This is a genomic window from Natrinema pallidum DSM 3751 (assembly GCF_000337615.1).
In the GTDB taxonomy this organism is placed as follows: domain Archaea; phylum Halobacteriota; class Halobacteria; order Halobacteriales; family Natrialbaceae; genus Natrinema; species Natrinema pallidum.
Genome location: NZ_AOII01000066.1, coordinates 1 through 92,793 on the forward strand (window position 1 = coordinate 1; position 92,793 = coordinate 92,793).

The following is a 92,793-nucleotide window of genomic DNA, read 5'->3' on the forward strand; positions in this document are numbered from 1 at the left end:
CTCCAAGTCTATCCACTCAGTAGAGACATCGAGGCGGTCGATTTCGGCCATGGACATCCGAAGCTTCGACCGCCTCGTTCCTAACTTAACACCACCAGCTAAAACGGCCTGAGAATGAAGAGGTACATCGTTTTATCTCACGGAAGATACGTTCAGCACGTTCCGATTTCCATGTTTTTCATATCGAAATCGGAACCCAGATCGACGGAGGTGGCCATCGACGGCGGCCCACTCCGAAGCGCACGCCCCGTCTCACTCGCGGCCCGCTCGGTTTCAACCTGACCTCGTTCGGACAGCGCTCCCCCTCGAGTAGCTTTATGCCCGAACGGCCCGGTACAAGCCGTATGACCGACGATCGACTGCGCATGACGCCCGGTCCGACGGCAGTGCCGGCCGCCGTCCGCGAACGGATGAGCGAACCGACACCCAATCCCGACATCGAGCCCGCGTTCTTCGACTTCTATCGCGACCTCACGGACAACCTCGAGGCGCTCTACGGCGGCGACGAGATCGTGATCCTCGGCGGCGAGGGGATCCTCGGGCTCGAGGCCGCCGTCGCGTCGCTGGTCGAACCGGGCGATCGGGTGCTCTGTATCGCGAACGGGCGCTACGGCGAGGGGTTCGCCGATTTCGTCGACATGTACGGCGGGGACGCGGTGATCTGTGACGTCCCGTGGCGCGAACCGCTCGATCGCGCGGCCGTCGAGGCCGCACTCGCGGACGGCTCGTTCGACGTGGCGACGATGGTCCACTGCGAGACGCCGACCGGCGTCCTGAACGACATCGAGCCGGTGCTCGACATCCTCGCGGAGCACGACGTCATCAGTATCGTCGACGCGGTCTCCTCGCTCGGCGGCGTCCCGGTGCCGACCGACCGGATCGACGTCTGTCTGGGGGCGTCACAGAAGTGTTTCAGCGCGCCGCCGGGACTAACCATCTGCTCGATCAGCGACCGCGCCTGGCGGAAAATCGAGTCGTTCGAGACGGACGGGTTCTACACCGACCTCGAGCCGTGGCGCGACGCCGCCGCCGAAGAGTGGTTTCCCTACACGCATCTGTCGTCGAACCTGTACGGGCTCGACACCGCGATCGACCTGCTGCTCGAGGAGGGACTGGAGAACGTCTTCGAACGTCACGAGACGGCTGCGGCCCGGTGTCGCGAGCGGGCGGACCGCCTCGGGCTGTCGATCTACCCCGACGCGGCGCGGTCGTCGCCGACCGTGACGGCGCTCGAGGTCCCCGGTCGAGCGGCGACTCTCCAACGAACGCTGGCCGAGGAGCACGACCTCGTCCTCGCGACCGGCCTCGGCGATCTCGAGGACGACGTGCTCCGGATCGGCCACATGGGGCACAACGCCCGCCGCGACCGCGTCGACCGGACGATGGACGCGCTCGAGGCCGTCCTGTAGCGCCGGGCAACCCGCTGCCCCTCGAGTCGTACGCCGATCGGTCCGCCCGCCGCCGCGCTCGCTTCCGCACCGTTTTCGGCCCGGGCGACGAGTAGAAAAAACCCGTCTCGAGTCGTTCTCGTGTCCGTTATTCCCTGTTGGCGCGTCCCCCCGGCGCGCCATTCACGTCTTCAGACTATCGAAAGCGACGGCTCGAACCGCTAACCACAACAAATAACAATTAAGGTCGCTGGTCTCTCTGGATTTGTGTAGACGTAACATGACACAGGTTGTCTGGATCATCGCGGCAGTACTGGTGACCTTCACCGTCGGTTACGTGGGGTACTCGCGGTATCTCACTCGGTTCGTCGAACTGGACGAGGACACCGAAACACCGGCACACAAGTACGAGGACGGGCAGGAGTACGTTCCATCGAAGAAACCGGTGTTATTGGGGCATCACTACTCGAGTATCGCGGGTGGGGCACCGATCGTCGGCCCGATTACTGCCGGCGCCATCTGGGGGTGGGTACCGGCGCTGTTATGGATCGCAATCGGCAATCCCCTGATGGGTGCCGTTCACGACTTCGTCTCGCTGTCGGGGAGCCTTCGCCACGAGGGGAAGTCGATCGGGTACATGATCGGCGAGTACGTCGGCGAGAGCGGCAAGAACATGCTGCTGTGGTTCGCGTTCCTGACGATCGTGCTCGTCGTGGCGGTGTTCGCGCTGGTCGTCGGAATCGTGTTCAATGCGTATCCACAGGTGGTGACGGCCTCGTTTATTTACATCGCGCTGGCGCTGGTGTTCGGCGTGTACTTGTACCAGCTCAATGGGCCGTTCATTCCGGGGACGGTCCTGTTCGTCGCAGGGGTCTTCGCCGCCGTTTGGGTTGGTCTCCAGTACCCGCTGGCACTGTTCGCTGGCGAGTATCCGGCGGGGACAATCGTGCTGCTCGGCGGTACCGGTGAGTGGGTACCGGGAGCGGAGGCGCTCGCCGGTGTCGGTGGCGGCAACACCGCAGGCTGGATCCCGATCATCATGGTCTACGCCGCGATTGCGAGCGCGCTGCCGGTATGGGTATTGCTCCAACCGCGTGATTACCTCTCGTCGTTCCTGCTCTACAGCGGCGTCGGCGGGGCGACCGTCGCGATTCTCGTCGGGACGTTCCTCGGGACATCTGCGGAACCGCTCACCATCGACAGCTCGATCGGCGCGTTCGAAGGCTTCTGGGGCGTCGAGGCGGCCGGTCTCGCCCCACTGTTTCCGCTGCTGTTCATCACGATCGCCTGCGGGACGATCAGCGGCTTCCACTCGCTGGTCTCGTCGGGGACGACCGCAAAACAGCTCGACAAGGAGACCGACGCCCGCCTGATCGGCTACGGCGGGATGCTCGGCGAGGGGCTACTCGCCGCGGTCGCGCTCTCGACGCTCGCGGTGTGGGGTGCTCCCGATGTCGAAGGCGGAATCGGGGCTGCACTGCCGAACTTCGCGTCCGGCGGCGGTGTCATCCTGACGAGCCTCGGCGTGCCCGAGACGGCCGGGGCCGTCTTCATGGCCTTGGTTCTGTGTAGCTTTCTCCTGACCTCGACTGACACGGCCGTCCGCCTCGGGCGGTACATGATGGAGGAAATCGTCGGCACGCCCGCGGGACGGACCGATACCGGGCTGAACATGAATCTCCGCTCGATCGTCCGCGGCCGGTACACGAACCCGATCGTCCAGATCGTCCCCGCGTATCTGCTGGTCGTCTCCGGCCAGTGGGTCGTCCTCTGGCAACTGTTCGGCGGTGCGAACCAGTTGCTCGCGGCGCTTGCACTGCTGACCGTGACCGTCTGGCTCGCCAACTGGGACGACAACAAACAGCTCGTCTCCACCGGTGTGCCGATGGCGATCATGGTCGTGATCACCGTTCTCGGGCTCTCGATCCTGGTGTTCTACGAGAACCTCTACCTGAACCTGATTCAGGGTGGCGCGGAGACCGTCGGTGCCATGATCTCTTCGGGAGTACAGATGCTTCTCGGACTGGTCCTCATCGGGTTGGCGCTCGCGCTCGTCAGGCTGGGCTACAAGAACATCCGGACCGTCCGCCGTGGCCCTGAGCCATCGGCTGTCGAACCCGGCGACGACTAACGGCTCCCGACCGCCGCGTTTTCGGTCGGCCGCTGACCGGCACCGAGACCGGTCTCTGTGACCCGAACCAACCGTCACCTACCGCCAGAACCGCTTTGCGAACCGCGACAGCAGTCCCTCCTCGGGCTCGCTCACGGTCTCCCAGAGGGTAAACGCCTCCACGACGTCGGCGGCCTCGCTGCCGACGTGCTCCTCGGACTCGGGATCGACGACGACGAGATTGATCTCGTAGTGGCCGTGATACCCGAACGTCAGTAACGTCCGGTCGCGGAACCCGGCAACGAACTCGCGAACGTCGTCGGGTATCCCGTCGGCGACGAGGACGAACGTCACATCCGTCCCGAAGTGTTCCTCGTCGGCGACGACCCGGTCGTCCGCGAGGTCGTGACCGAGGGCGACGAGTCGCTCGAGTTCCGCGACCGTCGGCTCGGACTCGCGTCGAGCGAAGAGGTACTCCTCGGTCTCGTGGTCGGCATAACTCAATGCCGGATGGAAGAACTGTTTCTGGCTGCGTACACGCAGCTCCCCGTAGAGGTCCCATTGCTCGCCGCCGGCGCGGTGGTTCTTCTCGAGGTCGTAGCTGTACAGCAATCGGTCGGACACCCGATCGAGATACTCGTCGTCCCAGTCGGGTACCGCCTCGCGGATCTCCGCCGGCAGTTCCGCCGGCCGTGCGTTGTCGCTCATCGTGCGTCGGTGGCGCGTGACTGCGATCGGTCACGGCCCGACAGCAGTTCCGTGCGATCGTGGCCCATGTCGCGTCCACTCATACCACCGGTTACCGTCGCGGTATCAAATACCCGTCGGTGAGCCGGGGTGAGGCCACGTCGATTGCCGCCGCGCACCGGCAGCCGATAGGTTTTAGCCGTCGGAGACGCACTATCGTGCAAGAGAATCTCATGGGTGGGAAGCAAACCGAAGCCTGCGGCCGGTGTTCCATGTCCACAGTCGTCGATATCGTCTCGTCCGGCGACGAAGACGAGAGAGCCGACGGCGACGCGGGCCGGGACCCGTTCGGCGAGGCCACCATCGAGGTCGACGAGGATGAACTCCGACGGATCTCGCCGGGTGCCTGGGCCGGACGCGTGACCGAGCGACTCGACGACCTCGGTCGGCGGCTCATTTACGGCCAGTAGGAGCGTCGTCGGTCGCAGGCGACGCGATCACGACATTGTTACGAAATACGTCATCGCGAACAACAGTATTGCGGCCGTCGCGACGTTGACGAACCCGAATTCGAGAACGTCCAGAAACGACAGTCCCCAGACGACCGCCCACGCGAACAGCGCCGACAGCACGGCGTTCAGCGCGACCAACACGCGGGGATCGCCCTGCGAGGACGAAACGCCCGCCTCGAACCCGTCCCCGGTACCGTCGCGATCAGTGTCACCGTCGCTCATACAGGGAGAGGTCGATACCGCCACTTATACTGTTCGCTGTCTCTACCGGCACGTCCAGCGACGGGGCCGGGAAACGCGGACGACCGTGACGGCACACGGTATCGTTCGGCAGGGCAGGGTCCGTATACACCTCCGAAACCGTCACGGCGTGCGGATCGACCCCGTGCCGTTCGTCGTGGTCGTCGGACTCGCGTTCATGCTCCTCCTGTCGTTCGGGCCGCTGTACGAGCAGACGCTGGGACTCCCCCTCGAGATCGCGATCGCGCTTTCCGCGGCGGTGTGCACCGTCGTCGCCGTCGTGCGATCAGGTATGCAATGACTTTCAGTTGCGACTATGGGCGACCGTTCCCGCAACGGACGGGACCCGCCGGTCACGCGTCATCGGTCGGGGGACAGTGACACACAGTCGCATACTATTATTGCTGTCCCCGGCGAATCGTCAACCATGGGCCTCATCGAATCGGTGAAATCGGCGCTCGCGTCGCCCTCGCCGAACGGCCGTCCCGACGACGGCTCCGCGGGTGCCTACTGGTGTGACGACTGCGCCGTCCGGATCAGGGACGTCGATCTCGAGGGCGAACCGGTCTGTCCGGACTGTGGCGTGGCGATGCGCTTCGAACGCTCGACGGGCCGGAACTGCGCGTGCTGATCAGGGCTTCCGAATGACGGTTTCCGCGCCCTGCGTCGTGGGGAAGGGGCCGCCATCGAACGCCGTCCCCCACTCCCCGTCGGTGACGAGCGCGTCCTCGAGCGCCGCCCGGAGCGCTCCCTCGTCGTAGTCGGTGCCGATGACCACGAGTGCCGTCCGTCGGTCGCCGTGCTCGTCGTGCCACTCGAGGTCGGGCCGGTTCGACCGGTACATGTCGCGTTCGACCTCGGGCAGGCTCGCGATCCAGGGCCCCTGTGCGGTGGCCCTGACCGATGACCCGGCCTGAGCGATCGAGAGTCGCATCTCGGTGCCGGCAAGCCAGGCAGCCCCCTTCGAGCGGACGATCGATCGCGGCAGGGTCCGGAGGACGGAGGCGAACCGTTCCGGGTGGAACGGCCGGCGGGACCGGTAGACGAACGACGAGACGCCGTACACGTCACCGGGGTGGTGATGATCGTGGCGCTCCCCCGTCTCGGCCCGCTGGCCGTCGTGAGCGGCGTGCTCGCTCTCGTTGCGGTCGTGATCGTCGGCCGCCTCGAGCGCTCGCTGCCAGCCCGACCGATCGGTCACGCGCCCGGAACCGAACAGGTCGGCACCGAGCAGGCGGTCGGGATCGATCGCCGAGAACGTCGTCGGAATCGTCTCGGCCTCGGGTTGGAGCGCAGAGACGAGGTTCGCGGCCGCCGCGAGTTCGGCGTCGGAACACAGATCGGCCTTGTTGAGCAAGACGAGGTTCGAAACCTCGACCTGTTCGACGAGCAGATCCGAGAGCGGCCGGTCGCCCTCGTTCCCTCGCCGCTCTGGCCGTTCCTCACCCGCGAAGGCTTCGAGGAACGCGGGCGTATCGAGGACGGTCACGAGCGTATCAACGTCGTAGCGCGCCGCGACGCGGGACTCGGTGGTGAACAGTCGGGCCACGGGCGCGGGCTCGGAGATGCCGGACGACTCGACGACGAGGTGGTCGAACGAGCGATCCCGAGCCAGCCCGACCACTGCGGTCTCGAGGTCATCCTGCAGTTCACAGCAGATACAGCCGTTCGAGAGTTCCGCGACGCCGTCATCGATCTCGAGTTCCGAGCCCTCGGCGACGAGTTCGGCGTCGACGTTGACTTCGCCCATGTCGTTGACCAGCACCGCCAGCGTCCGGTCGGCGCTCGAGAGCAGGTGATTGAGCAGCGTCGTCTTGCCGGCACCCAGGCTCCCCGAGAGGATCGTCACCGGGATCGGCCCGTCCGTGTTCGTCTGCATACTGAGTACTGTGATCGGAGCGCCTTGAAAGCGAGCCACGAGGGTTTTTATCGTTCGATACACAGTTACTGCCATGGAGCTGGCCGATCGGATCGACGCGTTTCGGGAGCGACTCGACGAGTGGCTGCGGGGCCTCTATCACGGCCTGATCTCGCATCCGGCGTACGAGAAGATCGAGAAGGAAGCGGAAGACACCGAGGACGCGTTCGTGCTGGCGTGTTTCCCGGACGCGTTCGGCATCCCGTCGCCGGTGTCCTACTACACCGCGGAACTGCTCCCCTACCTCGAGGACGAGTTCGAATCGTGGGAGCGGCGGCTGTGGGACCGCGGAACGTACCTCGAACGGAAAGGACAGCAGTATCACTTCTGATGGACCCGTTCGTCTTCTTCGGCGGCAAGGGCGGCGTCGGCAAGACGACCGTCTCGTGTGCGTACGCGCTCCGCTGTGCGCGCGACGGCCAGCGAACCCTCGTCGTCTCGACCGACCCGGCCCACTCCGTCACCGACGTGTTCGACCAGCCGTTCGACGACTCCCCGCGGTCGGTCGACGGGATCGGCGGACTCGACGCGGTGGAGATCGATCCCGAAGACGAAGTAACCCGCCACTTGGACGAGATCCGACAGGACCTCTCCGAACAGGTGTCGGCGTCGATGGTCAACGAGATCAACCGTCAACTCGAGATGGCACACGGGACCCCCGGGGCCTACGAATCGGCGCTGTTCGACCGCTTCATCGACGTGATGCGGAACGCGGACTCCTACGACCGCGTCGTCTTCGACACCTCGCCGACGGGGAGTACGCTCCGGCTGCTCGGCCTCCCCGACCTGCTCGAGGGGTGGATCGACCGACTGATCCACAAGCGACGAACGAGCATCGACCTCTTCGAGAAGGCCGCCGTCGGGAACGCCGAACCGCGCCGCGTGATGGAGGGCGATCCCGTCCTCGCGCGCCTGCAGGACCGCAAGGAGTTCTTCGAGTTCGCCGGGTCGGCGCTGCACGACGACGCCGCGTTCTTCCTCGTCTTGACCCCGGACGAACTCTCGGTGAACGAGACCGAACGTGCGATCGTCGCCCTTCGGGAGGAGAACCTCGCGGTCCGCGGTCTCGTCGCCAACNGTCTTGACCCCGGACGAACTCTCGGTGAACGAGACCGAACGTGCGATCGTCGCCCTTCGGGAGGAGAACCTCGCGGTCCGCGGTCTCGTCGCCAACAAACTCACGCCGTCGCCCGACCCCGACGAGACCGGCCGCGGCGGACGCTACCTCCGCGAGCGCGTCGAGACGGAAGCGACCCGTCTCGAGACCATCCGCTCGGAGTTCGACCCGCCGCTGGTCGCCGAGATCGGCTGGCGGAGCGCGGAGATCACGGGCGACCTCCTGGCCGATGTCGCGGACGAACTCGACATCGAAACGGCAGCCGAGCAGCCAACGCACGTCTGATCGGGACGGCAGTCGTGGGCTCGAGTTCGATCCGACGACCGCATCGGCGCGCTCGAGTCGGCCACGCGGATATGCCACGTCCACGCATACCATTTCGCCTGCGGACAGAAACCCGTTTAGGCGGGCCGCGCCACCGACGGATAATGAGTACGAGTTACCGGATCGGACTCGTCGGCAAACCCTCCGTCGGCAAGTCCTCCTTTTTCAATGCAGCGACGATGAACGACGTTCCCGAGGGGGCCTACCCGTTCACGACGATCGACCCGAGCGTGGGCGAGGCCTACGTCCGCGTCGACTGTGCGGCACCCGAGTTCGACGAGGAATGCACGCCGTCGGTTGGCTACTGCGACCACGGGACCCGCTTCGTCCCGACGAAACTCGTCGACGTGGCCGGGCTGATTCCCGGCGCACACGAGGGCAACGGGCTGGGCAACCAGTTCCTCTCCGATCTCAACGAAACCGACGTGCTCGTCCACGTCGTCGACTTCTCCGGGGAAACGGACGCCGAGGGCGAACCCACCGAGGGACACGACCCGCGGGACGATATCGCATTTCTCGAGGAGGAACTCGACCAGTGGTACCTGGGCGTCCTGGAGAAAGGCATCAACCGATACGAGACGGGCTACACCACCGAGGACGACGCTATCGAAGCGGAACTCGCCGAGCAGATGAGCGCGTTCAAGACGACTGAAGACGAGATCAAACGGCTCATTCGACGCGTCGATGTCGGCTTCGACCCCGACGAGTGGGACGAGGACGACCGCCTCGAGTTGGCCCGTGAGATCCGCAAGGAGACCAAGCCGATGGTCATCGCGGCGAACAAGATGGACACGCCCGAAGCGCAGGCGAACTTCGCGGAGATCACCAGCGATCCCGACTACGACCACCTGACGATCGTTCCCTGCAGCGCCCACGCCGAGAAGGCCCTGAAGTCGGCCGATCAGGCCGGCGTCGTCGACTACCGACCGGGTGACCCGGACTTCGACATCGTCGACGACGTCTCCGGCGAACAGGAACAGGGCCTAGAGCGGATTCGGGACTTCCTCGAGGAGTTCGGCGCAACGGGCGTCCAGGCGGCCCTCGAGACGGCGCTTTTCGACGTGCTCGGCGTCACGCCCGTGTTCCCAGGCGGCGCGAACGGACTGGGGAACGAACGGGGCGAGGTGCTGCCGGATTGTTACCTGATTCCACCGAACTCGACCGCGGAGGACTTCGCCTACAGCCTCCACTCCGACATCGGCGACGGCTTCCTCCACGCGATCGACTGTCGGACGAACCGCCAACTGGGCAAAGAGTACGAGGTCGAGGCGCGGGACGTGATCGAAGTCATCACGACGAACTGAGCGACCGCAAGTTGGCTGCTCCCGCGGGACCGTCGGCACGTCGCCGGCCCGGACTGAAGCCCAGCACGCCTCCTCGTTCAATGTGACACGGACGGCAGCGAGGCTGTCACGACCTCCTGCCGACGACCGACCCGGCGGGCACTGCGCTCGAGCGACGTGCGACGGAAGACGCGGCACGGTCGGCGGTACGCGGTGCGGATCGCTCGCGGATGACCGCCGGAATCGTTATTCCCGCGATGGAACGACTTGACCGACCGACAGGACGTGACCGTCGGCATCGTACTGGAGTGTCGCGTGTCGGATCTCGTCGGCGTCGGCATCGACGGAAACGGTATCGCCCTCCTCGAACTCACCGTCGATTTCCTCGCCGAGGTCGATCTCGTTAGAGTCGTCTTCAGTCCAGACCTGAAGCGTAAGCTCCGACGCGGAGACCGAATCGCCGCCGACGTGTTCGATCGCACCCTGGCCCTCGTCGAACCCGAGTTCGATCCGCGGTCGCGGATGGGCTCCGCCGACACGGACATCGTCGTCACCCCAGACGACGGTGACAGCCGCTCCGGCCTCGACGTCGCCGACTTCGATCGTCGCCCCCGAAGAGACGGTGTCCGCCTCGTCGGACCACTGCGTCTCGGCCGGCTCGTCGTCGATCAGCAGTTCGTAGGCGTCGGCCGGACGCTCGCGTTCGTCCTCGAGTTCGAGCGTCGCCGAGAGCGTCTTGCGCTCGAAGTCGTAGTCGAAGGCCACGGTCCCCGGGGGCCGGGCACGGAAGTATGCGATACTGTCTTCCGTTCCGTCCCAGCAGACGCGGACGGAGTCACCCGGGCGGATGTCCTCGAGCGTCGTCTCGTCACCCGACTGCATCGTTCCGGACCACGGCTGAGCGGTGGTTCGTGGCTCGATTTCTTCGTCGCTGGAATGATACCACGGCCGTTCGTCGTAGACGGCGATGGAGACCCGATCGCCGTCGAGCGGGAACTCGTCCGCGTACTCGACGGTGAGCGTTCCGGCGTCGACGTCGTAGTCGTACTCGAACTCGAACCGATCGAGGATCGACGTTCCGCTCGCGCTGGTCCCGGCCGCGTGGTCGTGAGTGATGGTGATCGACAGGCTCGGCTCGACGTCGTCCATATCGATGACGATCGTATCTCCCTTTTCGAGGGTGCTGTGGCCGTTGGTCCAGATATCGCGGTCGTACTCCTCGTCGTCCACCTCGAGCGTGAGATCCTCGACCGGGGTCGGATCGCCGCGTCCGATCTCGATCTCGAGTTCGTCGTCTTCGAGATCGATGTCCTCCTCGGGCCGGAGTCTGCCCGGACTCTCGTGGTCGTTGGCTTCCCGTTCGGCGGCGAGATCGCGCTCGGCGGTGATGGTGACGAGCGACCCGTCCCGTTCGACCGTCGGCTCGCCGGTGAGTGCCATGTAGTTCAACTCACTCGTGAGCGCATCGACCAGTTCGTCGGTGACCTCCGTGGCGTCCTCGAAGGCGATACCGATGTTCATCTCGAGGGTATCCGGATCGAGTACGGTCGTTGATTGGGCTTTGTATTCGATAGCGGCGTCGTCGATGAGCTCGGAGAATTGATACCCCTCGCCGATCTGGACCGTGTAGTCGGCATGCTCCCCGTCGAAGAGGCCGAGCGCCTCTTCGAGCAGGGGTTCGGCGTCCAACAGCCGCTGGGCCTCGCCCGCGTTCGCCGCGAAGGCTTCGTCGATCCGCTCGTCGTCTTCGGCGGCGACGATGACCGTCTCGGTGACGGCGGCGACCATCTCGTCGTCTTCGCGGCGCTCGTACTCGACGCCGCCGTCGGTCTCGCGAATGTCGCCGTCGTCTTCGAGTTCGAAGTCGCCGGCGACGACGACGACGATCGGCATCGAGAATTCATCGTCGTCGGTCGTGTAGACGAAGGCGTGCTTCGAGATCGACTCGGGGTCGATCCCCAACCCTCCGCCCGTCGACATGCGTCCGTAGGGATCGTTGGCTTTTCGCTGCTGCTCGTGATCCCTCGTCACGACTGCCATCGAGTCCGATCCGGCCGAGGCCGGGAAATAATCGAAGAGGGAGTCGAACGCCGGCTCGCCGGCGTCGCTGGTGGATCGTCCGTCGGTCGCACTGACGGCGTTTCCTGCCAGTGCGACGGTCATCGTCGTGCCGATACTGCCGAGGAGGGTACGGCGGGGACACTGTGGCATACGACTCGAATTTCTTCCTGACATCACAAGTAGGTTTTCATCACATTCTGTTTCGGTAACTACTCCCGGCGGCTGAATCGAACGTCGCGACGAGAGTGTCTGAAGACGCCATTTCGGTCCGATCTCGGGCACGCCGCACCGGCGGCTCGACGAGCGTAGCGGGGGTGGGGACGTGCGTCATGGGGAACGACGGAGTGAGGCGACAGGTTCTCGGCGGCGGCTCACTACTGTCCGATAATGAGTGTGCGGCAGCCCTCCGCCTACCGGCCGACCAAGCCCGATATCGCGGTGTTCGTGTCCGGCGTCACGAGTATGGGGCTGGAGATTCTCGCGGGCCGGATCATTGCCCCCCAGTTCGGGAACAGTATCTACACCTGGGGCAGCATCATCACCGTCTTCCTCACCGCGTTAAGCCTTGGCTACTGGCAGGGCGGCAAGCAGGCCGGCGAGGCGTCGAACCGACGCATGTGCTGGCTCATGCTGGGGACCGCGGGCTACGTTGCGATTGTCGTCTACGGGAGCGATCAACTGTTGCTCTCGGCGTCCGCGCTACCGTTGCCGGCCCGGTACGCCTCGCTACCCGCCGTGCTCGTCCTCTTCGGGCCGCCGACCTACCTGCTTGGATTTATCAGCCCGTACGCGGCCGAACTCTCCGCGAAGGAGGGCACCGGTGAGGCGTCGGGCCACGTCTACGCGCTCGGAACGATTGGCAGCATCGTCGGCGCGGGCGCAACGACGTATTTCCTGATTCCGGCGCTCGGGATCGACGCGATCGGCCTCCTGTTCGGCTTCGTCCTCGTCGGCACTGCACTCGCGCTGACGCTTCCCACTCTCGCACCGACACCGGCGGCGGCGAGCGTCGCCATCGCACTGGTGCTCGTCGTCGCGGCCGGTATCGGCCCGGTCGCGTTCGACCACCGCGGCGATGTCGTCTACCAGACCCAGACGGCCTATCAGGAACTCGAGGTCATCGACAACGGGGACGAGCGGACGCTATACCTGGACGGTGCGCGTCACAGTGCGATGGATCTCGACGACCCCGAGCGACACGTCTTCGAGTACACGCGGTACTTCCACATCCCCATGTTGATGGTCGACGACCCCGCCGAGGTCGAGAACGTCCTGTTCATCGGCGGGGGCGGGTACACCGGCCCGAAGGACTACGAACGGACGTACGACGTCGACGTCGATGTCGCCGAACTCGACCCCGAAGTCTCCCAGGCCGCCAAGGACTACTTCCGCCTCGAGGAGAGCGAGAACATGACGGTACACACGAAAGACGGCCGGCAGTTCCTCCGAGAGACCGACAAGAACTACGACGTGATCGTACTGGACGCCTACCAGAAGGACCAGGTTCCGGTTCACCTGACCCAAGTCGGATTCATGGAACTGGCCGCGGATCGGCTGACGGACGACGGGGTATTCCTCGCGAACGTCATTTCCGCGCCCAGCGGTGCCGGCTCGGACTTCTATCGCGCGCAGTACAAGACGATCGACGAAGCCTTCGCTTCGACGTACAGCTACCGCACCTCGGACTGGGGGTCGGTACAGAACATCGAGGTGGTCGCGACGAAAGCGGACACCGACTTCACCGAGGCCGATCTCGCCGAGCGAAACGAGCGGCGGGACCTCGGACTCGACCTGCGCACCGAGATCGACGCATCACTGGACCCGCCCAAGACCGACGACGTACCGGTACTGACCGCGGACCACGCGCCCGTCGAGAACCTGCAGGCGTCGACGATCGGGCAGGAGTACGTCATCGAACGGACCGGAGAGGAGGAGACGACGCCGGAACCCGCGTCGATCGCAGTCGGCTCGGAACGCTACGACCGCGCGCGGCCCGCGCCGACCCTCGAGTTCGAATCGAGCATTCCCGGCCCGAGGCCGCTCGGGTCCGCCCCCGCGTAGCGCCTCGAGCGGTGTTCCGCCGCTCGCTGCTCACTCGGACAGCGTCTCGGGCTCGAGTGGCGTCGCCGTCCGCCAGTAGTGATCCAGCGAGTCCTCGGCCCACGCCCGCACCGCGTCGTCGTCGGTATCGACGGACGCCCGGAGGACCCCGTTCTCGTCGCGCAAGAGGAGATAGACGACACCGTCGACGATCATGATCGCGATCGGGACGCCCTCTTCGCGGACCCTGATCTCGGCGTCCGCGGCCGCGAGCAGCGCCTCGAGTTGCCGTCGCAGCTCCGATTCGTCGGCGAGCGCTTCGATCGCGCTCCGGCCGAAAACGCCCGTGAATCGCTGGTCGCCGGCGGTGACGCGCTCCCGGACGACCCGCAGCGCCTGCTCGTTGAACGTGTGGGAGAACGCACGGACTTCGTCGGCCTCCCGGAGGAAGCCGAGCAGCCGTCCGAGCGGCGCGTTCGGGCGCGTCGCGCTCGGGACCGTGATCGTCGCGTCCGAGAGCCGGCGGAGATCGAAGTCCATCGCGTGCGTGGGCAGGTAGTCCACGATCTCGCGGAGTTTGGCCTCGGTCTCGAGGATTTCCTGAAGGTCGGTAAACCCCTCGGCGACGAGTCGGCCGGTCGCCGTCGCGACGTACTCGCTGCCGTCGTGTCTGATCCACGACCGGTCCTCGAAGTCACTCAGGATTCGTCCCAGCGTCGCCTGCGAAGCCCCGGTCGCGTCCGCCAACTCGGTGCGCGTACATCGCCCAGCCGCGAGCAGCCCCAGCACCTCGACGCGGTTCGACGAGAGCGCGAGGAACTCGATCTCCTCGAGCGCAGATTCCATACGCCCGCTCGTGTCCCTAGTGATAAACGCGTTTCGTACCGTGAAACTATTGCAGGGTCTGCAACGCTGTCGTGTGCGCCAACTCTTTCCCGCGTTGCCGCGGCTTCTTCCCGTGAAATATTTTCTGAACGAAACTATAACCCCGGCGCTCGTAGGGTGGAGTACGATGATTTTCGCTATCCACGCGTCGGCCGCTCTCGGTTCGACGCGGACGGTTCCGACGGGGGTGGCGGCGTAGTGGTCGCTCGCCGTACCGCCCTGTTCTTCGCCCTCTCGAGTCTGTTCTTCGGCGGCACGTTCGTCGCCGCGAAGGCCGGCCTCGCGTACTTCCCGCCGCTGCTGTTCGTTGCCCTCCGGTTCGACATCGCGGCCGTCGTCATGCTGGCGTACGTCGGTCTGACGACGTCCCGTTCGGAGTTGTTCCCGCGGACGCGCGGCGACATCGGGGCCATCCTCGCGACCGGCGTGCTCGCGATCGGGTTGACGAACGCCTTGCTGTTCGTCGGCCAGCAGTACGTCACCAGCGCCGTCGCCTCGATCATGTACAGCCTCAACCCCATCATGACGCCGATATTCGCCGCGCTCTTGCTCTCCGACGAGCGCCTCTCCCCGCGCGGCGCGGCCGGCATGGGACTCGGCCTGCTCGGCGTCGGCCTCGTCGTCAGCCCCGATCCCGCGAACCTGCTCGGCGGTGCCGTCGGCAAGGGCATCCTGTTCGTCGGCGCGATCGCCGCCGCGCTCGGGGCCGTGCTGATCCGGCGGGCCGACAGCGACCTCTCGAGTACGGTCCGCGTCGCCTGGGGACTCCCCTTCGCCGCGGCGCTGTGTCACCTGCTGGCTTGGTCCGGCGGCGAGTCGGCGGCCGCGATCACGTGGACCACCGAAGCGGTCCTGGCGCTTGGCTACGTCAGCATCTTCGCGGGCGTCCTCGCGTACATCGCCTACTTCGGACTCATCGACGCGGCCGGTGCGATCCGCGCGAACCTGATCTTCTACGTCGTGCCCGTCGTCTCGACGCTCGGCGGCTGGGCACTGCTCGGCGAGACGATCGACGCGCTGGCGGTCGCCGGCTTCCTGACGATCTTCGCCGGCTTCGCGGTGCTCGGGAGCAAATCGATCGACATCCGCTCGCTGTCTCCCGGTGTCGTCACCGATGTGTCCCTGCCCGACGAGGAGTCGCCGGTCAGGGAGGAACCGCGAGGCTACCGCTCGGACTAACGCGTCCCGTTCCGTCCGTGGGTTTCCACCCCGCATCGGTCGCCGTACCGTCCGAGGACCGTCCCCGTGCCGATTAGAAGAGCGACAGGTCGCCGGTCACGCTGTCGACGCGGTCGTCCGCAGCCGGCCCGACGGCCAGCGCGGTAACGGTCCCGGGCTCGAGTTGGGTGTGGCCCGCGTCACGAATGATCGCGTTCGGTATCCCGTCTCGATCCGCGATTTCGGAGAGTTCGTGCAGTTGGCGTTCGCTCTCGCCTTGCAATACGACTTTCTTCTGGCCGCCTTGCTGCCACTGGCGCTGGAGTTGGCCGTCGGCCTTCTCGTAGGCGGACAGCGACGCGTGGGCGACCTGTGCGGCGAGCTTTCCCTGTCCCATGCCGATGTCCGTGCGGGCAACGATGGCCTGTTTCATGACCGGGACGAGAACGGGGAGCCCTTTAGCCGTACCTATACGGCCGGCTCTCGGACCGCATCAGTGAATGACTTCGCTCTCGAGGCGGAACGTCCGTTCCGTCCGTCGCGCCTCCGGGCCCGCTTCCACGAGGGTCGGCTCGCTGATGGACTCGGCAAACCGATCGGGGTCCGGCTCGACCCGCTCGAGCATCGCCGAGAAGACCGAGCCACGTCGGCCGTTCGCCGAGACGATGCCGCCGTACTTGCGCTCCTCGAACGACGTTTCGTCGGGATCGGGGAACTCCTCGCGGATGATCGCGGCGCTTTCCCTGAGGTAGTCCGCTGCCTGCTTCTGGGAGTACAGGCTCTCTTCGTAGTAGGTTTCGGTATGTTCGTCGTCGAGCTCTTCCGAGCAGTGGGCCGGCGATTCGTAGCGGACCGACTTCGTCGTCGTGTAGCCGCTGGCAAACCGGATGTTCGTGGTGAAACTATCGGGATAACGGAGGATCAGCGGGGCGTACAACATGTCCGTAATCGTCGCTTGCTGTTGGGCTCGCCAGACACCCTCGAAATAGTACGCGGCGAGCGCACCGATCTTGTCGTCCCGTTCACCACGGTTGTACGCCATCGCGACCTCCTCGTAGTCGTCACCGACGGTCCGTCGGAGCCGCCGCTCGAAACTCTCGGCGATGTGCTCGAGCTGGACTTCGTACGCGTCCAGTACGGACACGGTCGGATCAGCAAGCAGGTCCGCTTTTCGCTCCCGGGCGACCGCCACGTTCATCATGTTCTCGTGGAAGACTCGCTCGGCGTCCCGGTCGGGAAGCGGGATTCTGACCGCGCGCTGGTGCAGAACCCGCGTGTTCCCGTTAAATCGGTCCTGCGTCCCATCCATGCGATTGGGTTGGGGACCCAACGGTATAACGAATTAGGCCGTCCGAGAGAACAGTTCGAATCGATACCACGCGGTTCCAGCGTCGCTCGAGCGGATGCGACCGGCCGTGATACCGCCGGACCCACCGGCGTCCCGCGAGCGGGCGCGGGTTCCGACTGCTCGACGCGCCGTCCGAACGCGGACCGAGGAATTTAGGGCCCCGTGCTCGCTCCTACTCGGTATGATCCTCTCCGATGCGGACATCTGCGAGCGCCTCGACGCCGGCGACCTCGTCGTCGAGCCCCTCGACGACCCGGAGCTACAGATCCAGCCCGCGAGCGTCGACCTCCGGCTGGGCCGAGAATTCCTCGAGTTTCAGCGGACGAACATCCCCTGTATCCATCCCAACTCCGAACGGGAAGTCGACGAGTACGTCACCGAAACCGTCGTCAACGAGGACGACGATTTCATCCTCCATCCCGGCGACTTCGTGCTCGGGACCACCCACGAACGCGTCGAGATCCCGGCGGACCTGATCGCCCACGTCGAGGGTCGCTCCTCGCTGGGCCGGCTCGCCGTCGTCGTCCACGCGACGGCCGGCCTCTGCGATCCCGGCTATCGGGGCCAGATCACCCTCGAGCTGTCGAACCTCGGCTCCGCCCCGGTCGCGCTCACGCCCGGAATGCGCATCTCACAGCTCACCTTCACCGAACTCAGGACCGCGGCCGAACGGCCCTACGGCAGCGAGCGCGGGTCGAAGTATCAGGATCAGAGCGGTCCACAGGCCTCCCGCATCGAGAGCGACGACGAGTTCGGCGGCGACCAACTCGAGCGCGAGGACTGACGCCGACCACATCTGCACCCACCAGCGGCCGACAACGTACACGGAGCGGGGTCGACGGGTCGCCCAACGGACCGCCCCCGCACAGCAGTAAGGAGTTCGAGCCGGGACCGTTCGAGCTGGGATCGGCTCGAGGTCGGAGTTCGGATGCCGAACCGAAGCGGCCGGGCGAGGCCGAGTCGTCTCAGGAGCGTCGCTCTCCGATCAGGTTTCGGAGCCGGCCGGGGATCCCCAGCAGGGAGAGACCGAACCCGAACAGGACCATCAGGACGTAGACGCCGAGCGTCGACGTCCAGACGACCAGCAGTGCGAGGATCGCCCAGCCACCGTTCAGGAAGTAAAACGCCGCGATCGACATCGCCGTCCCGTACAGCAAGACGAGATACGGCCCCCAGTCGCGGGCGTGGCCACGGCGGACCCGTCGGCGCACGTAGCGTTTGAGGTCGCCCTCGAGCGACTCTCTTCGAACGGTTCGGTCCTCGACATCGTCTTCGAAGGCGTCCACGCGGTCGCGCAGTCGCTCGACCTCCTCGCGGAGGGCCGCGGCGTCGCTCGCGCGATCACGCGTCCGGGCGCTGGCGCTCCTCGCGGTCGCACGGTCGCTCGCGCGGTCCTCCGTGGCTCCCTCGTCGGCCCCCGTAGCGTCGTCGGTCATCGCTTCTGTCGAAATCTGTCGGTGTCCGGGACTTTGTAGCTGCCGATCCACTTCACGGGTGACGAGCACCGCATTGAGGACGGCACCGAAGACGAGGATGATCGCGCCGACGTACAACCAGATGAGCACGAGAAAGACGGCTCCGAGCGCGCCGTAGACCGCATACCCGGTGACGAGGTCCGTATACAGCCAGAAACTGCGGCTCAGTGCGTACCAGCCGATGGCGGCGACGGTCGTTCCGGGTGCGGCCTCGCGGAGCCCGACGTTCGCACCCGGAAAGACGACGTACAGCGGCAGAAACGTCGCGGCCAGGCCGAGCACGACGAACAGCTGTCCGACGGCCGAGAGGCCGTATCCGGGAAGGAACTGGATCGCGACCTCGAGGAGCCCGACGATCACGAGTCCCAGCGTGATACCGAGAAACACGATCGTCGCGTCCCAGACGGTGTCGAGCAGCGACTTTTCCCCCGCAGTGCCGTACACCCGAGAGAAGGCCCGATCGAGCCCGCGAAGGACGCGACTCGAGCCCCACAGAAGCCCGAGAATGCCGACGACGGTCGCCCCCTGCCGACCGGTGTCGTCGACGAGCGTCTCCGCGAGCAGTTCCCGGGCCGCCGGCGTGAGCACGTCGCTGGCCGCCGCCGTGAGCCGGGCCGCGAGCGCGTCGCCGCCGATCGATGCGGCGATGCCGAGCGCAAGCAGCATGAGCGGCACGAGGGAGATGAACCCGTAGAACGCGACGCCCGCCGCGAGCAGCGTCAGTTGTTCGCTGCGAGCGAGCCGAAACGCCGCTCCCGCTACCGCCACGCCCCGTTTGGGGTCGAGCACGCGCAGTGCTTCCACGCGAGCCGCTATATGTAGTCCCGTCGGACAGGCCCACAACGGCGGCTTACGCTGGGGTGCTCGGCACGGTGTCTCCGGCTCGATCCGAGCGAACTCCCGTAATCTTTCCTTTCGACCAGTGAACCGCCGGCCATCGCGACCGGGAACCACGACGGACCGGTGGGGGACCGATCCGACGCCGACAGCGAAACCGCAGAGGGTGCTGGCCGAACCGCGGGACAGGTCCCGTCCGCCGACGGAGAATGACCGCGATCAGTCGAGGTTGGGTTCGGTCGCCGCGCGGATCTCGCCCACGCTGGCGTCCGTCTTGAACGTCGTCCCCCCATAGTGGGCTCGAGACGCTGCGTAGCCCGCGTCGCGAAGGTCGGCCAGGAACTCGTCCATCGCGTTCGCGGGCAGCCCCCAGTTCCGACAGAGCTTGTGCTGGTCGTAGTGGGTGGGTTCGGCCAGTTCCGCTGCGAGCGTGTCACAGAGTTCGCGGGCTCTTGGCGCGGTGTCGAACGTGTAGGGAATCTCGTCGCGGACTGCGCCGACGAACGCCGAGTCCTGGACGGGGCCGAGCCAGACCGGGCCGGCGGTGAGCATCCGATTGCCGTCGCAGTGGGGACACGTCTCGAGGGGGTCGGCGATCAGTCCGGGATCGGCCTCGCGGTAGAGGCAGTCTTCACAGTGATAGAGGTGGCCTAACTCGTCGATCGCGGCGTCGGCCGCCGTGGGCTTGTGGGTCAGTTCGAGGTACGTCCGGACGTAGTGGCTGGTCGCGTGGGTGAGGAGTGGCTCGATACCGACGTCGAACCGGGCCGCGCTGCGCGCGAGCGCCGAGACGAGGATTCGCACGCCCATCTCGGCGTGGTAATCCGTGTTGCGGGGCACCGCGGAGTACGAGCGGACACCGCTGTTGAAGTGCGCGCCGCACATCGGCGCGGTGTCGGTCGCGGTGACACAGACCAGATCCCGGCAGTTCGCGAACGCGGCGTCGGCGAACGGCATCGGCGTCCCGTAGGGGTCGAGGTCGATCACGTCGAACGGCTCGTCGTGCATGAGGGCGGTGACATTGCGGTGTTCGACCGACGCGTCGGCCGCCAACTCGTTTCGCTCGAGGTTCGCCCGCGCGAGGTCGACCGCCGCCTCGTCGACGTCACAGCAGGTGACGTCCCAGCCGTCGGCAGCGGCCCGGACCCCCCGGACGCCGCTTGCAGTCATCGCGTCCAGATACGACGTGGCCCGCTCTTCACGCTCGCGGTAGGCCCGCAGCGTCGCGATCGTCAGATCCCGGTTCAGTTCCTGTCGCGGGTTGTAGAAGACCGCCTCCTCGATGCCCTCCGTCTGTTCGCCGGGGACCTCGAGTTCGACCCCGCCCTCTGTGACGCGCATACCTCGTCTCGTCGGTAGCGGGCGAAAAACGGTGTGGTCTCGAGCGGGCGATCGACCCGGCGCGGCGGGTCGATGGACAACCAAACCGATTTTACAGTCCGATGCACAGGTTCAGTTGTGCCGAAGGCCAACCCCGTCGAGCGATGGCAAGCAACTCTCGAGGAAGCCGGCGAACTCACGCCCGAGATCGTCGGCCGGATCACGGATATCCACGGTGACCGCGGGGTTCGGGCCATCGAAGCGGTGGGCGAAAACCGCGTGAAGTCCTACCGTGATTTTACGATCGTCGTCGGCTACGATGACGAGTACATCGTCGAGGACGGCGGCTGTACCTGCAAGGACAGCGAGTATAACCTGGATGCCGACGACCCGACCGAACGCTGCTGGCACTCGCTGGCCGTCGCGATCGCTCGCCGGGTCGGGCACGTCGACTACCACGACATGTGGTACTCCGACGTACGCGAACTGCTGTAGTGCCCAGCGGTCGGTTCGGTTCGTTCCGGGTTTCGTTCGAAGCGTCGGGCGTCGCCCACGGACCCACGGTCGGAATCGGTCCCGGCTCAGAACGGCACTGCACGCACGGCGAGCCAAACGACCACCGAACTGATGGCAACCCGCACCAGCCGCCGCACTGACGGTTCGACGGGATCGTCCGCCGACGGCTCGTATCGAAGCCGGAGAGCACCGTTTATCCCGAACGCACCGGCTAGCAGAACACGGGTGAGCGGGTTAAGCCATGCGTACATGCCGCTCGCCGCTGGAGTCAGCACGGCTGTCCCGAGGCAGACGAAGCCGAGTCCCTGGATCTGCCACCACTCGAGTCGACGGTCGCCGACCGTGATCCGATCGCGGCGGCCCGCGGTCACGAAAGCGGTTGCCCCGAGCGCCGTCCACCCGCTGGCGACGAGAGCGATGGTGGCGGGAGCACCGACCGTAGACTGAGAGTTGGCCCAGGCCGTCCAGCCACACACGACGAAGAGCAGGCACCCGAATCCGACACTACTCCACCGTTCGGACCACACCATATCCGAAACGTATAGGATAGCTGTAATAAACAACCCGGTCGAGGGAACGCGGAGCGGACGTACAGGGTCAGTTCCGGTGACCGACTGCCGTCACCGTCGTCGCGTTACGCTTCGGCGCAGATTTCGACGAAGTTCCGCAGGATCTGCAGTCCCGTCTCACCGCTTTTCTCGGGGTGGAACTGCGTCCCGAAGACGGTGCCGGCCTCGTTCGCGACGATCGACGGGAACTCGCGCTCGTAGTCCGTCGTCGCAACCGTCGCGCGCTCGTCGTCCGGAGCCGCGTAGTAGGAATGGACGAAGTAGGCGTAGTTGCCGTCCACGCTCCCTCCTCGCGGGCTGCTCCCGTTCGGATTCTCCGTTGTGCCACGCGCAACGCCCTCCACGAGCGGGTGTTCGCGCTGGACGTGAAGTTCGTTCCAGCCCATGTGCGGGACCTTCTGTCCCTCGGCGAACCGGACGTTCGTTCCGGGGATCAGGTCCAGTCCCTGGACGGCCGACTCGCCGTCCGTGTCACCCTCCTCGCTGGTCGTGAGCAGCATCTGCATGCCGAGACAGATCCCGAACAGCGGGGTCCCGCTCTCGGCCACCTCGAGGAGGTCCTCGCGGAGCGGGTCGGCGTTCTCGACGCCCTCGCGGAACGCACCGACGCCCGGGAGAACGACGCCATCCGCCGTAGCGAAGGCGGCCGGGTCGTCGGTGATCTCGACATCGGCACCCGCCCGCTCGAGACCGCGCGTAACGCTGCGGAGGTTCCCGAGACCGTAGTCGACGACGACGACGGAGGCGAGGGACTGCGCCTGTGGAGACGAAACGGTGCTCATACGCGTACTCGGCGGGGCGCGTTGAAGTGAATTGCCTTTCGGGCAACCGACTGTTGCCCGCCCGTCGGGCACCCGCGGGTCGACGAGTCGGTCGATCGGCGTCCGTCGTCGCGACCGCCGTTGCCGTCACCGCTGAGAGTCATTGCGACGACCGTCCTGATCGCTAGCAGCGGTCGTGTGGGCTACACTGGCACGGTGACGGGGCGTGTCTGTAATGACAGGAATCGATCTGTACCCCGTCCTGACTGGACGCCGCGCGCGAGGCGCGATCAGAAGCCATCGAGGCGCGACTGTCCGCCCTCGCTGTCCGCAACGCCGGCGAGTTCGGCCGCGCGCTGCACGGCGTTCTCGAAGGGTTCCGCCTGACTCCGGTCGTACAGCGTCGCCGCCGGATGCACGGAGATCAGGAGTCGCCGCGGCGCGCCGTCGATCCGGACCTCCTCGAGATCGCCCGCCTCCTTGGTCACCGCGACCGATCGCTCGAGCAGGTGCTCGCTGGGCACCTTCCCCAGCGTGACGATCACTTCCGGATCGACCGTGGCGAGTTCCCGCTCGAGGTAGCGCCGACAGTTGGCGAGTTCGTCGGTTTTCGGATCGCGGTTCTCCGGGGGCCGACAGCGAACGCAGTTGGTGATACGGACGTCGCTTCGATCGAGACCGGCGGTTCTGAGGGTGTCGTCGAGAACGGACCCGCTGCGACCGACGAACGGCTCGCCGTGCTCGTCCTCGTTGGCTCCGGGGCCTTCACCGACGAACAAGAGGTCGGCGTCCTCGGGACCGACACCGTTGACGATCCGGCTGCGTGAGTCGACGAGCGCCGGACAGCGCGTACACTCCGTGACACAGCAGTCCTCCATTGCTCCCATACAGGGGGGCTCAAGCGGTCGCCTCCTACGTCTTTCGGGACGCACCCGCGGTCGGAAGACCGACTGGCTCCCTCGGCCTCTCCCGGCGGGCTGTGGGTGACCGAGATGCGACCGCACGCCGCTCTCGGTCGACCGACGCGGAGCGGTTTCATTCGACCGTTCGAACGTACGAATCGGCCGCTCGAGCCGTCATCCGCGCGATCCGAAGCGGCTCGGGACGGCCGCCGTCGGGCGTGAACGCCCGGACGACGTCGTCGGCGTCGGCGGCTTCGAGGCCGACGTGTCTGACGTAGACGGTCTCGCCGTCGACCGACAGTTCGCGCCGATCCGGCAGCGCTCGGTAGGTTTCGAGGCGGTCCTCGAGTTCGGGTCCCGAAAAGGCGTCCCGGAGGCCGGCCTCGAGGCCGTCGCTGGCCTCGAAGGTGACGGCGATGACAGGCCGGTCGACGGCCTCCCGAACGCGCGAAAGTGAAAGAACGTTGTACCACGCGGGGGCGATAGCACCGAGCAGGACGTACCGGACGTCCGGACGGTCGAGGCCGTCGACGAGGTCGATGACGGCGTCGGTTCCGTCGGTGCCGCCGACGCGACAGGTACCGTACGCGAGTCCGTCCCAGACCCGGTCGGCACGGACGACGGCACCGGCGAGCGTGCTCCGCGTTCGATCGTGATCGCCGCGGTACGATTCGGCGATGCCCAGCGCCCGTACCCCGGCTTTCATCCGTCAGTCGCTCTCGTCTTTGATCTCCTTGAGACGGTCGAGCAACTCGTCGCTCGACGCACCGTTTTCGAACTCGATGGTTCCGTCGTGGCTGTTCTCTCCCGACTTGACCGCGTCATCGTCGTCAAAATCAGCGTCGACTTCCTGTTGCTCGGATTCGTCGTAGCTCCCGAATCCCATACAGTGTTCCCTACGGGGTTCCGATTGAAAAATTCCGCGGTTACCGGTTTATTACCGTTCCCCAACCAGGCAACACGTTCGGGAGCGTCGCTGGAACGGAGGGGATGCTGATCCAATATAAAATATCCGCCATATCCTGCGTGGGACGATATCGCCGTGTCGCGGTCGAGGGGATCGTTTTTGCCGACGGCTATCCACGGTCCGCGTATGGAAGTCCACCACGTCACCGAGGCTGCGGAGACGTTCACCTGCAACGCCTTTCTCGTCGTCGGCGACCGGACGACGCTCGTCGACGCCGGGGCGATGGATGGCATCGTCGACGCGATTCGCACCCACACCGACGACCTCGAGGCCGTGGTCATGACCCATCAACACGGCGACCACGTCGCCCAACTCGAGACCGTCCGTGACGCGTTCGATCCGGACGTGTACGCCTACGACGACCATCCGGCTCGCACCCACGCGATCGACGACGGCGACACGGTACGGATCGGCGACGAGGATTTCGAGGTCGTCTACACTCCGGGTCACGCCGACGACCACGTCTCGTTCGTCTCCGAGTCGGCGCTGTTCTCCGGGGACGTCGTCGTCCACGACGACGGGGCCTTCGACTACGGTAGCTTCGGTCGCACCGACAGGGCCGGCCAGTCCCGCGAGCGACTCATCGAGAGCATTCGGGACCTGCTCGAGCGCATGCCCGCCGGCGTCGAGCACATGTACCCGGGTCACGGCGGCGTCTTCCACGGCGACGTGCGTGACGTGGTGCGAACCGCGCTCGAGCGGGCGGAGAAACGGGAGCCGAAGTACCCCGACCAGTAACCGGGTCGGAAAGCCGACGTTTCTCCCGTCGTCGGACCGATCCCGAGCGCCGTCGCGAAGGAGCGCCGCTCTCGAGACCGGAGCAGGGCGCGGGGGCGAACCCGATATCTCTGGCGCGGGTTCGTGTTCGCCGGCGTCGAACGCCGAAGGGTTGCGGGAACCACGAAAAGGTGGCATAATCCAACACTATGAGGTCAAGAACTTACCACGATCAGTCGGTGTGTGGGGCGTATGGGAGTCAACGGACCGACTGCGATCGCGACACGGACGCTGGGTCCGATACAGACGACACGGAGCGAGGTGGCGACCCAGATCCGGACCGACACGCTGTTGCATTCATCGCTATGGGTAAACATCGCACTGGCGGGGCTCTCGATCCTGGTGTTTCTGTACATGGCTCGGACCGTCCGAGCGAATCGGGCGCGACTGATCGTCGGCGCGACGCTCATGATCCCGTTGGTGTCGTTATCGAGTTACCTGGGTCTGGTAACCGGGCTCACGGCCGGTCCGATAGAGATGCCCGCCGGCCACGCGCTGGCCGGCGAGGACGTACTCAGCCAATGGGGACGGTATCTCACGTGGACGCTGTCGACACCGATGATCCTATTGGCGCTCGGGTGGCTGGCGGAGGTCGATACCGCTGACCTGTTCGTCGTTATCGCCGCCGACATCGGGATGTGTCTCACCGGTCTCGCGGCGGCACTGACCACCTCGTCGTACGCGTTCCGGTGGGCGTTCTACCTCGTCAGTACCGCGTTCTTCGTCGTCGTCCTCTATGCCTTGCTCGCGAAGTGGCCGACGAACGCCGAGGCTGCCGGCACGGGAGATATATTCGGCACCCTGCGGGGGCTGACGGTAGTCCTTTGGCTCGGCTATCCGATCGTGTGGGCGCTCGGAGTCGAAGGCTTCGCTCTCGTCGACTCGGTCGGACTCACCTCGTGGGGCTACTCGCTTCTCGACATCGGCGCGAAGTACCTATTCGCGGCCCTGCTTTTGCGCTGGGTTGCCAACAACGAACGCACGATCGCGTCGGCCACCGATCCGGCCGCGGCCGGCGTCGGGGACCCCGTCGAGGACTGAGCGCGCCCGCGGAATCGATCGGCCGCGCCCGCGGATGCCACTACGGAAACACCATCTGGAAAACGAGCCGGCCGCGTCGGCCGATTATGCGGCGCGCGCTTCCTTCGCCTTGGGACGAAGCTTCTTGTAGCCGCACTTGCGACAGCGCGTGGCTCGCTTGGAGTTGCGAGCGTTACAGCGCATACAGATCATCTTCTCGAGCATCCGTTTCTCAGCTGCGTCGAAACTGGCCATACTCGCCCTTTGCCCGTGGTGCATTTAATCGCTGTGATCCGACCGACCCGCACAGGATTCCCGATACCGGTCGGCCACGGAGACGCCGCCGTCCGCGCTACTCCGCGTCCTCGTCGGCTAAATACTCTTCCTGCACCGCCACGACCTCGCTCGAGTCCGCACACTCGCTGTACCGTCGCAGCGGTTCCTCGTTGAGCGTCAGGAAGGTCTCGCCCCAGCGGAACGGCTCGAGCAGGTCCGCGGCTCGCTCCCGCTCGTCGAAGATACAACAGGCACCCGCGAGCGCCTCGACGGTGGTCAGCCGGAACGGGCGACCGTAGTTGATGGGGTTCGCGGCGACGAGAAAGGGGAGCGCCCGGTGAACCCCGCGCATTTGAAACGACGCCTCCTCGGCGGATTCCCACGAGCAATCGAGGGCGACCAGCGTCCCCAGCCCCGCCTCGAGATCGGCCGGCGAGAGCGCCCGCTCGGCGTGGGGATTGAGGACGACCCCGTAGGGCACCTGCCCCATCGATCGATACAGGGTCGCCTTATCGAACTTCTCGAGGCGACGCGCGGTACACTTCTCGGGGTCGTCGTCGCCCTCGTAGTAGACGTGACACTCCACGCGGGGAACTAGGCGGTGTCGGGACAAAAGGGTCGTGGAACCGGCCCGATCCCGACGGGAGCGTGCCGGATCGTGAGCCGTGATCGACGGCTTCCGGCTGCGCAGCGGCTCTCGTTCGATCGGTGCACATATGCCGCTCGTGGCCCGACTCAGTAGCATGCTCGAGACGGGGGAGACCGCACCGACGTTCGACGGTCCCGCGGCCATCGACGGGGAGGTTCGAGAGGTCACGTTCGAGGAACTGATCGACGACAGCGGCGTCGTCTTGTTGCTCTTCTACCCGGCGGACTTCAGCCCGAGCTGTACCGAGGAACTCTGTTCGCTTCGCGACCTCGATCTGTTCGGCCTCCAGAACGACGTTTCGATCGTCGGCGTCTCGACCGACACCGCCTTCAGCCACCGGGCGTTCGCGGCCCAACACGATCTCGGCTTTCCGCTCGTTTCCGACAGCGACGGCTCGATCGCCGCGACCTACGGCGTCCTCGAGGACGAACTGTTCGGCGGCCATCCGGATCTCGCCAGGCGATCCGTGTTCGTCCTCGACGGGGACCGAACGATCCGGTACGTCTGGTCGGACGAGGACCCGCTCCAGCAGCCGGATCTCGAGGAGATCCGCGAGGCGATCGAGACCGTCTCGGACGACGACGCGGCCGTCGAGCGCTACCGGATCGCGACCACGCACTATCGGGACGGACTCGACAACTACGAACGGGGACGCGAGGCGGTCGCGACCGAGGACTGGGTGACTGCGGCCGCCGCGTTCGACGATGCGGTCGGCCCGCTCACCGACGCGCTCGAGGCCTTCGACGCCGCCAGGCGATACGCCGACGACGACGCGGTGAGTCTGGCCGCGGAACGCGCGAACGAACAGGCGACCGACCGACGCAACGCAGCGAAGTGGTACGCGACGGCGGCGGACCACTACGGACGGGGCGACGAGGCGGCGGGTGACGACTACCGGACCGACGCCGATCGCGCTCACGCTGCCGCCGTCGATCGGGAGGACCCACCCGCACCCGACGACCTCCCCGAAACCGATGCCGACGGGACGGCGGACCCCTGAGGCGGGAGTCGGACGCTTTTGCCCGTGGCGACGAAAGGACCGATATGGACACGGAACCGAACGCGACCGCCGACCGTCACGACCTCGTCCGTCAGTACTACGACGCGCTCGACGAGCACGACTACGCCGTCCTCGAACGGCTGCTCTCGCCCGCGTTCGTCCAGTGCCGTCCCGATCGGACGTTCGAGGACCGCGAGTCGTTCGTCGCATTCATGCGCGACCAACGGCCGAACCCGGACACGAGCCACGACATCAAGTCGATCGTTGCCGATGGCGATCACGTCGCCGTCCGCGGCCGCGTGGTCGAAGAGGGCACCGTACTCTTCGAGTTCGCGGACTTCTTCCACATCGAGGACGGTCACATCGACCACCTCGAGACCTATTCGCGGTGACTCAAGCCGAACAGGTGTTCGGCCGCGAACGCGAAGCGGTCATTTAACTGATATGGGGACCAACGGTCCGTATGGCCCTCTCCGATTTCGTCGCCGCCGTCGCCGCAGTCTTCCGCCGCCCGGGCGATCTCCTGCCGATGTACGTCCTCGGGATCGCGATCACCGGGATCGTGCGCGTCGTTCCGTTCGCCGCGCTCGTCATCGCCACCCTCTATCTCGCGACGACCGGCCGACTGGACACGGTCCGGACGGCAGTGGCCGAGTTGGAGCCACCGCCGACCGACCCCGAGGCGCTCGACGCGTGGGCCAGCGGCCTCGAGCCGCTGTTCGACCAGATACTGACGCCGCCGCTTCTCACCCTCGCTGCGGTGACGGTCGTCGTGAGCATCGTGCTGTTCGCACTGCTGTCGGCCGCCGTCGCTGCGGGACAACTCGCGGCCTGTTACGGGCGGTTGCGAAGCGAGCGCGGGCTCGTAGCCGGACTCGCGGGAGCCCGCCGATACTGGCTGCGGTTCCTCGGGCTCTTCGTGCTCGAGGTGCTCTGCTGGGGCGTCGTGCTCGTCGCCGTCGGCATCGGGGCCGCGCTGTTGGCCGGCGCGGTGTCGCTCGCGACTGGATCGGGGGTGGGCCCCGCTTTGGCCGCGCTGTTCGCGGGTCTGATGGCGATCGTCCTCATCGTCGCCATCCGGGCGCTGTTCGCGTTCGCTTCGGTCGCGATCGTCGTCGACGATGCGGGCGTCGTCGGCGCGGTCCGACATGCCGGCGGATTCATTCGGGCGCGGCCGGTTGCGGCGATCTTCTACTACATCGTGGCGTTCCTGGCGTTCGTCGGCCTGGCGACGATCGCCGGCCTGCTCTCGCTGGTCGACATCGTCGCGCTCGAGTCATTGCTCTCCGTGTTGGTCCTCTTTCCGGCGCTGGACCTGTTGAAAACGACGGTTTACTGCGACTACCGGGGGCGACTGCGGCCGCCGGAACCGCCGGCACGCTCGCTTCGCAGCCAGCTTCGATCCGGGCTCCGCCGCGGCTGGGCCGAAATGACGGCGTTCGTTCGGGCGACGCCGGGGACCCACGCGCTCATCGTCGCCCTCGGCGTCCTCGGGTTCTGGATCGGCTGGGCGACCGCCGGCTCCGTCGCTGGCGGGTTCGAGACGTCGATCGCGGCCCGGCTCGAGGGATGGCTCCCGCCGGCGATGGCGGTCGAACTGTTCGGCAACAACTGGCTGGTCGCGCTCACGACGGCCTACGCCGGCATCGCCCTCGCGGTCCCGGCGATCGTCTCGGTGCTGTTCAACGGCGTCGCCCTGGGGTTCACCGCCCGGCTCGAGGTCGCGCCGCGTGAACTCGCCGCCTTCGTCGTCCCGCACGGTGTCATCGAGATTCCGGCGATCCTGATCGCCAGCGCGCTCGGGGTGTCCGTCGGCGTCACCGCCTGGCGGACGTGGCGGGGGCACGTCGGGATACCGGCCCTCGCGGACGCGCTCGAGCGTGCGTTCTGGGTGCTCGTTGGCGTCGCCGTGTTGCTAGCGGTCGCGGCTGTCATCGAGGGGTTCGTGAGCCCGTACTACTATCGGCCGTTCCTCTGAGCCGATTCAAACGCGGTGCGCTGTGGCCCTCCCACCTCGACGCTCGCCCACGGCTCGGCGTCCACACGGCGGACAATAGCCACTGCTATCATCCGAGCGGCCTGACGGACATCCGTGTTGCGAGCGCTTCTCGAGCGGATCGCCACCGCGTTGCTCGGCCGACTCCTCCTCGCGGTCGCACTCGTAGTGCCGGCGCTCGGCGTCGTGGTCCTGGTGAGCGGCGGCACGGAGCTGTTGCTGGTGGTCGGGCTCTCCAGGAGCGTCGCCGGACTGATCGCTGCGGGTGCGGCGACGATCGTGAGCGTCGTCGGACTCGCCGCGTTCGGCTCCTTCGCCATCGAGTGGTGACTGCCAGCCGACCGATCGTAAGCGACTATCGGTACGCCTCGAACTCCGTCCCGAACACCAGGAAGTAGGCGGTGCCGACAAGCCCGATTGCGGTCGCGATGCCGAACGCGACCGTCGGATCGCCGGCGAACAGTTCGCCGCCGGTCACCGGATTCGGGACGCCACTCCACAGCAACCCACCGAGCGCGGCGCTCGGAATGACGATCAGGTTCCGCAGGAGGTAGTACGCTCCGGTTACCCGGCCGCCGGCCCCCAGCTCGGCGGGACCGACGATCAACGCCTTGTGCGCCGGCAACCCGGCGAACCGCAGCCCCGAGAAGGCGAACAGTCCCGCGAGGACGGCCGCGTCGTCGGGCGCGTTGATCAACATGATCGGGAAGATCGCGTAGACGGCGAACCCGAGCGCGACGACGGGCTTGAGACCGATCCGTTCGGCGGCCTTGGCAGCCGGCAGCATCGTCAGGAGGGCGACGAGCATTTCGATGCCCAGCAGGAGTCCGAAGTACGACTGCGGCGAAAGGGTCACGGTGCCGACCGTCGGCAGAGACAGGGTAAGCCCCACCTCGAGGACTCGAGTCACGACGATGACGAAGAAGACGTAGACCATTCCGTTAGCGAAACGCACGAGCGTATCGCCGACCAGCAGCGGCCGGAGTTCGGCCGGCATCGAGCGGAGATCAGCGAGCAGTTGGGAGACGCCGCCGAACTCCGTGCCGATATCGTCGTCGGGCCGGTAGAGGAGGTGCTGGACGACCGTGCCGAGCGCGCCGACGACAACCGCGATGAGCAGGATCAGCTGAAAGGCAGTGACGATCTCGCCGTCGCTCGAGCCGAACGGATAGAACAGCGCCGCGGCGAACAGGGGCCCGACGAGAAACGCCATCCGGCGGAGCGTCTCGGTGCTCGCGAAGCCGGCGGCCAGTTGCGAGGGCGGCACTGCTTGCTTGACGATGGCGAACGTCGCGCCGAGTCCGAATGACTTCCAGGCCTGCGCGAGGAGCATGCCAAGGAAGATCGTGACGATCGCCAGCGATGTCGGACCGACCGAGATGTCGGCGAACGCGGGCGCAATCAGCCAGATTCCGAACCCCACCGTCGAGCAGCAGCCGAACGCGGTCAGGGCGTACCGCGATCCGATCCGGTCCGAAATCGCCCCGCCCGGATAGGGGTAGACGGCGCTGATGACGTTGCCGAACGAGCCGAACAGGCCGATGACGACCGCCGACGCACCCAGTGCCGACATGTATTCGGCCATATATCGATTGGTCATCTGAAAGCCGAGGCTGAACGCGAACATCGCCGCCGAGAGGACGAGGACATCCCGCTCGAGCGCGAGGAACTGCCGAAACGGGTCCAGCGGATCGGCCGCGCCGTCTTCCCGTTCCTGTTCGAGACTCATACGGCTCGGTTCGCAGTGACCGGGCTTGAAATTTGGTCTTGCCCGCGTCTCGAACTCGATCGACACCGATCGCGGCGGCGGACGGTGAGCTTCGCGACGGGCGCACCCGCTGGCCGTCGACGACCTGCTCCACGAGCGGGATATGACAAAGGGAAGCGCTCATTAGCCAGTAGTGTGAGTTTCGGGACATGGCTTCGTGGAAACGGGATTTCGCGAGCGGATTGATCGTCCTGGTCCCGATCCTCATTACGCTCTACGCGGTCTACTGGCTCTACGGGCTCGTCGCCGGCATCACGCCCGGGCTCATTCTCGAGCAGACCGCACTCAAAGAGTTCGGCCTGCTCGAGAACGCGCCCCAAACCCGCAAGCAGGTCGCACAGTTCCTCCGCGTGGTCGTCGCCCTGACGGTGTTCATCATTCTGACGTTCTCCGTCGGCTATCTCATGCGGACGACCGTCGGGGGGCTCATGGAACGGCTCGTCGACAACGTCGCGAACCGCGTGCCCGTGGTTCGGGTCGTTTACAACGCGTCGAAGATGGCCGCGGAGACGGCCTTCGGAGAGCAGGAATCGCTGCAGGAACCGGTCAAACTCGAGACCTGGGACGGGCTTCGAATGACGGCGTTCAAGACCGGCAAGGTGGCAGACGACGGCCGCGTGGTGCTTTTCTTACCGACCTCGCCGAACATCACGACCGGCTACGTCATCGAAGTCGAACCCGATCGGATCACCGAACTCGACGAGGACGTCGAGGACGCGCTGACGCGCGTCCTCAGCGCCGGCTTCGGGGACGCTAATCATCGCGGGATGGACGCCGGTATCTCCATCGATGTGGTCGATGAGGCCAGAACCGACGGTGGGGACGGGGCCGGCCAGTCGAATCGCGGCGACGAGTAAGAACGACATGTCACGCTGCGATCCGTGACGGCGGCCATGCCGTCGCGGCGCTCGAGCGGGGTCCCGGCGACGACGATTCCGCTCCCGAAGACCGGAAAAGCAAGCGGGAAGACCGTATTTCGCGGCCGATCAGGTGCGGTCTACGGACCGACTTCTCACATCTCGACGTACTCGAACCACTCGTCGTACTCCTCGGGAGCCCCCTCGACGATGTCGAAGAACCGCTGTTGGATCGCTTCGGTGACGGGTCCGCGGGAGCCGTTCCCGATAACGACGTTGTCGACCTTCCGGATCGGCGTGACTTCGGCGGCGGAGCCGGTAAAGAACAGTTCGTCGGCGGTGTTGAGTTCGCCACGCGAGATGGAAACGTCGTCGTGGACGGTGTAGCCGAGTTCCTCCGCGATCCGAATGACGGAGTCGCGGGTGATGCCGTCGAGGATCGACTCCGAGAGCCCGGGCGTGAAAATCTCGTCGTCGCGCACGAGGAAGACGTTCTCGCCGGGACCTTCGGCGACGTTGCCCTCCTTGTTGAGAACGATCGCTTCCGCGTAGCCGTTTCGGCGAGCCTCCTCGCCCGCGAGCATGCTGTTGACGTAGAGGCCGGTGGTCTTGGCGTTCGTCGGAATCTGGCTCGAGGCGTGTTTCCGCCACGAGGAGATCATCACGTCGATGCCGTTTTCCAGTGCGTCCTCGCCGAGGTAGGCACCCCACGGCCACGCGGCGATGGCGGTCCGGGTGGGACAGTCCGAGGGACTGACGCCGAGGGAGTTGTAGCCGTAGTAGGCGATCGGTCGAACGTAACAGGACGGTAGTTCCTGGCGCGAGATGAGTTCTTTCGTCGCCGCGGTGAGGTCCGCTTTCGTGAACTCGATCTCCATATCGTACGGTTTCGCGGACTCGTAGAGCCGGTCGAGGTGGTCCTCCCAGCGGAACAGCGCCGGCCCGTTTTCGGTGTCATAGCAGCGCACGCCTTCGAAGACGCCCGACCCGTAGTGGAGGCCGTGCGTGAGCACGTGAATCTGTGCGTCGTCCCAGTCGACGTACTCGCCGTCCATCCAAATCGTATCGACATCCATCTCGTCGAATCCCATAATCGGGATTGTTACAAGCCACCGTACTAAGTGTTCGCGGTTCCGCTCGCCAGTTGCGACAGGGACACGTCGGTTGCCGCCTCGAGAATCGGGGAGCACGTCGCTCGTAATCGGTCGCGAGCGGCCGAGTGTTACTGACAGCGGTCGAGAACGTCGCTCCCCTCGAGATAGGTGAAACCGTGGCGATCCGCGTAGGCACGGGCGTCGGCGGGGGTCAGTGCCTCGCCGGTTTGATCGTCGAGCATCTCGCAGACGACGACGGCCGGCGAGAGGTCGGCTGCACCCGCAAGCGCCAGTCCGAGTTCGGTGTGGCCCTCGCGCTGGGCGAGCAGGTCGGGTGCGGCTTTGAGCAGGTGCACGTGGCCGGGGACCCGGAACTCGTCGGTGAAGTCGATCGCGCCGGGCGCGGCGGCGGCCTCGCCCAGCGCCTGGATCGTCGTCGAGCGATCGGCGTCGGTGATCCCGGTGTAGGTGTCCCGGTGGTTGACCGTCAGCGAGAACGACGAGCGGTCGTCGTAGCCGAGTTCGTGGTCGGCCGTCGCGGGGTGGTCGATCGCGTCCGAGTAGAACGGCAGGTCGAACGCCTCCGCCACATCGTGGCCGAGCGCGACGCAGACCAGGCCGCCGGCGTCGTTGCGCAGTCGGGCGACGGCCGCGGGCGACACGGCGTCGGCGTGGTAGATCAGGTCCGTCTCACCCTCGCGGTCGGCCGCGTCGTGGACGAGGATCGGTTCGCCCGCGCGCAGCGACTCGAGGGCGTGTTCGAACGAGTGTCCCGACGGGTTCGCACTCGCGTTCGAGCCCGCCGTGGTGCCGTCGGCGTTCGACTGTGGCCCGGCGTGGTGGCCCGTCATTCCCGATCACCCACCGAGACGGTGACGTGGTCGTCGTCCTCGAGGGAGAGTTCCTCGCGGAGCTTGTCGGGGGCGATGACCTCGAGTTGATCGTCGTCGTGGTGGGTGCGTTCGGGGGCGATGGTGTAGGCGTTCTCGTAGATCTCGCCCTCGGTCGTCTTGATCGTCGCGGGATAACAGACGGCGGGGCCGTAGGTCCGGTCGTCGGATTCCCAGCCGTCGATGGGGACGGGCTCGAGCGAGGCCATGGCGCTGCGTCGGCGGACGCTGTCCTCGCGGAGATCGACGTTCAGCGTGCCGGGGAACGGTTCGTAGCCGAGTCGGTCCTCGAACTGCCGCTTGTAGCCGGGCAGGGAGATGTAGTGGCGACCTTCACCCATGCCGCTGGTGACGGTGCCCTCGAGCGCGACGTGCGAATCGGTCTCGAAGAGACGACGGTAATCCTCGTACTCGGCGTGGAGGGTTCGCTCGCCGGTCTCCGTGACGGCGACCCACTGGCCGTCGTTGACCGTATCACGTTCGAGCAGGTCGGCACTCTCCAGGCGCTGGAGTCGTCGCGAAGCGGTCTGGTTCGACGCGTCGAGGCGGTCCGCGAGGTGAGAACAGGAAATCTTGACATCGCCCTCGAGTCCACCCTCGAGCGCGAGGAGTTTGAGCACGGCGAGTTCGTCGTGCCCGATGGCGGACTCGGCTATCACAGACATACACGTGCGTATTCCCTAAGCCGGTAAAAGCATATCGAAAGTGGCATGCGTCACGAAACTGTGACGCAGTTCACAAGCGTTTATCGCGTACTCGAAGGTGTCGAGCCGTGGGGCAAAAGGCCACCGATTCTATGGATTCCGCCCGGCGGTCACCGGTCGCGGGCTCGAGGAGTGTCCCCCCAAGCGACGGACGTGTCCCGATCGATGACAGTCCCGATCGCTTCACCCTGCACAATGCAAGCCGACGGGCTTTGCGGTGGACCGTTGAGCGTTGAGGCGTACTCGCATGAAGCGTCTCCTCGAGGCCCTGTTCGGGGTCGTCGCGCTGACCGGTTTGCCGTATCTGATCTACCTCGGCGTCTACTATCTCCGGCGGCCATCGGGAACGCCCGCCGAGACCTGGCCCCGAGAACCCTCGGTGAGCATCGTTCTGCCGACGTACAACGAGGCGGCGATCGTCGAGTCGAAACTCGAGGAACTCGTCGAACTCGACTATCCGATGGATCGAGTCGAGATCGTCGTCGTCGACTCGAGCGACGACGGGACGGCCGATCTGGTCGAGACCTTCTTCGCCGGCCGCCGGGACCCGACGCTGACGCTCATCCGCGAGGACGAGCGGCGGGGGTTAGCACCCGCGCTGAACGAGGCCTACGCCGCCGCGGCGAACGACGTCGTCGTCAAGACCGACTGCGACTCCCGGATCGCAGCGGACGCCCTCCGCAAGGCTGCCGCGAACCTGGCCGACCCGTCCGTCGCGGCGGTGACGGGGCGCAATGCGGCTGTCATCGGAGACAGCGACGTCGAGCGCGGGTATCGCGACATTCAGACGATGATTCAGGTCTTGGAGTCGCATATCGACTCGACGCTGATCTTCCACGGGCCGTTCTCGGCGTTCGAGCGCGACGCGATCGTTCCGATCGACGAGGACTCGATCGCCGACGACAGCGAACTCGCCCTCAAAATCCGGCGCAACGGGGGCCGCGTCGTCTTCGATCCGGCCATCCGCTACAAGGAAGCCGCCCACTCCGAGTTCGGCAAGCGCCGCGAACAGAAGGACCGGCGCGCGATGGGGCTACTCCGACTCCTGTGGCGGCAGCGCGACGCGCTCGGCCGACACGGGGCCTACGGCCGCGTCGTCCTCCCCTTCAACTGGTGGTTTATGATCGTCTCGCCGTGGCTCGTCGCGGCCGGACTCGGCGTGGCGACGATCGGGTCGCTGGCCGTCCTCGGCCCGCTCGGACTGGTGACGCCCGCCGGCGTCATCGCGTTCACGGCGCTCGGTTCTCGTGACGCGCTCGGCCCGGCCCAACCGCTGTACGCGCTGTTCGACAGCCAAATATCGCTGTTTCGGGCGAGCGTCTCGCTCCTCCGCGCCCACGCCACCGGCGACGAGGAAACCCACGACGGCACCTGGTCGCCCGATCGGGAACTCCGGGAGGTGTTACAGTGACCGACGTGGCGATCCTCCACGACCGCTTCCCCGGCATCGGCGGCGGCGAGGAGTTCGCCATCGAGGCCGCCAGAGTGCTCGACGCCCCGATCTACACGACCTACGTCGCCGCGGAGACGGAACTGCCCCCCGATATCGAAGTCATTCCGTTCCAGCAATCCAAGTACACGTCGCTCCCGTGGCGACCCCTCCTCGAGTGGAAAAACGAGGGCATGAACCCCCTCGAGACGCTGCACGTGGCGCTTGATCTGACCGACGCTCACCCGGCCCTCACGGAGTACGACGTGGTCCTCGAGAGCGCGCCGCTGTCGAAGTACTACGTCCCCGACGTGGGCCAGCGGATCGTCCATTACCTGTCTCTTATACACATCTCTGATGGNGGTCTCAAGGCGTACGCGAAGGCATGGCGCGCGCTGGACAAGGAGGCCAACGACTACGTCGATCAGTTCGTCGCGAACAGCGAACTGGTCCGTGACCGCATCCGGCGGTTCTACGACCGCGATGCTGCGGTGGTCTACCCGCCAGTCACCGGCGACTGGCGCAACGAGGGCGACGACGGCTACTTCGTTACCTGGTCCCGGCTCGCCCCCGAGAAGCGGATCGATCTGATCGCGACGGCGTTTGCGGGGCTCGACGAACGCCTCGTGATCGCCGGCGACGGCGAACAGCGCGACCGACTCGAGACGGTCGCCGAGAACTACGACAACATCGAGGTCCGGGGCTACGTCGAGGACATCGAGTCGCTCGTCGCACGAGCGACCGCGGTCGTCTACGCGCCGAAACAGGAGGATTTCGGCCTCGTCGGGGCCGAGGCCATGATGGCCGGCAAGCCGCTGCTCGGCGTCGACGAGGGGTTCACGCGGTATCAAGTCCGGGAGGGACGAACCGGGCTGTGCTTCGAGCCGACGGTCGCGTCCATCCGCGAGACGATCCGACGGTTCGATCCCGACGACTTCGACGCCGACGAGATCCGCGCGGCGGCCCGGCGCTACGAGTACGACCGCTTCGCGGCGGGACTTCGCGAGGTCGTCGCCGAGACGGCGGCCGCCGACGCTCCCTCGGACTCGGACCGCGCGGACGACGCTCACGGACCCGATCGGTGGCGTACCGAGGAGGTGCTCGATCCGTGAGCACGAGGACGACCGCACCCGATCGGGACGGTGACTCGACGACTCGAGCACCGACCGAGACATCGCGTCCGCGGCGAGCGGCGACGAGCGACCGGTGCCTGCTCTATCAGAACAGCGACGCACACCCGGCCCACCGGGTCTTCGCCGACGCCGTGAACGCCGATCGCCGCCACTTCGAAACCGGCACTCGACCGCCCGAACCGGGCGGCAACACCAACCGGACTCTCGACCGGCTTCGAACCGCCGGAACGTTGCCCACCTACGGGACGATCATCGCGGAGGGGAGCGCACCGCTCCAGACGGGACTCGCCTACAAACTGCGCCATCCGGGGACGACCCTCGTCTACCTCGCCGCGGACGAGACCTTCTATACGCTCGCCGAACGGCCGACGCGACACCTCTGGCGCGGCCTCAGACCGCTCACGAACCGGCTGCTCGACGGCATGATCGCGGTCGGCCGCGACGCCTCCCGCTGGGCGAGACCGTACATCGGCGACGTTCCGGTCGCGTACGTCCGACCACCGATCGGCGACGCGAAGTACGAACGGCTCGCCGCGCTCTCCCCGCGTTCGCCCGCGGACCCGTTTACCGTTCTCTCGGCTGGCGAGGCCAAACCCGCGAACGGCTACGATCGGCTGGCTCGAGCCGTCGGGCGGGTCGCCGGGAGTATCGAGGCCGACGTTCGACTGGTCGTCCTTGGGGAGGGCCACGACGAGCAGCCGTACGCGGCACTGCCCCGCGTCGTCACGCCCGGCTTCGTCGATCCGGACGCGTTCGCCGACTGGTTCGACCGCGCGAGCGTCTACGTTCAGTCCTCGCGGGGCGACGCGTTTCCCGTCGCCGCGCTCGAGGGGCTCCTCTCGGGAACGCCGACGATCGTCACCGAGGCGACCGGGGTCCGGGAACTGCTGCCGGCTCGACAGGTCGTCCCGCCGACCGAGGCGGGCCTGTTCGACGGGCTAGTGGCGTTCGCCGACCTGTCGCCCGCGGAGCGACGCTCCGTCGCGAGCGACCAGCGAAACCTCGTCACTGACCTGACCGAATCGAACCAGCGGAAGCGCTTCAGCGCCGCACTCCGAAACGTCACATGAACGGACCCCCCCGTCCGAACGTCGTTGTCCTCTGTCTGGACACTGTCAGGAAGGACGTCTACGACCGGTACGCCGCTCGCCTCCGGGAGATGGCGACCGTCCGGTTCGAGGGTATGCGGGCGCTCGCCGGCTGGAGCGTCCCGAGTCACGCCGGCCTCCTGACGGGGTCGGCCCCGTCGGAGACGGGCGTCCACGCCCACCAGCGCCGGTTCGACCCGATCGACGCCGCGGACACCTGGATCGCGACCCTCGAACGGCAGGGATACGAGTCGGTCTGTGTCTCGTCGAACATCTACGCCAGCCCCGTCTTCGGGTTCGATCGCTTTTTCGATCGCACGATCCCGATTTCGCCGAGTCGGAGACTCCCCGCGGGGATGGACGTCCAGCGCCATATCGCCGATCGGTCGACCGACGGCGTGGCGGCCTACGCCGCCTTCGTCCGCCAGGCCCTCGCACACGACCACCCGCTGCGGTCGCTGTGCAACGGCGTCCTCCTCAAACTCGACGACCTGAGCCGGAAGCTACCGATCGAGAAACCGACCGACTTCGGCGGCCGCGCGATCGCCCGAACCCTCGAGCGGGCGGTCACCGAACCCGACGGACCGGTACTCGCGTTCGCCAACTTCATGGATGCCCATGGCCCGCATACGCCGTTTCGCGGGTTGGACGACTCGATTCACGGCGTCCCCGCCGATTTCCACTCGAGTTCGTTCCGCGATTCGGACGTCAACGCCGCGGACGGCCTCGGCGAGTTCGGTGCGGCGGTCGAACGCGTTCGCCGGCTGTACGCGGCGACGGTCGACTACCTCGATCGAGTCGTCGCCGACCTCGTGAGTGCCCTCGAGAGTAGCGACGATCGCGAATCGATCCTGATCGTGACGGCCGACCACGGCGAGAACCTCGGCTACGAATCGGACGGCACCCTCATGAATCACATGAGCAGCCTCTCCGAAGGGCTGTTGCACGTCCCGTGCGACGTCATCACGACCGGTGATCGTCCCCTCGAGGTCGCGGTCGACGACGGCACTGTTCCGGTCGACGTCGACGGGCTCAGTTCCCACGCCGACCTCGGGAGCGTGATCCGAGCGCTTGCGAGCGAGGAGCCGTTCGATCCGTTCGCCTTCGAGCGCGAGCGCGCTCGCGCCGAGATCGTCGGCTCGGGCTCCGGCATCCCGGAGGGCGGCGACGAATCCTACTGGGACCGGGGCCAGCGGGTCGTCTACCGAGGTGACCGGAAGTACTACCGCGACCAGCTCGGCACCGAGGCGGTGTACGACGTCTCCGGGCCGCCGTCGAAGCAGGCCGGACTCCCCGGCGAGTCGGTCCCGGACGGGTGCTTCGAGGCCGCCTTCGGCGACTGGGTGACCGCCGCCGAACGCGACGAGGCGGCGATCGGCGAGACGGTCGACGCGGCGAGTCGCGCGCGACTGGAGGATCTGGGCTACCTATGAGTACGAGCGGATCGCGGCCACCCACGAACACGAGTCCGCTGCCGACGGTGCACACGAACCCATACCCATGACGGAGACAACCTTACTAGTCACGGTCGACTCGCTCAGAACCGATCACGTCCAGTACATGCCCCGAACCCTGGCCGCTCTGGATGACACCCACGACGCCGCCTTCGCCACGAGCACCGCGACGCCCGGCAGCTTCCCGGCGATTATCGGCGGAGAATACCCGGCCGGCAACGGCCTCGAGTCGACGGCGAGCGTCGCCCACGAGTTCGACGCTCACTGCGTCGGGATCACGACGAACCACCTGCTGTCCGCGGCGTACGGCTACGCGGCCGGCTTCGACTCGTTCACGTCGCCGAAAGGCGGCGGCGAGTCGCTGAAGGACAAGGGTGCGATCCTGCTCGAGCGGGGCTCGTTGCCCTACAAGCTCGCCAGTTGGGGCTACAACCGGTACCAGCAGCTCCGCAGCTACGTCGCCGAGACGACGAAGTCGTTCCGTCCCGCGGATGCCGTCATCGACCAGTTCCTGACCGAGATCGACGGCTACGAGGAGTGGTTCGGCTGGCTGCACCTCATGGAACCGCACCACCCGTACGATCCCGACGGCGCGACGATCGACCGGGCGCGAGCCCAGCGAGTCACCCGCCGCGTCCTCTCCGGGCGCGGCTCCGAGGCGGACGAAGCCCTCGTACGGGACCTCTACCGTCGGGAGGTCGCCGAACTCGACGCGGCGCTCGAGCGGCTGTGGGATGCGGTTCCCGACGAGACGCGCATCGTCTTCTGTGGCGACCACGGCGAACTGCTCGGCGAGGACGGGCTGTGGGGCCACCCCGGCGAAATGCGACCCGAACTGCTGAACGTCCCGTTCGGCACGCGGAACGCCCCCGACCTCGGAGCCGTCGTCTCGCTGGTCGACGTCCCGACGATCCTGACGGGGACCGAACACGGCGTCGGCACGCTCGATCGCGAGGTCGCCTTCGCCGCCTACGGGGACCGAAAGGCCGCCATGACCGCCGCCCACATCGCGACGGATGACGGAACGTCTCGACTCGAGGACGGCGAGCGGGTGGCGGACCCCGCCCTCGAGCGAGAACTCGAGCGGTTCGATCCCGCCTACGTCGTCAAGGAAGACGCGCTGCAAGAGGATCTGGAGGACCTGGGATACGCATGACGGTCGTCGTCCTCGCGCTCGACGCGCTCGATGCCGGGTTGGTCGACCACTTCGACCTCGACGCCGTTCGCCTCGAGTCGGGCGGCGAGATCGAGACGTTCGCGAACACGCAGGCGGTTCCGTACACGCCCGAAGTCTGGGCGACCGTCGCGACCGGGCTCGAGCCGGCCGAACACGGGATCACCGGCGGCGGTACCAGCGAGTGGGCGAACCCCGCCCTCGATCTCGCGTCGACGGTCACCGGTCGCCTCGACGAGTCGACTCGGGGGACGCTCGGCAAACTCGTTCGGTCGCGGACCGGCACGCGCGAGCGCATCGGCGAGACGGATCGGGAATCGATGTTCGACGCCGACGACGCGGTCGTCCACAACTGGCCGGGCGTCGACGACGGTCGGCCGCTCCAGCGCGCCTGGGACCTGATGAACGCCGTGGCGGACGGGATGCCCGGCCGCGACCAGGGGATCGACATGCCAACCGACCGCCTGCGCGAACTCGGCTATCTCGACTGATCGTACACCGAATCGATCGACACCGGCAGTCAGTAGTCTCGTGGACCCGTTCGGACTAGCCCCGAGGAATCTACGCGCCCCGTCTCAGTAGGCGATGTATCGCTCCGATTGATCGATATGCGGCGGCGCGCGCTGTCGACCGTCCGAGTGCGAGCGAGGGCGGTCGACACCACTGCGCGAGGGATGAGCGACCGCAGGGAGCGAATCGGCTGGGGAGGGTGTGGTCGTTCTCTGCTGCCACGATAGTGGACTGCGACGCGTCGCGTTTCGACTCCGCTCCGAACGATTGTCGACGGCCACACCACTCGTCACTCCGTTCCTTGCTGCGTTCGGCTAAAACATAGCGGGAGGTAGATTTGAACTACCGGTCTGCGGGTTATGAGCCCGCCGGAATCTCCTGGCTATCCCATCCCGCTGTCTGTTCCTCTCTGCTGGCCACGATTAAGGCTTGGTATTCGCGTCCGGTCTTCCCCATGCCGAACGACCACGTCCGCGTCGGCCGCACTGGCCCCCTCGGTGGCGTCTTTCCGATCGAAGGACCGCCAGCCCCGTTCTCGGTACCCGAACGAGTAGCCGGGGCTCCGACGCCGAACTGGGCGTTTCGGGGGTGTAGCCCCCGCATAATTATGCCCGATTCCGGTGGAGAGGAGCGCAATGCGAATCCTGCTTTTGCGGACGTGGACGACGAACATCGGGAACGGGTTCATCGACTACGGGGCGAAGGCGATGCTCGAGCGGGCGGTTCCCGACGCGGAGATCGTCGAAACGGGCGGCTATCCCAACCACGCGGCGGACACCGCGGCGCTGTGGCGGGGCACCCGAAAACTCGAGCGGATGGCGGGGTATGGGGGGTCCGACTACGAGTCGCCGACCCATCGGCTTCGGCACAACGCAGTGAACATCAGCGAACTGCTCGACGCCGATCTGGCCGTTCTCCCGGGTTGTGTGCTCTCCCGACCGACGTTCCGGAAGTACTTCGATACGCTGAGTCGGCTCCGGGAGCGGGACATTCCCATCGTCATCGTCGGTGGAGGCGGCGAGGAATACGACGAGGCCGAACGGAAGGACGTCGCGGCCGTCTTCGACGCGCTCGACATCGAGGTCCTGCTCACGCGGGACCGAACCGCTTACGAGGCGTACGGCGATCTCGTCGAGTACCGATACGACGGCATCGATTGTTCGCTCTTTTTGGCCGATCGGTACCAGCCGCCCGAGGCGAATCAGCCGTTCGATGTTCATACATTTGACAAACGGGCAGAGCCCGACATCGAGAGCGCAGCGACGATCATTCGGCCGGATCACGCGCCGTTCGACGAACCGTATCACTTCCCGGTCGGCGAGCGGGCACGGGAACTGGTCGGCCTCGAGACGCCGCTGTTCGAGACGCAAAACGCCTTCGTCTCGGATCTCGTGACCGATTACCTCTTTCTCTACGCCAACGCGGACGTGGTGCGGTCGGACCGGATCCACGCCTGCCTCCCGGCCCTGACCTACGGCAACCGGGCGCAGTTCTACTTCGACACGCCGCGAGCGAACCTGTTCGATCGGGTGCCGATCGACGGCGACGTCACGAGCGAGCCGGTCCGGTTCGATATGGACGCCCTCGAGCGCGAGACGGACGCGCAGGTCGCGGCGCTCGAAGAGGCGATCGCGACGGTCCTGTGAGCGTGATGAGCGCGATGCACAGCGGACCGGCAGCGACCGTTCCGCGGTCGGTCAGTGCCGGGGACAGGTTCTTCGGCGGAGGGCTGGTAGGATGAGCGGACACGCGACCATGGGAGACGAGCCATCCATCGCCCTCGTCGTGCTCGACACGCTCCGGGCGGATGCATTCGACGAGCACTTCGACTGGCTGCCGGGCGTGCAGTTCACGAACGCATGGAGCACGAGCCACTGGACGGCCCCGGCCCACGCGTCGCTGTTCACCGGCCGCTACGCGAGCGAGGCTGGCGTGACGATCAATTCACAGGATTTCGATCAACACACGACGCGCCTCCCCGAACTCCTCCGCGACCGCGGCTATCGGACGCGCGCGTTCAGCTGTAACGTCAACATCTCCGAACGGCTGGGCTGGCACCACGGGTTCGACGAGTTCGACGGCGGCTGGCGGCTCCGCGGGCTCGGCGAGAACGTCTTCGACTGGGACGCGTTCATCGCCGAGCACCAGTCCGACGGCCCCGACCGGTACCTCCGGGCGCTCTGGCGCTGCGTCGACGGCGACTGCGATACGACGCAATCGCTGAAGCAGGGTGCCCTGATGAAGCTCCGGGACATGGGGCTCAAGGGACGCCATCGCGACGACGGCGCGACAGAACTGCTCGAGTACGTTCGCGACCGCTCGTGGGACCGCGATCGGGAGTTCCTGTTTACGAACCTTATGGAAGCCCACCGGCCGTACGACCCGCCCGACGAGTACCACACTGATCCGGACGCGGACCCGCCACACTTCGACGGCGTGAAGGCCACGCTCGAGGAGCCGCCGTACGAACCGGAGCGAATCACGACCGCGTACGACGACGCCGTCCGATACCTCTCGGACATATACCGGGCCATCTACGGGGAACTCGCTGCGGAGTTCGACTACGTCGTCACGCTCGCCGACCACGGTGAAGCCCTCGGTGAGTACGGCGCGTGGGAACACGGCAGCGGACTCTATCCACCCGTGATACGGGTCCCGCTCGTCGTCTCCGCACCCGGTTCGTACGCGGGCCACCGGACGCCCGACGCGAGCGGGACGCGAGCGACGCGGGACGCCCTCGTGACCCATCTCGATGTCTACGCGACGCTGCTCGATCTCGCGGACATCGACTCCGACCACCGCCGGGGCAACTCGCTTCGGCCGCTGCTCTCGAGCGACCCGCCCGCGCTGGAACTCCGGTCGAACGCGCTCTCGGAGTTTCACGGCATTTCCAGGCGACGGCGGCTCTCGCTCGAGGCCGACGGCTATGCGGTCGCGCGGGTCGACACCGAACGTCACGGGCTTGCGACGACCGACTGTTACTACTTCGAGGATCTGACCGAATCCCGGACGATCGGCGACTGCGATCCGGCGGCGCTCGAGGCGGCACTCGATCGGCAGGTCGCCGGCCTCGAGCGCCGGGAGGGGCTCTCCGAGGCCGATCTCTCCGGTCTCGAATCCCAACTCGAGGAGCTGGGGTATCTGTGACCCTGGGTCCGATGCGTGCGAGCGACCGGGTCGGCGACGGCTCCCGCCGACCGTCGTCGGGCGATCGAACGAGCGACGGCAACCGACGCACCGGTAGCGATGAGTGACGCGACGTCGGTCAGCCTCGGGGGCGAGACCGTCAAGGCAACGGCGGCGAAGTTCACGATGGCCGCGATCGGGTTCCTCGGCACGATCGTCTTCGCGCGGGTGCTCGGTCCGACCGGGTTCGGCGGCTATTATCTCCTGTTTTCGCTCGTGAAACTCGCCGATCGGGCGGTCAACGGGTGGGGCACAGCGGTGAAAAAGCGGTACTCGGAGGCCGACGCGCCGTCGGGGGAACTGCTCGGCAGTCTGGGCCTGTTCACCCTGGTGTGGATGGCGCTGGCCGTCGGCGTCGCGGTCGTCGCCTCGAGTTGGCTCGTCTCCTACACGGGGCTCCCCGACGCGCCGATCCTGTTCGTCGTCTTGCTGTTCGCGGTCACACTCTTCGAGCCGCTCGATCTGATCGTTCAGGCCCGCGGGCGCGTCGGGGCCTCGATGTGGACCGACACGCTCCGGTCGGTGCTCACCTTCCCGCTCCAGTTGGGCCTGATCGTGCTCGGGTTCGGCGCGGCGGGAATGGCGTACGGACTCGCCGCCGCGACGTTCCTGACGGTTCCGGTTCTCTGGTGTTTCATCCGGACGCGGCCGGTCGCACCGACTCGAGAGACGGTCGGGAACCTCTGGTCGTACGCTAGATACAGCGTTCCGAACTCGTTTCTCGGACAGGCCTACGATCGGTTCGACATCATCCTGCTCGGCTACCTGCTCGCACCGGCCGCCGCCGGCCACTACGAGGTCGCGCTCAAACTCACGGTTCCGGCGACGTTCGTGACGATGGCCGCCTCGAGCGGGCTGATGGCCCGCGTGAGCCACCGCCACAGCGAGGGCGAGCCGCTCGGCCCCGACATCTCGAATACGCTCTCGTTTACCAGCATCATCGCGATCCCGATGTTCTTCGGTGCCGTCGCCATGCCGAAGCAACTCGTGGTGACGCTTTTCGGGCCCGAGTACGGCGCGGCTGCGACGCTGCTCGTCGGCCTCGCGGCCTATCAGGTCGCCAAAACTCAGGCCGGCGTGCTCACGAGCGTGCTCTATGGGATCGATCGCCCGGACAGCAACACGCGAATTTCGGCCGTGACGCTCGCGATCAACGTGATCCTCGGCGTCGCACTGACGCTCGCCTACGGCGCGATCGGCGTCGTCGTCGCGACGGCCGTCGCGGAAACGCTCCGCTACACCCTCTCGGCCGCCGTCGTCAAACGAGAACTCTCGACGGTCGTCCTGTTCCCGCGGACGCTGGGCGAACAGTTCGCCGCCGGCCTCGTGATGGTCGCCGTGATCGTCCCCGTCGAGCGCGCTGTTGCCATCGATCACTGGTATCACCTCCTCGCGGTCGTCGCACTGGGCGCGGCGGTCTACGGCGTCACGCTGGCGGCCATCAGCAAAAAACTCCGCGTGACGATCAGGGGCGTCGTCCGCAGTTCGCGACTCGACCTCTAGAGTTCTCGAGCGATGTACGCGTCGATCGCCGCGACCCGCTCCGGGTCGTACGTCCAGAACCCGTCCCAGGTCCGCGGTTCCGTCTCAAGGCACACGAGCGCGACGGGACCGCTTGCCGACTCGGCAGCGGCGGTCGCCCCCGTCCCGGCCGGGTCATAGACGACGAACCAGGCGTCCCGATACTCGCTTCCCGAGCCGGTGTGGGGGACTACGTCGAGATCGACCGTCGCGCCGTCGTCGACCCCGTAGACGTGCGTCTCGACACCGGTCGCGGCGAGTTTCGCGTAGACATCCCGCGTGCCGATCTCGTCGCCGATACGCGAGAGGCGCTGGAACGCCGAGCGAATCGTGCCGCGACCGGTCGCCCAGGCGCGCTGTTCGATGTACCGGGAGACGATGATCAGCAGGAGTTTCTCCTTGTCCGAGAGCGGGTAGCCACAGAGCCGGAGTCGCATCTCGTCAAGGTTCGCGAGGACCGCCGGCAGTTCGATCTCGCCGACGCCGCGCGCGCCGGTCACGAACAGATCGGAGTTGATCGCGAGGATCGAATCGTACAGTTCGAGCATCGGCGAGGCGGCGACCGGCTGCCCGCCCTCGAAGAGCACGGCCGTATCGCCCGCCGTCTCGAGCGCGCGTTCGATCTCAGGACCGATATCGGAAGCCGCCGGGATCGTCACGTTCGATTCGACGCCGACCGGTTGCTCCGCGAACGTCTCGGCGAGCATTCGCTCGAGGGGTCCCGTCGTGTCGTCGCTGATGACGGCGATCGTCCGGTCGGGAGTTCCGATATCGTCGATAAACGATCGCAGGGACACCTGTGAACGTTCCGTCGTTCGGCACGTAAATGTTCTCGCCGCGGCCGGGCGACGGCGGTGCGGCCATCACGGAACGGGTCGTTCGGCTCAGTCGCCCGTGATCGGGTCGCGCTCCCAGAACTCGCTGCCTTTCTGTAGTTTCGGCACCCACGTGTCGTTGGTCTTCGAGATGAGGGCCACGCGGGAGGCCGGCACGCCCATCACTTCGTCGAATCCGGGCATGTGTTCCCGAACGTCCTCGGCGAACGCGACGACTGCCTCGTGCTCGGGCATCGCGGATCGGTCGAGTCGACCCCGCGAGTGGCCGACGTGCATGTACGCTTTCAGTTCGATGAAGTCGGGGTCGGCCTGCTGGTAGAAGCCGGCGTACCAGTCGGGGTTGTGCATGTTCTCACCGTTGACGAGCGTCGTCCGGAGGACGGTTCGGGTGTCGTCTTTCTCCGCGAGGACGTGCATCGTCTCGAGGAGATTCTCCCAGGCGTCGTCCTCCATCGCGCCGACGACCTGATCGAAGGTGTGGCGTTCGGGGGCGTCGACGCTGACGTAGAGTTGCGTCGGGTTACAGTCCCGGAGCATCTCGGGGCGGGTCCCGTTCGAGACGAGGAAAGTGGTGATGTCGCGGTCATGGAAGGCCTCGATGAGCTCGGGGAGATAGGGATACAGCGTCGGCTCACCGTCCAGCGAGATGGCGACGTGACGGGGCTCCATCGCCTGCTCGAACACCTCGCGTGGCACCTCCTCGTTGCCGCCAAAGCCCGAGAGCAACTTCTTCTGGAGGTCGATCGAGGCGTCGACGACCGCCTCGGGGTCGTCCCACGCGACGTCGTCCATCTCGTAGGAGTGGCCCTGGTGGTCGCGCCAGCAGAAGACACAGCGTTCGTTGCACCGAACGACCGGCGTCATTTGGATGCAACGGTGGGATTCGATCCCGTAGAAGATGTTCTTGTAACACTTCCCCTCGCCACGCAGGGCGTTTGCCGTCCAGCCGCAGGTCTGGGCGGCCGTGTGGTTCTCGCTGTGATACTCCGGGCTCGAGACCTGTGCCGGGCCGCCGCCGTCGCCCTCGGCGGTAGCGTCGCCGCTCGTTCCGTCGGCCCCGGGATTCGCGGAGTCGCTCATGATGCCTGTCGTTGGGCGGGCGCGGGCAAAAGGCCAGTGGTGTCCGGGCCACTTACTCCTCGTTTCGGCGTTCGGTCGCGCCGTCGCCGCCGGGACCGTCCGGCAGCGCGTGGGGATCGGCGGGTTCGTCGCCGTGTCTCGCATCGTCGCGTTCGAAGAGGTACAGCGCCGGGCCCGCGATCACCATCACGAGCAGCCCGGGGATCGGCACGTCCGGCGGACCCAGATACGTGGCCAGGCCACCGCCACAGGTGACGGCCACGAGCCCCGCCCACAGCCCCGGCCGCGAGATTTCGAGCCGGGTCGCGTCCCTGTAGACGGCGGCGGCACAGCCGAGGACGACCGCGAACCCGACGACGGCGACGGCGATCACCTGCAGGGAAACCATATCTCGAGTTATCCCGCCGGCTGTAAGTCAGTGTCGCGATTCGCCGACCGGCTCGCGGCGACTCGTCGACGCGCCGACGGCTGGCAGTACGCGGGATCGGCGACGAGAGCGATCCGAGACGCGTCCGGCCGTCCGCGCCTCGCTTCCGTACGAAAGCCGCGCGTTCTTCTCCGTTCCGGCCGACTAGTCGTGTATGATCGGTGCCTACACGGTCGGCAAGAAGGCGGTCACCTTCGGCTACAAACGATACGGGATTCCGGGCGCGGTCGCCTCTGGCGGCGCGGCGCTGGTCGGGTACCTGATCGTCCGACGGGCGCTCGAGTCGTCGACGAACGATCGGACCGTCGATTCAGCGATCGACGCCAGCGAGATCCGGTCCGCGGTCGCGGAGACGGGACTGGGCGCAGTCACCGAGAAAGAGACCCTCGAGCGGGTCATCGACGAGGAGCAGGTCGACACGAGGGTCGACATGGCCGATGTGCAGTCGTCCGCCGAGGACGAAACCGAGGAGGTCGCCGACAGCGCGGGTGGTGACGACTCGAACCCGGAAAAGAGCTAGAATGGCGAGGGGTGTCGTCGGTCGAAGCGACCGCTCTCAGGGCTCGTAGTGTTGGCGGTGCACGATCCGCTCGTCGTCTCCGTCGATCGCGGTCACGACGATCTGGTCGCCGTCCGGGTTCAGTTCGACGGTGCCGCTTGCGCCCGCCCAGGTCGACGAGAGGTCACCGTTTTCGTCGTTGTAGAACTCGATCTCCGTGCCGGCAATCGTCGATTCGATGCGAACGGTATCGGCGTCGACACCCGGCGAGTCAGTGAGGTGGACCCGTGCCCACTCCGTCTCTTCGCCGAGGTTGTCCTGATCGAACTCCCAGTCGATCCCCGCGACGACATCGTTCTCCGCGTCCTCGATGGGCTCTTCGAACGCCTCCGTCGGGTCCTCCGGCGTCTCGTCTTCGGTCCCGATCAGGAATACCTTCCACGCCTCGTCTTCCGTGACGAACACCCACACATCGAGTTCTTCGGCCGCGAGGTCGTTGGACGCAACCTCGACGATCGCGATATCGTTCGATCCGACCGCCGTCGCGAGTTCGTCGTCCTCGAACCAGAAGTCGGCGGTCGCCAGGTCGGAGACGTCCTCGACGGCGGCGGTTTCGATCACGCGTTCGATCTCGTAGCCGTCGATGTCATCGTAGGCGTCGCCCTGGAACTCCCAGCCCGTGTCTTCCCAGCCCGCCGGATGAAGCGGACTCGAGCCGTGGGTGAGCGTCGCGATCGTCTCGGTGTCTTCGGCGGCGGCCGCATCGAGATAGTCGTCGATGAGCGGCCGCAGTTCATCCTCAAGCGCCGTCGATTCGTCGCCGTCCGTGCCGCCGTCGGCGCTCGTCGACTCGCCGTCGCCGCTGCTCGAGTCGTCGGCGGTAAGCGTCTCACCCAGGCAGCCGGCAGTGGTCAGCACTGTCATACCCGCAACGCCCTGGAGGACGCGCCGCCGGCTCACGGCGGTGGTCGTCGTCGATGATTCGCTCTCGCATTGTCGGGGGGACCGATTTCGGAGTCCGAACATTGCAATCGTCTCAAACGATCACGGATAGGTAAACCCGGGCACGAATTTCGCGGCCACGAACCGCCCATTAGCAGCCGTGAAACGGCTAGTCAGGCGTTCGAGCCGAATCACCCCTCGACCGGAAGCGTCGCCGCTGTGAGGGTGCAGTTCGGACCGAAACGGGACCGCTGACTGCCGGGATAGCGATGGGTCTGGCGGGTGTGGGCCGTCCGCCGAATGGACCGGATCGAAGCGGATACCGATCGCGCTCGAGGCGCGAGCGGCGGGTGTGGACCCGGTCCCGTGTCCCGATCGATATCGCCGGTCGGTCAGTTCGTCGATTCAGTCGCGCGAGAGCGCGTTCGGCGGGACGTTCCGCGACCGCAGCCAGCGTGCCCCCCGTTCGGTGAGCAACAACAGGAGACTGATCCCGAACAGGTCGAATGCCGTCCCCCAAAGGACGATATCGCTCTCCGTGCCGATGTCCGCGCCGACGACGGTCAGTCCGCCGCCGAGCGCGAACGCCACGAGGGTCAGCTGAAACCCGGCAAGGACGAGTGTTCGGATGCCGGCCGTATCCCGCATCGTGAGAAAATCCCGCGTGGAGAGCCGATCCAGCGGGGAGTCGGTCACGAGCGCCCGTTTCCCCTCCGGCGACAGGGGCCAATCCGATGCCGGGTAATCGATGTAGTACAGCGTCACCGACTCCGGATACGTCTCGGTGGCGACGACATCGATCTCCTGGAGTTCGTGGAGGCGGTTTCGAACGGTCGCCTTGCTGATGTCTGGCTTGACGAGCGCTTGCAACTGTCGAATCGAGAAGAACGGCCGCTCGGACTCGAACATCGTCTCGACGACGTGCCGTTGGGTCAGGGTATTGTCGAGGTTCCGGTCGATCCGCTCATCGATCCAGTTCGGAAGGGCAGACACGGTAGTTCGGACTGTCGCCAGGAGAGACATAAAAGTAGGAGCGGGTTTCGCGGCCGTGAATCGGCTATTCGAGGCCCCGAAACCGCGTCACGTCGTGCCACGAACCCGCTCGAGGACGGCGAGCGTCCCCTCGGCGTGGACGTCGTCAAGCACCTCGTCCGCGGCGGCTTTCGCCGCCTCGTCGGCGTTTGCGACGGCGAACCCGCGCCCGACGGTCTCGAAGGTCGAGACATCGTTGATCGAGTCGCCGACGGCGACGCAGTCCGCGGGGTCGATGCCGACGTGATCGGCGATCCGGACGACTCCCTCGCCTTTGTTCGGGTCGGTGTCCTTGACGTGGTAGGCGTAGCCGGTGTCGATCACTTCGAGGCCGTGTTCCGCGGCGATCTCGCGTAAGGGCTCGAGCGGTTGTTCCAGGCTGACCGCGATCTCGGTCTCGCGCCAGCGGTTGACGGTGTCCGCCGCGCCCCAGCCGAGGTCGTAGCCGGCGGCCCGGTAGTCCTCGACGACCGCTCGAGCGGCCTCCCGATCTGCGGTGAAGTGGACATCGTCGCCGGTATAGACGACGCCGCCGTTCTCGGCGACGACGAGTTCCGGAATCCCGACGAAGTGACAGAGGGCGGTGGGATAGGGAAAGGCCTTCCCGGTGGCGATCACGATCGGTGCGTCCCACTCGTACAGCGGCTCGAACACGCGGGGGTCGATCCCCCAGCCTTCCGGGCGGGTCAGCGTGCCGTCGATATCGAGGACGAGCGGCGGCTCGGCGGTCATAGTTATCACTCGAGGGCTGGGCGACCTAAAGGGGTCGGGTCCGACCGATCGAGAGCGACGGCACGACGGGTCGGCTCCTCGACCGCCCTCGTCGCGAATCAGCCTGTGAGACGCGGGCGACCGCCCCGCCGTCAGGAGTCCTTCTGGATGACTCCCTCGGTCACTGCGGTCAAGACGACCTGCTCGGCCGCGTTCTCACAAACCACGTCCGACGTGAACTCGTAGCGGTCGTCCCGTTCGACGACCGTGTCGTACGTCGATCGACAGGTGATCGGCTCGCCGGTGTAGACCGGCCGATGGAAATCAATCTCCATCGTGCTGGCCAGTACTTCGCTATCGCTTCCCAGTTTCGTCGGTAGGGTCGCCGTCAGCAATCCCTGCACCATCACCCGTCCGTCCGCATCCGGCGCAGTGTGTCGAGGCTGGTCGTCACCCGTGAGCGCTGCGAACTGCTGGACATCGTCGACCGTGAACGTTCGCTCGTACGTTCGCGTCTCGCCTTCGATTGGCTTCGCCATCTGTTTCTGCCCCGTAACTGACACGCCGGAATAATAAGCATGTGCTTTGCGTTCAATGCACAACTATCGATGTTTCTCGGCACTCTGAATAGCCGGCCACACGCCGCCCAAACTCATCACTGATGAACCGATCCGAACTTGGGTCCAGTTTGGTACTCCTGCCTCGTCGATGGGAGACCGGAGAGCGGCGTCGAGAGAGCGGCGTACTGCTCATTGCGACCGGTGAAGAGACGAGCGACGGCGATGGAAACGCACAACGCCGGATTGTCGGGCTTACAGGCTCAAGGACGACGGTCCCACTCGGACCGGGTACCCGTGACGGCGGGACTCGATCATACGAACCGGATACCGTCGTCGGGGATGGCGAGCGGACAGTCGTCACCCGTCGGTTTCTCGCGTCGGAGTGCCGTCAGTACGGTCGACGAGAATGAGCCCGCAGGCGTCGGCGAGGCGTTCGATGCGCGCCCGCAAGAGAGCCCGGCCGGCGTCAGTTGGTGTATACTCGACCCGGCCGTCGCCCCGCCGCTCCCCGCGCTCGAGGCACGCGATCCCCTCGAGACAGTCCCGCTGGAGGGCTGTGAGCGGCGGCCACCTCCGCCCACCATCGGTCACGAGTCGCTTTGATCCTGGTTCGGCTACTCGAGCGGGTGCTGTTTCGTTAAGCGTGAACAGTGAGTCGGTACGATTTCATGGTGTCCATGCCAAAAATCGGCCGCCTCAGCGGGTGTAGCGACTGGATCGATTTGAGTGTTGTGGAGCGAGAGCGGACACCGCGTCAGCCAATGGAGCTCGGTATTCGACTTCACCTTGCTGAACTGTCGCTTTCAAATACCGTTCGAGAATTCGAGAAGTTCGGTGTCAAGCGATCGCGAAAGCAACTGACGCGACTCCGAATCACGTTGCGCTCGGCGAGACCGTGATTCAAATCGATGATCACCGGTATTGGCTGTACGCTGCAGTCGATCCTGAAACAAACAGAATTCTCCATACGGCTGTTCTCGACGGCTGCAACCGCATTGACTGAACGGTTTCTGCAAGAACTCATGGAGAAACACGATGTCGAAGATACCGTGTTTCTCGTTGATGGCGCACAGCATCTCCGGACAGTACTCCATCGACACGGACCCCAATTTCGATACGAAAAACACGGAAATCGGAAGGTTGTTGAACCTATCTTTAAAGATATAGAACGCCGTACCACTTCGTTCTCAAACTGTTTCAGTCATGCTAAACCATCAACCGCAGAATCGTGGCTCCAAGCCTTCGCCGTCTGGCAGAACGCTACAAATTAAACACGACCGACAGCGTTTCAGAACACCAGCTTACGGAGCTCCTGATCACGAAAGTGCCGGTGAGAGAACGATCGTCGGAGCATGGAAGGCGTGTTCTACGCACTGTGGAACTCCTTTTCTGACGGAGTAATCTGGTGTGAAAGCCCTGTCGGCTCTCGGAAGTATTACATCCGTAGTATTGTAACCAGTGGCAGGTACCGAACCCCAGAGACACTGTCGGGACCTGCCGCTGCCCCGTCTCGACGCGGCCGCGTCGGATGCCGGGTCCCGACCGCCATATCGTTCGAGGCAGTAGCTATGAATTCTATATCCAGTAGAACGTACCGCGTCCGTCGCAACTGAGGCTGGACGCTGTAACGCCGGAACAGGCCCTCATCGGCGACTGACCGATGGCTCGAGGTCAGCACGACTGCCATGATTCCATAATACGTGGATTTATGCACATCGATGATAACGACTTGCCAATGCCCGACGAGAGTCAGTTGCTGACGACGACCGACACGTCGTTAGCGGTTATCGAAACCATCCGCGAATTGGACGGTGCGACGCCGGCAGCGCTTGCGGCGTCACTCGATCTATCCGAAAGCGCCGTCTACAAACACCTGTTTACGCTCACGAAGCACGGCTACGTCGTTTCCAGCGGCGACGAGTATCAGCTCGGGGCCCGGTTCTACCATCTCGGAATGTACGTCCGGAACCGCAGCAAGGTCTACGAACTGGCCGGGCAGTACGTCATCGAACTCGCGGACCGATCGAACGAGGAATCCGACTTCGGGATCGAGGAAAACGGTCGCATCGTGACGCTGTTCGACTCCGTCGGGAGTTCGGCGAACCCGAGTTCGCGACTGAACAACTACGAGTACATGCACACCACGGCGATCGGCAAGTCGATACTCGCACGCTTGCCCGCGTCCCGCATCGACCGAATCGTCGATCGGTGGGGGCTCCCGCAGATCACCGAGCAAAGCATTACGTCTCGAGGCGAACTCGACGACGAACTGGCCCGGGTTCGAGAACGCGGCTACGCGGTCAACGATCAGGAATCGATCCACGGGAAACGCGTTGCCGGCTCCCTCGCCGAGGACCCGTCCGGAACCGTCATCGGCGGATTTACCGTCTCCGGTCCCGCCTACAGGATCGAAGACACCGATCTCCACCAGGAGTTCCCCGACATCCTCCACCGGGTCGTTCCCGAGTTCGAGGCGGCACTCGAGTCACAAGGTCTCGTCTGACCGGGGTTCGGGCGAGCGAACGGTTCCGTTCCCTATGGCGGCAGAATACACTACTCCTCCGTGGCCTGCGACCATCTAGTTGAACATCACGCAGAAAAGCTTCAGTCACACATCCATACGGACGCTTTTGTCGCCATCACCCAAAAGATTGAAATAGGGCCTACATCACGTTAGCAAGTGTATGTCATACGAATCGTTACCGTTCGCAGCGCTGTCATTAGCACCGCCGATAATCGCGATCGTGCTCGCGATGTATACGCGGCAGGTGCTCGTGTCGCTGTTCGCCGGCGTCTGGATCGGGGCATTAATGATCGCCGACTGGAACCCGATCGCGGCAACGGCGCTATCGATGGATTGGATCGTCGAAGTCGTTCGGTCGCCGTTCGACACGAAGTTCCTCGTGCTGATCATGTTCATGGGCGCAGGTGCCGCGTTCATCTACAAATCCGGCGGCATTCTGGCGCTGCAGAACTGGATCGGGGGGCGGGTCAATACGGCCCGCGATTCACAGATCCTGACGTGGCTCATCGGGATCTTCATCTTTTTCGATTCCTACACGAGTACCATCGTGACGGGGAACGCAACCCGTGAACTTTCCGAGAGTAACCACACGTCTCGGGAGATGCACGCGTACGTACTGGACTCGACGACGTCGCCCGTCACGACGTTCGGACCGGTGTCGAACTGGATCGGATACCAGGTATCGATGATCATCGTCGGGTTCGAAGCTGCGCGGTTCACGGCCGAGGAAGTCGGTATTACCGCGTTCGGGCTTTTCTTGCAGAGTATCCCGTGGAACATCTACTGTTTTCTGGCCTTCTTCATGGTCGGGTTCATCTCGATCACGCAGCGGTTCTACGGACCGATGCTCAATGCCGAATGGCGGTCGCGAAAGGAGAAGAAAACCCTTCGGGACGACGCGACGCCGCTGTCCGACATCTCGACGGATATCGGCGAGCCAAGCGAACGAAACCCGTCGCTGTTCAATTTCTTCGCCCCGATTCTAACGTTGCTGGTCGTCGGTATCGTCTCCCTGTGGTGGCTCGGCGGCGGTCATCAGCCGGGCGTCGACATTGCGACCGCGTTTCAGGAAACCGACGTTGCGCTCGGGCTCCTGTACGGTTCGTTCGCCTTCATGGCCGTCGGAATGCTCGGTTCCCTCGGCTTCGGGACGATGGATATCGAGGAGGCGAGTGACACCGTGGTCAACGGCTTCAAAACGATGATGATCGCGACCGCGATCATCATTCTCGCCTGGAGTATCGGGCACGCCGCCGAACAGGTCGGAACCGCCGAGTACATCGTCGACATGATGGTCGGCAGCGGTATTCCCGGGTCGTTCCTGCCCCTTCTCATCTTCCTCGCCGCGATGTTCATCGCGTTCACGACGGGAACCTCCTGGGGGACGATGGCGATCCTGACGCCGCTCGCGATTCCACTCGGGTACGAACTCGTCGGCCTCTCGATCCTGCCGGTTCTCGTGGGCGTCCTGTTCGGCGGTGCGATCTGGGGCGACCACGTCTCGCCGATCAGCGACACCACGGTCATGTCTTCGATCTTCGCCGGGTCGGACCACATCGACCACGTGCGGACGCAGATCCCGTTCGCGATGACCGCGGCCGGCGTCACCGTTCTGGTGTTGCTCCTGTACGCGGTTGGCATCACCTCTGCGATGATCCTGCTCCCGTTATCGGTCGTACTCACCGCGGTCGCCGTCGTCGTCTTGAACAAGTTCGATGCTCGTCGCAAGAACCTCCCGGAAGTCATGCCGACCGCCGACGCCATCGACAACGGGGAGATCGACACCGACGCGCTCGAGAACGGAACCAGATCCGACGGGGCGCGCGTAAACGGCCAGTACGACCTCCTCACGTCGATCCCCCTCGCGGCGGTCGGGATCGTCATCGTCTATCTCTGCCTCGTCTTCGCGTTCGTCACCTTCGGGCTCTAATCGGTCGTCGAATCCGGTTTTGGGCCATCGGACGGCGGCGCGTCTCGGCCGTGCTCTCCCTTCGTGGCGGGGTATGGCTAATCATAATCGGTATACGTATCCTGTCTATCAGTACCGGGTATGCGATCCGTACACGTCGTCGCGACTGGAGGGACAATCGCAAGCACCTCGACCGGAGCGGGTGCCGTGCCGACCGAGTCGGTACAGGAATTGGCCGATGCCTATTCGGGCGTTTTCGATCGCGTCGACGTGCAATTGGACCAACTCGCGCAGCTCCCGAGTTCCGAGCTAGCCACCGACGACCTCGAGGCACTCGGCGATCGGATTCGAGCCGCCGCAGCCGACGTGGACGGCGTCGTCGTGTTTCACGGGACGGACACGATCGAAGAAACAGCCTACTATCTCGATCTCGTGCTCGACGTGGACGTGCCCGTGGTTCTGACTGGGGCACAACGAACCCACGACGAGATCAGTCCCGACGGCCCGGCGAACGTACGTGGGGCGCTGGATGCGGCGGCCCACGACCACGTTCAGGACGGCGTCTACGTCTTGTTCAACGAGCAACTGCACGCCGCGCGAGCCGTGACGAAACGGCACAGTAGCAATCTCGATGCCTACGATTCCGGGGACTACGGGCTCGTCGCCGAACGGACACCCGAGGGGTTCTGGTTCTACCGGCAGCCGGAGAGCCTCTCGGCAACGATCCCGGCCCGGACGATAACCGCGACCGTCGAGTTAGTGACGACATCGACGGACACCGATGGAAGCGCGATCCGACACGCCGTCGACCGCGGCGTTGACGGTCTCGTCGTCGATGCGCTCGGACTCGGAAACGTTCCCACCGACGTGGCATCCGCTATCGAGTCCGCGATCGACAACGATGTCGTCGTCGTCGTCACGACCCGGTGTCGTGATGGGGTCGTATCCCCCGTGTACGGCTCCGACGGCGGAGCCAAGACCCTCGAGGACGCCGGGGTCGTGTTCGGATCGGACCTCCCCGCTCACAAAGCTCGCATCAAACTCCTCGTGGCGCTGTCGGCACGTGGTGACATCGATGACGTGCGAGCCCTGTTCGGGTCCAATCAGCACGACAGCTACGGATACGTCGGCGAACAGTGAGCCGTAAGCAGACGGAGGCCGGCCTCGAGGACCGTGCGAGACCGACCAGCGAAACGGGCGAGATCACGAAACCGAGGATGTCGAACTGGCGTCCCGGATCGCAGCGAGAACACGCGGCGACGGCCACTGGTGGAGCGGTCACTGTCCCCTCTGTGTCCCAATATGGGGACGGTACGGACCGAGTAGAAATTCATCTATACCACAATCATGAAAACTCCACAGTAAATGTTATTTGACCCTTATCAGGGCTAAAACACGCGTAAATCGGCCTTCTGATACCACAGGAAATAATCTAGAATGAAAACACGGATAAGTCATTCCTGTGTCCCATAGCCATATCTTTTTGCTAGAAGGACAGCGTCAGTAGTGATAAATACAACTCAACTGTGGGAAATTACAGTAATTGAATTTCGTCACTGGCGATTATATTGTTCTAAGAAGACAATACTGGTGTATGAGAAGCGCCATAGGACGCGGACGCGGCGTCACGATGGGTTCAGCAAGAAGTCGACCGGGGTTCGCTGCAGGGCACGTTCTGTCCCGACACGAGACGAACGGCCGAACGGAACTGCCGTCGTCCGACTGCTCAGTCGTCCGCGCTGGGTTTGACCGCTTTCGGCCCGTCGGAATCGCCGGCACGCGGGAAGTTGTCGATCGTCGCCGATCGGAACGCCTCCTCGTCGAACTCGTACTCGCCGTCGAGGAACTCGAGCAACGTGTGCGTGTCGCGCATGGCGTTCTTGAGACACGTCGAGGCACCCGGAGACGGCGTGATGTTGAAGATGACGTCGTCGCCGACGATCTTGGCTTCGCCCATGTCCAGGGACTTGTTCTTGGTGTCGACGATCTGCGGTCGGACGCCGCCGTACCCCTTCGCGCGTTCGATGTCCTCGAGTTCGACGCTCGGGACGACCTTCTGGACGTGGGGCAGGAACTGTTTCCGGCCGACGTTCGGGAGATCGTAGACGAGGTTTCGAAGCACGTACGGCAGGAGGATGCGGTCGGAGAGGATGTTGGCGTAACTGAGGAACGCCGCCGCGTTCAGCCCGAAGACGTCGAGGAAGTCCTTCACGGTCGAGATGCGGCCGCGCTCGAGCGTCGGGACGAGTTTCGCGGTCGGCCCGAAGCGCGTAATACTGCCGTCGTGGACGTCCGCATCGCCGTGGACGGCGGCGAAAGGCAGTTTCTTCATCTGGAGGGTGTAGACTTTGCCGTTCAGGAGGTCATCCGCGAGGAAGAAGCTCCCTGCGATGGGGAGCAGGACCTTGTCCTGGCCGTAGCCGAGTTCCTTGGCCATCTGGAGGCTGTGCGAGCCGGCGGCGACGACGGTCGCGTCACAGTCGAAGCGGCCGTCGGTCGTTGCGATCGTGTAGCCGTCGAGCGTCGGCGTGATGTCCTCGACTGCCGTTCCGGTGAAGACGTCGACGTTCGCCTCGGCGTTCGCCTCCTCGACGAACGATTTCGTCGTCTCGCCGTAGTCGACGACGTAGCCGTCCGGCGTCTGGAGTGCGAGCATATCCGTCGAGGGATCGCGGCCCTCGACGACTTTCGGCTCGAGTTCGCCGATCTCCTCGCGGTCGATCGGCCGGAGTTTCGGGTAGAGGTCGCCGAAGCCCTCCTCCTCGTAGCGCTCCTCGAGCTCTGCGACCTCCTCGTCGCCGACCCCGAGCACCATCTTGCTGCGTTTCGAATGCATCTCCCGGTCGGGGTCCTGATTCTCCAGATAGCCGGCGAGGAGTTCCGCTCCCTCCTTGACCTCCTCGGCCTTCTCGAGCGTGTAGTTGGTCTCGATGTCCCCGAAGTGGAGGGTCTGTGAGTTGTTCGTGTGGTGGGAGTTGATCGCTGCGATCTCGGATTCCTTCTCGATCAGGGCGATCGAATCGATATCAGTGAACTTCGCGGTCGTGTACAGAAGCGACGCACCACTGATACCGCCGCCGACGATTACTAAGTCGTATTTACCAGACATTATTGGATCGTGTGGGCCGGTATATCAACCGCTCGACTCCAGACCTATAACTCATATTTTTTCGATCGATATGTCGACGTTCGACGAATCCCCTATCGACGACTGTAGGCTCGTGGGTAGGTAACTCTATACAATAAACGATTTACTATTGATATCACGACCCTCCGCACTTGTCTCGGCTCTTTGGGATTCGACAGTACCATCGTATTCCCGCTCTCGAATCCGTCTCGTGTCCCGAGTGCTGCGTCGTCTTCGGGCCGATCGGTTTCGACATTCGACGTATCGAGGGGCGCGTTCGGCTCGAGCCGGAGAGGCAAAACCCCTTTGCAAACTGTGATCTCTCGGTGGCCCCCCTCTGCAACAAAAATAAACACTATCCGAGTTGTACGGTGGACCGGACGCTGCGGGTGGAGTCGACTAGTCTTTAGGTGCGCACCGTGAATACCGCACGTGAATTCTAACGAGGTCCGTCGCCAATGGGCAGAGCGGACCGGTGCGTACTCACCGGAATATTACGCCCACTATGGCCCCGACAAGCGCAGCGAGGCGGTCCGCAGTCGACTCGAGCGGTTCGTCGACCGAGACGCGGCCGTGCTCGAACTCGGCTGTAGTTCGGGCCGCCACCTCGCACACCTCCACGATCACGGCTTCGAGGACCTGCACGGGATCGATGTCAACGACGACGCGTTCGACGTGATGGCGGAGACCTATCCCGACCTCGCTGCCGACGGGACGTTCCATCACGACACGATCGAAGCCGTCGTCGGCGATTTCGCGGACGAGCGGTTCGACGCCGTCTACTCCGTGGAAACGCTCCAGCACCTCCACCCCGACGCCGAGTGGGTCCTCGACGAACTGACTCGGATCACCGCCGACCTTCTCGTTACCGTCGAGAACGAGGGCGAGAGCGATCAGTCGCAGTCGGCCGAGCCGGACGTGAGCTACGTCAACGACGATTTCCCGCTGTACCACCGCAACTGGAACCGCGTGTTTACCGGGCTCGGGCTCCGCGAGGTCGACGCCGAGTCGGGAACGCGAGATACCGTCCGCGCGTTCCGCACGTCACGGGAGTAGGTCGTCCGCTGTGTCTCGCGGCCGCCGCTGGCACGAGACCGACCCGGACCGATTACTGTGCTGCCGAACTCGAGGGACGCGATTCATCCCGTCCGTCGCGGTCCGAATCGGCGTCAGTCTCGGCTGACTCGTCGTCTGTCGAGCCGTCGACTGCCTCGCTGACGGTCTTTTCGACTTCCTCACTGACGGTATCGCTGACGGTTTCCTCGACCTCCTTACTGACCGTGTCGGTAACGGTTTCTTCAACCGTCTTGGTCACGTCCTCGCTGACCGTCTCCCCGACCCGTTCAGCTACCTCATCGACCTCTTTGCTGACCGTGTCGCTGACGGTCTCTTCGACTTCCTTGCTCACTGTATCGCTAACCGTCTCCTCGACTTCTTTACTGACCGTATCGCTAACCGTTTCTTCGACTTCCTTGCTAACCGTGTCGCTGACCGTTTCTCCAACCTCCTTACTGACCGTATCGCTGACGGTTTCTTCGACTTCCTTGCTCACTGTATCGCTGACGGTTTCTTCGACTTCCTTACTCACTGTATCGCTAACCGTCTCCTCGACGCGTTCGGCGACCTCGGTCGTCATCCAATCGGGGTCGAACCGGGCCATCTTCCACGCGACGTGGATAACGTAGGAAGCCAACACGCCGAGCCCGAACGCGATGCCGATTCCGGTCCCCACCGCAACGATGAGCGCGACCGCAGCGAAGATCATAATCCCGTAGGCGAGATCGACCACAAAGTCGACGCGAGTCGGGTTCATCGAGCGGGCCTCTCGAGCAAACGAGCATCCTCCGTTTTCGAGTGCATGACCGGCTAGAAGGCTCCCATCGGAAAATACCCATCTACTCGAGTCCGTGCTCGTCGACAGCTACTCAGTTTTGTTGGCCTCATCGCTGGATTCGGAGCGATATTCGCAGCCACCATGTGACCGTACGTACCGATCGCCAATATCCTCCTCTCGGCCACTGGATTGACCCGGATCAAAACCGGTTCGGTCGGAGTCGGTCCCATGATCCGCGACGGAGCCGAGGAATGGTACGTCCCAGCGGACGACCTCTCACGACGTACCGATGATGGAGCGGTTGTAACATGGCGACTGTTTATCGAGAACTAATGGCCTCGGCACTCATAGGGCTCGTCAGCGCCGGATGCCGAGTCCGACTCGGAGCGGGTGCATCGTCATCGGCCATGCGACTCTACTGCCGTCGTTCCAAAGACGGTTTGGGTTCGCTCGAGCGATCGCTGCTGACCGCAGACTTACGAGCCGCGTTCCGTGTCCGCGGTCGCGACGGCCGCGTTCCACTCGTCGATCAGGTTCTCGAGTCGGTCCGTGTTGCCGTGTGAAAACATCCGCTGGGCGCGGTCGGCGGCCGTCCGCGGATCGGCGACATCGCTCGAGGCGGTCGGTCGCGTGCGAGTGGTCGTTCGTGTCGGTTCGGCGTCGGTCGGTGGCTGCAGTGGTTGTGTGCTCATGTCGGTCGGGATTGAAGTATCGTCGGAGATCGGTACTCGTCGGCAATGGCGAACTCAGGCTGCTACGTGTACGACCGACATCTGTACCTCCCCCTTTCCGCCACTAGGACATAAAAGTTCATGATAGATTCAATATCTGCGAGGGAGTGTCCGGTAACGGATAGTACGACGAAACCAACGCGAATAGAGGGACCGAGTACTGGAGCCGCGTCCGTCACACGTGTTTCGTGACTCGAGCATCGCCGCCGTCCGGAACCTCGGGGCGGACCGCGAGGCCGGCGAGTGTTGGCTCCGTCGGCGCGGACACGCGAGTGCGGGTCTGACCGACTCATGAGGCGGCAATCGATCGCGAACGAGTCGCTGATCGGTCTAGAACAGCGACGGCAGTGCGCTCGCTACTCGAGTCGACGGACCACGCAAGCGGCGGGGTCGTGGACCCGCGTTACGAGACGAACGTAAGCAGTTGGACCAGTACGCCCAGCAGGACGCCGAACGCGATGACCGTCTTGGGATCGATTCGAATGGCGTTCGAGTCCTCGGAGTCGAAGTACCGGACCAATCCGGCACTGGACATCAGCCCGCCGGTGTTCTGTCCTTTATCCATACTCGTTCCTACGGGGCCCCGAAACTAAACCTTTCGACCGTGCCGCGTCGCCGATCACGGCAACTCCTTGGGCGTGGGAAACCCTTATGCGCGGCGCGGGGCAACTAGCGTTGACCGCATGACTGTCACACTTAAGGACTTCTACGCGGACTGGTGTGGCCCCTGCAAGACCCAGGATCCGATCCTCGAGGAGCTCGAGGACGACTGGGGGGGCCGATTCGAAGTCGAGAAAGTAAACGTCGACGAACAACAGGACATCGCCAACGAATACCAGGTCCGATCGCTGCCGACACTGATCATCGAAAACGACGACGGTATCGTCGAACGCTTCGTCGGCGTCACCCAGCGCGACGACATCGAGGACGCCCTCGAGTCGGCCGGCGCGTAGGGACGACCACTAGCGTGTTCATTCGTTCGATCGTTCGAATCGGGAAGCCGAAGCGCCGTCCCGTGCCGATTCGCGCTTGCGTCGGAAGAGCGACGAACGGGTCGCACCGAGTCGGCGTCGCCTCTCGTGGCCGCTGACCGTCACGACACACGTAGTCGCACGAAGGCTGTGCGAGCGGCGTGCAAACCAGATCAGTTGCTTCCACCGATCCACTTCACGCCGACATCGTGCATTTCCTCGTTGTACTTCGCGATGTTGATGACCAGCGGCGTGACGCTCTCGACTTCGGCGGCGTTGGCCAGCGGCCCGGCCTCGAGCGCGCGCAGTCCCTCGATCTCGTTGGCGACCGTCAGGACGGTGTCCGCGGCGGCGTCGTCGTCGGCAACGACGAGCGTGTCGAGATCGAGATCGTTCTCGAGGTTCGAGAGCGCGTCGGCCGCGAGGTTGTGGAAGGCACCGACGACCGGGACCCCGTCGGGGGCTCGCTGTGCGACGAGTTGAGTGACGCTGCCGGCTTCCGGCGGGTGATAGTGAAGGCCGTCCTCGTCGCCCTGCATGCCGACGGCGGGGGTGACCAGCACCGAGTCCGAATCGAGGCTATCGGCGACCGCGTCGACCGTATCGCCGGCGTAGTACGGCGGGACGCTGAGGATCACGACGTCCGCGCGATCGGCCGCCATCTCGTTGCCGAAGCCCTTGATGTCGATCTCGTCGGTCCGGTCCGCGAGCGCGTCTTCGTACTCCGCGACTGCGTCGCGGGCCTTCTCGGGGTCCCGCGAGCCGATGAGGATCTCGTGGCTCGTATCGCGTGCAAACCGCAGCGCGAGTCCTTCGCCGATATCGCCGGTGCCGCCGAGTAGTGCAATTCGCATACGCACCTCTCGGGACGGCACTCGAATAAAAGGGCCGGGGCGCGGCCGATCTCGCCGGGTTCTCGGACGGCTCGAGCGGAGCAGCGATCGGTGAGATTCCGATCCGAACGCCGGTATCAACGGCGGTGACGCGTCCTGTGATGCGATGAGGAAAGCGCAACCGAGCGACACGAGTGAGCGAATCGGGCGGAGCGGACGTGGGCTCCCCGTGGGTGGCGGGCAGCGGACGCCGCGGTCACCGCGAGTCTCCAGCAGTCGGATCACCGGCGGGAGTGGCCGTCCCGCCGTCGGGATACCGCTCAGGGGGCGTCGTCCTCGGACGGGCTCATCGCCGACCCGAGTCCGCTGTCGTAGGCGTCGCGCTCCGACACCTCGCGGAGCCGTTGCTCGAGTCGTGTCTCGAGTTCTTGCCGGCGTTCCTCGTCGATATCGGGCTCGGTCGACAGCGCCTGCACGTCCTGTCGGGCCGTCCGTAACACGGAGATCGCCGCCTCGGTTTCGAGGTCGGCCGCGCGATCGAGGGCGCGCTCGGCGTCCGCGAGCGTGGGGTCGGTCATAGGGGCGGTTCGCGGGGCAGCCGGATTAAAGACGGGCCGGGACGCGCCACGTCATCGCCTCGAGCGGGACGCCGCAGCTTCCATTACCCCGCCGGTCGACGGACCACTATGGCCCGTCCCGCCGTTATCGCCCACCGCGGCTTCGCCGGCGTTGCACCCGAGAACACCGTCGAAGCGGCGACGCGAGCGGCCGAGCACGAGGAGACCGCGATGATCGAGATCGACGTGCAACCGGCCGCCTGCGGAACCCCGGTCGTCGTTCACGACGAGCGTCTCGCGGCGTCCCGCGACGGCCGCCCACTGACCGACGCGACCGGGTTCGTCCGGGAGACGCCGCTCGAGGTGCTTCGGGAGGCGCGAGTGCTCGGGACCGACGCGACGGTCCCGACGCTCGCCGCGTTGCTCGCGGCCGTCCCCGAGACGGTCGGCGTCAACGTCGAACTGAAAAACCCCGGGACCCGGGAGCGACGACCCGGCGAATCGCTCCCGCCTGCCGAGTGCGCCGAGCGCCGCGCGATCTGGCAGCCGTTCGTCGACCGCGTCGTCGCCGACTGTGCGGCCTTCGACGGCGACCTGCTCTTTTCGTCGTTCTGCGAGGGGGCCATCGCAGCGCTGCGCGAGAGTGCCGCGTACGCGGCCGCCCCGCTGTTCGGGGACGACCTCGCGGCCGGCCTCGAGATCGCACGCCGGTACGACTGCGAGGCGATCCACCCGCCGCGAAACGCCGTTCTCGAGACGGCCGACGACGGCGGGTGGGACGCCGACCTCGATCGGGACATCGTGGAAGTGGCCCACGACGAGGGACGGACGGTCAACGCCTGGACGGCGCGGAACTGGGTCCAGTTCGACGCGCTCGCGGCGGCCGGCGTCGACGGGATCATCGCGGACTATCCCGGGTTATAGTAGCACCTGAACGTCGTTGTACACCTGATCGCATGATCGCGTTGCGATTCGTGTGTCGATCGTTTCAGGTGCTACTATAGGTGGGTGCTCGAGCGACCGGGCGCACCACTCGACCTGACAGCGGCGGAGCGTCGGTTCGAGACGGTCGGAGCCGTTCGGTGACTCGAGACGAATCGCGGTCGAACGCATACAAACGCCGATATGGCCGAGACGACACGTCGGACCGACGGTCGAACAAGTATCGCCTGCAGACGCACCGGACACCTTGATACGGAGCATCGTCGGAGGCTATGGTGCTTATGAATCTCGTCGCCGCTCCGACGAACCGTCTCGGCGGCCGACTCGCGATCGAGACGGGCGGCTCCGACCCGCAGCGAGCGCGACTCGGGACGCGGGGAGGGCAGGAGGTGCGCGTCGATGAGTGAGTTGCCGCCGCGGACGACGATCAAGCGGTGGCTGGTCACGACCAACCACAAGGACGTCGGGATTCTCTACCTCGCGACCTCGGTTTTCTTCCTGCTGGTCGGCGGCGTTCTCGCCCTGCTCTTTCGCACGCACATGTGGGAGTCCGGCGGGATCGGCCTGCTCGAGAACATGGAGTTCAACCAGTCGGTGACGAACCACGGCCTGTTGATGGTGTTCTGGTATCTCTCGCCGTTCGCGTTCGGGTTCGCGAACTATCTCGTCCCCCTTCAGATCGGGGCGAAGGACCTCTCGTTCCCGCGACTGAACGCCATGAGCTACTGGTTCTATCTGTTCTCGGGGATGCTCCTCGCCATCGCGTTCTTTCAGGAGCGAGCCTTCGCCGGCGGCTGGACGATGTACGCGCCGCTGAACGTTCCCATGTACAATACGGCGATGGCGGCGACGGCCGGCGGGACCCTGACGATCCTCGCGCTGGTCCTGTTCGTCATGTCGACGACGATCGCGACGGTTAATTTCCTCACGACGATCCACTACGAGCGTGCGGAGGGGATGGGTCTGTGGAACATGCCGCTGTTTACGTGGTCGATACTGCTGACCGTCTGGATGATGCTGTTCGCGTTCGCGGCGCTGCTGGCCGCCCTGCTCTTGTTGGTCACCGATCGGGTCCTACTGACCCAGTACTTCGCGACCGATCGGGGCTCGAGCCTGCTGTGGGCGCACATCTTCTGGTTCTTCGGCCATCCGGAGGTGTACATCGTCTTCTTCCCGGCGCTCGGGGTATTGTTCGAGACGTTCCAGACGTTCTGCGGTCGGCGACTGGTCGGCCGCAAGTGGGTTATCATCGCGATGGTCCTCGTCGCGGTCCAGTCGTTCCTCGTCTGGATGCACCACATGTTCCTGACGACGATCAACCTCCCGATCAAGACGCTGTTCATGGCGACGACGATCGGGATTTCGCTGCCCTTCGACCTGATGGTCTTCGCGCTGATCTATACNCGACGATCAACCTCCCGATCAAGACGCTGTTCATGGCGACGACGATCGGGATTTCGCTGCCCTTCGACCTGATGGTCTTCGCGCTGATCTATACGATGGTCAAAGGGCGCGTTCGATTTACCACGCCGTTCCTGTTCAATCTCGGCGCGCTGGTGTTGTTCATCCTCGGTGGGATCACCGGCGTCTTCCTTGGTGCCGTCGTCCTCGACTACCAGTTCCGCGGCACCTACTGGGTCGTCGCACACTTCCACTACGTGATGGTCGCCGGATCGACGGCGCTGGTCGGCGGCATCTACTACTGGTGGCCGAAGATCACCGGCAAAATGTACGACGAGACGCTCGGGAAACTCCACTTCGCGGTCTACTTCATCGGCTTCAACCTGCTGTACTTCCCGATGTTCATGGCCTGGGAGACGCCGCGTCGCGTCTTCCATTTCGGGACGGAGTTCACGCTCTATCACCGGCTGGCGACGGTCGGTGCCTTCGTCCTCGGCGCGTCCTATCTCATCATGTTCTACGCGCTCGGCAAGAGCCTGCGCTCGGGCCCCGACGCGCCCGACAACCCCTGGGCGTTTTCGCGAACTGCAGAGTGGGCGACGACGTCGCCGCCGCCCCTCGAGAACTGGCCGGACCGTCCAAGCTACGCCAGCGGGAAACTCGAGTTCGTCGACGACGCGACGGCCGCCGACGGCGGGGCGGCTACACGCGAGCAGGCCGCCCAGACCGAACCGCTCGAGGCCGACCACGAGGACCACGCGAGCATCTGGCCGTTCGGAGTGGGAATCGGCATGTTCGTCACGTTCCTGGGGCTCTCGGGACTGACGCCCTGGGTCGCCGACTTCGCCATCGCACGCGGTGCCGAACTCCAGCAGACCGGGTCGACCGACCTTCTGCACCCGATGTTGTTCGTCGGCGGCATCGCGATCCTCGGTTATACGCTGTTCGAGTACGGCCGCGAGCGATTCCACGCACCCGATCAGGCGATCGCCGAGCGCTGGCCGTTCGAGGGCGTCGGCGGCACGAAACTCGGCGTCTGGTTCTTCCTGGCGTCGGACGTGGTCGTCTTCGGTGCCGCCATCGGGGCGTATATCTTCATGCGCCTGCACGCCGGCTGGGGCACGTTCGAGACGGTACCGCCCTCGGAGGTCGTCGGCCTCGTCAACACCTACGTGCTGTTGACCTCGAGCTTTACCGTCGTCCTCGCGCTCATCATGGCCGAACGCGAGCACAAGCGCGGCCTGTTGGCATCGCTGGGGGCAACGATCGTGCTCGGACTCACGTTCCTCACGGTCAAGGGCTACGAGTGGAGTCTGGAGTTCGCACACGGCATCTACTGGTTTACCGACCTCGAGTATTCGCTGTACTTCGTGACGACCGGCCTGCACGCGTTCCACGTCATCCTGGGCCTGCTCATCGCGTCGTTCATGTTCTACCGGATCATGTCCGTCGATGCCTATCTCCGGGATCATCGGCCGGTCGAGTACTTCGGCCTGTACTGGCACTTCGTCGACATCGTGTGGGTGATCCTGTTCCCACTGTTCTACCTGATGTAGGACAGTCGGAACCGCGTTTCCGCACGGGGTGGTCGACCCGAACGGGATTGTCGACTCGCCCGCGAGACCGTCGTGACGACGCCCGTCGCGCGATCGAGCTGAATCAACCGAATACAAGGCCTCCCGCGCCGAACGGGTCGCTATGGAACTCTCGAGCGTCGTCGACCGACTCGACGAGGAGCTCCGGACCGCCGACTACGCCGATCTCGACGCCAGCGCGAACGGGCTGCAGGTCGGTCCCGAGGACCGCGACCTCGAGCGCGTCGCGTTCGCCGTCGACGGCGTCCGTGAGACGGTCGACCGCGCGGTCGAGGCCGACGCGGACCTGCTGGTCGTCCATCACGGGCTCTCGTGGGGCGGCTTCGATCGCGTGACCGGCCGGACCTACGATCGGATCGCCCCCATGATCGAGAACGACCTCGCGCTGTACGTCTCGCATCTCCCCCTGGACGGCCATCAGCAACTGGGCAACGCCGCCGGCGTCGCCGACCTGCTCGGACTCGAGGACCGCGCCCCCTTCGGCGAACTCGGCACCGAATACGTCGGCCAGCGGGGAACGGCGGGCGACCCCTACGCGCCCGACGCCCTGCGCGACCGGCTCGAAACGACCCTCGAGACCGGCGGCCAGCCGGTCCAGCACCTCGACTTTGGCCCCGACGAGATCGAGGACGTGGCGATCGTTACCGGCAGCGGGGTCGACTGGCTCGACGAGGCCGTCGACGCCGATGCGGACGCGCTGGTGACGGGGGAAGGCAAAGGGAACGCCTACCACGAGGCCCGGGAGGCCGGACTGCACGTCTTCCTCGCGGGTCACTACGCGACGGAGACCTTCGGCGTGCGATCGCTACAGGACCGCGTCGCGGAATGGGGCCTCGAGACGACGTTTCTCGACGTGCCGACCGGGCTGTAAGCCACGAGCGTCGTCGGTTTCCGGAAGTCCCATCGGACAGCCCAGATCGCGCCTCGAACGGGTATCCGCGGCTTACAGTCGCGTCGTCTATCGACAGCAAGAGCCTCGTGTAGCGGGCCACGGTAACGATCCGCCATCGACCGCGGCGGTGCAGCCGTCCGCAGTGTCGTCGCTTTGATCGCCGTCACAGCAGGACGCACGTACAGTTCGGTTACAGCGATCGAAGTCGCTGCTAGGCCTCTCGAGAGTTTTTCAGCTGGTTGATAACAATAGTGCCCGCCGTGGACGACGCGAGTGGCCCCGACCCTCGTTCGGGACCGATACGCATGACACGGTTACCACATTCACGACGCGACTATCTGCTGGCGCTCGGCGCGACCGGCGCGGTCGCTGGCAGCGGTGCGATCGTCCTGTCGAGTGCGAGTTCGGACGACGATGACGACGAGACGGATGCCGACGAACCACTGACTGAAGCGGACGACAACGACGATAACGCCGATCAGAAGAACAAAACGGACGACCATGCCGATCACGAGGAGACGGACGGAGACGACGCGGACGCGATGGACGAACTCGAACTCGAGGCGATCGGGTACAGAACCACCGAGGCGGAGACCGGATCGACGCTGGACGCCGCGTTCCGCGTCCACAACCACGGGAAACCGGACGTAACGGTCGAGTGGTCGGTAACCGACGGCAAGCGATCCGGGTCGGTATCCGTCGCCGCGAAAGACGCCACCTCGTTCTGGGTCAGGGGTCTCGAGGACGCGAAAGCGGCGGTCACGCTCTCCCACGACGGGACGGAGATCGCGACGAAAAAGGTCGATTCGAAGACGGAACTCGATCGGAAAACGAAGCCGAAAGGCGAACGGATCGAGTTCATCGACTGTCAGACGGTCCGCGTCGTCGGCGACTTCGAGGAAGTCGTGATCGAGGCGTCGTTCGACGGCGACGACTTCGGAAACGTGCGAGGCCCGGTCGGCCCGGTCGACGGCGAGCGGACGATTCACGTCTCGGAACTCGAGTCGGCACCCGAGAACTCGAGACTCGACGCGGCGGAGGCGTTCCGCGACGCGTCGAACACCATCCCCGGAGGCGGCGCGATCAGAGTCGCGAATCCGGAGTTAGTCGAATGCGGGAAGGAACTGTTCGACGAACCCGAGGACGAGGAGTTCATCGAGTTCATCGACTGTCAGACCGTTCGTATCGTCGGTAACTTCGCCGAGGTTCGGTTCGAGGTGGTGTTCAACGGCGAGGGGATCGGCAACGTGATGCCGTTTATCGGGCCGGTCGAGGGCGAACGGACGGTGTCCATCGACGAACTCGAGGATGCGCCCACGGGCTCGATCATCCTCGAGGCGGAAGCCTACCGCGAGGGAACGCCCACCATTGCTGGATTCGGGGAGTTACGGGAGACGAACCCCGATTCAAAGCAGTGTCAGGAGGAGTTCTTCGGCGAAGTCATCGCCTGAGAGTCCCGTTGCAGGGTCCACGCGACTGCCGAATCGGACTCCTGTGACGGCGCGTGTCGGCCCGGCCGGTCGAGACGCAGACCGAGTACCGAACGACGTTCTTGTCGGCCCACGGCAGCGGACCGAACCGCGGCGTTGCAACCGCTTGCCCATTCAAGCATGATAAGCGACGAGTACGACCACGGACGCGGACGATGTTTCGGTCTCCATCGACGAATCACACGCTCCCGCTGGTGGTCGCCGCGGCTCGCGAACTGAGCCCGCAGTGCTCGAGGCGGACGGGTCGTACTATCGGTCGGTCATTCACATCGGTCCGAACTGGGGGCCGCGTCCCGAGATGATGGCAGCGGGTTCGACAGCCTTCCGGTGCGTCCCTTTCGAACCTGCGTCGCGACGGGAAGTGACGGGTTCGGAGCCGTCAGTACGTCCGATACGTCGCCGAACCGATGTCGATCCGGACCAGCGTGTTGTCGGCGTGGGCGTCGGGGTCCGCGTGATACTTCTCGTTGATCCGGCGACGGGCCGCCGCAGTCTCGTCCGCATCGTCGACGACCTCGGCCGTCCCGAGCAGCGTCACCATCCACTCGGTCTGGCCCGCCTCGTCTTGCTGTACCGAGAGGGCGACCCGCGGATTCCGCCTGATGTTCGCCAGCTTCCGGCCCGTCGTCACGACCGCCACGGTTTCGTCAGCGTACCGGTACCAGACCGGCGCGACGTGGGGTCGTCCGTCGACGCTAGTCGCCAGATGTGCCATCAGCGGGGCGCTCTCGAGCAGCCGGGCCGCCGTCGGTGGCACCGTCGTCACGGTCGTGTCGCCGACCGGGAGGGACAAAAGCGCCTGCCATGGCGGTGCCGGCGTGCGAGTCCCGTGCCGCGACCTTTTTTACCGCACCGTCCATACCCGCGGCCATGTCACTGACTGCGGGCGTCGTCGCGGTGCAGGGCGATGTCGAGGAACACGCGGCCGCTATCGAACGCGCCGCCGCGGCCCGCGACCGAGAGGTCACGGTCCGCGAAATCCGCGACGCGGGGATCGTTCCCGACTGTGACCTGCTCGCGATGCCCGGCGGCGAGTCGACGACCATCTCCCGACTGCTCCACAGCGAGGGGATCGCCCCCGAAATTCGGACCCACGTCGCCGCCGGCAAACCCCTGCTCGCGACCTGTGCCGGCCTGATCGTCGCCTCGAGCGACGCCGGCGACGACCGGGTCGACGAACTCGGACTGCTCGACGTGGGCGTCGAGCGCAACGCCTTCGGCCGACAGAAGGACAGTTTCGAAGCACCGCTTGCGGTCGCGGGCCTCGACGATCCGTATCCGGCGGTGTTCATTCGGGCACCTGCGATTGCGACGGTCGGCGACGCCGACGTGCTCGCGTCGTGGGACGACCGTCCCGTCGCGGTTCGGGACGGCCCCGTCGTCGGGACATCGTTCCATCCCGAACTGACCGCCGACAGTCGGATTCACGGCCTGGCCTTCTTCGAAAACGAGGCCGCAGCGGTGCCGTCGCTCGAGGGGCGGAGTTGAAGTTCGTGGCGGCCACCGCCGTCAGGGCTCCGTTTCAGCCGCCGGAGGGGCGGACAGCTCGGAGGCGTCGTCGGGCGTGTATTCCACGTCCCACGTCGAACTGGCAGCGGTCGCGGCATCGATCATCGAAATCGGAGTGCTCGTACCGGGTTCCAGCGCCGTGGTGACCTGCACCGAGCAGGCGGAACGGTTCGAGTAGCGCACTGCCTCTCTCGAGATAACAGTCCCGGTCCAGTTTGCTCTGTGACTCGTTGCAGTCGGGCAATACCACCCGATAGATGACGTGAGAGCGGTACTCGAGTCGACCTGTTGCTTCGCGCACTGGAGGCGTGCCGCACCATCGAGCGCGCCGATCGAGTCCGACGGTTTCGGACTGCGAGGAGTTGGCGCGTTCTTTCAGCCGCTGTACTACTCGAACACACGCCAGTCACGATCCCCGCCGAGGCGGCTGATTTCTGGCAGCGGAACCACGAAACCCCTGCTGCCCCACCTGTCAATCGACTCTGAACAGTGCCAGTCACGGAAGCGTACGTTTACGGTGCCGAAGCGGGTACGATCCGTACATGACCGCAGCTACCGACGAGACGGAGGGGACACGATGACGGGGACCGATTCGAGCGAGTCACCGGCCGCCCTCCGCGAGGACGCCGCCAGATACGACGAGATCGCCGACGGTCTCGAGGACCTGCTCGCGGAACTGCGCGACGAGGAGATCAAGGACTCGCGGCTCGAGGGACTGTTCGACGAGGTCAGCTCGAGCGATCCGAACATCTGGAACATCGTCAGTGCGTTCATCGACGTCGAAGACGGTGAGGCGGAGATCACGGACGAGTCGAAATTGGCACGGGGAAGTTGGGCTCCGGAGATCATCGAGGGGTGTGATACGCTGATCACGCTCGACATCGAGTACGGGATGATGCCCGACGAGTTCAAATACACCGCCGGCAAGAAGCTGACCCAGCGGATCGAGGAGTTCCGGGAGCAGGCGGCCGACGCGCGAGCGCGGGCGGACGACCTCGAGCGCCGCGCGGACGAGTGAGCGGCCGTCGTGGTCAGTCGCCGGCCACTCGCTCCCGCTCGAACTGTCCGTCGGTCCCCGTCCGCCAGCGCCACGACCCGATCTCGAGGGGCTCGAGCGAGACGATCACGTACGACCGGTCCGGCCAGGTCGCCCGTGCGGCGTCGGTCGCGCTCGGCCGCGGCGGGCCGCGGGGATGAGAGTGATAGAAGCCGACGATCTCCTCGCCGCGATTCTCGAGCCGCTCGAAGACCGCCAACTGTTCCTCGGGATCGATATCGTACCGCGTCCGCGGTGTGTCGGCGACGTTTTCGGTCGGATACTGCGAGTGCACGCGGCTCTTTCCGCCAGGTTCGTACTCGCCACCAAGAATTCCACAGATTTCGTCGGGGTCTCCCTCGCGGGCACGCTCGAGAATCGTCTCACGGCTGTCAGTCGGGATGACGATCACGGGTTCGAGTCGACCTCGGCTCGAGACGCGGAGTCGACTCGAGCATCGTCGTCGGGATCGGTCGCCGATTCGAGGGTCTCGAGGTCATCGAACGGAACGGCGATATCCGCGGCCGGCCCGTCGAACAGGGCCGGCTGCACGATCGGTGCCAGCGCCTCGAGCGTGTCGACCAGCCGCGGGCCGGGCCGGTTGAGGTACTGATCGCCGTCCATCGCCCAGACGCGCCCCTCTTGGACGGCCGTCAGGTCGCTCCAGCCGTCGCGCTCGGTGAGGTCCGTCGTATTCCGTGCGGTCTGTGCGAGGCCGAAGCCACAGGGGGCGACGAGTACGACCTCGGGGTCGTAAGCCCGGATTTCGTCCCACTCACGGGGGCGCGAGCGCTCGCCGACAGCGGCCAGCCCGTACTCGCCGCCGGCCCAGTCGACCAGTTCCGCCGTCCAGTGGCCCGCGATCATTACGGGCTCGGTCCAGTCGAAGACCGCCACGCGCGGGCGGTCCTCGGCGTCACTATCGGCGGCACGGTTCCGGACCGCTTCGATCCGCGACTCGAGGTCCCGTCGAACCTCCCGAGCGCGGTCCTCGCGACCGATGGCATGGCCGATCCGCTCGAGGTCCCCGAGCACGTCGCCGACGCTGTGGGGGTCGGTCGTGACGATCTCGGGCTCCACCGCTATTCGGTCGACAGCATCCTCGATGACGGCCACGTCGACCGCACAGACGTCGCACATTCCCTGTGTGACGATCACGTCCGGCTCGAGAGCGGCGAGGGTCTCGATGTCGATATCGTAGACGCCGGCCTCGGTGTCGGCGGTCTCGAGGACCTGTTGATCGATCTCACCGCTCGAGCCCGCGGCATCGATCCGCGAGCTGGTGACTGCGGGTGCTGACGCAGCGCTCGGCGGATAATCGCACTCGTGGGAGACACCGACCGGCTCGCAGCCGAGCGCGGCAACGGTCTCGGTCGCCGAGGGAAGCGTCGTGACGATTCGCATACTGCTCGTAGGGTGTGCGCGACCAAAAACGGCGGGCTCGAGGAACGACGGGAGGAACGGAGGGAGCGTGGGTGGGACGAGCGGGAACTGCGCGTTCCGCTATCGTGACGACACGGAGTAACTACATTCTCCCCAACCGATCGCCATTCACGGACACACAGGCCCGTCGCATGGGTCACGGGACCGCCGATCCCACGCCAACGCTCGCAAATTAGGGGCAGGGCTAGCACGCACCATCGCAGACGGGTGAGAGGAGACCGGAATTGGCGAAGCGCGATTCGCCGCTATCGCTTTGCCGACGCGGCGTCCGCGAGCACCGTCTCGAGTTCCCGAACCCCCTCCTTCCCCGTCCGATCGGGATTCGCGAGGACGCGCACCGGCTGCTCGCCGAGGGAGACGAAGCCCAGATCGAGGCGGTCGGCGGTCTCCCGCAGGCCGAGACCGGCGTCGGCGTCGCCCGCGATAACCTTGCGAGCGGGGCTCTCGTGGGCTCGGAGTCCGAGATCGAAGCCGTCGACCGCGTCGACGATTTCGTGGCGGTCCGTTCCTCGTTTCTCGGCAACGTCGGCGATCGAAGCACCGAGACTCGAGCGCAACCCGGAGTCGGTCGTCCGATTGACGAAGCGAAGGTCGCGGTCGACCAGATCGTCGAGGCCCTCGATCTCGTCGGGGTTGCCGGCCCGGACGACCAGCCCCCACTCGCGGTCCCAGCGGCCGATTTCGTCCGCTTCGATGTCCCTATCGAGCGGCCCCGCGACTACCGCCACGTCGGGAACGCCCTCGCGGAGCCGCCGCAGGCCTGGTCGGGAGCCGACCGAGAGGTACCGCGGGCGCTCGAGGCCGTCGAGCACCCGCGAGACCGTCGGGTCGTCCTCGCCGACCCCGAACAGCGTCGGTGGCCGGACGTCGGGGGAGAACAGCGTGACCGTGACGGACTCGCCCGCCTCGAGATAGTCGGTCTCGGGGCCGACTTCGACGACACCGTCCGCGTCGGCGAGGCTGGTCGTCGCGCCGCTGCCCTTGTCGACGGGGTAGACGAGCGTCTCGCCGTCGCCATCCGTGACCACCCCGACGGGCATGAGCCGGTGGCGACCTTCCTCGTACCGTTCCTGCCGTGCCAACTGGCCGGAGACGGTCGCGGACGCCGGCTCCGGTCTCCCGGCAGCCTCGCGGATCGCCGGCGCGACGAAGGTCCGGAAGACCATCATCGCGGAGACGGGATAACCGGGGAGTCCGACGTACGCGGAGTCGTCCAACCGCCCGATCAGCATCGGTTTCCCCGGCTTGATGCTCACGCCGTGGAGCAGCAACTCGCCTTGCTCGTCGATAACGCGGTAGATCACGTCGACCGCACTCGCGCTGGTCGATCCCGAGGAGAGGACGAGGTCACACTCGTCGGCCGCGGTCCGCAGAATCCCCTCCATCTCGTCCTGCTCGTCGCCGGCGTGGGGGTAGAGCACCGCCTCGCCGCCCGCATCCTCGACCCCGGCGGCGATGGTGTAGCTGTTGACATCGTAGATTTCGCCGCGCTCGCTCTCGAGGTCGTCGCCCGGCCGCACGAGTTCGTCGCCGGTCGAGACGATGCCGACCCGCGGCTTGGCTCGGACCGGTACCTCGTCGATCCCCAGGGCCGACAGCAGGCCGATATCGCGGGGCGTGATCGTGGTCCCGGGGCCGAGCGCGCGTTCGCCCGCGGCCACGTCCGCACCCGCGAACATGACGTTGTCACCGGGGGCGACCGCTGTGCGGACGAGAACCTCGTCACCGCCACCGTCCGTATCGGTGCGCTCCACCGGCACCATCGCGTCGGCACCGTCGGGCATCACCGCGCCGGTCGAAATCTCGGCTGCCTGCCCCGCCTCGAGTGCCACGTCCGGTTCCGCGCCGGCGTGGACCTCACCGACGACCGCGAGCCGAGCGGGGTCGGCCTCGTCCGCGCCGAACGTGTCCCGAGCCCGGAGCGCGTAGCCGTCGAGGCTCGCCCGGTCGAAGCCCGGCACGTCGAGTTCGGCGTCGAGCCGCGCCACGAGCACTCGGCCCCGCGCGTTCTCGAGCGGGACGCGTTCGATGCCCCCCTCGAGGGCCAGCGAGTCGATCGCCGCCCGTGCTTCGTCGGGGGTCGCGAGATCGCGAAACTCCTTGCGGGTCATAGCGCCCCTTCGGCCGCCGGGGCTAAAAACGTCGGTCGACTCGCCGCGGCGTTTCGGTCGCTGCGACCGCCCGTGAGAGGGGACCCCACGGCAACGGTTAAGCGTCCGCCCGAAGAGGTGCGACCCATGTCACGGCTTTCCGACACCGATCGCGAGCGCATCGCTGCCCTCTTCGACCGTCATCTCGAGGTCGGGCTCCACCACGGGGCGCAACTCGCCGTCTACGTCGACGGCGAGCCGGTGCTCGACCTGGCGGGCGGCGTCGAAGCCCCCGACGGCCCGGCGGAGACCCGCGGGACACGACACGTCCTCTTCTCGAGTACGAAACCCTACGCCGCGGTCACGCTGCACTCGCTCGTCGAGGAGGGCCACCTCGAGTACGACGACCGGGTGGTCGACCACTGGCCCGCGTTCGCCGACGAGGGGACGGAAAAGGCGGCGATCACCGTCCGGCAGGTGCTCAGTCACACCTCGGGGCTCAACCGGGGCGAGATCGACGACCGGCCCGACCTCTGGGACGACTGGGACGCCGTCGTCGAGCACCTCGAGACAATGGAGCCCACCTTCACGCCGGGCGAGACGCCGGCCTATCACGCGCTGACGTTCGGCTGGCTGGTCGGCGAACTCGTCCGACGCGTCTCCGGGATGCCGATCGAAGAGGCAGCCGAAGCGCGCGTCTTCGACCCCCTCGGCATGGACGACACCGGCATCGGTCTCCGGGAGGACGAGGACGATGATGTCGCGACGCTCGTCGGCTTCGAGGAGTTCGACCGCTGTCGCGACCCCGGCGAGGGGCTGGGCGATCACACTGAGGTCGCAGCACCGTTCAACGCCGAGGAGATCCACCGCGCCGTGATCCCCGCCGCTAACGGCATCGGGACCGCCGGGGACATGGCCCGCTTCTACGCCTGTCTCGCCAACGGCGGCGAACTCGAGGGAACCCAACTCCTCGAACCCGAGACCGTCGACCGGATGACGCGTCTCGAGGCCGAGACGGACGCCGACGGTACACTCGGCCGCGAAGGCCGGTTCGCGCTCGGGTTCTGGAAGGGCGGCACGACGGTCGCACCCTACGGTTCGCTCTCGCCCGCGCACGTGTTCGGCCACGCTGGCCTGGGCAGCAGCGTCGGCTGGGCCGACCCCGTGGAGAATATCGGCTTCTCCTACGTGACCAACGGGGTACGGGACGGCTCCTACGAACACGTCGCCCGCGTGAACGCGCTGGCGGACGCGGTTCGGCAAGTGCTCCGGTGAGTTCGTCCTCCGGAGCGTCGATCGAAACCGACCGCATCCGGGAGGTGATGCACAGCGACTCGCTGCTCCGAATCGGCGTGCACGACTGTGAACCCCGCGCTCGGGTGTTCTCGTGAAGGACTACGGATTGACTTCCCAGTTTTCGACGGCAACCGTCTCGCCGGCCGGAATCCCCTCGCGGTCGTCGTCGACGACCACCCAGCCGTCGGCCAGCGCGACGCTCGAGAGGACGCCCGACCCACTCGCCCGCGTCGGGATCGCCTCGTATCGCGGCCCGTCGGGCTCGAGGTCGGCCGCGTCGCGCTGCTCGAGTCGCACCCGCGCGAACGTCCGCGCCCCGGGTTCGCTCGGGAGTTTGCGCTCGAGGCGAGCCCGCGTGCTCGGGTGGGGGTCGGGCTCGGTCCCCTCGAGCCAGCGGAGCGTCGGCCGGAGGAACTGGACGGCGTTGACGATGCAGGCGACGGGGTAGCCCGGCAGTGCGAGCACCGGCGTCTCCTCGACGACCCCCAGACAGACGGGGTGGCCGGGTTTAAGCCCGACGCCGTGGACGAGCACCTCGCCGAGGTCGGCGATCACTTCCGGCAACAGGTCGCGCTCGCCGACCGAGGAACCGCCGGTGGTGACGACCACGTCCTTCGTCAGATCCCGCTGTATCGCCACGCGCAGTGACTCGGGATCGTCGGTGACCACGTCGCGGTAGGTCGCGCGAGCGCCCCACCGCTGGGCCAGCCGCGAGACCGTCAGTCCGTTGGTTTCGATCACCTCACCGGGACCGGGGTCGCCCGCGACGAGTTCCTCGCCGGTCGGGACGACGCCGACGGTCGGCTGCTGGGCGACCGCGACGCGGCCGTAGCCCGCCGACCGCAGCAGGCCGAGATCCGACGGCCGAAGCCGGTGGCCCGCATCGTAGAGGTGCTGCTCCGCCTCGATATCCTCGCCGACCGGCGCGACGTTTTCCCCCTCCGCGACCGCGTCTTCGATCTCGAGTTCGCCGACCGACTCGCGCTCGGTGACCCGTTCGATCATGACGACGGCGTCGGCTCCCTCGGGGAGCGCGCTGCCGGTGTGGACTCGTGCGGCCGTCCCGGGGGCGATGCTGTCGGCGGTCGCGTGCTCGTCGGTACCGGCAGTGTCAGCGGCGGGTTCGGCGATCCGCAGTACTTCCGGCGAGCGGTCGCTGGCCCCGAAGGTATCCGCGGCCCGGACGGCGTAGCCGTCCATCGCCGCCCGCCGGTAGTGGGGCACGTCTCGAGCGGCCGTAACGGGTGCGGCGAGGACGCGGCCGTCCGCGCGGTCGACATCGACGGTCTCGGTCCCGCAGGGCACGTCCGAATCGGCGTCCCCGCCCCTCGCGACTGCCGCCTGCAGAATCCGGCGCGCCTCGTCGACGGGTGTTCGGACCTTGAACCCGGCCTCCGTGCGCTCGCGGTCGGCTCCTTCCATACCCTGATTCGGGTCGCCGGACGGCAAAAGCGTGGGGGAACCCGTCGGCTGCCCGGTCGCTCGGGCGAGAAGCGGGCGTCAGCGGTCGGCTTCCGTCCCGACGAGTGTGCAGTAGCGCCACCCATGTGTCACGCCGGGCGGAGTTGATAGAGGGTGGCACACGCGCCGCTGCATCAGGGCCGGTCGGTTCGCTCTGAGACGACGGCGTCCCCGCGGTAACTGGCCGTCATCGAAACCGCCCACGGACCGCTCGTCGGGGGTGAGAGATCGCCGCGACCACGGGGTTTTTCGTATCGGGGTTCGAACCGATATCCATGTCAGCGCTCCGCGACGCGTTGCGGGACCTCTCCGAGGACGTCTTCTTCGATCTGCTCGAGAGCAACGATGCCTACCTGCTCGTACTCGACGTCCCCGGCGTCTCCGTCGAGTCGCTCGACCTCGCGATCGAGGACGGCCGCATCTCAATCGATGCCCATCGGGAGAAAACGCCGGCCGGCGACTACCAGTACGTCGAGGAAAACCGGTCGCTGTTTCTCGACGTCGACCTCCCGCTGCCCGACGATGCGTCCGATGCGGGTGCCGAGGCCGCCGTCGACCGGGGCGTCCTCGAGTTGACGCTGCCGAAACGCGGTTCCCGCGAGGAGACGACGATCGACATCGTCGACGAGGGCTCCTAACCCGGGTGACCGAGGCTGGTCTCACTTCGCGCATACAAGCGATTTGCCGTCGTCACGTGGCAGTTCCTTCCGCTGTTGCTCGCCTACGCCCGCGACCGGCGGCGGTTCCTCCTGTTCGGCCGTCCCCGGCGGGTTGAGCCGGAGACGCACCGCCACCGAGCGGAGGTGCTACTCGAGTCGCTGTTGACTCTCGGACCGACGTTCATCAAACTCGGCCAGTTGCTCTCGACGCGTCCCGACGTGCTCCCGCCGGCGTACATCGACGTCCTCGCGTCGCTGCAAGACGACGTGCCGCCGGCACCCTGGCCCGGAGCGAAACGCGTTCTCGAGGACGAACTCGGTCCCGTCGACGAGCGATTCGCGGCGTTCGATACCGAACCGATAAGCGGCGCGAGTCTGGGACAGGTCTATCGGGCGCGTCTCGACCGCGAAAGCGAGCACGCACGGACCCACACGAGCGGTGAGGGCGGCCACGACGTCGCCGTCAAGATCCGCCGGCCGGACATCGAGGACCTCGTTCGGGCCGATCTGCGGGTCATCAAGTGGTCCCTGCCGCTCCTGCTGTACTTCGTCGATGACGCCCGTTCGTTCTCGCTGGAGAACCTCGCCGAGGAGTTCTCGAAGACGATCCGTGAGGAGATGGACTACGAGCGCGAAGCGGCGATGCTCACCGAAATCCAGTCGAATTTCGCCGACGACGACGGGCTCGTGATCCCCGATGTGGTCGAAAGCCACTCCGGCCCGCGCGTGCTCACCATGGAGTACATCGAGGGGACGAAGATCAACGACGTCGACGAACTCGAGCGCAGGGGGATCGATCGTACGCGGGTCGCAACGGACTTACAGCGTGCGTACCTGCAGATGATCATCGACGACGGGGTCTTCCACGCCGACCCGCACCCGGGAAACCTCGCGGTGACCGACGACGGACGGATCGTCTTCTACGACTTCGGCATGTCGGGACGGGTCGATCCGTTCGTGCAGGACAAGATCGTCGACTTCTACATCGCCGTCGCCAATCAGGACATCGACGGCATTCTCGACGCGCTCGTCGAGATCGGGACGCTCTCCCCCGACGCGGATCGGGGCGTCATGGCCGAAGTGATGGAAATCGCGATCCAGGACGCCCGGGGCGAGGACATCGAACAGTACCGGGTCAACCAGATCGTCGGACAGATCGAGGACTCCATCTACGAGTTCCCCCTCCGACTGCCGAAGAACCTCGCGCTGATCCTGCGGGTCGCAACCGTCGTCGAGGGAGTGTGTGTCACCCTAGACGAGGACTTCGACTTCATCTCGACTGCGACCGAGTACCTGACCGAACAGGGGTACCGCGAGGAGTCCATTCGGAACTACATCGACGAGACGGGCCGACAGCTCCGCCGATCGGGCGAGTCACTGACGCGTCTCGCGCCCAAGACCGAGCGCGCGCTCGATCGGCTCGACCGGGACGACCTCTTCGTCCGTATCGGCGTCGAGGACGAGCAAAACGTCTTCGACAAACTCGCCAAGCGACTGGTCTACGGCATGCTCCTCACCATGTCGCTGTTCTCGATGGGTGTCCTGTACGCCCTCGAGGCACCCAGGGCATCGGTCGTCGCGGCGGGGTTCTCGGTGATCGTCGTCATCCAGCTCTATCGGTCGTTCCGCTCACCGACATCGATCGGCGCGCGACCGCAGTTCACGCGACAGAACCTGCGCCAGCGACGCGGCGAGGAGTAGCGCCGGTGCGTTCATCGGCGACTGACTGTCGGTTCGCGCGGAGTATCCATCCCATTACAATGTCCCGTCTGCCGGTTGGGGCTGGCAATGGCGACAGTGTTGCTCGCGAATCCGAACGCCGAGGTCGTTACCCGAGACGAGCGCCGGTGGATCATCGCCGGCACGCACCGGCGCGAACTCCGCACTGCGATCGAACGCGGCGCGCCGTTCGCAGCGGTCAAAGCGCTTCACGACTCGCTGCCCGGCGAGGGAACGGTCGTCGTCCTTTCTGAACGGGCGGCCGAACCGACGGTGCAGGCCCACCGCGGGATCACGTCGGCCTACGAAGTGTTCTACTGTCTCGACTCGAGCGGCGAACCGGTCGTCACCGACCTGTTTCGAAACGCCCTCGCGCGGCTCGAGCCGGCCGATCGGACGGTGCCGGACCGCGCGACGGCCGCGCACCTGCTCTATCGGACGACGCCGATCGATACCTACGTCGAGCGGATCCACCGGCTCGGTCACGGCGAGACGCTCACCTGGACGCCCGGCGAGACGACGCCCCGAACCGAACTGACGGAAACGCTCACGCCCGAGTCGGGACTCGCGCCCGAGAGCGCACACGAGCGACTCGACGAGGTCCTGGCGGCGGTCTGTGCCCCCGTCGCGGACGAGGCGTCGCTCATGCTCTCGGGCGGCGTCGATTCGACCGTCCTCGCGCCCTACCTGACGAACCCCACCGAGAGCGTGACCGCGTCGTTCGACACGCCCGAACTGGCGTTCGAACGTGAGTACGCCGACCGCGCGAACGAGCTCGTCGAGACCGACCGCGAGGTCGTCGAGATGGCCGAGTCGAACTACCTCGAGCGGCTCGAGGCGGCCGTCGACGCGCTGGGGCTGCCGCCCCACCAACTCCAGACGCCGACGTTCGACGGCATCTACCGCGAGTACGACGGGGCCGATACGTTGGTCAGCGGTCAGGTCGCGGACGCCGTCTTCGGCCTCAGCGGCTCGCTCGAGACCGCTCGCACCGTGTGGCGGACGCGCCCCCTCGGCTACGTCCCGCCGGTCGGTGAGAAACTCCGGCATCACCGGGACGTGCTCGATGGACTCCGGCGGCATCCGTCCGATCCCGACGGACAGGGGCTGCAGTTCGCGGTCTACACGGATATCCCGGCGGTCATCGAAGCGATCGGACGCCGGCAGTACGAGCGACGCCAGCGCGAGCGCTACAAGTACGCGATGGATCGGGTGCCCGCGGCGTCGGGGACCCGGTACGCCAGACACGTCCACGTCGGACAGTGGGTCGATTTCTTCTGCGAGGACGCCGTCACCGTCTGGCGGCAAGCCGCCCTCGCCCGCGGCTGCGAAATGTACACGCCGTTCGCGGGCAAGGCCGTCGCCGAGCTCGCGCTCGGGCTCCCCGCACCCGAGCGGTACGTCCGCGACGGCGAGCCCAAACACGTCCCGAAGCGATTGCTCGGCGAGTGGTACCCCGCGTACGACCGGCGCAAACCGAAGGGGAACGGGAACTTCCCCGCGGAGCGATTTCTCGGATCGGGGCCGCTCGAGTCGATCTTCGACCGCTACGAAATCCCCGAGTTCGCGCCGGCTGTCTCGGGCGCGATCGGCGACCGCTCCCCCGGCCTCGCGTGGAACCTGGCGGGCTACGCCGTCTGGCGCGATCGGGTTCTCCGAGCGGACGACCTCGAGCCGGTGGGCCACACCCGAACCGTGTCGGTGCCCTCCGGGACGCCCCGCTCCGAGGGGGAACCGGTGTGACCGCGCCGGCACCGTAGACGGCCGTCCCGAAGTCGGTGCGGACGGCCGAGCGGGTGCTCGTCGCTGCCTCGAGTGACGCCGCAAGCGCGCCAAGCCTCTTTTGGCCCCGAGACCGAACGACCGGTATGGACTATGATCGGCTCGCCGACCTGTCGGTGACGATCGACGAGGTATCGATCGAGCGCCGCGAGCGTGCGACCTCGAGCGATTTCACCCGCGTCACGACGGAGTTCGCCCTTTCCGGGCCGGGATCGAGCGGCGACGCCGTGGTCACCGGACGCGGCGAGGATGTCACTTACGAGACCGCGGATCACGACCGGCTGGCGGAAACGGGGTTGCCGGACCTCACCGGCGACTACACCTTCGCATCGGTGTCCGACCGACTCGCCGACCTCGATCTCTTTCCCGGCGGTGCGCCCGATCGGGCTGTCTTTCGGAACTACCGGCGCTGGGGCATAGAGAGCGCCGCGCTGGACCTCGCGCTCCGGCAAGCGGGGACCGACCTCGGGAGCGAACTGGAGCGCAGCTACGACCCCGTCCGGTTCGTCGCCAGCACCCGACTCGGCGACCCGCCGACGACCGATCGACTCGAGTCGTTGCGCGAGCGGGTGCCCAACCTCGAGTTCAAGCTCGATCCGATCCCGTCCTGGGACGACGACCTCGTCGCAGCCATCGGCGACACGGTCGGGACCGATGCGGTCCGCATCCTCGATCTGAAGGGCCAGTACGAGGGCACCGATGTCGACGTGCCGGCCGATCCCGCCCTGTACGAACGCGTCCTCGCGGCGTTTCCCGAGGCGATCATCGAGGACCCCGCGCTGACCGACGAGACGCGACCGCTGTTCGCGGACCCCGCCGTTCGAGAGCGGGTCTCCTGGGACGCCCCGATTCACGGGCTCGAGGATGTCGATGCGCTGCCCTGGGAACCCGACTGGCTCAATATCAAACCCTCGCGGTTCGGCTCGCTCGAGTCACTGTGTGAAACCCTCGCCTATTGCGCGGAACGCGACATTCGGTTGTACGGCGGCGGCCAGTTCGAACTCGGCGTCGGTCGCGGTCACCTCCAGTTGCTGGCGTCGTTGTTCTATCCCGACGGCCCGAACGACATCGCGCCGCGGGCGTACAACGACCCTGCCGTCGGCGACGGGTTGCCGACGAGTCCGCTCGAGGCCCCGGTCGATGCGGCCGGGTTCCGATGGGAGCCGTCCGCGTCGGGGTCGCGGGACGGGTGCTGAACGGGCGGTGCCGACGGTGGCCCCGACGCCGTCGTGACCGCGACGGATCGCACCCGTCAGGCTCGAGACCAGAATCGCTTTGTTGGATTCGCGTCACGTACTGCGTAATGGTTGCGCTACTAACTCTCGCACAGGCCGGCAATTGGAGCGCGCTCGTCCCCGGATCGAACGCGTTTCTGGCGGCCGTGCTCCTTTTCGGGACGTTCGCGGTCGTCTTTCGGGCGGTCTCCTGGCTAGCATCGACCGACCTCGACCGACTGTTGCTGGGCCTGACGTACGCCGCCGGGCTCGTCGGCTTCGTTGCGACTCGCGATCTCGCGCTCGCCTTTGCACCGCCGACGGCGACCCTGGCCTGGCTGTTCGTCGCGAACCGAACGGCCGTTCCGGGCCATCGCAGCCGATCGCCCGAGGACGGAGCGGGACGTGAGTCGCGAAGCGACGAGGAGACCGACACTGCACTCGAGACGGCCGCTCTCGATACCGACCCACCTGGTCACGACTTCGACGATGTCGGTGGCATGGACGAACTCACGGAGACGTTACGCGATCGCGTGATCGACCCGTTGACCCGCCGCGACGTGTACGACCACTACGGGATCGGAGCCGTCAACGGCGTCCTGTTCCACGGTCCGCCCGGTTGCGGGAAGACCTTCGTCGCCAGCGCAGTCGCGGCCGAAACCGACTACAACTACATCGAGGTCACGCCGGCCGACATCACGAGCAAGTACATTGGCGAAGCCGCCGACAACGTCGCGGCGGTGTTCGAGGCCGCCCGCGAGAACGAGCCCTGCCTGGTGTTCATCGACGAAATCGACGCGATCGCCGGCGATCGCTCGGGCCGAATGGCGACGAGCGAACAGCAGATGGTCAACCAGCTGCTGACCGAACTCGAGAGCCAGAACGACTCGGAGATCGTCGTGTTCGCGGCGACGAACTACCTCGACGACGTCGACGACGCCATCCTGCGATCGGGCCGGTTCGACGAACGGGTCGAGGTCCCGCCGCCGGACCGACAGGCGCGCCTCGAAATCCTCCGGCTCGAGCTGGCCGACACGCCGGTCGCCGACAACGCGACCCTCGCGGCGATCGCGGATGCGACCGCTGGCTACGCCTCGAGCGACGTGACGGTACTGGCCGACGTCGCGACCCGTCATGCGATCGCCGACGAATCGTCGGTCAGGCAGTCCCATCTCCGCCGAGCGGTCGACGAAATCGACACCAGTATCCCGGGCTGGCTCGATCGCTACGATGACCGGTTCGACGAGGACATCGGCCGTTCGTCGACCGAAGAGCCGGTACCGTTCGACGCCCTGCCGGGGATGGGCGATCTCACAGCGGCGGTCGAACGCCGCGTCTTCGACCCGCTTTCTAATCCCGATGGCTACGAGCGCTACGGGATCACACCCGTCGACGGTGTGTTACTGTACGGGCCGCCCGACGCGGGGAAGACAACGCTCGCCCGGTCGATCGGCGCGGAACTCGATCGGCCGCTCGTCGAGATCAGTCCGGACCGCTTCCGCCGCGAAGGCGTCGACGATCCGGCCGATCGCACGGCAGAAATCATCGAAGATGCACGTTCGATCGCGCCGAGCGTCCTGGTACTCGACGATCTCGACGAACTCGCACCCGCATCGGGCGGGTCCAGAGCGATCCGACGCGTCGCGACGCGGCTGGCGACGCTCCTGCCGACGCTCGAGGACGACGTGCTCGTCGTCGGGACCGCGCGAGGGGTCGAGCGGGTGAACGTCGATGTCCTTCACGCGGGGACGTTCGACGAGCGGATCGAGGTTCCGCCGCCGGACGGCAGGACTCGCGCCGCGATTCTGGACGATGCGCTCCCGGACGGCATCCTCGCCGAGGACATCGACCTCAACGCGGTTGCCGACGCGACGGCGGGGTTCAGCATCCGCGACGTGCGCCATCTTGCCGGCCGAATCGGTCGCGAGGCCGTGCGCCGCGAGGAACGGATCACGACGGATCGACTCGTCACAGAGGCAGACGCGGTCGAGGCGACCCTTGACGGGTGGAACGGGCCGGAACTCGACGGCCTGCCCCCCGAGGTCGTCCCCGACGGGACCGGTCGGCGGCCGTAACCCTTCCCGGAACGTGACTGGAGCTACCGTGCGACCCGTTGTCGGGCAGAACTCGTCGCAGCGCGCATTCCAAACGGTTTATGCACGTCGATTGATTACGCCGGGACATGGCGAAACAGCAGACCGAGGTTCGCGACCTCCAGGAAGGCAGCTACGTCATGATCGAGGACACGCCGTGTAAGATCAACGCCTACTCGACGGCCAAGCCGGGCAAACACGGCAGCGCCAAGGCTCGTGTCGAGGCCGAGGGCGTCTTCGACGGCAAGAAACGATCGCTCTCCCAGCCCGTCGACGCGAAGATCTGGGTCCCGATCATCGAACGCAAAAACGGACAGGTCGTCTCCGTCGACGACGGCGACATGCAGGTCATGGATCTGGAGACCTACGAGACCATCACGATGCGCATTCCCGACGACATCGATGTCTCCCCCGACGAGAACATCGAATACCTCGAGATGGAAGACCAGCGAAAGATCGTCTGATGTTTCCCGGGGCGACCGACGAACGCGAGGGGACCGACGCGGCGGCACAGTCCGATCGTGACGGCGACTCCGACACGGGAGGGCCCGAGTCCACCCGTGGCGGCGCGAACTTCGTGGTCGTCGGTGCGCCCCTGGACGCCACGACGACCTTTCAGCCGGGGACCCGCTTTGGGCCCCGGCGCATTCGATCGTTTGCCGAACCGTTCGACGACTACGACCACCGGACGGACCGATACTTTTCGGAACTTGGCGTCGTCGACCGCGGCGACGTGCGGGCCTGGGACGATGTCGAAGCATATCTCGAGTATCTGACGAGTACGATCCGCGAGGCCGTCTGGAACGACGCCGTGCCCCTGCTATTGGGGGGCGAGCACACCGTCTCGCTCGCGGGCGTCCGCGCGGTCGAACCCGAGGTGTTCGTCTGTTGCGACGCCCACCTCGACCTGTACGACGCCTACGACGGGAACCCGCTCTCCCACGCCGCCGTCACCCGCCGAATTCTCGAGGACGTCGCATCCGTCGAGGACGTGATCGTCCTCGGCGCTCGCACCGGTAGCGAAGCCGAGTGGGAGCGAGCGGCCGACGACGACGTGACCGTCGTCCCGCCCGAAGACGTGGGCGAGTGGACGCCCGGGGATCGACTCGCGGACCGCGAGGTCTACCTGAGCGTCGACATCGACGCTGCGGACCCCGGCTACGCGCCGGGCACCGGAACGACGGAGCCGTTCGGCCTCGAGCCCCGCGAACTCCGCGACGTGGTTCGGTCGGTCGCATCCCACGCCGACGGGTTCGACGTGGTCGAAGTCAACGACCGCGACGACGGGCAGGCGGCCGCCTTGGCCGCAAAACTGGTCCGCGAGTTCGTCTACTCGCACGTCGACGGCTAACCCGGCACCCAGTTTGCCAGGCGGACCCGGACGGCGACCGGTCGCGGCGAGCGACGGGACGCCATGCGAACCGGCTGATTCGACCGAGAGTACACCCTTTTGGCGCTCCGTGCGAACTCCCGCGTATGATCGAGACGACGCTGTGTTTCCCCCTCCGCGACGCCGGTGACGATGCCGACGACGTATTGCTGATCGAGAAACGCCGCGGGTTGGGCGAGGGCTGGTACAACGGCCCCGGCGGGAAACTCGAGTCCGGCGAAACCCCGCGGGACTGCGCCGTCCGCGAGACGAGAGAAGAGGTCGGCCTCGAGGTCACGGACCTCGAGAAGGCCGGCGAACTCACATTTCTGCTCGACGGCGAGGGCCACACGTTCTGTCACGTCTACCGGACGCGCTCGTTCGAGGGCGAACCCACGTCGTCCGAAGAGGCACACCCGGAGTGGGTCCCCGTCGACGATGTCCCCTACGATCGGATGTGGGACGACGACCACCTCTGGCTACCTGGCGTCCTCGCGGGGAACACCGTGGCCGGCGAGTTCCGGTTCGAGGGCGGCAAGCCGTTAGACGAGGCCGCGTTCGTCGATCACGACCTCGAGTGGGGCGTGTCGCTCGGGAACGAGAACTGACCGACGGAAGCGCCTGCCGCCGCGGCGGCAGGTGTTCGCCACGCCCCACCCCGGTTGGCGTCGTCCGCTCACGGCGGTTCGCCTCCGTCGGCACGGCCCGCGAGACCGGCGATCTCACCGGCTCGAGCGTGCTGCGGGCGATCTCTCCCGCTCTGCTCAGGGCTTCAGAACGACCTTCCCGGAACTCTTCCGGTCCTCGATGTACTGGTGGGCCTCGGCCGCGTCCTCGAGCGCAAACGACTCGCCCAGGATGACCTCGAGATCGCCGCTGGCGAACCCGTCGGTCAGTTCCGGGACGGCCTTCATGACGCGACTCGGATCGTGCGTGGCGGCCTGGCCGAGGTGGAACCCCTTGACGGTCTTGTTCTCGAAGAGCAGCCGCTGGTTGCTGACCTCGGCGGGGACGCCGCTGGCGACCCCGTAGGTGACCATCCGGCCGAAGTGAGCCATCGCGTCGAGGCTACGCTCGAAGACGTCGTCGCCGACGCTCTCTAAGACGAGGTCGACGCCCTCGCCGTCGGTTTCCTCGTCGACGACTTCGCGAAAGTCCGTCTCGGTGTAGTTGATCGGGTGGTCACAGCCGAGGTCGGCCGCGAGGTCGAGTTTCTCCTGCGTACTCGCGGTACCGAAGACCTCCGCGCCGGCGTTCGACGCCAACTGGACGGCCGCGGTGCCGACACCGCCGGCCGCAGCCTGGATGAGCACGGATTCATTCGCCTCGAGGCCGCCCCACTCGAAGAGACAGGCGTGGGCAGTCAGAAACTGGACGGGGAAGCCGGCGGCTTCCTCGAAGCGCATTGCGTCGGGGATGGGAAAGAGCAGGTCCGCGGGGGCGGTGACGGACTCCGCGTAGCCGCCGGTGTCGAGCATGCCGACGACGCGATCGCCTTCCGACAGTTCCTCGACGCCGTCACCGACCGCGTCGACGACGCCCGCGGCCTCCATCCCGGGGACGTACGGCGCTTCGGGGCCGTCCGGGTAGTGACCGCGGCGCTGCATGATGTCAGCGAAGTTAATTCCCGCTGCCTCGATGTCGATTCGAACTTCACCTTCACCGGGCTCGGGTTTCTCGGCCTCGATTACTTCTAGTTGCTCGCTGTCGCCGTACTCGCTGACTTCGATGGCTCGCATATCCGTATCTCCGTGACCGATTCCCATAAGTCCGCGAGAACCGGAAGAAACCCGTTTGTGATTTCTGAAACTGTGTCAGCGAATAAAAAGCAAGGGTCAGCGTACCTCCGACCGGAGGTACGCCGAGACCAATTCGCTGACGATGACGACCGCGAGGATTGCGAGCAGAATCGTCAGCACGTGATGCCAGTCGAGGAAGTTGATACTGCTCTGGAGTTCGATGTCAATCTCGCCGGCACCGACGAAATTGATAATGGTACTTGTGACTGGCTTAATTACTATGCATTATCCCAGTTAAAATCTTTTCCATCACGTATCTCCGTTTCGAGGGCACCGTCTTCTGCAACCCATTGATTTGTTTCACTTTCAGGATTTATAACCGGACCATTCGACCCTACGGAAATATCATATGTAGTCTCATTCCATGTATGATAATAGTCAAATTCTATTCTTCGCTTCGAAGGGTCGGTATCCTTTGTTTTAACCGGCATTCCACAACCGCTCCCGTAAATAGTTTCATCTTCGCCTGGTGTTGGGTTATAGGGGAGTGTGCTCTGTTCCTGCTTAGAACTATCGTACTCTGCAACAAAGCCAGTATTAAACTCAGAATCTTTGTCAGTTATTTCACTCACATATGAACCATACCACGGTTCACCAGATCTCACATAATCATTATCAGACCAACCAACCTTGACTAAATCAAGTGGAATCGGTGCATCTGGTGTGTAATACTCCCACTGCCAGCTAAGATCGATATAATCATCGGAACCAAGATTTTCACTGTATGTTAAGGTGATTGTAATTCAAGACCTTTCTAACTCTTCTATGTGGGCTTCGTTATCAGCATTCTTTGGTGGAACCTGTAATTTTCCGCTAGCTGAGTAAACATCGGCACCGTGTCTTGTGAGATATTCAGACCACTTATCAACGGTCCATCCTTCTTGTTCTCGAAGGATCAAAGAACGCTCAAGTAAATTATCTGAATTGGATTTACCTCTTACAGTCTTTGGAACAAAGACTCCAGCTAAAGCGCCAGCTCCAAGTGTTTTGATAGCTGATCTTCTGCCTTTCTCTACTTTCTTCGGACTTTCGTCCATACACTCAGTATTAACGCCATGTCATTTATAATTTACCCCGGACAGTGTTGTAACATATTGCTATTGATTATTAATAATATGAGGTGTGCAATTGGGTAGTGTTCAGATAAACTGACACCATGTGAAGCCGAACGCTTGGAGCCAATTTTCGACGGTGTCTGCTTCGGTATGGCTGAAACAGCTTGAGAACTGGTTAGTTTGGCTTTTTAGTGCCCGAAAGACATGTTCGACACTGTTCCGATTACCGTGTTTTTCGTATCTGTAATCGAGACTGTGTTGATGGAGTGCCACTTGCAGCCACGGTGCAGGATTGACGAGATGTTTGTCGCGGAGTTCTGCGAGGAACATCTCGGTATATTGTTTTGGCATGTGTTTACCCCCATAGAGTTCCTGGCTGAGCCACTGAGACGGCTGAAAACAGCACCCTCTATTTGATTTATATATCTCTC

General features: G+C 65.5%; 90 protein-coding genes, 1 tRNA gene and 5 pseudogenes. 51 read left to right on the forward strand and 45 right to left on the reverse strand.

Features of this window, described 5'->3' with window-relative positions; translation table 11 throughout:
• Positions 1–97: 97 nt before the first annotated feature.
• Positions 98–210, reverse strand: a pseudogene (locus C487_RS20305) (IS6 family transposase); the annotation flags it as partial.
• 134 nt (positions 211–344) lie between these two features.
• Here C487_RS20305 and C487_RS09550 point away from each other — a divergent pair.
• Together C487_RS09550 and C487_RS09555 are read left to right on the forward strand one after the other, a co-directional pair.
• Positions 345–1,409, forward strand: coding sequence for a pyridoxal-phosphate-dependent aminotransferase family protein (locus C487_RS09550; RefSeq protein ID WP_006185536.1), 1,065 nt, complete (start codon positions 345–347; stop codon positions 1,407–1,409).
• Between the two features lie 259 nt (positions 1,410–1,668).
• Positions 1,669–3,519 carry a carbon starvation CstA family protein gene (locus C487_RS09555; RefSeq protein WP_006185537.1) on the forward strand — a complete coding sequence of 617 codons (1,851 nt, stop codon included), beginning with the start codon at positions 1,669–1,671 and terminating at the stop codon, positions 3,517–3,519.
• A 78-nt stretch (positions 3,520–3,597) separates the two neighbouring features.
• Here the strand turns inward: C487_RS09555 and C487_RS09560 are convergent, their stop codons facing one another.
• Positions 3,598–4,206, reverse strand: coding sequence for a hypothetical protein (locus tag C487_RS09560; protein WP_006185538.1), 609 nt, complete (start codon positions 4,204–4,206; stop codon positions 3,598–3,600).
• Positions 4,207–4,457: 251 nt separating this feature from the next.
• On the opposite strand from C487_RS09560, the gene C487_RS09565 reads away from it, so the two are divergent.
• Positions 4,458–4,655: a hypothetical protein gene (locus C487_RS09565; protein ID WP_006185539.1), complete on the forward strand. Its 198-nt coding sequence runs from the start codon at positions 4,458–4,460 to the stop codon at positions 4,653–4,655.
• 27 nt (positions 4,656–4,682) lie between these two features.
• Here the strand turns inward: C487_RS09565 and C487_RS09570 are convergent, their stop codons facing one another.
• A complete protein-coding gene (locus C487_RS09570; protein ID WP_006185540.1) occupies positions 4,683–4,919 on the reverse strand; it encodes a hypothetical protein in 237 nt (78 codons plus the stop codon).
• Between the two features lie 148 nt (positions 4,920–5,067).
• On the opposite strand from C487_RS09570, the gene C487_RS20805 reads away from it, so the two are divergent.
• A complete protein-coding gene (locus C487_RS20805) occupies positions 5,068–5,238 on the forward strand; it encodes a hypothetical protein (protein WP_006185541.1) in 171 nt (56 codons plus the stop codon).
• Between the two features lie 126 nt (positions 5,239–5,364).
• Positions 5,365–5,568 (forward strand): hypothetical protein, encoded by a 204-nt coding sequence (locus C487_RS09580; RefSeq protein ID WP_006185542.1) that lies wholly within the window; start codon positions 5,365–5,367, stop codon positions 5,566–5,568.
• On the opposite strand, the gene C487_RS09585 is transcribed toward C487_RS09580, so the two are convergent.
• A complete protein-coding gene (locus C487_RS09585) occupies positions 5,569–6,816 on the reverse strand; it encodes a CobW family GTP-binding protein (protein ID WP_006185543.1) in 1,248 nt (415 codons plus the stop codon). It lies immediately after the preceding gene.
• A 73-nt stretch (positions 6,817–6,889) separates the two neighbouring features.
• On the opposite strand from C487_RS09585, the gene C487_RS09590 reads away from it, so the two are divergent.
• The 3 genes and pseudogenes from C487_RS09590 (at position 6,890) to C487_RS09600 (ending at position 9,600) form a co-directional block, all read left to right on the forward strand.
• Positions 6,890–7,186 carry a hypothetical protein gene (locus C487_RS09590; RefSeq protein WP_006185544.1) on the forward strand — a complete coding sequence of 99 codons (297 nt, stop codon included), beginning with the start codon at positions 6,890–6,892 and terminating at the stop codon, positions 7,184–7,186.
• Positions 7,186–8,257: pseudogene (locus C487_RS09595) on the forward strand (ArsA family ATPase). Before C487_RS09590 ends, C487_RS09595 begins: the two are co-directional and overlap by 1 nt.
• A gap of 143 nt (positions 8,258–8,400) precedes the next feature.
• Positions 8,401–9,600, forward strand: coding sequence for a redox-regulated ATPase YchF (locus C487_RS09600; RefSeq protein WP_006185547.1), 1,200 nt, complete (start codon positions 8,401–8,403; stop codon positions 9,598–9,600).
• 225 nt (positions 9,601–9,825) lie between these two features.
• Here the strand turns inward: C487_RS09600 and C487_RS09605 are convergent, their stop codons facing one another.
• Positions 9,826–11,790, reverse strand: a complete 1,965-nt coding sequence (locus C487_RS09605) for a hypothetical protein (protein WP_006185548.1) — start codon at positions 11,788–11,790, stop codon at positions 9,826–9,828.
• 237 nt (positions 11,791–12,027) lie between these two features.
• Here C487_RS09605 and C487_RS09610 point away from each other — a divergent pair, with 237 nt between their 5' ends.
• Positions 12,028–13,701, forward strand: a complete 1,674-nt coding sequence (locus C487_RS09610; protein ID WP_006185549.1) for a spermidine synthase — start codon at positions 12,028–12,030, stop codon at positions 13,699–13,701.
• 30 nt (positions 13,702–13,731) lie between these two features.
• Here C487_RS09610 and C487_RS09615 read toward each other — a convergent pair whose 3' ends face one another.
• On the reverse strand, positions 13,732–14,526 hold the full coding sequence (locus C487_RS09615) for a helix-turn-helix transcriptional regulator (RefSeq protein WP_006185550.1): 795 nt from the start codon (positions 14,524–14,526) through the stop codon (positions 13,732–13,734).
• Between the two features lie 237 nt (positions 14,527–14,763).
• Here C487_RS09615 and C487_RS09620 point away from each other — a divergent pair, with 237 nt between their 5' ends.
• The gene (locus tag C487_RS09620) at positions 14,764–15,744 is read left to right on the forward strand and encodes a DMT family transporter (RefSeq protein ID WP_049908073.1); all 981 of its coding nucleotides are present in this window, start codon (positions 14,764–14,766) and stop codon (positions 15,742–15,744) included.
• Between the two features lie 73 nt (positions 15,745–15,817).
• Here the strand turns inward: C487_RS09620 and pth2 are convergent, their stop codons facing one another.
• Both pth2 and C487_RS09630 read right to left on the reverse strand, forming a co-directional pair.
• A complete protein-coding gene (pth2, locus tag C487_RS09625; RefSeq protein ID WP_006185552.1) occupies positions 15,818–16,156 on the reverse strand; it encodes a peptidyl-tRNA hydrolase Pth2 in 339 nt (112 codons plus the stop codon).
• A 60-nt stretch (positions 16,157–16,216) separates the two neighbouring features.
• Positions 16,217–17,032 (reverse strand): hypothetical protein, encoded by an 816-nt coding sequence (locus tag C487_RS09630; RefSeq protein WP_006185553.1) that lies wholly within the window; start codon positions 17,030–17,032, stop codon positions 16,217–16,219.
• Positions 17,033–17,252: 220 nt separating this feature from the next.
• Here C487_RS09630 and dcd point away from each other — a divergent pair, with 220 nt between their 5' ends.
• The gene (gene dcd / locus C487_RS09635) at positions 17,253–17,855 is read left to right on the forward strand and encodes a dCTP deaminase (RefSeq protein WP_006185554.1); all 603 of its coding nucleotides are present in this window, start codon (positions 17,253–17,255) and stop codon (positions 17,853–17,855) included.
• Between the two features lie 181 nt (positions 17,856–18,036).
• Here the strand turns inward: dcd and C487_RS09640 are convergent, their stop codons facing one another.
• Both C487_RS09640 and C487_RS09645 read right to left on the reverse strand, forming a co-directional pair.
• On the reverse strand, positions 18,037–19,314 hold the full coding sequence (locus tag C487_RS09640) for a YihY/virulence factor BrkB family protein (protein ID WP_193787927.1): 1,278 nt from the start codon (positions 19,312–19,314) through the stop codon (positions 18,037–18,039).
• A gap of 288 nt (positions 19,315–19,602) precedes the next feature.
• Positions 19,603–20,724, reverse strand: coding sequence for a tRNA (guanine(26)-N(2))-dimethyltransferase (locus C487_RS09645; RefSeq protein ID WP_006185556.1), 1,122 nt, complete (start codon positions 20,722–20,724; stop codon positions 19,603–19,605).
• 117 nt (positions 20,725–20,841) lie between these two features.
• Between C487_RS09645 and C487_RS09650 the strand changes: the two genes are divergently transcribed.
• Positions 20,842–21,198: a hypothetical protein gene (locus C487_RS09650; protein WP_006185557.1), complete on the forward strand. Its 357-nt coding sequence runs from the start codon at positions 20,842–20,844 to the stop codon at positions 21,196–21,198.
• An 86-nt stretch (positions 21,199–21,284) separates the two neighbouring features.
• Here C487_RS09650 and C487_RS09655 read toward each other — a convergent pair whose 3' ends face one another.
• The 5 genes from C487_RS09655 to C487_RS09675 form a co-directional block, all read right to left on the reverse strand.
• Positions 21,285–21,749, reverse strand: coding sequence for a hypothetical protein (locus tag C487_RS09655; protein ID WP_006185558.1), 465 nt, complete (start codon positions 21,747–21,749; stop codon positions 21,285–21,287).
• Positions 21,750–21,853: 104 nt separating this feature from the next.
• Positions 21,854–22,570 (reverse strand): imidazole glycerol phosphate synthase subunit HisH, encoded by a 717-nt coding sequence (hisH, locus tag C487_RS09660; protein WP_006185559.1) that lies wholly within the window; start codon positions 22,568–22,570, stop codon positions 21,854–21,856.
• A 269-nt stretch (positions 22,571–22,839) separates the two neighbouring features.
• Positions 22,840–23,436, reverse strand: coding sequence for a uracil-DNA glycosylase (locus C487_RS09665; RefSeq protein WP_006185560.1), 597 nt, complete (start codon positions 23,434–23,436; stop codon positions 22,840–22,842).
• Between the two features lie 148 nt (positions 23,437–23,584).
• Positions 23,585–24,157 carry an endonuclease dU gene (locus C487_RS09670; protein WP_006185561.1) on the reverse strand — a complete coding sequence of 191 codons (573 nt, stop codon included), beginning with the start codon at positions 24,155–24,157 and terminating at the stop codon, positions 23,585–23,587.
• 3 nt (positions 24,158–24,160) lie between these two features.
• A complete protein-coding gene (locus C487_RS09675; protein WP_006185562.1) occupies positions 24,161–24,337 on the reverse strand; it encodes a DUF5786 family protein in 177 nt (58 codons plus the stop codon).
• 207 nt (positions 24,338–24,544) lie between these two features.
• On the opposite strand from C487_RS09675, the gene C487_RS09680 reads away from it, so the two are divergent.
• Positions 24,545–25,156, forward strand: a complete 612-nt coding sequence (locus C487_RS09680) for an MBL fold metallo-hydrolase (protein WP_006185563.1) — start codon at positions 24,545–24,547, stop codon at positions 25,154–25,156.
• A gap of 231 nt (positions 25,157–25,387) precedes the next feature.
• A complete protein-coding gene (locus C487_RS09685; protein WP_006185564.1) occupies positions 25,388–26,236 on the forward strand; it encodes a bacteriorhodopsin in 849 nt (282 codons plus the stop codon).
• An 84-nt stretch (positions 26,237–26,320) separates the two neighbouring features.
• Here the strand turns inward: C487_RS09685 and C487_RS09690 are convergent, their stop codons facing one another.
• Positions 26,321–26,470: a 50S ribosomal protein L40e gene (locus tag C487_RS09690; protein ID WP_006185565.1), complete on the reverse strand. Its 150-nt coding sequence runs from the start codon at positions 26,468–26,470 to the stop codon at positions 26,321–26,323.
• Between the two features lie 97 nt (positions 26,471–26,567).
• Positions 26,568–27,077 carry a DUF367 family protein gene (locus C487_RS09695; RefSeq protein ID WP_006185566.1) on the reverse strand — a complete coding sequence of 170 codons (510 nt, stop codon included), beginning with the start codon at positions 27,075–27,077 and terminating at the stop codon, positions 26,568–26,570.
• Positions 27,078–27,234: 157 nt separating this feature from the next.
• Here C487_RS09695 and C487_RS09700 point away from each other — a divergent pair, with 157 nt between their 5' ends.
• The 4 genes from C487_RS09700 (at position 27,235) to C487_RS09715 (ending at position 30,466) form a co-directional block, all read left to right on the forward strand.
• On the forward strand, positions 27,235–28,140 hold the full coding sequence (locus C487_RS09700; protein WP_241431078.1) for a redoxin domain-containing protein: 906 nt from the start codon (positions 27,235–27,237) through the stop codon (positions 28,138–28,140).
• 44 nt (positions 28,141–28,184) lie between these two features.
• A complete protein-coding gene (locus C487_RS09705) occupies positions 28,185–28,532 on the forward strand; it encodes a nuclear transport factor 2 family protein (protein WP_006185568.1) in 348 nt (115 codons plus the stop codon).
• A 71-nt stretch (positions 28,533–28,603) separates the two neighbouring features.
• Entirely contained in the window at positions 28,604–30,118 is a 1,515-nt protein-coding gene (locus C487_RS09710; protein WP_006185569.1) for a stage II sporulation protein M, read from the forward strand.
• 114 nt (positions 30,119–30,232) lie between these two features.
• Entirely contained in the window at positions 30,233–30,466 is a 234-nt protein-coding gene (locus tag C487_RS09715; RefSeq protein WP_049908071.1) for a hypothetical protein, read from the forward strand.
• A gap of 25 nt (positions 30,467–30,491) precedes the next feature.
• On the opposite strand, the gene C487_RS09720 is transcribed toward C487_RS09715, so the two are convergent.
• On the reverse strand, positions 30,492–31,865 hold the full coding sequence (locus C487_RS09720; protein ID WP_006185571.1) for an MFS transporter: 1,374 nt from the start codon (positions 31,863–31,865) through the stop codon (positions 30,492–30,494).
• A gap of 188 nt (positions 31,866–32,053) precedes the next feature.
• Between C487_RS09720 and C487_RS09725 the strand changes: the two genes are divergently transcribed.
• Complete coding sequence (locus C487_RS09725) at positions 32,054–32,761, forward strand: DUF502 domain-containing protein (protein ID WP_006185572.1); 708 nt, start codon at positions 32,054–32,056, stop codon at positions 32,759–32,761.
• Between the two features lie 155 nt (positions 32,762–32,916).
• Here the strand turns inward: C487_RS09725 and C487_RS09730 are convergent, their stop codons facing one another.
• The 3 genes from C487_RS09730 to C487_RS09740 form a co-directional block, all read right to left on the reverse strand.
• Complete coding sequence (locus tag C487_RS09730) at positions 32,917–33,852, reverse strand: branched-chain amino acid transaminase (protein WP_006185573.1); 936 nt, start codon at positions 33,850–33,852, stop codon at positions 32,917–32,919.
• Positions 33,853–33,983: 131 nt separating this feature from the next.
• The gene (gene ribB, locus C487_RS09735) at positions 33,984–34,706 is read right to left on the reverse strand and encodes a 3,4-dihydroxy-2-butanone-4-phosphate synthase (RefSeq protein ID WP_006185574.1); all 723 of its coding nucleotides are present in this window, start codon (positions 34,704–34,706) and stop codon (positions 33,984–33,986) included.
• Entirely contained in the window at positions 34,703–35,410 is a 708-nt protein-coding gene (locus C487_RS09740) for a DUF120 domain-containing protein (RefSeq protein WP_006185575.1), read from the reverse strand. Before C487_RS09740 ends, ribB begins: the two co-directional genes overlap by 4 nt.
• Before the next feature lie 286 nt (positions 35,411–35,696).
• Between C487_RS09740 and C487_RS09745 the strand changes: the two genes are divergently transcribed.
• The 6 genes from C487_RS09745 to C487_RS09770 all read left to right on the forward strand — a co-directional run bounded on the left by C487_RS09745 (position 35,697) and on the right by C487_RS09770 (position 42,218).
• Positions 35,697–36,860: a glycosyltransferase gene (locus C487_RS09745; protein ID WP_006185576.1), complete on the forward strand. Its 1,164-nt coding sequence runs from the start codon at positions 35,697–35,699 to the stop codon at positions 36,858–36,860.
• Positions 36,857–37,990, forward strand: a complete 1,134-nt coding sequence (locus C487_RS09750) for a glycosyltransferase (protein WP_006185577.1) — start codon at positions 36,857–36,859, stop codon at positions 37,988–37,990. Before C487_RS09745 ends, C487_RS09750 begins: the two co-directional genes overlap by 4 nt.
• The gene (locus tag C487_RS09755; protein WP_006185578.1) at positions 37,987–39,081 is read left to right on the forward strand and encodes a glycosyltransferase; all 1,095 of its coding nucleotides are present in this window, start codon (positions 37,987–37,989) and stop codon (positions 39,079–39,081) included. Before C487_RS09750 ends, C487_RS09755 begins: the two co-directional genes overlap by 4 nt.
• Complete coding sequence (locus C487_RS09760) at positions 39,078–40,532, forward strand: sulfatase-like hydrolase/transferase (RefSeq protein ID WP_006185579.1); 1,455 nt, start codon at positions 39,078–39,080, stop codon at positions 40,530–40,532. The genes C487_RS09755 and C487_RS09760 overlap by 4 nt, the downstream gene beginning before the upstream one ends.
• 67 nt (positions 40,533–40,599) lie before the next feature.
• Complete coding sequence (locus C487_RS09765; protein WP_006185580.1) at positions 40,600–41,709, forward strand: sulfatase-like hydrolase/transferase; 1,110 nt, start codon at positions 40,600–40,602, stop codon at positions 41,707–41,709.
• Positions 41,706–42,218, forward strand: coding sequence for a hypothetical protein (locus tag C487_RS09770; protein ID WP_006185581.1), 513 nt, complete (start codon positions 41,706–41,708; stop codon positions 42,216–42,218). Before C487_RS09765 ends, C487_RS09770 begins: the two co-directional genes overlap by 4 nt.
• Positions 42,219–42,559: 341 nt before the next feature.
• Here C487_RS09770 and C487_RS09775 read toward each other — a convergent pair.
• Positions 42,560–42,634: transfer RNA gene (locus C487_RS09775), tRNA-Met, on the reverse strand.
• Between the two features lie 238 nt (positions 42,635–42,872).
• Between C487_RS09775 and C487_RS09780 the strand changes: the two genes are divergently transcribed.
• The 3 genes from C487_RS09780 to C487_RS09790 all read left to right on the forward strand — a co-directional run bounded on the left by C487_RS09780 (position 42,873) and on the right by C487_RS09790 (position 46,926).
• Entirely contained in the window at positions 42,873–43,883 is a 1,011-nt protein-coding gene (locus C487_RS09780; RefSeq protein WP_006185582.1) for a glycosyltransferase family protein, read from the forward strand.
• 91 nt (positions 43,884–43,974) lie between these two features.
• On the forward strand, positions 43,975–45,384 hold the full coding sequence (locus tag C487_RS09785) for a sulfatase-like hydrolase/transferase (protein ID WP_006185583.1): 1,410 nt from the start codon (positions 43,975–43,977) through the stop codon (positions 45,382–45,384).
• 99 nt (positions 45,385–45,483) lie between these two features.
• A complete protein-coding gene (locus C487_RS09790) occupies positions 45,484–46,926 on the forward strand; it encodes an oligosaccharide flippase family protein (RefSeq protein WP_049908074.1) in 1,443 nt (480 codons plus the stop codon).
• Here the strand turns inward: C487_RS09790 and C487_RS09795 are convergent.
• The 3 genes from C487_RS09795 to C487_RS09805 all read right to left on the reverse strand — a co-directional run bounded on the left by C487_RS09795 (position 46,923) and on the right by C487_RS09805 (position 49,248).
• Positions 46,923–47,741 carry a hypothetical protein gene (locus C487_RS09795; protein ID WP_006185585.1) on the reverse strand — a complete coding sequence of 273 codons (819 nt, stop codon included), beginning with the start codon at positions 47,739–47,741 and terminating at the stop codon, positions 46,923–46,925. The genes C487_RS09790 and C487_RS09795 overlap by 4 nt on opposite strands.
• A gap of 87 nt (positions 47,742–47,828) precedes the next feature.
• Positions 47,829–48,860, reverse strand: a complete 1,032-nt coding sequence (gene twy1 / locus C487_RS09800; RefSeq protein WP_006185586.1) for a 4-demethylwyosine synthase TYW1 — start codon at positions 48,858–48,860, stop codon at positions 47,829–47,831.
• 52 nt (positions 48,861–48,912) lie between these two features.
• Positions 48,913–49,248 carry a hypothetical protein gene (locus C487_RS09805; protein ID WP_006185587.1) on the reverse strand — a complete coding sequence of 112 codons (336 nt, stop codon included), beginning with the start codon at positions 49,246–49,248 and terminating at the stop codon, positions 48,913–48,915.
• Between the two features lie 193 nt (positions 49,249–49,441).
• Here C487_RS09805 and C487_RS09810 point away from each other — a divergent pair, with 193 nt between their 5' ends.
• Positions 49,442–49,807, forward strand: a complete 366-nt coding sequence (locus C487_RS09810; protein WP_006185588.1) for a hypothetical protein — start codon at positions 49,442–49,444, stop codon at positions 49,805–49,807.
• Between the two features lie 36 nt (positions 49,808–49,843).
• Here C487_RS09810 and C487_RS09815 read toward each other — a convergent pair whose 3' ends face one another.
• The 5 genes from C487_RS09815 to C487_RS19545 form a co-directional block, all read right to left on the reverse strand.
• Positions 49,844–50,746, reverse strand: coding sequence for a hypothetical protein (locus tag C487_RS09815; protein ID WP_241431079.1), 903 nt, complete (start codon positions 50,744–50,746; stop codon positions 49,844–49,846).
• A 387-nt stretch (positions 50,747–51,133) separates the two neighbouring features.
• The gene (locus C487_RS09820) at positions 51,134–51,721 is read right to left on the reverse strand and encodes a helix-turn-helix domain-containing protein (RefSeq protein ID WP_006185590.1); all 588 of its coding nucleotides are present in this window, start codon (positions 51,719–51,721) and stop codon (positions 51,134–51,136) included.
• A gap of 87 nt (positions 51,722–51,808) precedes the next feature.
• The gene (locus C487_RS09825) at positions 51,809–52,492 is read right to left on the reverse strand and encodes an HAD-IIB family hydrolase (RefSeq protein WP_006185591.1); all 684 of its coding nucleotides are present in this window, start codon (positions 52,490–52,492) and stop codon (positions 51,809–51,811) included.
• A gap of 131 nt (positions 52,493–52,623) precedes the next feature.
• The gene (locus tag C487_RS09830; RefSeq protein WP_006185592.1) at positions 52,624–53,010 is read right to left on the reverse strand and encodes a hotdog family protein; all 387 of its coding nucleotides are present in this window, start codon (positions 53,008–53,010) and stop codon (positions 52,624–52,626) included.
• Positions 53,011–53,388: 378 nt separating this feature from the next.
• Positions 53,389–53,622, reverse strand: a complete 234-nt coding sequence (locus C487_RS19545; protein WP_138653329.1) for a hypothetical protein — start codon at positions 53,620–53,622, stop codon at positions 53,389–53,391.
• An 86-nt stretch (positions 53,623–53,708) separates the two neighbouring features.
• On the opposite strand from C487_RS19545, the pseudogene C487_RS19550 reads away from it, so the two are divergent.
• From C487_RS19550 to C487_RS09850, 4 genes and pseudogenes are all read left to right on the forward strand, one after another.
• Positions 53,709–54,302 (forward strand): annotated as a pseudogene (locus C487_RS19550) (IS6 family transposase).
• Positions 54,303–54,766: 464 nt separating this feature from the next.
• On the forward strand, positions 54,767–55,534 hold the full coding sequence (locus C487_RS09840) for an IclR family transcriptional regulator (RefSeq protein ID WP_006185595.1): 768 nt from the start codon (positions 54,767–54,769) through the stop codon (positions 55,532–55,534).
• A gap of 181 nt (positions 55,535–55,715) precedes the next feature.
• Positions 55,716–57,485: a Na+/H+ antiporter NhaC family protein gene (locus C487_RS09845; protein ID WP_175417007.1), complete on the forward strand. Its 1,770-nt coding sequence runs from the start codon at positions 55,716–55,718 to the stop codon at positions 57,483–57,485.
• A gap of 120 nt (positions 57,486–57,605) precedes the next feature.
• Positions 57,606–58,604, forward strand: coding sequence for an asparaginase (locus tag C487_RS09850; protein WP_006185597.1), 999 nt, complete (start codon positions 57,606–57,608; stop codon positions 58,602–58,604).
• Positions 58,605–59,190: 586 nt separating this feature from the next.
• On the opposite strand, the gene C487_RS09855 is transcribed toward C487_RS09850, so the two are convergent.
• Positions 59,191–60,573, reverse strand: coding sequence for an FAD-dependent oxidoreductase (locus tag C487_RS09855; protein ID WP_006185598.1), 1,383 nt, complete (start codon positions 60,571–60,573; stop codon positions 59,191–59,193).
• A gap of 450 nt (positions 60,574–61,023) precedes the next feature.
• On the opposite strand from C487_RS09855, the gene C487_RS09860 reads away from it, so the two are divergent.
• The gene (locus C487_RS09860) at positions 61,024–61,647 is read left to right on the forward strand and encodes a class I SAM-dependent methyltransferase (protein ID WP_006185599.1); all 624 of its coding nucleotides are present in this window, start codon (positions 61,024–61,026) and stop codon (positions 61,645–61,647) included.
• A gap of 52 nt (positions 61,648–61,699) precedes the next feature.
• On the opposite strand, the gene C487_RS09865 is transcribed toward C487_RS09860, so the two are convergent.
• From C487_RS09865 to C487_RS09875, 3 genes are all read right to left on the reverse strand, one after another.
• Positions 61,700–62,404 carry a hypothetical protein gene (locus tag C487_RS09865; RefSeq protein ID WP_006185600.1) on the reverse strand — a complete coding sequence of 235 codons (705 nt, stop codon included), beginning with the start codon at positions 62,402–62,404 and terminating at the stop codon, positions 61,700–61,702.
• 497 nt (positions 62,405–62,901) lie between these two features.
• Positions 62,902–63,117 carry a hypothetical protein gene (locus C487_RS09870; protein WP_006185601.1) on the reverse strand — a complete coding sequence of 72 codons (216 nt, stop codon included), beginning with the start codon at positions 63,115–63,117 and terminating at the stop codon, positions 62,902–62,904.
• A 442-nt stretch (positions 63,118–63,559) separates the two neighbouring features.
• Positions 63,560–63,721, reverse strand: a complete 162-nt coding sequence (locus C487_RS09875; RefSeq protein ID WP_006185602.1) for a preprotein translocase subunit Sec61beta — start codon at positions 63,719–63,721, stop codon at positions 63,560–63,562.
• Between the two features lie 118 nt (positions 63,722–63,839).
• Between C487_RS09875 and C487_RS09880 the strand changes: the two genes are divergently transcribed.
• Positions 63,840–64,109: a thioredoxin family protein gene (locus tag C487_RS09880; RefSeq protein WP_006185603.1), complete on the forward strand. Its 270-nt coding sequence runs from the start codon at positions 63,840–63,842 to the stop codon at positions 64,107–64,109.
• A 191-nt stretch (positions 64,110–64,300) separates the two neighbouring features.
• On the opposite strand, the gene npdG is transcribed toward C487_RS09880, so the two are convergent.
• Together npdG and C487_RS09890 are read right to left on the reverse strand one after the other, a co-directional pair.
• Positions 64,301–64,981 (reverse strand): NADPH-dependent F420 reductase, encoded by a 681-nt coding sequence (gene npdG, locus C487_RS09885; RefSeq protein WP_006185604.1) that lies wholly within the window; start codon positions 64,979–64,981, stop codon positions 64,301–64,303.
• A gap of 299 nt (positions 64,982–65,280) precedes the next feature.
• Positions 65,281–65,538 carry a hypothetical protein gene (locus C487_RS09890; protein ID WP_006185605.1) on the reverse strand — a complete coding sequence of 86 codons (258 nt, stop codon included), beginning with the start codon at positions 65,536–65,538 and terminating at the stop codon, positions 65,281–65,283.
• Between the two features lie 108 nt (positions 65,539–65,646).
• On the opposite strand from C487_RS09890, the gene C487_RS09895 reads away from it, so the two are divergent.
• The 5 genes and pseudogenes from C487_RS09895 (at position 65,647) to C487_RS09910 (ending at position 71,798) form a co-directional block, all read left to right on the forward strand.
• Complete coding sequence (locus C487_RS09895) at positions 65,647–66,441, forward strand: glycerophosphodiester phosphodiesterase (RefSeq protein ID WP_006185606.1); 795 nt, start codon at positions 65,647–65,649, stop codon at positions 66,439–66,441.
• 290 nt (positions 66,442–66,731) lie between these two features.
• The gene (locus tag C487_RS21705; protein ID WP_275039936.1) at positions 66,732–66,866 is read left to right on the forward strand and encodes a hypothetical protein; all 135 of its coding nucleotides are present in this window, start codon (positions 66,732–66,734) and stop codon (positions 66,864–66,866) included.
• Positions 66,859–69,416, forward strand: a pseudogene (locus C487_RS09900) (cbb3-type cytochrome c oxidase subunit I). The gene C487_RS21705 and the pseudogene C487_RS09900 overlap by 8 nt, the downstream one beginning before the upstream one ends.
• A 142-nt stretch (positions 69,417–69,558) precedes the next feature.
• Positions 69,559–70,326 (forward strand): Nif3-like dinuclear metal center hexameric protein, encoded by a 768-nt coding sequence (locus C487_RS09905; RefSeq protein ID WP_006185607.1) that lies wholly within the window; start codon positions 69,559–69,561, stop codon positions 70,324–70,326.
• 326 nt (positions 70,327–70,652) lie between these two features.
• Positions 70,653–71,798, forward strand: coding sequence for a hypothetical protein (locus tag C487_RS09910; protein WP_006185608.1), 1,146 nt, complete (start codon positions 70,653–70,655; stop codon positions 71,796–71,798).
• Between the two features lie 418 nt (positions 71,799–72,216).
• On the opposite strand, the gene C487_RS09915 is transcribed toward C487_RS09910, so the two are convergent.
• Positions 72,217–72,603 carry a pyridoxamine 5'-phosphate oxidase family protein gene (locus tag C487_RS09915; protein WP_083864581.1) on the reverse strand — a complete coding sequence of 129 codons (387 nt, stop codon included), beginning with the start codon at positions 72,601–72,603 and terminating at the stop codon, positions 72,217–72,219.
• Between the two features lie 104 nt (positions 72,604–72,707).
• On the opposite strand from C487_RS09915, the gene pdxT reads away from it, so the two are divergent.
• Together pdxT and C487_RS09925 are read left to right on the forward strand one after the other, a co-directional pair.
• On the forward strand, positions 72,708–73,325 hold the full coding sequence (gene pdxT, locus C487_RS09920; RefSeq protein WP_006185610.1) for a pyridoxal 5'-phosphate synthase glutaminase subunit PdxT: 618 nt from the start codon (positions 72,708–72,710) through the stop codon (positions 73,323–73,325).
• Between the two features lie 598 nt (positions 73,326–73,923).
• Positions 73,924–74,364, forward strand: a complete 441-nt coding sequence (locus C487_RS09925; protein WP_006185611.1) for a hypothetical protein — start codon at positions 73,924–73,926, stop codon at positions 74,362–74,364.
• A gap of 13 nt (positions 74,365–74,377) precedes the next feature.
• Here the strand turns inward: C487_RS09925 and C487_RS09930 are convergent, their stop codons facing one another.
• The 3 genes from C487_RS09930 to C487_RS09940 all read right to left on the reverse strand — a co-directional run bounded on the left by C487_RS09930 (position 74,378) and on the right by C487_RS09940 (position 77,936).
• Positions 74,378–74,794 carry a desampylase gene (locus C487_RS09930; protein WP_006185612.1) on the reverse strand — a complete coding sequence of 139 codons (417 nt, stop codon included), beginning with the start codon at positions 74,792–74,794 and terminating at the stop codon, positions 74,378–74,380.
• Positions 74,791–75,786 (reverse strand): ABC transporter substrate-binding protein, encoded by a 996-nt coding sequence (locus C487_RS09935; RefSeq protein ID WP_006185613.1) that lies wholly within the window; start codon positions 75,784–75,786, stop codon positions 74,791–74,793. The genes C487_RS09930 and C487_RS09935 overlap by 4 nt, the downstream gene beginning before the upstream one ends.
• A gap of 284 nt (positions 75,787–76,070) precedes the next feature.
• Positions 76,071–77,936 (reverse strand): molybdopterin biosynthesis protein, encoded by a 1,866-nt coding sequence (locus C487_RS09940; RefSeq protein WP_006185614.1) that lies wholly within the window; start codon positions 77,934–77,936, stop codon positions 76,071–76,073.
• A gap of 126 nt (positions 77,937–78,062) precedes the next feature.
• On the opposite strand from C487_RS09940, the gene C487_RS09945 reads away from it, so the two are divergent.
• On the forward strand, positions 78,063–79,190 hold the full coding sequence (locus C487_RS09945) for an EstA family serine hydrolase (protein WP_006185615.1): 1,128 nt from the start codon (positions 78,063–78,065) through the stop codon (positions 79,188–79,190).
• Between the two features lie 120 nt (positions 79,191–79,310).
• Here the strand turns inward: C487_RS09945 and C487_RS09950 are convergent, their stop codons facing one another.
• Positions 79,311–80,633 carry a molybdopterin molybdotransferase MoeA gene (locus C487_RS09950; RefSeq protein ID WP_006185616.1) on the reverse strand — a complete coding sequence of 441 codons (1,323 nt, stop codon included), beginning with the start codon at positions 80,631–80,633 and terminating at the stop codon, positions 79,311–79,313.
• Positions 80,634–80,947: 314 nt separating this feature from the next.
• On the opposite strand from C487_RS09950, the gene C487_RS09955 reads away from it, so the two are divergent.
• The 8 genes from C487_RS09955 (at position 80,948) to C487_RS09990 (ending at position 90,116) form a co-directional block, all read left to right on the forward strand.
• On the forward strand, positions 80,948–81,310 hold the full coding sequence (locus tag C487_RS09955; protein WP_006185617.1) for an Hsp20/alpha crystallin family protein: 363 nt from the start codon (positions 80,948–80,950) through the stop codon (positions 81,308–81,310).
• Between the two features lie 75 nt (positions 81,311–81,385).
• The gene (locus C487_RS09960; protein WP_006185618.1) at positions 81,386–83,032 is read left to right on the forward strand and encodes an ABC1 kinase family protein; all 1,647 of its coding nucleotides are present in this window, start codon (positions 81,386–81,388) and stop codon (positions 83,030–83,032) included.
• Positions 83,033–83,119: 87 nt separating this feature from the next.
• Complete coding sequence (locus tag C487_RS09965; protein ID WP_006185619.1) at positions 83,120–84,793, forward strand: asparagine synthase-related protein; 1,674 nt, start codon at positions 83,120–83,122, stop codon at positions 84,791–84,793.
• A 125-nt stretch (positions 84,794–84,918) separates the two neighbouring features.
• Complete coding sequence (locus C487_RS09970; RefSeq protein WP_006185620.1) at positions 84,919–86,028, forward strand: enolase-like domain-containing protein; 1,110 nt, start codon at positions 84,919–84,921, stop codon at positions 86,026–86,028.
• Positions 86,029–86,135: 107 nt separating this feature from the next.
• Positions 86,136–88,121: an AAA family ATPase gene (locus tag C487_RS09975; RefSeq protein ID WP_006185621.1), complete on the forward strand. Its 1,986-nt coding sequence runs from the start codon at positions 86,136–86,138 to the stop codon at positions 88,119–88,121.
• A gap of 107 nt (positions 88,122–88,228) precedes the next feature.
• Entirely contained in the window at positions 88,229–88,603 is a 375-nt protein-coding gene (locus tag C487_RS09980) for a translation initiation factor IF-5A (protein WP_006185622.1), read from the forward strand.
• Complete coding sequence (gene speB, locus C487_RS09985; RefSeq protein ID WP_006185623.1) at positions 88,603–89,490, forward strand: agmatinase; 888 nt, start codon at positions 88,603–88,605, stop codon at positions 89,488–89,490. The genes C487_RS09980 and speB overlap by 1 nt, the downstream gene beginning before the upstream one ends.
• A 125-nt stretch (positions 89,491–89,615) precedes the next feature.
• Positions 89,616–90,116, forward strand: a complete 501-nt coding sequence (locus C487_RS09990) for an 8-oxo-dGTP diphosphatase (protein WP_006185624.1) — start codon at positions 89,616–89,618, stop codon at positions 90,114–90,116.
• 156 nt (positions 90,117–90,272) lie between these two features.
• Here the strand turns inward: C487_RS09990 and C487_RS09995 are convergent, their stop codons facing one another.
• From C487_RS09995 to C487_RS21320, 4 genes and pseudogenes are all read right to left on the reverse strand, one after another.
• The gene (locus tag C487_RS09995) at positions 90,273–91,247 is read right to left on the reverse strand and encodes a quinone oxidoreductase family protein (RefSeq protein ID WP_006185625.1); all 975 of its coding nucleotides are present in this window, start codon (positions 91,245–91,247) and stop codon (positions 90,273–90,275) included.
• A 278-nt stretch (positions 91,248–91,525) separates the two neighbouring features.
• Complete coding sequence (locus C487_RS20310) at positions 91,526–91,879, reverse strand: hypothetical protein (protein WP_152422498.1); 354 nt, start codon at positions 91,877–91,879, stop codon at positions 91,526–91,528.
• Between the two features lie 171 nt (positions 91,880–92,050).
• On the reverse strand, positions 92,051–92,344 hold the full coding sequence (locus C487_RS20315) for a hypothetical protein (RefSeq protein ID WP_152422499.1): 294 nt from the start codon (positions 92,342–92,344) through the stop codon (positions 92,051–92,053).
• Between the two features lie 102 nt (positions 92,345–92,446).
• A pseudogene (locus tag C487_RS21320) lies at positions 92,447–92,793 on the reverse strand (hypothetical protein); the annotation flags it as partial.

What these genes read in the sequence shown, in the direction of transcription:
- C487_RS09675 (WP_006185562.1), bottom strand. Translation starts at nt 24,337, where the DNA reads ATGGGATTCGGGAGCTACGACGAATCCGAGCAACAGGAAGTCGACGCT.
- C487_RS09890 (WP_006185605.1), bottom strand. Translation starts at nt 65,538, where the DNA reads ATGACCGACCCCACGCTCGCGGACGCCGAGCGCGCCCTCGATCGCGCG.
- C487_RS09905 (WP_006185607.1), top strand. Translation starts at nt 69,559, where the DNA reads ATGGAACTCTCGAGCGTCGTCGACCGACTCGACGAGGAGCTCCGGACC.
- C487_RS09855 (WP_006185598.1), bottom strand. Translation starts at nt 60,573, where the DNA reads ATGTCTGGTAAATACGACTTAGTAATCGTCGGCGGCGGTATCAGTGGT.
- C487_RS09780 (WP_006185582.1), top strand. Translation starts at nt 42,873, where the DNA reads ATGCGAATCCTGCTTTTGCGGACGTGGACGACGAACATCGGGAACGGG.
- C487_RS09730 (WP_006185573.1), bottom strand. Translation starts at nt 33,852, where the DNA reads ATGGGATTCGACGAGATGGATGTCGATACGATTTGGATGGACGGCGAG.
- C487_RS09830 (WP_006185592.1), bottom strand. Translation starts at nt 53,010, where the DNA reads ATGGCGAAGCCAATCGAAGGCGAGACGCGAACGTACGAGCGAACGTTC.
- C487_RS09770 (WP_006185581.1), top strand. Translation starts at nt 41,706, where the DNA reads ATGACGGTCGTCGTCCTCGCGCTCGACGCGCTCGATGCCGGGTTGGTC.
- C487_RS09555 (WP_006185537.1), top strand. Translation starts at nt 1,669, where the DNA reads ATGACACAGGTTGTCTGGATCATCGCGGCAGTACTGGTGACCTTCACC.
- C487_RS09945 (WP_006185615.1), top strand. Translation starts at nt 78,063, where the DNA reads ATGTCACGGCTTTCCGACACCGATCGCGAGCGCATCGCTGCCCTCTTC.
- C487_RS09925 (WP_006185611.1), top strand. Translation starts at nt 73,924, where the DNA reads ATGACGGGGACCGATTCGAGCGAGTCACCGGCCGCCCTCCGCGAGGAC.
- C487_RS09700 (WP_241431078.1), top strand. Translation starts at nt 27,235, where the DNA reads ATGCTCGAGACGGGGGAGACCGCACCGACGTTCGACGGTCCCGCGGCC.
- C487_RS09865 (WP_006185600.1), bottom strand. Translation starts at nt 62,404, where the DNA reads ATGAACCCGACTCGCGTCGACTTTGTGGTCGATCTCGCCTACGGGATT.
- C487_RS09980 (WP_006185622.1), top strand. Translation starts at nt 88,229, where the DNA reads ATGGCGAAACAGCAGACCGAGGTTCGCGACCTCCAGGAAGGCAGCTAC.
- C487_RS09990 (WP_006185624.1), top strand. Translation starts at nt 89,616, where the DNA reads ATGATCGAGACGACGCTGTGTTTCCCCCTCCGCGACGCCGGTGACGAT.
- C487_RS09690 (WP_006185565.1), bottom strand. Translation starts at nt 26,470, where the DNA reads ATGGCCAGTTTCGACGCAGCTGAGAAACGGATGCTCGAGAAGATGATC.
- C487_RS09560 (WP_006185538.1), bottom strand. Translation starts at nt 4,206, where the DNA reads ATGAGCGACAACGCACGGCCGGCGGAACTGCCGGCGGAGATCCGCGAG.
- hisH (WP_006185559.1), bottom strand. Translation starts at nt 22,570, where the DNA reads ATGAGCACCGTTTCGTCTCCACAGGCGCAGTCCCTCGCCTCCGTCGTC.
- C487_RS09870 (WP_006185601.1), bottom strand. Translation starts at nt 63,117, where the DNA reads ATGAGCACACAACCACTGCAGCCACCGACCGACGCCGAACCGACACGA.
- C487_RS09895 (WP_006185606.1), top strand. Translation starts at nt 65,647, where the DNA reads ATGGCCCGTCCCGCCGTTATCGCCCACCGCGGCTTCGCCGGCGTTGCA.
- C487_RS20315 (WP_152422499.1), bottom strand. Translation starts at nt 92,344, where the DNA reads ATGGACGAAAGTCCGAAGAAAGTAGAGAAAGGCAGAAGATCAGCTATC.
- C487_RS09810 (WP_006185588.1), top strand. Translation starts at nt 49,442, where the DNA reads ATGATCGGTGCCTACACGGTCGGCAAGAAGGCGGTCACCTTCGGCTAC.
- C487_RS09685 (WP_006185564.1), top strand. Translation starts at nt 25,388, where the DNA reads ATGGGAGTCAACGGACCGACTGCGATCGCGACACGGACGCTGGGTCCG.
- pth2 (WP_006185552.1), bottom strand. Translation starts at nt 16,156, where the DNA reads ATGAAACAGGCCATCGTTGCCCGCACGGACATCGGCATGGGACAGGGA.
- C487_RS09785 (WP_006185583.1), top strand. Translation starts at nt 43,975, where the DNA reads ATGAGCGGACACGCGACCATGGGAGACGAGCCATCCATCGCCCTCGTC.
- C487_RS09680 (WP_006185563.1), top strand. Translation starts at nt 24,545, where the DNA reads ATGGAAGTCCACCACGTCACCGAGGCTGCGGAGACGTTCACCTGCAAC.
- C487_RS09910 (WP_006185608.1), top strand. Translation starts at nt 70,653, where the DNA reads ATGACACGGTTACCACATTCACGACGCGACTATCTGCTGGCGCTCGGC.
- C487_RS09725 (WP_006185572.1), top strand. Translation starts at nt 32,054, where the DNA reads ATGGCTTCGTGGAAACGGGATTTCGCGAGCGGATTGATCGTCCTGGTC.
- speB (WP_006185623.1), top strand. Translation starts at nt 88,603, where the DNA reads ATGTTTCCCGGGGCGACCGACGAACGCGAGGGGACCGACGCGGCGGCA.
- C487_RS09580 (WP_006185542.1), top strand. Translation starts at nt 5,365, where the DNA reads ATGGGCCTCATCGAATCGGTGAAATCGGCGCTCGCGTCGCCCTCGCCG.
- C487_RS09845 (WP_175417007.1), top strand. Translation starts at nt 55,716, where the DNA reads ATGTCATACGAATCGTTACCGTTCGCAGCGCTGTCATTAGCACCGCCG.
- C487_RS09935 (WP_006185613.1), bottom strand. Translation starts at nt 75,786, where the DNA reads ATGCGAATCGTCACGACGCTTCCCTCGGCGACCGAGACCGTTGCCGCG.
- C487_RS09585 (WP_006185543.1), bottom strand. Translation starts at nt 6,816, where the DNA reads ATGCAGACGAACACGGACGGGCCGATCCCGGTGACGATCCTCTCGGGG.
- C487_RS09805 (WP_006185587.1), bottom strand. Translation starts at nt 49,248, where the DNA reads ATGGTTTCCCTGCAGGTGATCGCCGTCGCCGTCGTCGGGTTCGCGGTC.
- C487_RS09965 (WP_006185619.1), top strand. Translation starts at nt 83,120, where the DNA reads ATGGCGACAGTGTTGCTCGCGAATCCGAACGCCGAGGTCGTTACCCGA.
- C487_RS09665 (WP_006185560.1), bottom strand. Translation starts at nt 23,436, where the DNA reads ATGGGAGCAATGGAGGACTGCTGTGTCACGGAGTGTACGCGCTGTCCG.
- C487_RS09610 (WP_006185549.1), top strand. Translation starts at nt 12,028, where the DNA reads ATGAGTGTGCGGCAGCCCTCCGCCTACCGGCCGACCAAGCCCGATATC.
- C487_RS09880 (WP_006185603.1), top strand. Translation starts at nt 63,840, where the DNA reads ATGACTGTCACACTTAAGGACTTCTACGCGGACTGGTGTGGCCCCTGC.
- ribB (WP_006185574.1), bottom strand. Translation starts at nt 34,706, where the DNA reads ATGACGGGCCACCACGCCGGGCCACAGTCGAACGCCGACGGCACCACG.
- C487_RS09760 (WP_006185579.1), top strand. Translation starts at nt 39,078, where the DNA reads ATGAACGGACCCCCCCGTCCGAACGTCGTTGTCCTCTGTCTGGACACT.
- C487_RS09975 (WP_006185621.1), top strand. Translation starts at nt 86,136, where the DNA reads ATGGTTGCGCTACTAACTCTCGCACAGGCCGGCAATTGGAGCGCGCTC.
- twy1 (WP_006185586.1), bottom strand. Translation starts at nt 48,860, where the DNA reads ATGAGCGACTCCGCGAATCCCGGGGCCGACGGAACGAGCGGCGACGCT.
- C487_RS09840 (WP_006185595.1), top strand. Translation starts at nt 54,767, where the DNA reads ATGCCCGACGAGAGTCAGTTGCTGACGACGACCGACACGTCGTTAGCG.
- C487_RS09710 (WP_006185569.1), top strand. Translation starts at nt 28,604, where the DNA reads ATGGCCCTCTCCGATTTCGTCGCCGCCGTCGCCGCAGTCTTCCGCCGC.
- C487_RS09740 (WP_006185575.1), bottom strand. Translation starts at nt 35,410, where the DNA reads ATGTCTGTGATAGCCGAGTCCGCCATCGGGCACGACGAACTCGCCGTG.
- C487_RS21705 (WP_275039936.1), top strand. Translation starts at nt 66,732, where the DNA reads ATGGTGCTTATGAATCTCGTCGCCGCTCCGACGAACCGTCTCGGCGGC.
- C487_RS09850 (WP_006185597.1), top strand. Translation starts at nt 57,606, where the DNA reads ATGCGATCCGTACACGTCGTCGCGACTGGAGGGACAATCGCAAGCACC.
- C487_RS09720 (WP_006185571.1), bottom strand. Translation starts at nt 31,865, where the DNA reads ATGAGTCTCGAACAGGAACGGGAAGACGGCGCGGCCGATCCGCTGGAC.
- C487_RS09970 (WP_006185620.1), top strand. Translation starts at nt 84,919, where the DNA reads ATGGACTATGATCGGCTCGCCGACCTGTCGGTGACGATCGACGAGGTA.
- C487_RS09670 (WP_006185561.1), bottom strand. Translation starts at nt 24,157, where the DNA reads ATGAAAGCCGGGGTACGGGCGCTGGGCATCGCCGAATCGTACCGCGGC.
- C487_RS09600 (WP_006185547.1), top strand. Translation starts at nt 8,401, where the DNA reads ATGAGTACGAGTTACCGGATCGGACTCGTCGGCAAACCCTCCGTCGGC.
- C487_RS09570 (WP_006185540.1), bottom strand. Translation starts at nt 4,919, where the DNA reads ATGAGCGACGGTGACACTGATCGCGACGGTACCGGGGACGGGTTCGAG.
- C487_RS09565 (WP_006185539.1), top strand. Translation starts at nt 4,458, where the DNA reads ATGTCCACAGTCGTCGATATCGTCTCGTCCGGCGACGAAGACGAGAGA.
- C487_RS09875 (WP_006185602.1), bottom strand. Translation starts at nt 63,721, where the DNA reads ATGGATAAAGGACAGAACACCGGCGGGCTGATGTCCAGTGCCGGATTG.
- C487_RS09955 (WP_006185617.1), top strand. Translation starts at nt 80,948, where the DNA reads ATGTCAGCGCTCCGCGACGCGTTGCGGGACCTCTCCGAGGACGTCTTC.
- C487_RS09645 (WP_006185556.1), bottom strand. Translation starts at nt 20,724, where the DNA reads ATGCGCGTCACAGAGGGCGGGGTCGAACTCGAGGTCCCCGGCGAACAG.
- C487_RS09705 (WP_006185568.1), top strand. Translation starts at nt 28,185, where the DNA reads ATGGACACGGAACCGAACGCGACCGCCGACCGTCACGACCTCGTCCGT.
- C487_RS09550 (WP_006185536.1), top strand. Translation starts at nt 345, where the DNA reads ATGACCGACGATCGACTGCGCATGACGCCCGGTCCGACGGCAGTGCCG.
- C487_RS09630 (WP_006185553.1), bottom strand. Translation starts at nt 17,032, where the DNA reads ATGGATGGGACGCAGGACCGATTTAACGGGAACACGCGGGTTCTGCAC.
- C487_RS09825 (WP_006185591.1), bottom strand. Translation starts at nt 52,492, where the DNA reads ATGACCGCCGAGCCGCCGCTCGTCCTCGATATCGACGGCACGCTGACC.
- C487_RS09765 (WP_006185580.1), top strand. Translation starts at nt 40,600, where the DNA reads ATGACGGAGACAACCTTACTAGTCACGGTCGACTCGCTCAGAACCGAT.
- C487_RS09940 (WP_006185614.1), bottom strand. Translation starts at nt 77,936, where the DNA reads ATGACCCGCAAGGAGTTTCGCGATCTCGCGACCCCCGACGAAGCACGG.
- C487_RS09745 (WP_006185576.1), top strand. Translation starts at nt 35,697, where the DNA reads ATGAAGCGTCTCCTCGAGGCCCTGTTCGGGGTCGTCGCGCTGACCGGT.
- C487_RS09655 (WP_006185558.1), bottom strand. Translation starts at nt 21,749, where the DNA reads ATGGTGTGGTCCGAACGGTGGAGTAGTGTCGGATTCGGGTGCCTGCTC.
- pdxT (WP_006185610.1), top strand. Translation starts at nt 72,708, where the DNA reads ATGTCACTGACTGCGGGCGTCGTCGCGGTGCAGGGCGATGTCGAGGAA.
- C487_RS09615 (WP_006185550.1), bottom strand. Translation starts at nt 14,526, where the DNA reads ATGGAATCTGCGCTCGAGGAGATCGAGTTCCTCGCGCTCTCGTCGAAC.
- C487_RS09950 (WP_006185616.1), bottom strand. Translation starts at nt 80,633, where the DNA reads ATGGAAGGAGCCGACCGCGAGCGCACGGAGGCCGGGTTCAAGGTCCGA.
- C487_RS09605 (WP_006185548.1), bottom strand. Translation starts at nt 11,790, where the DNA reads ATGCCACAGTGTCCCCGCCGTACCCTCCTCGGCAGTATCGGCACGACG.
- dcd (WP_006185554.1), top strand. Translation starts at nt 17,253, where the DNA reads ATGATCCTCTCCGATGCGGACATCTGCGAGCGCCTCGACGCCGGCGAC.
- C487_RS09590 (WP_006185544.1), top strand. Translation starts at nt 6,890, where the DNA reads ATGGAGCTGGCCGATCGGATCGACGCGTTTCGGGAGCGACTCGACGAG.
- C487_RS09995 (WP_006185625.1), bottom strand. Translation starts at nt 91,247, where the DNA reads ATGCGAGCCATCGAAGTCAGCGAGTACGGCGACAGCGAGCAACTAGAA.
- npdG (WP_006185604.1), bottom strand. Translation starts at nt 64,981, where the DNA reads ATGCGAATTGCACTACTCGGCGGCACCGGCGATATCGGCGAAGGACTC.
- C487_RS09790 (WP_049908074.1), top strand. Translation starts at nt 45,484, where the DNA reads ATGAGTGACGCGACGTCGGTCAGCCTCGGGGGCGAGACCGTCAAGGCA.